Genomic DNA, 113,260 nt, shown 5'->3' with positions numbered 1-113,260 from the left:
GAAGTCAAAATGACAGATAACAACTTGGGCTTCGGCAAAAAACTGCACTGGCTGTGTTAATGACCAATATAGCTCGCATTATCCGCGGTCGATGACATAAAGGAATATGACATGAGAAACAGAAAGATAGCTGCATTGGCATTGGTAGGCGCCTTCATGTCTTGCGCAATGGCACAAGATAGCGGCGTTTCTTTTTACCATAAGAATTGGGAACTGGCATGTGACAACATCGGGACATGCCGTGCTGCGGGTTACGGTAATGAAGATGAAGCCAGCGGTTCCGTTTTGCTTACGCGTATTGCCGGGCCTGGCACTGTACCAACGGCGGAGGTGACCTTGGCGGACATCGAGTCTGATGGTTCATCCCCGGTAGAAAAACTGACGCTGTGGATTGACGGTAAGTCTGTCGGTGCTGTCAAACCGGCAAAAAACGAGGTTTGGCGTTTATCGGAAAGCCAGACGCTGGCACTTATCCGTGCCGTCAAAGGCAGTGGCAAAGTCGAATTCAAAGGCGGCCCGGCTCCTTTTGTCCTTTCGGGGGAAGGCGCTAGTGCTACATTGCTGAAGATGGATGATGTCCAGGGACGTATCGGCACGCCTGGCGCACTGACTAAAAAAGGCGCACAACCGGAAAGCAGCGTACCAACGGCCATTCCTGCCCCGGTAATTCAAGCGGTTAAGGTAACTAAAGAGCAGGAACGTCCTCTCACTGCCGCAGAAATTGCCGTGCTGAAACCCAAACTGCTGGCAACCCTGAAGGAGGACGAATGCGATCGTCTGCAGTCCCCCCAGGATAATAGCGAGGAGAGTGGGGATGGCATCACACTTACCCCGCTGGATAAACAATATGTGCTTATCTCTGCGCTTTGTTGGCGGGCTGCCTATAACGAAGGTTATGGTTATTGGGTGATCGACAGTGCATTGAAAACTGCCCCGGTATTGGTAACAGATTCCGCTTCCGGCTATGGTCAAGGTGAAATATTCATGGGGCAAAAAGGACGTGGAATAGGTGACTGCTTTGGCACAGCCAACTGGGTATGGGATGGTGAGGTATTCCGTAAAAGTCGCGAATCGACCACCGGTATGTGCCGTTACATTCATTTGGGCGGGACCTGGGATCTGCCGACCTTTGTCGCCGATGTTAAACCCGCAAGGTAGAGCCTCATGATTAAGCTAAAACCGCTCAGCTATTTTAAAGCGGTGGTAGAGCATGGGTCAGTGTCTGCCGCTGCGGAAGTGTTGTATATCGCCCAGCCCCCCCTCAGCAAGGCCCTATCGCAGTTGGAAGAAGAATGGGGGGTCAGGCTGTTCGAGCGTTCCAGCCGGGGTATGGCCCCCACGGAAGCCGGGCATTACCTGTATCAGTGTGCCTGTGCGCTGCTGCAAATGGCAGCAGAAGTGGAAGAGGAGATGCACGCTTTTGGTGAAGGGCAACGGGGCGTGGTTCGCATCGGTACCGTATCGATGGGCATTCCACGGGTAGCGCAGATGATGCAGGCCATACGCCAGCGGCGGCCGGAACTGAGCTTCTCGCTCTATCAGGGGGATACGGGGCATCTGGAAGAGTTGTTGGAGAAACAGCGTATCGATCTCGCATTGGTCCATTTGCCTCTCACCAGCAGCGAAGTACCTATCGTAATGACACCCTTGGCTCATGCCAGCTTTCGCGCGCTATGCCATCCGGGTTCACCCTTGGCCCAGCATTCCACGCTGAGCCTGAAGCAATTGATCCCTTATCCGCTGACGTTGTTGCGGCGTAAATCGGGGTTTGGCGTGTATGAGCAGGTGCTGCAAAGCTTTGCCAAGCAGGGGTTGCAGCCGCAGGTATTTGCCGATGCCAGCGATATTCCGATGATGTGTTACCTGGCGCAGCAGGATATGGCGATAGCCCTGTTGCCAGTTTTACCTAAGGATCGGGTCTGGGAAGGGCTGGTGGCGATCCCGGTGCCGGAATTAGACGCGGTGGCGGACGATCTGGTGATGTTGTACCGCACGCAGCAGGAAAACCGGCCTGCGCTTCGTGCGGTCGTGGAATACCTGAAACAGCCTAACGACGTTTCAGCTCAGGAATAGCTGGCATAATACCGAAGTGCGCCATATCGGCCGGGGCAAATTTGAAGTTGGGATTGTACTTGGCCGGGTCGGTAATAAAATCCGGTTCGGTGCTGCGCCAGGTAAAGAAACAGGTTGGGCAGTGAAACACTGTCCAGGCTCCCGCTACCGGCGAATGGCTGAGAACTTCTGGCCCGGCAGAGGCGCAGCGCGGGCACTGTTCAGGGTGCTGGTTCATCATTTTGTCCTTAATGGCCTGATTTAGCTGCGGCAATCAGAGTTTGTAATTTCCCCACCCATGCCTCGGTGGTCACCGGGTCGCGCAGTTCCTGTGAAAAATGCCCATGCTCTTCCGGTGCCTTTGGTGTTGTGGCATCGATGATCACTTTGCTGGTCATTCCGGCGGGTTGTGAAGCCGGATCCAGTGGCAGGATCGACAGCCCAGGTATTTTGAGCAGATCGTAATCCGGGTTGAATTTGGTAGAGATGGCCCACATCACCTGCGGCAGGTTAAAGGGATCGACCGTCTCATCCACCACGATCACCATCTTGGCGTAACCCAGACCATGGGGCGTGGTAAGTACGCGCATTCCTACCCCTTTAGCAAAGCCGCCAAAGCGGGTTTTGGTAGAAACAATCACGATTAATCCATGGGTATAGAGAGCATTAACCGCGACAACTTCCGGAAAGGCCTGCTTGAGCTGCATATACAGCGGTGCGCAGGTGTTGATGCCCATCATGTAGTCGATCTCAGTCCACGGCATGCCAAGGTAGAGATGTTCAAAGATTGGCTGGCGACGATGCGAGACTTTAGTGATCTCTACCACCGGCATACGGCGTCCACCAGAATAGTGGCCGGTAAATTCCCCGAAGGGGCCTTCTGCTTCCCGCACTCTGGAAAGGATCTTCCCTTCCAGCACAAACTCCGATCCCCATGGCAGATCCAACCCGCTGTATTGGCTATAAACCACCGGGTAAGGCTGGCCATTAAGCGCCGCTGCCATGGCATATTCTGATTGATCGTAGAGGATCGGCATGGCGCCGACGGTGCTGATCATCGGATCATTTCCGATGGTAATGGCGATCGGCAGATCCAGCCCCAATTCTTCTGCACGTTGTAAATGAATGGCAATGTCATGTGCGGGCACGGGTTGCAGGCCAAGGCGGTTGCGGCCTTTCACTTCAATACGGTAAATCCCCACGTTCTGGCTTTGTTCATTATCCTCGAGCGAAGGGTCGCGTGATACCACGCTGGCCTTATCGATGTAAAAACCACCGTCGCCGTGGTTAAGGCGGAACAGGGGCAGAATGTCGAACAGGTTAATATCGTTATCAATCACCACTTCCTGCCAGGGAGCACTATCACGATATTCCACTTCGCCTGGGTAGTTTTGATAACGGCGGACAAACTCGAAGAACTGGCTCTTCAGCGGCGTATTCTTCGGCAAATCCATGGCAATGGCCAGATTTGGCCACGAACCGTGTACGTTCATGGCGATGCGCGCATCATGGTAACCGTGGATATTCTCGAACAGCAGCGCCGGAGAATTTTCGCCCAGTTTGCTGGCCGCACAGGCCGCTGCCGAAATATCCGGTTCGGGCTTAACCTGTTCCTCAATGTGCAACAACTGTTGCTGTTGCTCTAGCGCAGCCAGATAGCTGCGTAAATCGGCATAAGGCATGACGGTTCTCCTCGCGATGGCGTTCAGGATGCGGTTTTCATCATTGTCTGGTGCAAGTGGATCGAGGGAAATGACTTAAAAAATATCGGGGTATAGCTTTTGCGTATGGTTATACTTTGAGCCAACAATACATAGGGAAGGGGAAACACATGGCACGGGTACTGATTACAGGAGCCAGCGGGATGGTAGGGGGTGAACTGTTACGCCTGTTGCAAGCCGACGAGCGGATAACGGCGATTGTTGCCCCCACGCGCAGAGCGCTGGCGGCACATGCCAAATTGCAAAACCCGGTGGGGAGCGATCTGCAGGCGTTGTTGCTTGGCCTGGATCAGCCGGTGGATGTGGTGTTTTGCTGCTTGGGGACCACGCGCAGCCAGGCGGGAAGCGCCGAGGCTTTTCGTCATGTGGACTATCAACTGGCAGTAGACTCCGGGCGCTGCGGGCAGCGCCTCGGTGCGCAGCACTGCCTGGTGGTGAGCGCCATCGGTGCCAACCCCCGTTCCCTATTTTTGTATAACCGTACCAAAGGGCAGATGGAGCAGACGCTGCGTGAACAAAACTGGTCATCTTTGACGGTGGTTCGTCCCTCCATGCTGATAGGGGAACGATCTAAGCCGCGCCTGCTGGAGCAGTTGACCTTCCCACTATTCCGTCTGTTACCCGGCAAGTGGAAAACAGTGGCCGCCAAAGATGTGGCGAAAACCCTGCTGGTACAGGCATTCAACGCTGATCGCGGTGTCAAGATCCTGGAATCTGACCAATTGCATTGCTAGGCTGTGTCCCCCAAAAGCCCGTTCTCTGCGTTATCGGGCTTGAACAGAGGGCCACTCTGCCCTTCGCCCTCCGCCTTGATAACGGGCTTTTGGGTCTGCGACGGCACCACGGGCAATTGAGCAACACAGCCTAGATGCTGATGCAGAGATTATCGGACGCCAGTTCTATATTAGGCGGTAGTTGGTTTTCCATTAGCCATAAATCGAGATGATGGCTGATGTGTGTCAGCAGCGTGCGCCGTGGGTTGAGGCGCTGCTGTATTTCCTGAGCACGAGTGAGATCGTTGTGGTTGCGCGGGGCCTGCGGTTGCGGTGGCAGGCTACAATCCAACACCAGCAGATCGAGTTTTACCTGCTGAAGATAGCGGGCGGTTTCTGGCGGCAGACCTACGGTGTCGGTCAGGTAGGCGAGGGCTTTTCCTGCAGCCTGAATCAGATAACCCTGGGTGATTTTGGAATGAATCAATGGCATCGGAGTGACCTGAAGCCCACCTAATTCCACCGTTTCGAAAGGCTGCAAAGGGGGCTGAAAGGCCAGTATACCGGGGTGTTTGAACAGGTCGTCACAACCCTGTTCGTCGGCCGGGCCGAAAACCGGGATCGAATTTCCGCACCCCCAACGTAAAGGAAATAACCCCTGAACGTGATCCATGTGGTAGTGTGTAAGCAAAAAACGCTGAATTTCCCCCGCTGCAAACCGCTCTTCCAAGGTACTTAATCCCGCATCCAGTAATGTCGTTTCCCCAGCAAATCTGATCATGGCGCTGCAAGGCCGCCGACGGTAGGCTGGTTCACGCCGCGCACGTTGGCACACCAGACAGCCACAACCAAAGGCCGGAACCTGTTGGGCTCCGCCCGTGCCGAGAAAGGTCAGTTGCATGATGGTTTCCTCTGAGTGTTTCCCCTCATCCTTGGTGTATACAGGCTGGATGAGGGGTAACGTTCACAAATACTTCGCCACAAAACTGTCGATATCGCGGAAATCTGCTAGCCGCTCCTGCAGTACCTCACGCTCCCAGTGCCACCACTGGCTACGCTCAATGCGTTCGATCAAATTGTCATCAAAACGCATACCGATTTTCTTGGCCGCCACGCCAGCGACCAGCGAATAGGGTTCCACGTCTTTGGTCACCACGGCCGCACTACCTACTACCGCGCCATTACCAATAGAAACTCCAGGCATTATCACCGCATTGTGGCCAATCCAGACGTCATGGCCAATGGTCACGTGCTGCTCGCGTCGCCAATCGAAGAAGGCCTCATCGTCTTCTCCCAAGCCATAATCTGAAGCCCGGTAGGTAAAGTGATGCTGGGCGATGCGCTGATAAGTTGGATGATTGCCGGGGTTGATACGCACATAAGTGGCAATGGAGACAAATTTGCCAATCGTGGCGTAGAAGATCTGGTTATGTCCGGCGGTATAGGAGTAATCCCCCATTTCGACTTCTTCCAGAATCGCGTCATCGGCTAGGTGAACATATTGACCGAGTTGGCAGCGGTTCAGTGTTACATCTTTGCCAATTTTGGGTTGGGCCAGCAAGCTCATAAAAGGGTGTCCTGTGGTTGTTTTGCCATTAAAGCCAGCAGCATATTGAAGGTGTGTTCAAGATCGCCGTTGTTGTCCAACAAACGGCAACCGGCTGGCAGGGTGTGCTGATAATCCGCTGCACGGATCAGACGCTGTTCAACCTGGGCTGCCGTTTCGCGCCCACGCTGCGTCAACCGTTGGCGCAGGACTTCAGGGGCAACCTGTAAACAGACCGGCAACAGCTGTGTGCCGTAGCATTGCAACGCCTGCGGCAGGTGGGCCCGGGAACCATTCACTACCACGTCGATCCCCTGCCGTAACCACAGGTCAACCTCGATACCCAAGGCGTAATAGTGGCCGTGTGCCTGCCAGTTCAGGGCGAATAGCCCTTTGGCGCGGCGACGCAGGAATTCCCGTTCGCTTAGGGCAATATGGTTCTCGCAACCGGCATCTGCCGAGCGGGTGATATACCTGTGGGCCACCAGTGGCCCATGGCTATCTGCACTGAGCCGCTCGAGCAGGCTATCTTTTCCTGCCCCGGAGGGGCCCATCAGATAGATAAGACGCGCCATCAGTACACCTGCCTGCCTTGGCACCAGACTTTCTGCACATAGATATGTTCACCGTGTGGCTTGGCCAACACCAGATCCGCACGCAGCCCTTCGGCGATCAGCCCGCGATCCTCTAAGCCTAAAGCACGTGCCGGATTACGGGTGATCAGTTGTACCGCCTGTGGCAAGGTGAAGGCATTGCGTTCATCCGCGGCAAGGCGGAACGCCGCATCCAGCAGGCTGGCGGGGTAATAATCGGAAGAGAGGATATCCAGTACGCCAAGCGCCGCCAGATGATGGGCCGCCACGTTGCCGGAATGCGAGCCGCCACGCACGATGTTGGGGGCCCCCATTAGCACCTGCAAACCTTGTTGGTGCGAGGCTCGGGCGGCGATTTCGGTGGTGGGAAATTCAGCAATTACGCTGCCCAGGGCGCAAGATTCGGCAACGTGCTCGGCGGTGGCGTCATCATGGCTGGCCAGGGCGATGTGGCGTGCCCGGCAATGGGCGGCTATCCCTTCGCGGTTCGGCGTGGACCAGCGTTCGGCAAGGCTAACTTGCTGCTGCTCAAACTCGCTCATCTGCTGGTCATTGAGGTGATATTTTCCCTGATAGTATTCGCGGTATTTCTCGCGTGAGGCGAACTGGCGCTGGCCCGGCGAATGGTCCATCAGCGAAACCAAAGAGACGCCCGGCTTATCCATTAACTGCTCGAACAGCGCTAAGGTAGTTTCATTGGGTAACTCGCAGCGCAGGTGCAGCCGATGTTCCGCCCGGTTAACCCCGGAAAGCTGGCTGTGGATCACTGCGTCGATCATTTTTTGCAGGTTTTCCAGCCGATGCCCGCCGTCGCGCACATCGCCAATTGCCACCGCATCCAGCACCGTGGTGATGCCGTTGGCGACCATCAAAGCGTCGTGACTGCTCATGGCCGAATGGGCTGGCCAGTCGACGTTGGGGCGCGGGGTGAAAAATTTGTCCAGATTGTCGGTATGCAGTTCAATCAGCCCTGGCAGTAACCAGCCACCTTCGCCATCCAACGCTTGCGGTAACTGACTCGGGGTATCGGCAAAGCTGCGGATTATGCCGTCGGTGACTTCTATGGAGCCAGAGACAATCTGATCTTCCAGCAGCAGTTTGACGTTATTGATAATCATAAGGTCTCCAGAGCCTGTGGTGCCTGCATACTGTGTAATCGGTCAGCAACCCGTTGGCGGTTGCCTTCATCATGGAAAATGCCCACGATGGCCGCACCACGCTGTTTGGCCTGCTCGATCAGGTTAACCACCGCTGCGCTATTGCGGCTGTCGAGGGACGCGGTCGGCTCATCCAGCAACAGGATGGGGTAATCCTTGATAAAGCCCCGGGCGATGTTCACCCGCTGTTGTTCACCGCCGGAGAAGGTTGAAGGAGCCAACTGCCACAGGCGTTGCGGCACGTTGAGCTGGCTGAGTAGGGCTTCCGCCCGTTCGCGGCATTCGTTGCGGCTGACACCCGACTCCAGTAACGGCTGCATGACCACTTCCAGTGCGCTGATACGCGGTATCACACGCAGAAACTGGCTGACCCAGCCGATAGTGTGGCGGCGCACTGCCAGGATTTGGCGTGCTTCGGCCCGTACCAACTCGACCCATTCGTTCTGGTGATTGACCCAAATATGGCCGCTGTCGGGTTGATAGTTGGCATACAGTGAACGCAGCAGGGTTGATTTACCGCTACCGGAATGGCCGTGCAGCACCACGCATTCGCCGCTGTGGACGGTAAGGTTGGCATCCTGCAGCACCGGCAGGCGTGTGCCGTGTTGCTGGTGCAGTACAAAGGTTTTACTCAGGTGTTCAACCCGGATTTTAATCGTCATTATGTCACCTGTGTTACGACAGCACTGAAGAGACCAGCAACTGGGTATAAGGATGGTGCGGATCGTCCAGCACCCGGTCGGTAAGGCCGCTTTCCACCACTTCACCCTGTTTCATCACCAACAAACGGTGCGCCAGCAGGCGGGCGACACCCAGATCGTGGGTCACGATCACCGCTGCCAACTGCATTTCCACCACCAAATTGCGCAACAGATCCAACAGGCGTGCCTGCACGGAGACATCCAGCCCGCCGGTGGGTTCATCCATAAACACCAGTTTGGGGTGCGTCACCAGATTGCGGGCGATCTGCAGGCGTTGCTGCATGCCGCCGGAGAAGGTGGTGGGCAGGTCGTCCAGACGGGAGACCGGGATCTCCACATCTTCCAGCCATTGGCGGGCTTGCTGGCGGATCTCGCCGTAGTTGCGCTGGCCGATGGCCATCAACCGTTCGCCGATGTTGCCTCCGGCAGAAACCTGTGGCCGCAATCCATCGAGCGGGTGCTGGTTTACCACTCCCCAATCGGTACGCAGCAGGCGGCGGCGGTCGCTCTCTGCCATGGCATACAGATCCTGTTGCTGCCCCTGTTGCGAGCGGTAAAGGATCTGCCCCTGCTGCGGAACCAGACGGGCGGAGATCGACTTGAGTAGGGTGGTTTTACCTGAACCGGATTCGCCGACGATGCCTAGCACTTCACCGGGATAGATATCGAACGACACATTGCTGAAACCCTTGCCCGGTGCATAAAGGTGGGTGAGGTTATTGACCGTCAGCAACGGCGCAGAACTTAACGGAGCGGAAATCATCAGTGCTGCGCCTCTTGGTTGAGTTGTTGCTGGCAGAAATCGGTGTCTGAGCAGACGAACATGCGGCTGCCTTGATCGTCGAGTACCACTTCATCCAGATAGCTGTGCCGTGAACCGCACAGCGCACAGGGCTGATCCCACTGCTGCACGCTGAATGGATGATCGTCAAAGTCCAGGCTCTCTACTTTGGTAAACGGCGGCAGGGCATAAATGCGCTTTTCGCGCCCGGCCCCGAATAGCTGTAGCGCAGGCATCATGTGCATCTTCGGGTTATCAAATTTCGGGATTGGCGAAGGGTCCATCACATAGCGGTCGTTAACCTTCACCGGGTAAGCGTAAGTAGTGGCGATATGGCCGTAGCGGGCGATATCCTCATACAGCTTCACCTGCATTACGCCATACTCCTCCAGCGCGTGCATCTTGCGCGTTTCGGTTTCACGCGGTTCGATAAAGCGTAATGGCTCAGGAATGGGAACCTGATAAATCAGGATCTGGTCCGCCTGTAATGCCGTTTCGGGGATGCGGTGGCGGGTCTGGATCAGCGTTGCTTCCGGTGTGCGCTCGGTGGTAGCTACACCGGCGACGCGCTGGAAGAAGCGGCGGATCGACACTGCGTTGGTGGTATCGTCCGCGCCCTGGTCGATCACTTTCAGCACATCGGCGCGGCCAATGATGCTGGCGGTGATTTGGATACCGCCAGTACCCCAGCCATAAGGCATTGGCATTTCGCGGCCACCAAATGGCACCTGGTAACCGGGGATCGCCACCGCTTTCAGGATGGCGCGGCGGATCATACGCTTGGTCTGTTCATCCAGATAACCCAAGTTATAGCCGGTCAATACTTCACTCATGGCGCGCCTCCTGAGGAGTGGCAAACTCTTGCTGCAACCGTTTGAGCAGTTCCAGTTCGGCCTGAAAATCGACGTAGTGCGGCAGTTTAAGGTGGGAAACAAAACCGGCGGCCTCCACGTTATCGGCGTGGGCCAGCACAAACTCTTCATCCTGCGCCGGGCCAGCCACGTTCTCACCGTGTTCGGCGGTTTGCAGGGCGCGATCCACCAACGCCATCGCCATCGCTTTGCGCTCGGAACGGCCAAACACCAGCCCGTAGCCTCGGGTGAAATGCGGGGGATGATCCGGTGGGTCAACAAAGCCGTTGACCATTTCGCATTCGGTCAGCAGGATCTCGCCGATGTCGATGGCAAAGCCGAGTTCTTCCGGCACCATCTCAACCGTGACGTAACCGCTGCGGATCTCCCCGGCAAACGGATGATTACGGCCATAGCCACGCTGGGTAGAATAGCTCAGTGCCAGCAGGAAACCTTCATCGCCACGCACCAGTTGCTGTAGCCGAGCCGAGCGGGAGCAGGGGTAAACCGGCGGGGTGCGGGTGATATCGTCCGGTATGCTGCCATCGTCCCGTTCTGTTTGTGCCAACTGCTGCTGGCACAGTAGATCAAACACATGGGCGCAGTTTTCCGGTAACGGTTCGTCGGCCTGTGGTTGTTGTAGCGTTTCTCCCTCCGCCAGTAGGGCAAAATCCAGCAGGCGATGGGTGTAGTCATAGGTCGGGCCAAGCACCTGGCCGCCGGGCAAGTCCTTATAGACCGCCGAGATGCGCCGTTCCAGCCGCATATTTTCGGTAAGCAATGGCTCACTGATCGCCAGCCGTGGCAGGGTGGTGCGATAGGCCCGCAGCAGAAAAATCGCCTCTACCAGATCGCCGCTGGCCTGCTTGATTGCCAGCGCCGCCAGTTGGCGGTCATAAATGCCGCCTTCCGTCATTACCCGCTCGACCGCCAGCCCAAGCTGTTGGTCGATCTGCGCTGCGCTGAGTGCGGGGATACTTTCGTCACCACGGCGCAGGCTTTCCTGTAATTGATGGGCCGCCTCAATCGCTTTTTCGCCCCCTTTTACCGCAACGTACATCAGCACTCCTCCACGCGGGTGGTTCGCGGGATCGCCAGCAGGCGCTCACCACAGGTCAACAAAATATCCAGGCCAAGCGGGAAGCGCTGTGGCCGGTCGAGTAAGTAATCCAGTAATGCGGGTGGCAGCAGTGGGCTGACTTCGCGGTATTTTTCAACCCCAGGGCCGGAAAGGCGTAACGGGTTTCCACCTGCCAATGCGCTAATCTGTACTACCAGCGTGGCGCTGAACTCCGGCGATATCTCGCTGCCGTGAGGTAATGCGGCTAAGTCCTCGGCTTGCAGTTGGTGGTCGTACAGTGCCAGACAGATATCCTCTTGCTGGGTAGCCAAAGGTGCACCGGTATGGAAGCGAGTGTTAGTTAGCACTTGCTCACTGCTTAGTGAGGCACAGAGATAAAGTGGAGTTTCCTGATCTGCCAACGTCAGCAACACGGCGGTGCTGGCGGCGTTCAGTGCGCCCCAGGCCGGACCACTTTGCAAGTTCACTGCTACGCCGGGTTCGCTTAACGCTTTTAAAATCAACCTGAAAGCCTGTTGCGATTGTTCAATCGGTTGGTTAAATCCAGCCAAAAGCGTCATGACTTAATCCCCCCTGACCAGCGTGAAGAAATCTATTCGGCTGGCAGCCACGGAACGGGCGCGCAATTGGCGCTGTTCCTGTTGCAGCGCCGCCAGCGGTTCGATCAACTGTTGCAGAAGCTGCTCCTGGTGATCGGGTTTTTGCAGTAAAGCATCGATCAGTGCGCACAGTTCGGCATGGGCCTTATCGCGCCCGGCGATATAGCTGTAACCCTGGCTGCCATTGTCCAACTGCACCACGGCGCGGGTAACGGTCATATCGCCCAGCACAAAGCGGCGGCCCGTAGCACCCATGCGCCCTAACAACTGTGCCAGGCCGATCTCCGGTGCACGTAGGCTGTGGTAATGGGGGCTAAGGTTTAGCGCCTGCCAATGGCTGCGCAGTTGATCTGGCTGGCTATGTGCCAAAATGGACATCCAGCGTTGCCGCTGTTTTAAGGCTTGCATTCAGTGCTCCATCGTCAATTCGATCATGTCGGCGCGTGCCAGGCTGACGGAGTATTCCGCCACTCGCTCGCTACCGGTGCAGGTATTCAGGGTGCGTACGCACATCAGTGGCGCGTGGGTGGCGATTTCCAGTAAACGGCTCTCTTTGGCCTGCGCTCGACGAGCGCTGATGCGTGTCTGGCGGCGGGTGAGCGGCTGGTGGATGTGCTGGCGGATAAACTCGTGTAGTGAACCGCTGCGAAACTGTTGCAGTGCCGGCCACCAGTCCAGATCAGGTAAGTAATGGTCGATCACGCTGAGTGGCACACCGTTAACCCGCCGTAAAGTGCGCAGGTGAATGATGGTTTCCCACTCTTCACGGCAAAGCGCCGTCGCTACATGCCCATTACATGGACGTAGCACTGCGAGTAAGCGCTCACTGGTGGGGTGGCTCCCCTGCTCGAGCAGATTCTGGCTGAAACGGGCATTGGCATGTAACGGATAGTCGTACGGGCGTAACAGCACCAGAATGCCGATACCCTGGCGGCGCTGCAGCCAACCACGCTCAACCAATTCGTCTACAGCACGGCGCAGCGTGTGGCGGTTGACCTGATAACGTTCGGCAAGCTGTTGTTCAGAAGGCAGATAATCCCCACAGCGGTACTGGCTGCGCAGTTCCTGTTCCAACTGAGCAGCGATTTGCTGATAGCGGGTTGGATAACTGGTCGGATGTCTAGATAAGTGTGTCATAAAGAAAACTCCGGTACTTGCGTGAGTAAACAGAGCATCAAAGCGGCGATGTGATCCATGAACGGCACTCCGTAAGGAAACTGGCCCCATGGTGCCTAGAGCAAATGACAAGCGCGTGACGTGGAGGTGGCGAACAGGTGAAGAATTTGGGTCAGTCAGATGAAGTGGTTGAATCGGTGGGAAGCGGTTGTTTGAGCAACAATGCGGCGTCAATATTTATTCTTTAGTGACTAATGGGTTAACGTGTGTGAAGTATAAATATTGGAGAAGCAGGAGTTCTGACAATGGAGAGTCGTAGTCGGTTTTGCGTTGAAAATAAAAGCACACTGCTGGTGCAGAAAGCAGCAGAGGAACTCGAAAATTGGTTAAAGCAAAAGATTGATCCTGCTCTTGCTCGCTTGCTGCAAGGTGAAGCCGTTTATCTCACCGAGCAGCAAGCGGAAAAACAAATGGGCGATTTTAAAGCCAAAATCAGAGCAAAATACGCGGCGAGAAAATAAGCATTGTCATATAAACGCGCACGCCCGTGACGCCAACTTATTTTTGGGCACCTTGAAAGCGTGCGTCGCTAATTGATGGGCATAATCACGCGTAACTAGCAGCCATTTGAGGTTTGGCGAGCCAAATGAGCGACGAACAATACGGCAATGCGCTCAGATGGCCCCGGCTCTGTGGGTTGTGCCCCAAAAAACGAGCCTGTCCATAATTCTGTGTAACTGCCAACCTATTAAAGGTGACCGTCTAAGCGGTCACCGAACTCGATAATAAAACGACTCATCGCCAACCGCCAGTTCTGGATCGGCATACTCCATTTTTTCGACGCCGCCTGGATGGCCAGATAAATCACTTTTCTCACTGAGTCATCTGTCGGGAACACTTTACGTTTCTTTATCGCCTGACGGATCACGCTGTTCAGCGATTCTATGGCGTTGGTCGTGTAGATCGCTTTGCGGATATCCGCGGGATAACCGAAGAACGTGTTGAGATTTTCCCAGTGAGTACGCCAACTCTTGCTGATTTGCGGGTATTTTTCATCCCACACACCCGCGAACTTGTCCAACGCCATCAGTGCCGCTTCCTCTGTCGGGGCCTGATACACCGTTTTCAACCCGCTGGTGACCGCTTTGTAGTCTTTCCACGACACGTACTTCAGGCTGTTACGCACCATGTGGATAATGCACAACTGGATGTGGGTTTGCGGATAGACGCTGTTTATCGCCTCTGGGAAGCCCTTCAGGCCGTCTACACAGGCAATCAGGATGTCCTGAAGCCCCCGATTTTTTAGCTCGGTCAACACGTTAAGCCAGAACTTGGCCCCTTCATTTTCTGCCAGCCACATGCCCAGAAGTTCTTTCTGACCCTCGGTATTGATGCCCAAGGCAAGGAACACGGCCTTGTTGATGACGCTGCCATTTTGACGCACCTTCACCACGATACAGTCAAGGTAAACAATGGGATACAGTGAGTCCAGTGGCCGGTTTTGCCACTCGGTAACCTGCTCTTTAACGGCATCGGTGACTTTGGATATCAGCGTGGGCGACACGTCGGCATCGTACATCTCCTTGAACGTGGCGACGATTTCCCTCGTCGTCATCCCTTTGGCATATAAGGATAAAATCTGGCTGTCCATCTGCGTGATACGCGTCTGGTTTTTCTTTATCAGTTGGGGCTCAAAGGAGCCTTCACGGTCACGGGGTGTATTCAGTTCGAACTCACCATCATCAGTGAGCAACGTTTTAGACGAGTAACCGTTACGGGTATTCGAGCCTTTTTTAGGGGTATTTTTTTCATGACCGAGGTGGTCAGTCAGCTCGGCATTCAAGGCAGTTTCGACGGTGAGCTTGGTCAACATACGAGAAAACGCATTGAGATCGGCTTCTGTTTTAATGCCTTTGGCCAGCTCAGCAGCGAGTGCCTTAAGTTTCTTTTCGTCCATAATTTGCCTGTCTCCATTGTCAGGAAGAACATATCAAAAACAGGCAATTACACAATTTAAATTACAGTCTCCAGTTTATGCACCACCTGATTGCTGCTACCGCGCCAAATCAGCGCTGGGTCTTTTAGCTCTTGTATAAATTTGCCGTCAATCAACACGTTAATCCGATCGACGATCTGCCGTTGCGTGCTATCCAGTTCATCCAGCCTATAACCGGTCCAAAGCCAGATATCCTTGCCGGTGCACTCGGCCTGTACCCGTTTTACCAACTGCAATACAGCGGCAACGTTGGCAGGATGCAGCGGATCGCCACCGGAGAGCGATAACCCTTGGCGTGGAATGCGTGCGTCGTTGAGATCGGCAATGATCTGGTCCTCCAACTGCTGGGTAAATGGCAAGCCGGAGTTTAGCCGCCAGGTGCTTTTGTTATAACAGCCGGGGCACTGATGCACACAGCCGGAGACAAACAGCGTACAACGCGTGCCGGGGCCGTTGACCACATCGATAGGGTAATACTGGTGGTAATTCATTTGCGGTGGACCATAACAATGACTTATTTGCCTAAATTAGCGGCGACTATAGCGCTTGATGAATAACCTCGATGCAGCTTATTCACCAAACGCTTTAGGGAGTGGTTAACCAATCTGCCCGTTGCCCAAGTGTTTCACCCGGCGTTTCACTTCTTCCTGCTTACCGGCGTTGAACGGCCTGGCATCCGGGCTACCTAGATAACCACACACACGGCGCGTCACCGAGACTTTCGCTGAGTCGTGGTTACCACATTTTGGGCAGGTAAACCCTTTACTGGTACAGGAAAACTCTCCGGTGTAACCGCACTCGTAACACTCATCGATAGGGGTGTTGGTGCCGTAATAAGGCACGCGCGAGTAGCTGTAATCCCATACGTCCTCCAGCGCTTTCAGGTTGTGCTGTAGGTTCGGGTATTCGCCATAGCAGATGAAACCACCATTGGTCAGCGGTGGATAAGGCGCTTCGAAATCCAACTTGTCGTAAGGATTGACCTTTTTCTCTACGTCCAGATGGAAGCTGTTGGTGTAGTAGCCTTTGTCGGTTACCCCGTCGACCACGCCAAACTCACTGGTATCCAGGCGGCAGAAACGGTCACACAGGTTTTCACTTGGCGTACTGTACAGGCTGAAACCGTAGCCGGTTTCTGCTTTCCAGCTTTCAGTGGCGGCCTTCAGACGTTCAACAATGGCTACTGCTTTAGCGCGCAGTTGCTCATCGTCGTAAACATGTTTCTCTGCGCCAAACAGGGCATTGATAGTCTCATGCACGCCGATATAACCCAGCGAGATCGAGGCGCGGCCATTCTTGAAGATCTGCGCAATATTATCGTCGGCTTTCAAGCGCACACCGCAGGCACCTTCCATATAGAGGATCGGTGCTACGCGGGCCTTGATACCTTCCAGACGGGCAATACGTGTCATCAAGGCTTTCTTGGCCAACAGCAGACGTTCGTCCAGCAGCGCCCAGAAGCGGCCCTCATCTCCCTTGGCTTCCAAGGCAATGCGCGGCAGGTTCAGGCTGATCACGCCGATATTGTTGCGGCCATCGTGGATTTGCTCACCGTTCTCTTCATAGGTTCCCAGGAAGCTGCGGCAGCCCATCGGCGTTTTAAACGATCCGGTAACCTTGACTACCTGATCATAATTGAGAATGTCTGGGTACATGCGCTTGCTGGCACACTCTAGCGCCAACTGTTTGATATCGTAATTGGCGTCGCCAAATTTGTGATTCAGGCCATCGCGAATGGCGAAGACCAATTTCGGGAATACCGCCGTTTTGCGGTTTTTACCCAGCCCGGCAATGCGATTTTTCAGGATCGATTGCTGGATCATGCGCGATTCCCAGCTTGTTCCCAAACCAAAACCAAAGGTGACAAACGGCGTCTGACCGTTGGCGGTGTGCAGGGTGTTCACTTCGTATTCCAACGATTGGAAAGCGTCGTAACACTCTTTTTCGGTACGTGCCAGCGCATAGGCTTCCTGGTCCGGGATTTGCCACTCTGTCGCGATCTGCTTGTGCTTGGCGAAGCTTTCGGTCACGAACGGTGCCAGGATTTCATCAATACGGTTGATGGTCGTCCCGCCGTAAATATGGCTGGCTACCTGTGCGATAATCTGTGCGGTGACGGCGGTGGCAGTGGAGATCGACTTTGGTGGTTCAATCTCGGCATTGCCCATCTTGAAGCCGTTGGTCAACATGCCTTTCAGGTCGATCAGCATACAGTTGAACATTGGGAAAAACGGCGAGTAGTCGAGATCGTGGTAGTGGATTTCGCCACGTTCGTGAGCCAGTACCACGTCACGCGGCAGGATATGTTGTTTGGCGTAGTGTTTGGCAACGATACCGGCCAGCAGATCGCGCTGGGTAGGGATCACTTTGCTGTCTTTATTGGCATTCTCGTTCAGGAGCGCGACGTTACTCTGTTCAACCAGGCCACGAATTTCCTGGTTCAGCCGCCCGCGAAGCTCACGGGATATATCCCGGTCGTGGCGGTACTCGATGTAGGTTCGTGCCAGTTGCTTGTAAGGGCCAGCCATCAGTTGGTTCTCAACCGCCTGCTGGATTTCATGGATGTCGACACGTGGCCGTTGTGCCATCTGCTGAGCGACTACACTGGCGACGGTAGCGCAGTAATCGGCATCAACAACGTCAGCGGCCAGGGCTGCCCGTTCCACGGCCTGCCTGATCCGTACTTCGTCGAAAGATACCTGACAACCGTCCCGTTTAATCACTACTGGTTTCACGTTGTTACTCCTGCTCCTTTGAGCGCTATCGGCTTGTCCACAGGGCAATACCGCAGCGCATAAGGGCTGCGGTAGTGTGTGGATAATGTTGTGGATAAATACTATATATAGTTATCAGTTAAAGTTTAAGCACTATATATTGATGTGTCTGCGTTTTTTATGACGCAGAGCAAAGAATAGGGAAGACAGTTTGAACACTGTACAACGGCCAATTTCAGGCGGAGGGGAAGCCCTTGTTCACTGCGGGTTGAAGCCGAATGCCGGTTCTCGGCAAGATCGTCAAAGCGTGACGGCGATCTCATTATGGAATCCAGTGGCGGGCTTCGTTTGTGGAACGCCACTGCCCATAAGTTGCTGGGCTATCGGAAAGGTATTAATCGTGAACAGGAACTGTTTGGCACAGGGTTTATTCAGCTCGAGGGGATTGCCCGCAAGGTTTGAAGCTCGCGGGCAAGTGTGTAGCCGATTTGATAAATCGGCTTAGGCAGTATTATAAAATACCCGTGCCGATAGGGAATAATGGGTTAACCGAATCGTGTGGCAGGTCTTCTTTCTGATCCAGCACCGCTTGCCAACTGGAAGGCAGCTCGAACGGCAACTTCCCTTGTGCCTTACTCTTGCCGGTGATCACATCCAGCACCGCCTCATCGGAAGCCCCGAAGTTGGCCAGTAATACATCGGTTTTATCCACGATATTGGTCAGGATCGCTGGGCGATCAAGGTACACAGAAATGACCGTTGGAATGTTGAGCGCCTTCACCTGCTTGATCAGTTGGTAGTCTTCACTACCGCTGTAAGTACCGGCTTTGTCATCCAGCACTACGGTATCGGCATCGTCAAAGCCCAACTGGCCGAAGTTGACCGAGACACCAAACGGATAATGCGGATCGTTCTGGTGTGGGGTATCCACCCGCAAGATAGCGATCTCGGCTTCTTCCGGTGTCGCAACCACTTCCAGCCCATAGCGTGCTGCCACGCTGGCGTTGACGTTATGCAGGAATACCTTCTTGCCGCTCAGCGCCAGTGGCAATAGATCGTTGTTATTCTGTAGCAGGATCTGTGAACGGCGTTGGGCATCATCGCCTTTCTTCTGGAATTCACTGTTACCGACAATCTTCACCGCCTGGGTTTCATCTACGTACGGTTTTTCAAACAACCCTAGCTCAAACTTCTGCTGCAAAATACGTTTCACTGAGGCATCAATGGTGGCGATCGGCAGTTGCTGTTGATTGATGGCGGCGATCAGGTCGCTAGAGTCGGTGGTGCCACCAAACTGATCGATACCGGCTTCTACCGCTTTGACTACGCGCTCCTGCCGAGTGAGATTTTCAACTCCCCATGACATGCCGATCCCGGCAGTCCAAGGTGATACTCCGGCAGCGATATCGGCATCGCTGATACCGCTGGCGCACTTCCCTTCACAACTTTCCAGGATGCCCCAGTCGCTCAACACTACACCAGTGAAGTGGAAGCGGCCACGCAACATCTCGGTCAACACCTGCTTATTAAAACCGAAGCCCACCTCTTCAATCAGTTGATCCTTGTACCAAAGCTTGATCGGCTGGCCATAATAAGGCATGACCGAAGCGACATTGGCGGCAAAGGCCCCTTCGAACGGTACCAGGTGGTATTCCAGATTATCCCCAGGATAAACCTGTTCTTTACCGTAGATATTGTGCGGATCCAGCCCGTTAAGTTGTGGGCCACCACCGGCAAAGTGTTTAACCACAGTGATGACGCTGGTTGGCTGTAGCCCTTTGTCACCGTGCTGGAAGCCTTCGATATAGGCTTGGACCATACGTTTGGCAAGCTGGTTATCCTCACCGAAGGTGCCGTTGATTCGCCCCCAGCGAGGTTCGGTAGCCAGGTCTGCCTGCGGGGATAATGCCATTTGGATCCCCACCGCACGGTATTCCTGACGGGCGATATCGGCAAAATTTTTAACCAATGCGGTATCGTCGATAGCCGCAAAGCCGAGAGGTTCCGGCCATTGTGAAAAGCTGCCAGCGGCTACGCTGGTGGCATTGGGATCGTTAACGAAATGGTTACGGGGATCGGTACTGATAGTGATCGGAATACCCAGGCGGGTTTTTTCGGCCATTTCCTGCAATGTATTATTATCGGCAGAAATATGCTGCGGATCGCCAGCCATACGGGTAATAAAGGTATTAACGAAGCGCTGATTAACCTCTGCGTCAGTGGCGTTGAAATCTACGCGTCCCGATTTATTTAGCGCGATCGTACCGTGCATCATTGCCCCTGCTTTTTCTTCCACGGTCATGCGGGAAGTCAGGTCGCTGGCACGGGTGGCGCTATCAAGACGCCAGTCTTCATAAGGGTCGAGCTGGCCGTTTTTATTCAGATCCTTAAATTTAAGCGTACCTATAGTAATTATTGGTACGCTCTTACTTTCTATTTCGGCTTGGGTGGTGGATGTAGGGTAAGAGTCATTACTGTCACACCCGCTTAAACTTGCGGCTAGCAATCCACTGAATATAACTATCGATTTTCCGTTCAATGTCATAATAATAATCCGTATTAGTCGAGGTGGTAAAAATAGCAAGCAGAATAGCGCAGCCCTGATTCAGGCACTGTTTTTCAGTAAATCATGAATGGCATCACATTTTTATACGACTATTACATGTTTTTTTTATAGCGTGAAATAAATGTGTTTCTAATTTGGGATTATCTTCACACTTTAATTTTTTTTATGGTAAGTATTGCCGTGAAATTCACGTAACCATTCAACAGCCTCTCGGAAGTCAATGCGTTGATACAACAGTTGTGGATAGAGCGTCTTGGTGGTTGTCATCACGGATCAATGTGCCAGCGATCACTGGCTTAACGCGGAGAGCCATCAATTTTGCGGGTCGCATGTTATCTGTAATGTGCAAAAAATGGTCGACTATGTTGGGTAAGAGTACACAGTCTGTGTTGGTGATCTTATGATCTGAAAGGAAGATAGGGTGTAGTGTGGCGGACGCTAGATATACCCTCCGCCTTGATCATGGGCTTTTGGGTCTGCGACGGCACCACGTACAGTTAAGGGATACAGCCTAGTGCTAACAAGATTCCCTGGTGTCTGGCAATTTGTATCAGCTGTGCTAATGGCAAAGAGTCTGGGCCTATAATAGTAATTGACTAGTACAGTCTTAGTTGGGATGGATGATAGTACATTTATTTTAATGAGATAATCTGGCTCTAGGTACAGCTGGATGCCTGTACTAAAGTGCTATACTCGTCATACTTCAAGTTGCATGTGTGTTGGCTTTCCTCGCTCACCCTAGGCTGTGTCCCTTAATTGCACGCGAGCGCTGTTCAAAAACGCATTGCGTTTTTGTCATGCAACTCGAATTATTTAGAGTATAAACCTTGGTTGAGGTTAGGCTCTAAATTTGAAGCGCTGAACGGTACTCCACTCTAGCCATTATTTTATAGTCGGCTCTTTATGCTTAAAAATTGTATTTTTTTACATAAAATACTGGAGTTATCGACTTGAAAGAGGGGGCAGGATGACTGAAATTTTTGTGTTGTCAATGGGGTGCCTTATCGGTAGATAACGTAAGCATTGTCAACCAAAAGATAATTTATTAATGTACAATCATGTTCTGGTTGTTTGCTACGTGAACCATTTGTATTCAATTATGTAAGCTATTTGAGTGATCGGGAGCGATTAATGGAGTATGAAAAGAATATCAGAAAGCACTTGGAGACTGCACTAAATGTTTTTGGAGAGTTAACCTGGGCCTATGTTGTATTATCAAAAAAAGACATGTCATGCATCTTCGGCGTAACAAATTACCCAGATGAATGGGTGGCGCGTTATAAAGAAAATGGTTTACAGTATACCGATCCAGTCGTGATAACTGCATTGAACAGGTTGACCCCTTTTTTATGGGATGAGAATCTTATAACTAGCTCAGGGATTAATTCTTCTGAAGTTTTTAGTCAAGCCCGCGAGTTTGGCGTGACTAATGGCTATACATTTGTCTTGCATGATTATAATAATAATCTTGTTACGTTATCTTTTATTATCCCTGCTGGACAAAGAGAAGAAATGATACAAACGCTCACCCAGAATAAAGGTGATATATCCTTATTGTTAGCATCAGTAAATGAAATATATCTTACACTGACCTCGCTGTCAGAAAAAAATGCTACCAGTACAGAAAAAAGCCCTCGGTTCACAGATAGAGAAAATGAAATACTCTATTGGGCAAGCGTAGGCAAAACCTATCAGGACACGGGGACGATCCTAGGGATTAAAGCGCGTACTGTTAAATTCCATATGTCAAATATTGTCAAAAAGCTGGGGGTGTCAAATGCCCGGCATGCAATACGTCTTGGTATGGAACTTAAACTGATTAAACCGGTTGATTAATTATACCCTTCATACTTCAAATTGCTTGGTTGTTGGCTGCGTAACTCGGCCCATGTTGGGCCTCGCCCCTTCGGGGCCGCTGCAAGCAACTCGAATTATGTTGGGTATAGCGTTTCCAGCCCAAAAATCATGGTTTAATGGCAGGACTTCCTATTTTTCAACACAGCCTAAGTCAAGACTTCAACAGCCACCAGGTTGCTTCAAATGGCCGCAGGGTACAGGCTTGCGGTTGCAGCATCGCATCACCATGACTGCTCATCAAGGGCTGCCACAGTTCGCAAGATTCAACGCCACCAGCGTCCCACACCAGCGGTTCACGGCTCAGGTTAGCCACCACCAGCAGCCGCTGGCCGTTCCAGCTACGCTGATAACACCATAATGCCGGGTGTTCAGGGGCCAGATCCTGATAGTCACCGTGCGTCAGTAGCGGGTACTGTTTGCGCAGGGCGATCAGCTGGCGATAGGCGTAAAAAACAGAATCCCGATCCGCCAGTGCCGCATTGGCATTAATCTGCGGGTAGTTGTCTGCACAGGCGATCCATGGGGTGGCGGTAGTAAACCCGGCGTTGCTGGTGGTATCCCATTGCATCGGCGTGCGGCCATTGTCTCGTGATTTGCTGGCCAGGATTGCCAGCAGCTCAGCATCACTCTTGCCTTGTGCACGCAGTTCGGCAAACATGTTCAGGCTTTCCACGTCACGGTATTGATCGATACGGCTGAATCCCGGATTGGTCATACCGATCTCTTCACCCTGATAGATATAGGGGGTGCCCTGCATGCCGTGTAACACCATTGCTAGCATCTTGGCGGCGATAACGCGTAACTCACCTTCATCCCCAAAACGCGAAACGATGCGCGGTTGATCGTGGTTACACCAGAACAGTGCATTCCAGGCGCGGTTGTGCATGCCTTGTTGCCAGTGTCGGAAAATCTGTTTCAGCTCAACGAAGTCCGGTGCGGCCAAGGTCCATTTTTGCCCGCCGGAATAATCCACTTTCAGGTGGTGGAAGTTGAAGGTCATCGACAGCTCTTGGCCACTTTGCGCTGCATACTGCTGGCAGTGTTCCAACGACGTAGAGGACATTTCACCCACGGTCATCAGGCCCCGTGGCTGGAATACTTCGCGGCTCATCTCCTGCAAAAACTCATGAATACGCGGGCCATCGGTATAGAAACGGCGGCCATCGCCCTGGGCATCGTTCGGGAAGGTCTGCTGTTTGGAGACCAGATTGATTACATCAAGGCGTAATCCGTCTACGCCTTTGTCTGCCCAGAACTGGCACACTTTCTTCAGTTCTTCACGTACCGGCGGATGCTCCCAGTTTAGGTCGGCCTGCTCGTTGGCAAAAAGGTGCAGATAGTATTGGCCGCTGTCGGCATGCCATTGCCAGGCACTGCCACCAAATTTGGAACGCCAATTGTTGGGCGGGTTATCACCTGTACCATCACGCCAGATATAGAACTGACGCAGCGGGCTGCCGGGCAGTTGTGCTGCCTTAAACCACGGATGTTCGGTGGAGGTATGATTGAATACCATATCCATCACGATACGAATGTTACGCTGGTGGGCCTGTGCAACCAGATGTTCAAAGTCTGCCAGGGTGCCGTATGCCGGATCGATAGCACAGTAGTCGGCCACGTCGTAGCCGTTGTCCACCTGCGGCGAGACGTAAACCGGCGTCAGCCAGATGGCATCAACCCCCAGTTCCTGCAAATAGTCCAAACGTTGAGTGACACCGGCCAGATCGCCGTAACCGTTGCCGGTACTGTCCTGAAAGCTTTTTGGATAGATTTGGTAGATGACACCGTTTTGCCACCATGGGATTGCGTTACTCATTATTGGTACCTTTTTTCGTGACAGTGCCAAGTATTGGCCCCAGGGTATTTAAACTGGCAATTCGCCACGGCTTGCTTTGCGCTTGTAAACCATCATGGTCAGCAACAGTGGGATCACTACCGCCACCAGGATTGCCAGTGAGTAGATCAGCCAGAACTGCGGTTTGATTGACAGAATGCCCGGTAGGCCGCCAACGCCGATACCGTTGGCCATTACGCCCGTCAGCCCGCAGATCAGACCGGCGATGGCGGAGCCAATCATGGCGCACAGCATCGGGAAACGGTATTTGAGGTTGATACCGTACATGGCCGGTTCGGTTACGCCGAGGTAGGCGGAAATGGCGGCAGGCACAGAGATTTCCCGTTCGTTAGCCTTGCGGCTGACAATGATGATACCTAATACCGCCGAGGCCTGAGCGATGTTCGAAAGGGCAATCAGCGGCCAGACCGGGGTGCCGCCCATGCTTTGGATCATCTGCATATCAATCGCCAGCGTGGTCTGATGCACACCGGTGATCACCAGCGGCGCATACAGGAAACCAAACAGCGCGGCGCCGATAGGAGCGAAGCTGCCGGTCATGACCCATTTCACCGCCCAGGCGACGCCGTCACCGATCATACGGCCAAACGGCCCGATCAGCGTGTGTGCCAGGAACACCGCCAACAGCAGAGAAACAACGGGTACTACCACCAGATACAGATAATCTGGCACGATCTTTTTCAACCGGGTTTCGATCCAGCCCAGCGCCATACCGGCGAGGATCGACGGGATCACCTGTGCCTGATAGCCAACTTTCTCAATGGCAAACCAGCCAAAATTCCACACCTCTGGCACTTGCTGGCCGAGCAGGTATGAGTTCATTAACTGTGGTGAGACCAGGGTGATCCCCATCACGATACCAAGCACCGGCGTACCGCCCATCTTTTTCACCGTTGACCAGCAGATTGCGACCGGCAGGAACATAAAGATGGCTTCACCGAGTAACCACAGAAAGTCGTAAACGGTTTTCCAGGCTGGATGCATCTGGGCCAGCGTCTGGCCGCCAGACATTGGAATATCGCCGATGACGTTGCGGAAGCCCAAGATCAAACCGCCGCTGATCAGCGCAGGCAGTAGCGGAAAGAAGATTTCGGCAAAGTGGGAGATGCTGCGTTCGAACCAGGTCATGTTCTGGCGTGCGGCCAGCTTGGCCTGCTCTTTATCGGCTTCGTTGATGCTGGCGGTCTTGATCAGTAGCTGATAGTAATCGCCTACATCGGTACCGATCACTACCTGGAACTGCCCGGCATTGGTGAAGCAGCCTTTAACCATCCGTAGTTCTTCAATCTCTTTGGGTTTTGCCTTGGCGGGATCGTTAAGCACGAAACGCAGGCGTGTAAGACAGTGGCTGACGGTAGCGATGTTCTCGCGGCCACCCACCAGTACAATCAGGCGGTCGATATCCTGCTGCTGAACTTTGCTCATTATGGAACCCTTTTTATCAGTGAGGCGCAGAGGTGTGGATGTGCGAAGCTTAGCCATTCGCCTGTTTTAATGAAATGGGAACGTTCCCAATTCGCGGCAAGGATCACAGAATGAGCAATTAATGACCTTATTTCATCAGGCGAGTTTGCTGGGGATGATGATCTGACGCACGCCCTGTTCACCACTTAACTGGTCGAGCAACTGCTGTGCTGCCTGTTGCCCCGCTGTGCCATAACCCAGTTCCACTGAGAATGTCTCTGGGAACAGGAAGTTGAGCATTGGTGTATTACCGATGGCGCAAACCTGTAGCGGCGCAATGTGCTGTTGCTGAAGGTATTTCATTGCACCCAGGGCGATGGTATCGGAAGCACATACCAGCGCGGTGGTATGTGGCTCAATCACGCTGGCTGCAAGCTGGAAACCACTCTGGTAACTCAGTTCTCCCAGTGCGGCAACTGGCGTAATGTTCTGTTCGCGGCAGGTATCCAGATAAGCCTGGTGGCGACGCATCCCGGTGGTGGCATCAGCCTCCTGTACCCCCAGGTAGCTGATATGAGTATGCCCTTGCTGGCGCAGGCGCTGCATCAGCAGTTTCACCGCCCCCTCATCGTCATAACAGACCGAAGAAACGCCTGGATATTCGCGGGCGACCACCACCATTTTTTCCTGCCACGGGGTGAGCATGGCGGCGCTCAGGCCGGTAAAACCGAACAGGATCACACCGTCCACATGGCGCTGTTGCAGCATATGCAAGTGCTCCTGTACCAGCCGGGTTTCAAACTGGCTTTCCATCACGATCGGATCAAAACCCTGCTGGTACAACAGCGGCAGCATGGTGCGCACGGCCTGGTTTTCCGAAGGGGAATCCAGACGCGAAACGATAATCGCCACCACTCTGTCACTCTGGCCACGCATGGCGCGCGCGGATTTTGATGGGGTAAACCCCTGGCTGCGGATCACCGCTTCCACCCGTTCACGGGTTTGCGGGCTTACGCCACTCTCATTATTCATTACGCGCGATACGGTAGATTTACCTACGCCACTCAGGCGGGCGATATCCTTGATTGTCAGCCGGTTTTGCATGGTTTACTTTTCGTTGAGGTTAATGGGCTTAAACTTACGAACGATACTCACCACAATAGCGCAATTTACCGCGTGGATCTCGGTGCAAAGTGGCTATCGTGCTACAAAACGAAATGGCCGCACCTGTTGTTCCCACTTTTTCTTACCGGAGGTTAATACCTTAAATGGATCCTGATCCTGGCAGCGATAATTTCCATTCAGCTCTCTGGTAAAACCTCTCCGCTTGGCGTTGCTGTTTTACCGGCTAAATAAACGGTAAACAGTGGCGTGTGAACTTCGTTCGCCCTGTTTTGATTGAAAATAAAAGGATCCGCCCTGGCTGATGATTTGAGCATGCCTGAAATCATCTCTGCCTGCCGATCCGCCATTCCCCATCGCCGTGAGGCATTGGGCGACGAGGCGTGAACAATGAAACTAAAAAATATCCCCCGTCATTTGCTTGGCTTGCTTAGCCGCAATTTGCCACGTCGTCTGGTACGGCGCGATACCCTGTCAGAAAACCTCAGCGGCGTGGCGCATGAGCTGCCTGCCGGTCTGGCAAAACAGCGGTTGGAGTGTGCAGCAGCCAGCTCGACGCAACTCTATGAGCGCTTTGGCAGTTACCCGGAAGGGATCACCGAACATGAAGCGGAAACCGCACGCAGCCGGTTCGGCGCCAACGTGATTGAAAACCAGCAGGCTGAAACCTGGTGGCGTCATCTGTGGCACTGCTATCGTAATCCGTTCAACCTGTTGCTTACCGTGCTGGGGATGGTTTCCTATGCCACTGAAGATCTGACCGGTGCGCTGGTGATTGCACTGATGGTCTTGATCTCTACATTATTGCATTTCATTCAGGAAGCTCGTTCCAACAAGGCTGCCGATGCGTTAAAAGCGATGGTCAGCAATACCGCGACGGTGATCCGTAGCGACGCGCTGACCGGTAAAAGTGAACACATTGAACTGCCCATCTCCCAATTAGTGCCTGGCGACATCATTAAGCTGGCCGCAGGGGATATGATCCCGGCGGACTTACGCCTGCTGTCTGCCAAAGATCTCTTTATCAGCCAGGCGGCACTGACCGGTGAATCACTGCCGGTAGAAAAAGTGGCTCAACCGCAAAGCCGGGTAAGCGATCCACTGGAATGCCAGAATCTGTGTTTTATGGGCACCAACGTGGTCAGTGGCACTGCGCTGGCAATGGTGATTGGCACCGGTGGCGACACCTACTTCGGTCAACTGGCTCTGCGTGTCACCAGTCAGGATGAGCAACCGAACGCCTTCCAGAAGGGGATCAGTAAAGTCAGTTGGCTACTGATCCGTTTCATGCTGGTGATGACGCCAATCGTGTTATTGATCAATGGCTATACCAAGGGCGACTGGTGGGAGGCAGCCCTGTTTGCGCTTTCGGTTGCCGTTGGGCTGACGCCGGAAATGTTGCCGATGATTGTCACCTCAACGCTGGCGAAAGGGGCGGTCAAACTGTCGCGTCAGAAAGTGATCGTCAAGCGTCTGGATGCGATTCAGAACTTTGGCGCGATGGACATTCTGTGTACCGATAAGACTGGTACCCTGACTCAGGACAAGATCGTCCTGGAACGCCATACCGATGTGTTTGGTGCTAACAGCGAACGCGTGCTGCGCTATGCCTGGCTGAACAGCTTCTACCAGACCGGGCTGAAAAACCTGCTGGACGTGGCGGTACTCAACTGTGCTAATGAAAGCAGGCAACCGGGCGTGCTCGAGCATTACCAGAAAGTGGATGAGATCCCGTTCGATTTTGAGCGCCGCCGTATGTCGGTGGTGGTGGCGAAAGACGCGGAGTATCACGAACTGATCTGCAAAGGGGCGCTGGAGGAAATGCTGGGGATCTGCAGCCATGTGCGGCAGGAAGAGCAAGCGATCCCGCTTAGCGAAGCCATGCTTGCCCGTATTCGCCGCATTACCGACGATCTCAACCAGCAAGGGTTGCGCGTGGTGGCAGTGGCCAGCAAAATCCTGCCTGCACAACAGCATGATTATGGCGTGGTGGATGAGTCTGATCTGATCCTCGAAGGGTATATTGCTTTCCTCGATCCCCCTAAAGAGAGTACGGCTCCGGCACTGGCGGCGTTGAAACGCAATGGCGTGACCGTCAAGATCCTCACCGGTGACAACGATCTGGTGGCGGCCAAGGTCTGTAAGGATGTGGGGTTGGCTACGGACTCCGTGCTGCTCGGCAGTGAGATCGAACTGATGGATGACATCGCGCTGGCACAGGCGGCGGCACGTACCACGGTATTTGCCAAGCTCACGCCATTGCACAAGGAGCGTATCGTCCAGGTGCTGCGCAAGCAGGGTCATGTGGTGGGCTTTATGGGGGACGGGATTAACGATGCCCCGGCACTGCGTGCGGCGGATATTGGCATTTCGGTAGACTCGGCTGTGGATATCGCCAAAGAAGCGGCAGACATTATCCTGTTGGAAAAAAGCCTGATGGTGCTGGAGCAGGGGGTGATAGAGGGCCGCCGTACCTTTGCCAATATGCTCAAATACATCAAGATGACCGCCAGTTCCAACTTTGGTAACGTATTCAGCGTGCTGATTGCCAGCGCCTTTTTACCCTTCCTGCCGATGTTGCCTTTGCACCTGCTGATCCAGAACCTGATGTACGATATTTCACAAATCGCTATCCCGTTCGATAACGTCGATGACGATCAGATCGCCAAGCCACAGCGCTGGAACTCTGTCGATTTAGGGCGTTTTATGGTGTTTTTCGGGCCGATAAGCTCCATCTTTGATGTGCTGACCTTCTGCCTGATGTGGTATGTGTTTAAGGCCAACACGCCAGAAATGCAGACGCTATTCCAGTCTGGCTGGTTTGTTGAAGGGTTGCTGTCGCAGACGCTGATCGTCCATATGATCCGCACGCGTAAAATACCCTTTATCCAGAGCCGCCCGTCCTGGCCGCTGTGCATCATGACGCTGGCGGTGATCGCCACCGGTATCGGCCTGACCTTCTCGCCGCTGGCCGGGTTCCTGCAGTTGCAGGCGTTACCGCTCGGTTATTTCCCATGGCTGGTGGTGATCCTGGCGGGGTATATGGTGCTGACCCAGTGTGTGAAAGGCTGGTTCGTGCGCCGTTACGGCTGGCAGTAATAGTTAATGGTTGTCAGACCGGGCCAGAGTACTCACTCAGTTTTATAGCCTGCGATTTCACCCGCACAGCCCCATTTAACTTACACGACGCATCATCATAGGAGGAGTGGCACATGACAGCAAAACAGCGCAATACACAAAGCGCCACGCTAACTGCTGTCCTAGATACCGAACCTCGTCATCATAAAACGAGAAAATGGCAGGAAGAAAATAGGGAAGCTATCGAAGCGTTAAATCGCTTCCATGATCAAAAGGGTTGCTTCAGTGATGAATACAGGACGTTTTAGAGATGTAATTTACCGTTCAGCTATGCGGGGATAATCCTATTGTAAAAGCGTCAATAGCAGTTTGTTCGGTCTAGGTGAGAGGAAAGAAGGGCTGTAAGAAAGGCCAGCAGCCGCTGGCCGTATCAGATATCACAGCGGATTAACGGCGAACCGCGATAGCTTCGATCTCGATTTTCACGTCTTTTGGCAGGCGAGCAACTTCAACACAGGAACGAGCCGGGAATGGTGCATTATGCTCGTTGAAGAAGGCTTCATAAGTGGCGTTAACGGTAGCGAAATCGTTCAGATCTTTCACGAAAACGGTAGTTTTAACGATATCTGCCACTTTCAGGCCTGCGGCTTCAACGATGGCTTTGACGTTTTCCAGTGACTGGCGAGCCTGAGCTGAAACGTCATCGGCAACGGCGCCGGTTTTTGGATCGACCGGGATCTGGCCGGAAGTGATGATCATGCTGCCCAGGTCAACGCCCTGCACGTAAGGACCAATGGCGGCTGGCGCTAATTCAGTGCTGATATTACGTGACATTTGTTCTCCTGATATTCCGTGGTTGAGTAAGAAACGCCATTATAGAGAATGACAGCCAGATTAACAGCGCCATTCCCGGTAAAATGGACGATCTTAGTCTGTTTGTAGCACTACCTGATGCTCGAACTCTTTTTCGCAGTAACGGCACTTCAGGTGCACTTCACCCGCGTGGGATTTGACGCTGAAGCTCGAGTTTACAGGCTCACTGCGGCTAATGCAGTTAGTATTCGGGCAGGTCAGCACGCTGTCGATACGATCAGGCAGGCTGAGGGTCAGCTTGCGCACCACTTCATAGTTATCGATGCGGTTCACCGTGGCTTTTGGGGCGTACATCGCTAACTGGTTTGCTTGTTGTTCGGTCAGGAAAGTGTTCTCGATCTTGATCAGATCCTTGCGCCCAAGCTCTTTGGAAGGCAGGTTCAAACCGATGGTGATACGCTGATCGGTGGCGGTCAGTTTGAAGAGTGACAGCAGCTTGAAACCGATCTGTGCCGGAATATGGTCGATCACTGTGCCGCACTTGATCGCTTCAACCTGGAGTTTGTTATCGTGAGTCATGACGGTTCCCCCTTAAAGATCCAAATCTGCGTTTAATACCAGCGCCAACAGTGCCTGACGGGCGAAAATACCGTTGCCCGCCTGTTGGAAATAGTGAGCGTACGGTGTTTTGTCCACTTCAATGGCGATTTCATCAATGCGTGGCAGCGGGTGCAGCACTTTCAAGTTGTCGCGGGCACCGGCCAGATCGGGGGCGCGTAGTACGAACTGTGCCTTCACGTTGGCGTATTCCGAAGGATCCAGACGTTCTTTCTGTACCCGAGTCATGTAGAGAATATCCAACTCTGGGACAACTTCTTCAATGCTGCTGTGGCGGCTATAAGAGATGCCTTTCTCTTCCAGCATCTTGAGGATATAGCTCGGCATTGCCAGGGCGTCAGGCGCGATAAAGAAGAAGTGGTTACCTTCATATTTTGCCAGTGCCTGGGTAAGTGAATGCACGGTACGACCATATTTCAGGTCACCCACCATGGCGATATTGATATTGCTCAGGCGACCCTGTGTTTCCTGAATAGTGAACAGATCCAACAGCGTTTGCGTCGGGTGCTGATTGGAACCGTCACCGGCGTTGAATACCGGCACGCCGCTGGCGAATTCGGCAGCCAGGCGCGAAGCCCCTTCCTGAGGATGGCGCACCACGATAGCATCAACGTAGGTGCTGATCACCGAGATGGTGTCTGCCAACGTTTCCCCTTTTTTACCGAGTGAGGTGTTGCTGCTGTCGGAAAACCCCACCACCGAAGCCCCCAATCGCTGAATGGCGGTCTCAAACGAGAGGCGGGTACGCGTGGAAGCTTCAAAGAAGCAACTGGCGATCACCTTGTGTTTAAGCAGTTCAGGCTGCGGGTTAGCCTTCAGGCTGGCGGCGGTGCGCAGCACTAATTCCAGATCGTCACGGCTGAGATCGTTAATAGAGATGATGTTTTTACGATATAGCGGGTTGGCCATGTTCACTCTCCTCGACTCGGTGCCCTTGGCGCGGGGCTCTCGATTTAGTAGCAATTCTGCAGACAAAAAAAAGCCCCTCAATGAGGGGCTTAAAATGAATAGCAATGCAACAGGAGAAACAACGGCAATTTGCCGCCGATGGGCAGCCGGTTTTGTCGAATATGGCGAACAAAACAAACGTCGTTTTTCATGTTTTCTCCTGGCAAATTGCCGGGCATTATACTCGCGCTTTTTTTCACTGCAAGCGCTAAAACAGCCCTTTTTTGCATTTCGCAATCGATTGTCTTGATCTTTGGCGGCATCAAGTCTATTCCCTGATGTGCTCTCCCGCCCGCAGATCGGCCCGGTTGTAATGGCGCACAATGTGGCCACTTTCCATTAATGCGGCACGCTCGGACATGTGGGCGATCACGTCGCCATCGTGGCTGACCAACAGATAGGTCATGCCGTGTTCGCGCTTTAGGCGATTAAGCAGATTGAGGATCTCCGCTTGCACCGACATATCCAGCGCTGAGGTAGGTTCGTCCAGCAGCAGCAGCTTAGGGCGCAACAGCAAAGCACGGGCGATGGCGACCCGCTGACGTTGGCCGCCGGAAAGCTGGTGGGGGTAGCGCTCGGCAATGGCGGCATTGAGCCCCACCTGTTGCAATGCTTCAAGGACTCGCGTCGGGATCTGTTTCTCACCGTGAATTTTCAGCGGTTCCCCCAGCGTTCGCCCAATCTTGTGCTGCGGGTGCAATGACGCGTAGGGATCTTGAAATACCATCTGAACGTCGCGACGCAACTGGCCGGCAAAGCGCTGCAATGGCTCGATAGTCTGACCAAACAACCGTACCTGACCGCGCCATTCACGTTGCAGACCGGCCAGCACGCGCAGCACGGTAGATTTTCCGCAGCCGGAAGCGCCAATCAGGCTGAAGGTTTCCTCGGCTTCAACGGCGAAACTGACCGATTCAACGGCGATTTTATGCCCGTGCCCCTGCGGAAAACTGACCTGCAGGTTGTCAATTTCAATCAACGCCATGTTCGCTCCGGGTAAAATCGATGCTGCGATCCAACACCGGCAAATCCTGACCATAGCTGGCAGCGTTGGGGCGGCAGGCCCATAAGGTGCGGGTGTAGGGATGTGTTGCCATCGGCAGATCGGCAGCAACGCCTTGATCCACCAGCTTGCCTTGATACATCACCAGTACCCGATCGCAGCGTTCAGCCACCAATGGCAGATCGTGGCTGATCAACAAAAGGCCCATGTTACGTCGCGTGGTCTGCGTGACGATCAGATCGAGGATCTGCTTACGCAGGCGGGCATCCAGTGCCGAAGTGGGTTCATCGGCGATCAGCAACTGCGGATCGTTGACCAGTGCAATAGCCAACATGGCGCGCTGGCCCATACCGCCAGAGAGCTGGCCGGGGTAACTGTGATAAGCACTCTCCGGTAAACCAACCGCTGCCAGCGCATTCAGCACCCGCTCATGGCTATCGGCACGGGTCAGTGCGTTATGTAGCGTCAGGGATTCCTCGATCTGTTTACCAATACTGCGTACCGGGTTTAACGCATAGCGTGGGTCTTGCAATACCATGGCGATTTCTGCGCCGCGCACTTCATTCCACTGGCGTGGTTTGAGCGTCAGCAGGTCTGTCTGGCGGTAACGCAGCGTATCAGCGGTCACTATACCCGGTTTGCGTACCAGCCCCATCAGAGCGCGTGCGGTCATTGATTTGCCCGAACCGGACTCGCCCACCAGAGCTACCTTTTCACGGCCAATAAACAGCGAAAGGTTATCCACCACGGTGTGGCCGTTAAACGCGATGTTGAGATTACGTACTGCCAATAATGGTTCAGTCATGATGCGGATCCAATAAGTCTCGCAGGCCGTCGCCCAGCAGATTGAATGCCAGGCTGCTGATCAGGATCGCACAGCCGGGTATCGCGGCGATCCACCACTGATCGAAGATCACTTGCATGCCGTCCGCTACCATCGATCCCCATTCTGCCATCGGAGGCCGAGCTCCCAGGCCAAGGAATCCCAGCCCGGCGGCGGCCAGAATGATCCCAGCCAGATCCAGTGCCAGACGCACTACGGCAGAGGGCAGACACATGGGCAGAATATGGCCCCACAACAGGCGCGGTCCCCGGATACCCAGCATCTCGGCGGCTGCCAGATAGTCGCTTTTACGTAGTAGTTGGATTTCGGCCCTTGCCTGGCGAGCGTATGCGGGCCAGGTCGTCAGCGCCAGCGCCAGTGCGCCATTAACCAGCCCCGGCCCTAACATTGCCACAAAGGCAAAGGCCAGGATCAGCCTTGGCATCGACATGATCACATCGGTAAAGCGCATTAGCACGCGTTCCAACCAGCCGCCGTAGTAGCCGGAAAGCACACCCACCGCCAGACCCAGCGGCAAGGTGATCACGGTGACCAGCAGTACCAGCCCCAGCGTTGGCCGGGTGCCGTAGATCAGGCGGGAAAGTACGTCGCGGCCATAACTGTCGGTGCCAAGCCAGTGGCCTGCACCCGGCGGCAGCAGGCGGCTGGCAGCGTTCTGCCAGTTGGGATCGACCGGTGCCAACCAGGGAGCGAACAGAGCAATCAGCACCAGCAACAGCAGGATGGTCGCTCCGCAGGTGGTGGAAGGAGAACGTTTGAGTAATGTCATCGTCATGAAAGCCGCGCCCTCGGGTCGATCAACCGCACCAGCAGGTCGGTGAGATTGTTGATGATGACAAAGCAGACGCCAATCAATAGTGTACCGCCCATGATGGCCGTGGTATCACCGGCAAACAGCGCAGTGGTCAGGTAACGGCCAATACCCGGCCAGGAGAATACCGTTTCGGTCAGCACCGCGCCCTCCAGCATGCTGGTGTAGGCGAGGGCGATCACCGTCAGCAAGGTACCACCGATATTGGGTAGTACATGACGGAACAGGATGCGCATCTCACTGGCTCCTTTGGCACGGGCCAGCGTCACGTATTCTTTGTTCAATTCACTCAGGCAGGCAGAACGCGTCAGCCGGGTAATACTGGCCAACGAATAGTAGGCCAACAGGCAGACCGGTAACACCAGGTGGGCCAGCGCGTTGCGCACCGCCCCCATATCACCGGAAAGCCAGGTGTCGATCAGCGCGAAGCCGGTTTTGGCCTCGACGCTGTATTGGTAAATATCATCCAGCCGCCCCGGCCCGGCGCTCCATTGCAGTTTGGCGTAGAACAGTAACAGCAGCAGCAGCCCCAGCCAGAAAATGGGTACCGAGTTACCGAGCAGCGTTATCAGGCGTACGGCGACATCGAGCTTGCTGCCAACGAAGCGTGCGCAGAGTACGCCGAGCAGCACGCCGAGCGTGGCACCGATAATCAACGACAGCGTGGCGAGTTCCAACGTGGCAGGGAAAGCATGACGCAAATCTTGCAACACGGGTGCCCCAGTGGCGCTGGCGATGCCGAGATCGCCGTGTGCCAAACGTTCCAGATAGTGCCAGAACTGCACCGGTAAAGAACGATCTAACCCAAGCTGATGTTTTACCTGCTCATAGGTGGCGGCGCTGGCATGATCGCCGACGATCTGCAGTACGCGATCTACCGGTGAAAGTGCTGACAGCAGGAAGGTGATTAACAATAGGCCAAGCAGGGTCAGCATCAGCGTGAGCAGGCCCTGCGCCAATTTCCCAAGAAGACGCCGGGAAGTAGCTCCCGGCGTGGATTTGATTGCTACCGACATGACAATCCTGACTATTTGCTAACGCGATCGTAATAGACCATATCCGCATTCAGGCCCTGTTGATAGCCTTTTACATTATCGCGCAGGACTACCTGCGTTTTGGCCTGATCGATAAACACGTAGGGCGAACTACGCTGTAGCTCCTGCTGCATGGCGGTATACATTGCGCTGCGTTTGGTGGGATCGGCTTCTGCCACTGCGGCCAGCGTTTGCTTGTTCAATTCAGGGATCTGCCAACCGTTCAGCCCGGCGACCGTACTGCCTTTGCCGTCGTTATAGGCGAAGGCGCTGGCATTGGAATGCGCGTCAAAGTAATCCGGGATCCACAAGCGTATTGCCGCCTGATGCTGTTTGGCACGAACGCGCGCATAGACCTGGCTACCCGCGGCAGGCAGCAGGTCAAGTTGCACTCCCCCTTGGGCAAAGCTGGCCTGCAATGACTGGGCGATGGTAATAAATGGGGGTTTGTTTTCCACATCCAGCGTCAGACGGGCATGGGTGATCCCTGCTTTTTCCAGGATCGCCTTGGCCTTGGCCGGATCGAAACTGAACGGTGTCTCTTGCAACGCCCCCGGCAGACCAACAGGCAGGAAGCTTTGATGGACAAAATATTGCCCCTTCAGCAGGTCTTTGGTGATGCCCTGATAATCCACCAGATAACGCGCGGCCTGCCAGAATGCCGGGTTTTTCAACAGTGGGTTGGCGCTATTAGCGGTATTGAATACCAGATAGTTCTGCTCGGCGGAGGGGATCTCCAACACTTTCACACCGGGCCGGTCTTTCAGTGCTGCAGTCTGGTCTGGGCCGAGTTCACGCGCCACGTCGGCATCGCCTTGTTGGATCAGCAGGCGGCGGGCACTGGGATCGGGAACGTTTTTGATAATGATGTTGTTGAGCAGAGGTTTACCGCCGGGCGATGTCGGGTTGGCATCCAGCACGATTGCCTGATGCGGTTGATATACCCGCATTTTGAACGCACCGCTGCCGGCTGAGTGCATTTTCAGCCAGGCGTTGCCGAAGTCGGCATCCTTCACATGGGGTTGCACGGCTTTGCTGTCGACGATGGAGGCAATCGGTGTGGAGAGAATATTCAAGGCGACTGACGGGCTAACGTCTGCCGTCCAACTCAGTTGCACGGTGTGATCGTCGATCTTCTTCAGTTGCTGCTCGACATTGTCTGGCTGCCAGCCAAGCACGTTGAGGATAAATGCGGGTGACTTGTTCATTTTTACCGCACGAGTGTAAGAGAAGATCACATCGTCCGCGGTCAACGGGTTACCGGAAGAGAAGGTGGCCTGGGGACGCAGTTTTATCTTCAGGGTCTTGGCTGCGGCATCATCCTGCCAGCTTTCAGCCAGCACCGGGATCACCTTGGCCGGGTTATCACGATCAGCCTGTACCAGACGCTGGTACAGGCTGGGCACGGTCTGGATGCTGGAGAGCTCATTGGCTTCAGCCGGGTCTAGGCTGACGATATCGTCCAGTGATTGAGCGATCACCAGCGTACCGGGCGGTGTGGCAGCAAATGTGGCTGAGGAGAGTGCGGCAAGTACCAACAACGGCAAGACTTTGGCTTTCATAGACATTTCCCTTAAATGTACCGGTAGACCAGAACGGAGAAGAGGCTGTTATCGTTGATTTTTTACGGCATTTCCGCCGCAGGAGTGCCACGGTAGAACGTTCGTAAAAAGCAGGCAAGGCTAATGTGTTATTTTATATAGCAAAAAGTACTATAAAATATTACCGGGGGAGCTGTGCCAGGAAATCCCCTTCATGTTGAAGGGGCTTGTCTGATGATGATGCTTAACCTTCGAGTTCCAGCATGGCTAACAGCCTTTTATGCAATTGAACGGTGCTATGTGTGTCGCTCGGTGCCACCCAAACTACATTGCTGGTAGCGATAGCGCCCAATACTGCTGGCCAGGCACAGAGATCGATAATCCGCGCCATGGCCTTGGCATAGCCGGAATTCATATGGATGAGAACAAATTTCTCATTGTGTTCCACGCTGAGTACCATGGAGGTTAAGGGCTTATTAATATCCGGGACTGGGTGATGGAAGGCATTCAGGGAATAGACCTTTTTCCCTTTGGCATTCTGGATTTTCATTACCCCGAGCGTTTTCAGCAACCGCGAAATGGTGGATTGGCTAATGCCTTTGTAACCGGCACGGGACATTTCATGGCGCAGTTCCTCTTGCGATGAATAACGCTGGGTTAAAATCAGGTTACGGCACAGTGCCAGTTTGAGCTGTTCTTTGCCACAGCTTGATGTGGGTTTCTTTGCCATTTTCCTGTCTCGATTTATACCAAAAACTTACTCTAACGCCATGTAAATAAACACGAAGTTAATCAACCAAGCTTGATGTGCCCCGTTGCGATCATGTAAAGGGTATAAATGGCAATAATGACGATGATCACCGCGACAAGCGCTTCGTAGCCGTTCATCAACCGTTTGACCTGCTGTGTTTTCTGATGCCATAGGAAGACAATCAGCCCAAGAACAAACAGTAGCGAGGCTAGCAGCATCTGGTTACCCGCAGCGAAGCACAGCCATAAGCCATAAATCGTGCCGATCAGCCCGAGGATCAGATCACGGGTACGCCCTTCTCCCCGCTGATAGCTTTCGCCAGTAATAGCCAGTTTAAGTCCGTAGGCGGCACTGAGTAGATAGGGGGGAAGAATGGCGGCGGTTGCCATTGAAAACAGGGCTTGATAACCGGCGCTATAGAACAGCGTAAGCAGCAGGAACAGCTGGATCAGGCCATTGGTGATCCACAGTGAAACCGCAGGTGAGCCTTTGGCGTTCACTTTGATAAATATCCTGGGGAACATGCCGTCTTTGGCGGCGACAAAGGGTAACTCGGCGGCAAACAGTGTCCAGGCTAACAGGGCTCCAGCAAGGGAAAGGATCACCCCGGCGGCCACGAAACGCGCCCCCCAAACGCCCACAATAGACTCCAGTACGCCTGCCATTGATGGATTTTTCAAGTTACCGAGGCTGGCCTGATCGAGCACGCCCATCGACAACACGCTGACCAGAATGTAAATCACCAGGCAGCCGAGCAGGCCAATCACCGTAGCTTTACCAATGTCTGCCCGTTTGGCGGCGCGGGCTGACACCACTGTCGCCCCTTCGATACCGATAAACACCCAAGTGGTTATCAGCATGGTACTTTTGACCTGTTCAAACAGCGCCGGATGCTGGCCGTCGATCACCATCATGCGGCCCCAGAAATCAGCGGTAAAAATCCCGATGCGGAAAGCAATCAAAACGGCGACCACGAACACCAGCAAGACCAGCACTTTTATCACCGTTAATACGGTATTGATAAAGGCGGCTTCCTGTACGCCGTTCAGCACCAGTGAATGTACCAGCCACAACACAATTGAAGCGCCAAGGATCGACTCCCAGTTGTTACCCAAGCCAAATACCGGGAAGAAAAAGCTCAGGGCGCTGAATAGCAGAACGGCATAAGAAACATTCCCCAACCATGCCGAAAACCAGTAACCCCAGGCAGATTGAAAGCCAATGAAGTCACCAAACCCGGCGCGTGCGTAGCTATAGATGCCGCCTTCCAGTTGCGGGCAACGGGCACTGAGGTTTTGGTAGATAAGTGCCAGGCAAATCATCCCGATGGCAGTGATCACCCAACCAATCAACAGTGCCCCTGGTGAGGCTACTGAACCGAAGTTTTGCGGCAGGCTGAATACGCCACCGCCGACCATGGAACCGATCACTAATGCGATCAGGGCGACCAGGCCCAGTTTTTTTTCAGACATAATGATTCCTCCTACTGCACCCGGCAGCGGGAAAGTAAAATATCGGGAAAGTGCGGCAACCCTTAGCCAGGCTGCCGCGTGAGGGGTTAGTCGCTGAGAGTGGCGACCATCACGGCCTTGATGGTGTGCATGCGATTTTCTGCTTCATCGAACACGATGGAATGGGCGGATTCGAACACTTCATCGCTGACTTCCAACCCTTGCAAACCATAGGTGGTCTCGATCTCCTTACCCATTTTGGTTTGCGCATTGTGAAATGCGGGCAGGCAGTGCATGAATTTCACCTGTGGATTACCGGTTGCCTTCACCACCGCCATATTCACCTGATAGGGTTTCATCAGTTCGACGCGTTTGGCCCAGGCTTCCTTAGGTTCGCCCATCGAGACCCAGACATCGGTGTAAAGGAAATCCACCCCGGCGACACCTTCTGCCACATGTTCGGTCAGCATGATGCGTGCCCCGGTTTCACTGGCGATGGCTTGGCACTGTGCTTGCAACTCTTCATCCGGCCAGAAGGAAGCAGGGGCGACCAAGCGAATATCCATTCCCATTTTCGCCGCCGCCACCATCAGGGAGTTACCCATGTTGTTGCGGGCATCACCAAGGTAGGCGAATGAGATCTGGTTTAGCTTCTTGCCGGGCACATGCTCCAGCATAGTCATCAGATCCGCCAGGATCTGTGTTGGGTGGAATTCATCGGTCAGACCGTTCCACACCGGCACGCCAGCAAATTCGGCCAACTCCTCAACGATAGCCTGACCAAAGCCGCGATATTCGATGCCATCGTACATGCGGCCCAAAACTCTGGCGGTATCTTTCATCGACTCTTTATGGCCGATCTGTGAACCGGTTGGGCCGAGATAGGTCACTCGAGCACCTTGATCGAAGGCCGCCACTTCAAATGCGCAACGGGTACGGGTGGAGGTTTTCTCAAAGATCAGTGCGATATTCTTGCCGCGCAGATGCTGCTGCTCGGTGTTGCTGTACTTGGCCTTTTTCAGCGTGAAAGCCAGATCGAGCAGGTATTGAATTTCATCGGGTTTGAAGTCCAGCAGTTTCAACAAGTGACGGTTACGTAAATTAATGCTCATAGTGTGATTCCTTAAAAATTCATCGTGAAGAGGCGATCAGGGTGCCTTTGTTGCCCGCGAGGATTTTATTGGCATCCTCTAATGCGCCGATCCCGGCAATGGCGTGGCATTGGCTGACAAAATGGCTGGCTGCGGCGATCTTCGGCCCCATAGAACCCGCGTCGAAGTGAATACCTGCCAGATCGCTAGGCGTTGTTTTCTGTAAAGGCCGTTGTTGTGGTGTTCCCCAGTCGAGATAAACGGCGTCGGCATCGGTGAGGATCAGCAGCGCATCGGCGCCGATCTGCTCTGCCAGGAATGCGGCGGAAAGGTCTTTATCGATCACCGCTTCCACGCCCTGTAGCCGTTGCTCATGGCGCACCACCGGAATACCGCCGCCGCCGCCGCATACCACCAAATGGCCGTGTTCAATCAGTGCGTTAATGGCATCGGTTTCGATGATGCGACGGGGTTTGGGTGAGGGAACAACCCGGCGGAAATACGGCCCGTCAGCCTTGATTGCCCAGCCTTTTTCTTGGCTCAGGCTGTCTGCCTGCTGCCGATCGTAAACTGGACCGATGTACTTTGTCGGGTTGCTGAAGGCGTTGTCATCGGGATCAACCTCAACCTGTGTCAACAGTGTGCTGATTTGCATCTGCGGCAGGCAGTTTTTCAATTCCTGCATCAGCAGATAGCCAATCATCCCTTGGCTTTCCGCGCCTAGCACATCCAGTGGGTAGGGAGCCACTTCGGGATAGGCACTGTTTTGCAGGGCTAACAGCCCCACCTGTGGGCCGTTGCCATGCACCAGCACCACATTCCAGCGTTGGGTCAACTCAGCGATCTGCTGGCTGGCCAAGGCAATATTACGGCGCTGAATATCAGCTTCGAGCGGTTCTCCACGGCGTAGTAGGGCGTTGCCACCCAGTGCAACCACCACTGTGGGTTTTTTATTCATAGTTGTGCTCCGTAGAGGTTAGATAGCGTCGCGTTCCAGTGGGCAACTCATGCAGCGGGCACCGCCTCGGCCACGACCAAGTTCGTCGCCTGGGATTGTCAGCACGGTAATACCGGCCTTGTCGTATTTTTCATTGGTCCAGGTGTTGCGCTCATAGCCAATAATCACCCCAGGCCGCACGGTCAGGACGTTGTTGGCATCGTTCCACTGCTCACGTTCGGCCTCGAAGCTGTCGCCGCCGGTGGTGATCAGCTGCACTTTATCGATACCCAGTGCCTGCTCAATGGCGGTAAGGAAATGCGTTTCCTGCCGACGGTTGATACCGCCTTTGCCATCCGGGGTCAGTGTCCAGCACTGTGTTTCTTTACGTACCACCTCTGGATAGACGGAAAAAATGTCCAGATTAATGTGCGTCATTACGGTATCCAGGTGCATACACGAACGGTGTTTCGGCAATTCCAGCGCGATCACCCGTTCGGCCTGATGGGATTGGAATAACGACTGGGCCAGAAACTCAACGCCTTGTGGCGTGGTACGTTCAGACATGCCAATTAATACCGCACCGCGTCCGATAACTAATACATCGCCACCTTCCAGCGTGGCATGGTCATAATTACGGACTTTATCGCCAAAATAAGTTGTGAAATTACCGTTGGCAAAATAAGGATGCCATTTATATACGGCGCGCAGATTATTGGTTTCGCGTTGCCGAGCGGTTTTAGCCATTGGATTGATAGATACACCGTTATATATCCAGCAGGAAGTATCACGGGTAAATAAATGATTAGGTAGCGGATTCATTATAAAGTCGGTCGGCTGATGTGTATCTACCACCATATTGCTGAAGCTTTCCGGTACTTCCGCAAAGGTCAGGCCACCGATCATGTAGTTTGCCAGTTGACGGTCGGGCAGGCTGCAGAGCCAGCCACGAATATCGCCTGCAAATGAAGGCCCCAGCCGAAAGTCTGAAACCTGCTCCTCAATCAGCCACTTTTTGGCTTCTGGAATGGCAACAGTTTCTGCGAGCAGGTCGCCTAATAATAAAACTTCGACACCTTGGGAACGTAACGTATTGGCAAATATATTGTGTTCTTCACCCGCTCGTTCAACGCAGAGAACGTCATCAAATAGTAATTCCTGGCAGTTGGAGGGCGTCAGCCTTTTCAAACTTAAATTAGGATGATGGAGCATAACGCTCCTTAATTGACCTATTTCAGAACCAACATAGTTATTATTCATCTTGTTTCCTATTGTTATATTGAGTTACGGATCACTCAGTGAAATAAAAAATTATTTAATTGAGTGATTCTGGTGTTTTCTTCTGTTGATATTGACAATAGGTAGTGCTTCATTGTTTTTTTGTGACCACAATCACATATGCCGTGTTTTTTTTATAAAGAGGATAATAAATTGATTTATGTCATTGCTAATGCTGTAAATTTGTTTGGCAAAATGAATTTTTAGTCAGTTTATGAATTTAAATATCTTTTTAATTAATTGCATAAGGCATTAATTAATACGCATTCAATTCGTAACTCATTAAAAATAAATAATTTATTTTTATTTTTTCTAGTTCAGTGAGTTATTTATGCAGAAAAATATTAATTTTATCCGCTGACAGTGGAAGTTTTAAGGATATGTATTTCAACGGATCCATAAGTGTGAGATTTTATTTTTGTGATGCATGCTATTGCACTTTTATTTATTTGCCGAAGAACAACAGCTTAATAAGTAGGGGAATAGCTGGGGTAGGGTATTTATATGGAAAGGATGAATAAAAATCCCACCGATTTTAGTGGGTAATCATAATATATTGAATAGTTAGTCTGCTAGCTTTTAACGGCAAGGGTCACGCCCTCGCCGTTATGTGAATCAGTTCAAAATAGCGCCAAACTTTACAGCGTTCTGCTCAGTGTGGCGACCATCACAGCTTTAATGGTATGCAGACGATTTTCAGCCTGATCGAACACCACGCTGTGGGCAGATTCAAATACCTCGTTGGTGACTTCCATACCGCCGTGCAGGCCGTATTGCTCTGCCATTTGTTTGCCCAGTGTGGTTTGGTCGTCGTGGAAGGCTGGCAGGCAGTGCAGGAATTTAACCTGTGGATTGCCGGTCAGCTCAATCATCGCCATATTGACCTGGTAAGGTTTCAGCAGAGCAATCCGTTCCTGCCAAACATCTTTGGCTTCACCCATGGACACCCAAACATCGGTATACAGGAAATCCGCCTCTTTCACCCCTTCTGCGATATCTTCCGTCAGCGTAATTTTGCCGCCTGTCTGTTGTGCCAGAGCCTGACATTCCGCTACCAGTTCTGCCTGCGGCCAACAGGCTTTCGGTGCCACCAGCCGCAAATCCATCCCCACCAGTGCGGCAGCTTCCAACAGGGTATTCCCCATATTGTTGCGGGCGTCGCCAATGTAGGCAAACTTCACTTCTCCCAGGGATTTGCCCGGCAGATGTTCACGCACCGTTAGCAGGTCTGCCAGCAACTGGGTTGGATGGAACTCGTTGGTCAGGCCATTCCACACAGGTACCCCGGCATAGTTTGCCAGCGTTTCTACCAGGTGCTGACCAAAACCACGATACTGAATGCCATCGTACATGCGGCCAAGAACGCGGGCGGTGTCTTTCATGGATTCTTTATGGCCGATCTGGCTGCCGCTTGGGCCAAGGTAGGTGACCTGAGCCCCCTGATCGAATGCGGCAACTTCGAAAGAGCATCGTGTGCGTGTTGAGTCTTTTTCGAAGATGAGCGCAATGTTTTTGCCTTGTAAATAGCGAGTTTCCTTGCCCTGTTTCTTGGCCTGCTTCAAATCGGCGGCCAGTTGGAGCAGCGACTGGATCTCGCTGGGGGTAAAGTCCATTAACCTCAAAAAGTGACGACTGTAGAACGGGTTCACCTGGCTCATCATCCTGTATCCTGTGCGTTTAATTGAATTAAAATTCACTTTATATGTATTAATATTCACTTTCAACCCTCAGGAAGAAATCTTTCACGTTTATCGTGGTAGCGATGACAGCGGTGTGTGAAAATAGAAGGAACAAAGATCATTTTATTGAGGATAGAGGCATGGCAAACCGCGAATTGCTGGAAGAACAACGTGAAGAAACCCGCCTGATCATCGAAGAGTTGCTGGAAGATGGCAGCGATCCGGATGCGCTCTACACTATCGAACACCATTTCTCTGCCGAAAAGTTTGAAGTTCTGGAACAGGCTGCGGTTGAAGCCTTTAAGCTGGGCTACGAAGTCACCGACGCCGAAGAACTGGAAGTGGAAGATGGCTCCATGGTGATGTGCTGTGACGTGATCAGTGAAGTGGCATTAAATGCGGAACTGATCGACAGCCAGGTAGAGCAACTGGTGGCATTGGCGGAAAAATGCGGTGTCAACTATGACGGTTGGGGTACTTACTTTGAAGATCCGAACGGTGAAGAAGGTGAGGAAGACGAAGACGGCGACTTTATTGATGAAGACGACGACGGCAAACGCCATTAATTAAACCTGTGGGCCGGCGAAAGTCGGCCCTTGATATAGCCGTCGTCCTTCAAGTTGTATGGGTGTTGACCGCCTTTGCTCACCCCAGTCACTTGGTTTACCAAGCTCTTGGAGCCTCGCTCAGTTGCCGCCTACATGCAACTTGAAGTAACTTGTGTATAAGATCCGATGAACTACCAATCCCTGATATCCCCGATTTTAAACTTCCTGCATTGCGAAACGCCGGATGGCTGGATCGAGGCTGCTCGTCGCCCCGAAAACCTAAGGCTATTGCTGACTGACCATCTGGTGTGTGAGCTGAAAGCGGCACAGACCGGCATGTGGCTGATCCGCCGCTATGTGGCAGATAAAGAGAGTGGTGATGCGCTGCTGGCTCTGCTCAGGCCATATGAGGCTTTTGTACACGAGGCACAGGAACTACCGGAGGCTTTGTTTCGCCAAAGTGCATTCACCAAAAAGATCCTGCCGAAAAATGGTTCCGCCTACGGCCAAGATCTGGTGGATAAAATGGTGTTGCTGATTAAAGAAGAACTCCATCACTTCTCGCAGGTTTTGCAGATCATGCAAACACGTCAGATCCCGTATGAAAAGATCACCGCCAGTCGTTACGCCAAAGGTATGATCCGCGAAGTTCGCACTCACGATCCGGCTACCCTGATCGATAAATTGATCTGTGGGGCTTATATCGAGGCCCGCTCCTGCGAACGATTTGCCAAGCTAGCCCCGTATCTTGACGATGAATTGAGCCGGTTTTACCTCTCTTTGCTGCGTTCGGAAGCGCGCCACTATGAGGATTACCTGACATTGGCGCAGCAGATTGCCACAGGCGATGTCAGTGAACGTGTGGCTCACTTTGGCCGTGTTGAAGCCGAATTGATCCAGTCTGCTGACACCGAGTTCCGTTTTCACAGCGGTGTTCCGGTGTTGTGATTTCCACATCCCAACCTGTTGGTGCGGGGAATGGGGGGATTACACCGCTTCACCTAATATCAAATCCACCGCCTTCTCCGCCAGCATAATGGTTGGGGCGTTGGTGTTACCGCTGGTCACCTGCGGCATCACTGAACAGTCGATAACGCGCAGCCGCTCAAAACCGTGCACGCGCAGTTGCAGGTCGGTCACCGAGTCCACTGGCGACTGGCCCATACGGCAACTCCCTACCGGGTGGTACACCGTTTTGCAGAAGTTGCGCACAAACTCCTCCAACTGTGCTTCATCGTTTAGCCATGCGGGTTTTGGCATCAGCAGATCTTTAATCAGCGGTTTAAGGGCGGCAGTTTCCAGGAATCGCAGGCCAAATTTAACCGCGCGTATGCTGCCAGCCAGATCGTCCGGGTGGCCAAGGTAGTTGGCCTGTAACCTGACCGGATCGGCGGGATCACGGCTACGCAGCTGCACCTGACCGCGTGCTTTGGGTTGCAGGTAGCCCACCTTGAGCGACATACCGTGGATGGCCGGGAGTGGTTCACCGGGAACATCATCCCAGCTATCCAGTATTGGTAGGAAATGCACCTGTACATCTGGTCTGCCGTTGCCAAGAGAATCAGCGAAGGCGGCCCCCTCCAGCACGTTGGAGGCCAGCACGCCGCTGCGGAATGCCATCCATTCGGCACCATGTCGTAATGCTTGCAGGCCGCGATCGGCACCAAACAGGCTGATTGGTTTGCTGGTACTGACGTTGATCGACATATGTAAATGGTCGTGGAAATTTTTGCCTACCGGCAGATCGGCCAGGGGTGTAATACCCAACTGTTGCAAGTGTTCGCGGGGGCCAATGCCGGAAAGCATCAGGATCTTCGGTGATCCTACCGCTCCGGCGCTGAGGATCACTTCCTGCCGGGCATGGGCGACGATCTCACTACCACCGTTCAGGCTGTAGATCACACCGGTTGCAACGTTCTCTTCGAAAGTCACCCGGTGTACCAAGGCGTTAAGTTTCACTACCAGCCTTGAGCTGTCGCTCACGGCTTTCAGATAGGTACGCGCGGTGCTGGCGCGCTCGCCGTTATGAGTCGTGGTTTGATAGAAGCCAACGCCGTGCTGGCTTTCACCGTTAAAGTCGTTGCGGTAGGGTAGATCCAACTCCTGGCCTGCGCGGATAAATGCCATGCTCAATGGATGACGGTAGCGGTTTTCGCTGACCGGCAGCAGCCCTTCGCCGCCGTGATAATCATCTGCCAGACTCTCATTGGCTTCTGCACGCTTAAAATAGGGTAATACGTCCTGATAACCCCAGCCGATGCAGCCATATTGCTCGGCCCAGTCGTCGTAATCCTGCCGTTGGCCCCGGATGTAAATCATCCCATTAACAGAACTGCTGCCACCCAGAACTTTGCCCTGGGCGATCTGCATACGGCGGTTGTTAGCGTGGGGTTCTGGCTCGGTTTCATATGGCCAGCTTTTCTTGGCGATGATCTTCGCCACTCCAGCGGGCATCTTGATAAACAGGTTATTATCGTCACCACCGGCTTCCAGCAGCAGAATGCGGGCCTGAGTACGGCGGATTAGCTGCGCTGCCAACACGCAGCCAGCTGAACCTGCACCAACAATGATGTAATCGAATGCGTTTTCTGACATGACGGTATCCCTGCGTGACGGTTTGAGCTTGTTATGCCAGAGTAACTCAGGTGAATACGCGGTCAATTTGCAATCGTTAATTTGTTAATGAATGTCACAATAAATTTACATGGTAAGTTTGTTGATCTTTTAATTTTTATGAAAAATAACAATTTTTTTAATAAATAATGATTATGATGATGTTAATGATTTTTTTGCGGAGAGTGCAACTGAAGAGTGATGAACCACCCCTCTAGCAAGAGGAGAAGGGGCGTCAACGTCAGCATGGTGGGTTAGAGCATTTTCAGCATCGTGACTTCGCAGTCGCAGTGGCCGGTGTTGCCCATAGCATGATCGATATGTTCAAAACCAAGGTGTTCATACAGACCGATAGCTTGTTGCAGCGTGATGGTGGTTTCTAAATAGCAGCAGTTGAACCCTTGCTGACGAGCAAAATCCAGAGCCTGCAGCGCCAAGCGTTTTGCCAAGCCTTTACCACGCAGTATTGGCAGGAAATACATTTTTTGTAGTTCGCAGACGTCGGCCTCACCGCCCTGCAGTGGAGCGATGCCGCCACCGCCAGCGATCTGGCCGTCTAACTCCACTACCCAGTAAGCGCTGCGTGGCTGGCTGTAAAGTTGGAACAGTGTATCCAGATTGGGATCGGAAACGGTGTAGCCTTTATCCGCCGTCAGGCCATGCTCTGCAGAGACGATGCGGATCACTTGAGCCATCGCGGCATTATCCTTAGCCGTTATTGGGCGCACCAAAAGACGCACTGGGGTTGATGTAGTCATGTTTACACTCACAATTCAATATGCCTTCGCCTTCCAACCGCACAGGCTTCCTGTCTCCGCCTGGCTGCAACCTGGAATAACTCGGGTATAAACTTGAAGGGTTTCAGGATTTCTTCGTTATTACGGAACGTACCGCATTAGGCTGTGTAATATCACCTAAAGCCGTATCTTGGCAACTTGCTGATAAAAAAAACAGCGGGTGAGTGGCCCGCCCGCTGTTGTTAGGCTGTGTTCCTTCAATTGCCCGCCAGCGGCGCTGGCGGGCAATTGAAGGAACACAGCCTAGGGTATTTCCGCTGGCCGTTACAGTGCGGCGATGGTTGCCTGCTGTTCCTGCAACTTCACTTTGCCTTCCTGGCAGGCCGCCAAGCGTTCGCGCTCTTTGGCCACTACCGCTTCCGGTGCGCGTGCCACAAAACCTTCGTTTGCCAGCTTGCCTTCGATGGCAGCGATTTCTGCATCCAATTTGCCCATCTCTTTCGTCAGGCGCGCAATTTCTGCATCCTTGTCGATAAAGCCAGCCATTGGGATCAACAGTTCAGCCCCTTCCACCAGTTTGGTAACCGAGACCGGGCCTTTATCGCCAGCAGGCAGCAGGGTGATAGAGGTCAGGCGGGCCAGCTTCTCTATGAAGCTCTGGTTCTCCTGCACGCGGCGCTGAGCATCCCCATTGGCATTACGCAGCAACACTTCCAACTGTTTGCTTGGCGCAATGTTCATCTCGGCACGGATGTTACGCACTGCGGTGATCGCCTGCTTGATCCACTCCAGATCGTTTAGCGCCTGTTGGTCTTCCAACGCAGCGTCATAGGCAGGGAATGGCTGCAGCATAATGGTATCTGCGGTTTCGCCAGTCAGGTTTTTAACCCGCTGCCAGATGGTTTCGGTGATAAACGGAATGATCGGGTGCGCCAGGCGTAACAGAGCTTCCAGCACGGTGATCAGCGTATGACGCGTGCCACGTTGTTCCGCTTCACTGCCGTTGCTTACCACTGGCTTGGTCAGCTCCAGATACCAGTCGCAGAACTGGTTCCAGGTGAACTCGTACAGGATGCCCGCCGCGATGTCGAAGCGGTAGCTGTCCAATGCCTCGCGGTAGGCTTTCACCGTGCGGTTGAATTCCGCCAGGATCCAGCGGTCGGCCAGCGAAAGCTGCATCTCGCCACCGTTGAAGCCACAGTCGTGTTCTTCGGTATTCATCAACACAAAGCGGCTGGCGTTCCACAGCTTGTTACAGAAATTGCGGTAACCTTCCAGGCGCTTCATGTCCCAGTTGATGTCGCGACCGGTTGAGGCTAGCGCCGCCAGAGTGAAGCGCAGGGCGTCGGTACCGTGCGGTTCGATGCCGTTCGGGAACTGCTTCTCGGTCCGCTTGCGGATCTTTTCTGCCAACTGCGGCTGCATCATGTTGCCGGTGCGTTTCTCCAGCAGATCTTCCAGCGAGATACCGTCCACCATATCCAATGGATCGATGACGTTACCTTTCGACTTGGACATCTTCTGCCCTTCGTCGTCGCGGATCAGGCCGGTCATGTACACCGTTTTGAAAGGCACTTGCGGCTTGCCGTTTTCATCTTTGATGAAGTGCATGGTCAGCATGATCATGCGGGCAATCCAGAAGAAGATAATGTCGAAGCCGCTAACCAGCACGCTGGTCGGGTGGAAAGTTTTCAGCGCTTCGGTCTGCTCTGGCCAACCCAGGGTCGAGAAGGTCCACAGGCCGGAGGAGAACCAGGTATCCAGCACGTCTTCATCCTGATTCAGCGCTACGTTGGCACCCAGGTTGTTCTCACTACGCACTTCTTCTTCGGTACGGCCTACGTACACTTTGCCTTCGGCGTCGTACCAGGCTGGAATACGGTGGCCCCACCACAGTTGGCGGGAGATACACCAGTCCTGAATATCGCGCATCCAGCTGAAATACATGTTTTCGTACTGCTTGGGTACAAACTGGATCTCACCCTGTTCAACCGCTTCTACCGCCACTTTGGCCAGCGGCGCGGTGCGCACATACCATTGGTCGGTCAGCATTGGCTCGATGACAACGCCGCCACGGTCACCGTAAGGTACGGTCAGATCGTGAGGTTTGACTTCATCCAGCAGACCCAGTTCGTCAAAGGCGGCTACCACGGCTTTACGTGCGGCAAAACGCTCCAGGCCACGGAACTGGCTTGGCAGTTCACTGCTATATGCCTGGCTGGCTTCACCCAGCGTATCGAATACCTCGGCTTCTTGGCGGATATCGCCATCGAAGGTGAGGATGTTGATCATCGGCAGGCCGTGACGTTTACCCACTTCGTAGTCGTTGAAGTCGTGCGCCGGGGTGATCTTCACGCAGCCGGTGCCTTTTTCCATATCGGCGTGCTCGTCACCCACGATGCGGATACGGCGGCCAACCAATGGCAGAATGATCTCTTTGCCAATCAGATCTTTATAACGCGGATCTTCCGGGTTCACCGCCACACCGGTATCACCCAGCACGGTTTCCGGGCGGGTGGTTGCTACCACCAGATAGTCTTTGCCTTCTGCGGTCTTTGCACCATCGGCCAGCGGATAGCGCAGATGCCACATGGAGCCTTTAGACTCGCGGTTTTCCACTTCCAGATCGGAGATGGCGGTGCGCAGTTTCGGATCCCAGTTCACCAGGCGTTTGCCACGATAAATCAGATCTTCTTTGTACAGGCGCACAAAGACTTCTTTTACCGCATTGGACAGACCGTCATCCATGGTGAAGCGTTCGCGCTCCCAATCCACTGAGTTACCCAGGCGGCGCATCTGGCGGGTGATGGTGCCACCGGATTCAGCCTTCCACTGCCAGATTTTGTCGATAAACGCATCGCGGCCATAATCATGGCGGGTTTTACCCTCTTCAGCGGCGATCTTACGCTCCACCACCATTTGGGTAGCGATACCGGCATGGTCGGTACCGGCCTGCCACAGGGTATTTTTCCCCTGCATGCGCTGGTAGCGGGTCATGGTATCCATGATGGTTTGCTGGAACGCGTGGCCCATATGCAAGCTGCCGGTGACGTTCGGCGGCGGGATCATGATGCAGAAACTTTCCTGGCTGGTATCGCCATTGGGTTTGAAGTACCCCTGGCTTTCCCAATGATCGTAAAGCTTCTGTTCGATCTGCGTTGGGTCGTAGGCGGTATCAAGATGACTGTTTGTCTTTTCCATTTTTATATCGTTGTTCAGTGAGTTGGCGGCGTGGCCGTGGTCAAATGGAAGCCGACGCTGCGATAGGCTTTGTAACGTTCGCGCGCCAACTGTTTTAGGGTGTCTTCGTAAGGGACGAAGTCTACCACTTCATGGAAAGCAGTAGCAAAATCTGCAAACTGCGGTAGCAGAGCGATCAGCAGATCGCGCGGTGCATTGCCGCGTTTACTGGGCCAGCATAGTTCAACCGGCGAGCCAAAGTTTGGCCCTTCGCCAGCCAGATTGTGCGGCACAAATTGGTGTGGTTCACGCTGCCATAGCGCTTCATCCAGCCGGTGGGCCTGTTCCTGGCTTTCACAGGCGATCAATACCCGCTTGCCAGCTCGCCACTTTTCTGCGGCAACGGCGCAGGCCACAGCTTCGTGTGCGCTGAGCGCGCCAACGGGGTCAGCGTGTTCAAGGAGGTAGAACGTTGCCTGTTTGCTCATGAATTCGTTGCCGCTAAGAAAAAGTAGGGGCGCAACCAGTGCGCCCGTTTTGCATGATTATATACCCAATAGGTTTCAAGTTGCAGCCAACCGAGCTGCGGCTTGAAAGATAAAGAGTAGGTTAATCGTCGCCGTTCAGACCTGCCCGATTAAGCAAGAACTGCGCCAGCATGGCTACCGGGCGGCCAGTGGCACCTTTGTTTTTACCCGAACGCCAAGCTGTGCCGGCAATATCCAGATGTGCCCAGCTGTACTTGCGGGTAAAGCGTGAAAGGAAGCACGCGGCGGTGATGGCACCACCAGGGCGGCCGCCAATGTTGGCCATATCCGCAAAGTTGGAGTCCAACTGCTCGTAGTACTCATCTGCCAGCGGCAAACGCCACGCACGGTCACCGGATTGTTCGGAAGCGCCAATCAACTCGTGTGCCAGCGGGTTATGGTTCGACATCAGGCCAGTAACATGGTGGCCCAGGGCGATCACACAGGCTCCGGTGAGGGTGGCGACATCAATCACCAGCTCCGGCTCGAAGCGTTCCACATAGGTGAGCGTGTCACACAGCACCAGACGGCCTTCTGCATCGGTGTTCAGCACCTCTACCGTTTGGCCTGACATGGTGGTCAACACGTCACCAGGGCGGTAAGCGCGCCCACCCGGCATATTTTCACAACCGGCCAAGATGCCGATCACGTTAAGCGGCAGGTTCAATTCCGCAACCACACGCATCGCGCCGTATACCGCAGCTGCGCCACACATGTCGTACTTCATCTCGTCCATACCATCGGCCGGTTTGATCGAGATACCGCCGGAATCGAAAGTCAGCCCTTTACCGACGAGCACGATTGGCTTAGCGTCTGGATTAGGATTGCCTTTATATTCCATCACGGACATCAATGATTCGTTTTGCGAACCTGCACCGACTGCCAGATAGGCGTTCATCCCCAGATCTTTCATCTGCTGTTCGCCGATGACCCGGGTGGTAATGTTGGCGCTGAAAGCATCCGCCAATTGGCGCGCCTGTGAGGCCAGATAACCGGCATTACAGATATTGGGCGGCATGTTACCGAGATCTTTTGCCGCTTTGATACCTGCCGCTACTGCCAGACCGTGCTGGATGGCGCGTTCACCGCTGGTGAGTTCACGGCGTGTAGGCACGTTGAACACCATTTTACGCAGCGGGCGGCGTGGTTCCACCTTGTTGCTTTTCAGTTGATCAAAGGTGTAAAGCGTTTCTTTGGCTGTTTCTACCGCCTGGCGTACCTTCCAGTAAGTATTGCGGCCTTTTACGTGCAGTTCGGTCAGGAAGCAGACGGCTTCCATGGAACCGGTGTCGTTAAGGGTGTTGATGGTTTTCTGAATGACTTGTTTATACTGGCGTTCATCGAGCTCGCGCTCTTTGCCACAGCCAATCAACAGAATGCGTTCGGAGAGAATGTTCGGCACATGGTGCAGCAGTAATGTCTGCCCAACTTTGCCTTCAAGTTCGCCCCGGCGAAGTAATGCGCTGATGTAACCATCACTGATTTTGTCGAGTTGTTCTGCGATAGGTGACAGGCGGCGTGGTTCGAAGACACCAACAACTATACAGGCGCTGCGCTGTTTTTCCGGGCTACCGCTTTTTACACTGAACTCCATGCACTCTCCTGAATCTTAAAGACAACAGCGGAAGCTGCCGTTAGAATGCTCTGATCCGTCTCGGGCTTCCGTCATTGAGTTAACTAAATAGGCTAACCTTAAATGGCGTAACTGTTCTGTTTGGGTAACTATAGGTCTGTTCCTATAGGGCAGCCAAACAGCTTGATGTTCTAATACTATTTTAGCTGTGAAGGTTGCCACATGATGAGAAAAAATGGCGGATTAGCGATGAAACTATCGATTTTCCTGCAAAAAGACAAGTTATCACAGGCGTATTAAGCGTGATCATCATTAGATATCTGGTTCGGGAAACGTTAAAGAGCCAAATTGCCATCCTGTTCATCCTGCTTTTGATCTTTTTTTGTCAGAATCTGGTCAAGGTGTTAGGCGATGCGGTCAACGGTAATATTCCGACAAATTTAGTCTTATCCTTGCTTGCACTGAGTGTGCCCAAAATGGCGCAGCTCATCTTACCATTAAGCCTGTTCCTTGGCCTGCTGATAACGCTTGGGCGGTTGTATACCGAAAGCGAGATCACCGTGATGCATGCCTGCGGTCTGGGGAAACGGACCTTGGTCATCGCCGCAATGATATTGGCGATCTTCACTTCTGCCATTGCTGCAGTCAACGTGCTTTGGTTGGGGCCATGGGCTTCAACGCAACAGTATGAAGTGATTGCCGAAGCGAAAGCCAACCCCAGTATCGCCGGGCTGTCGGAAGGGCAGTTCCAGACCTCGCAGGATGGTAATGCCGTGCTGTTTGTCGGTGGTGTCAAAGGGAATGCCTTCAATAACGTATTCTTGGCACAGCTGCGGCCAAACGGCAACCAGCGTCCTTCGGTGGTGGTGGCGGAGCATGGCGTGACCCACCAGAACCCTGACGGTTCACAGGAGGTCCTGCTGGATAAGGGTACCCGCTTTGAGGGGACTGCGTTGCTGCGGGATTTCCGCATTACCGATTTTACCGATTACAAGGCCGTGATTGGCCACCGCCCCGTGGCCATCGATCATACCCAGACCGAACAGATGTCGATGCGCAAACTGTGGCAGTCGGACGAGCCCGATGCCCGCGCCGAGTTTCACTGGCGTTTGACTCTGGTGGCTTCAGTGGTACTGATGGCGTTGATGGTAGTGCCACTGAGCGTGGTTAATCCACGTCAGGGGCGCGTGCTGAGTATGTTGCCCGCCATTCTGTTATATCTGATTTTCTTCCTGCTACAGACATCGATTCGTTCCAATGCCGGTAATGACAAACTTGATCCACTGCTATGGGGCTGGTCGGTGAATCTGGTGTTCCTGGCGATCGCCTTGGTTCTCAACCTATGGGATACCGTGCCGTTGCGTAGGCTGCGTGCGCGTTTGAGAGGAGCGGCCTGATGTTTGGTGTATTAGATCGATATATCGGCAAGACGATTTTCAATACCATCATGATGACGCTGTTTTTGCTGGTTTCTCTTTCCGGCATCATCAAATTTGTAGATCAGTTGCGCAAAGTGGGGCAAGGGGAATACACGGCGTTTAGCGCCGCAATGTATACCTTTCTCAGCGTGCCGGCAGATGTTGAAGTGTTCTTTCCGATGGCGGCGTTGTTGGGTGCGTTACTCGGCCTGGGTACCTTGGCTACGCGTAGCGAACTGGTGGTGATGCAGGCTTCTGGTTTCACCCGCTTGCAAATTGCCGGTTCGGTGATGAAAACCGCCATTCCGTTGGTGTTGCTGACCATGGCTATTGGCGAATGGGTGGCTCCGCAAGGTGAACAGATGGCGCGTAACTACCGTGCGCAGCAGATGTACGGTGGTTCTCTGCTTTCAACCAAAGGGGGATTGTGGGCAAAAGATGGCAACGATTTTATCTACATTGAACGTGTTTCTGGTGAGAAAGAGCTCTCCGGCGTAAACATCTATCACTTTAACGACCAGCACAGGTTGCAGACGGTGCGTTATGCTGCCAGCGCCAACTTTGAAGATGGTGTATGGAAGCTATCTCAGGTAGATACTTCCGATCTGACCGATCAGAAGCAGGTGACAGGGACACAAACGCTGACCGGTGAATGGAAAACCAACCTGACGCCAGACAAACTGGGTGTGGTGGCGTTGGATCCTGATTCTTTGTCTATCAGTGGTTTGCATAACTACGTGAAGTACCTGAAGGTCAGTGGTCAGGAGGCCAGCCGTTATCAATTGAATATGTGGAACAAGATCTTTGCTCCCCTTTCCGTGGCGGTGATGATGCTGATGGCGCTGTCGTTTATCTTTGGCCCACTACGTAGCGTGCCGATGGGGGTGCGTGTGGTGACCGGTATCAGCTTCGGCTTCCTGTTTTATGTGCTGGACCAGATCTTCGGCCCACTAAGCTTGGTGTATAGCATGCCACCGGTTTTGGGGGCGTTATTACCTAGCCTGGTATTCCTGCTTATCAGTCTGTTTATGCTGCTGAAACGGAAATAGCCAAGTCACAAAACGGGTGGGGTTCTCCCACCCGCTAAATAGTTAATGGGCTTTTGGGTCTGCGACGGCACCACGGATAGTTAAGGGGCGCAGCCTAGGATTTTACTTATAACATCTCCTGATTTTTTTATAAAAATACACTCTTCTATCGGCGCCCAGATTTAATCCCAAAATACTGTCACTAGATAAAAGAAAGCATTGTTGATGTTTTTATAGAAATTGATCCCCAAAAAGAAACAATAAAGCATGGTAAATAAAAATCGTGATGAGTAAAATTCCTGAACCATCTGGGCTACAGTGATGTATTAAAATTAACCATTCAGGAAGGTGAAGATATGAACCTAAAAAAAATCTTATTAATTGCCAGCTTGCTCTCTGTCAGCAGCTTTAATTTACAGGCTCAAGAGAACACGGGGAGCGTTGACCTTTCTAAATTCAGATTCAGCAAAGCCGAAATGCAGGAAATCGCCAACCCTAACTTGCTGTCACACCGGATTTTTTACGAAAAGCCTTCCCAAGGGCCCGATGCAGCCTGGTTTGACGCGGTAAAGCAGGGCAACTTGGCAACGGTAAAAAAAATGGTGGAAGCGGGGCAAAATCTTGAGGTCAAAGATGAGGCCTCACTAGGCCAAACGGCATTAGGCTGGGCGGCTTTTATTGGTTATTTCGATATGGTGCAGTACCTGGTCGAGCAAGGGGCTGATATTCGCGCCACTGACCGCGCCGACGTATATAATAGCGTTAAGTCAGCTGTGATGGGCAAGAATGCTGAGGTGGTCAAGTATCTTCATGAGCGTTTAAAAGATGAGATAGATTGGAACGCCAAAGAGGCAGACGGCGAAACTCTGTTCATGGTGGCTGCGGTTGATGGGCGACTGGATGTGGTAAAATATATTCTGCAGTTTAATCCCGATTTAAACGTGGTAGCCATCAACGAAAACCCAAAAATAAATGCCAGCCCGCTCAGTGGTGCTTGTGAACATGGCTTTGTTGATGTGGCTAATCTATTGATAGAAAAAGGCGCGATCAATCATAAAACCGGAAAATCCAGCTGTAATTAATCTTGCGGGTAACCACTGATACAAGAAACTCCCACCAGCCTGACGCTTAAATTGAATCACTTTAAGCATCAGGCTGGTGGGAGTGTTAGGCTGTGTCCCTTAATTGTCCGTGGTGCCGTCGCAGACCCAAAAGCCCGTTATCAAGGCGGAGGGCGCAGGGCAGAGTGGCCCTCTGTTCAAGCCCGACAACACAGAACACGGGCTTTTGGGGCTTGTATCTTGCAGCCAGGGGCTTACATCTGCGAGAAGGTGTTCATAATGACCCCACCGCCGATAATCAACGCCATGGAGAAGATGGCAGGCAGGTCCGGTTTCTGTTTGTAGAGCAGCATGGAAACGAAGGTGACGCCGACAATACCAAAGCCACACCACAGCGAATAGGCAACCCCCACAGGAACATACCCCATTGCTCTAGTCAGAGCAAAATAGCACAGACAGTAAGCACCGATCACCAGCAGTGAAGGCCCGAGTTTTTTGAAGTTGTTGGTTTTTTTGATCATCGACGTACCGGTAATTTCTGAACCGATAGACAAGGCCAACCACAGAAAGCCAATATTAAACATAATTCACACCCTTACTCGGAAGATCCCATTTTTGAAAAAAGGTTCATGATCACGATGCCGCTGGCAATGACTGCCATGCCGATAATAGCCGGAACATCAGGATGCTGACCGTAAAATACTATACCCAAGGTAGATACCACTAGTATTCCGGTGCCCGACCAGGTGGCATAGGCCAGGCCTACGGGAATATACTTCACTGCATTGGATAATGAGTAATAACAGATACAGTACAATACAACGATTAAACCTAATAATAGTGTCTTGGTGGTTCCTTCACTGTTATCAAACATTTTTAATGTAGATGTGGCCGATGTTTCAGATAATATGACTAATAACATCCATAGCCATGCTTTTGCCTTAGATGACATAGAGTAAGCTCCTGTGGTAATGATAATATACTCGTCATACTTCAAATTGCTTGGTTGTTGGCTGCGCTTACTCACCCCAGTCACATAGTTATCTATGCTCCTGGCGCTTCGCAAGCTTGCCGCCTGCAAGCAACCCGAATTATATTTAATTAACGCTAAAAACTATTTTATACTTAGGGGGATAAAGCTTGGTTTCCCGATTTATTTTTATCTCGACTATATTCTAACGCCAGATCGGTCAGTTTCGCGCCTGCTGGATAATGGCCATTACGACGTTTGAGTTCGCTGAGTGTAATATAAGATAACGCCGTTTCTACGCTGGTAGGGGATGTTTTATCAGCAACTAATAACATCTGATCCAACGTACTTATCTGGATCCCTCTGGCAGCCAGCCCTGCTGAGTTATTTTCTTGCCCATGGCTTAGCCCTTTCAACTGATTAAGTTCGCTTGCCGGGTTACAGTTATAATCAAGGGCCATTATTGGTTTATTGCTGTTGTGCGCCAAATGAATAAGTTGAGCACTGTCAGAAAATAACAGCCCATTAACGACTTCTGCCACCGTCGCGAAATCGAGAAAGGGAATTAAGACTTTATCAATACTATCCAGTGCTCCAGTTTTTTTGAGTTCCTGCCAGTGGACGACAGGTCCTATCTGGCGCCATTCATCCTCAGCGTGAAATTCATAGGCATTAGCTGCAAAAAGAATAACCGGTGATAACGTTTGGCAGTGTTGCAGGCGCGCCTGGATAATCTCTTTGTAGCCATCTGCGGCGGTTAACAGCACCAACGCCCGTGGGCGCATCCGCAGAAGCACTTCATTCACTAACCTGTCGATGATTTCTTGCTGCATCATATGGCCGCCTCAAGGAACGATAACCACGTTGTCACCGGAGGAAAGCCCTGCGGCATTGGCTTCATCGGTGTCAATGTGCAGTTCCAGCGCAAAACTGGCTTTGACCCGTACGATCACCTGATCGAAGATCAAACCGCGAAGTCCGTTAGCTTGCACCCGCACTGTCTGCCCATTCTTTACGCCCAACCTGGCTGCATCCTGCAGATTCATATGGATATGACGCTGGGCGCAAATCACCTGTGATTGCAAACAGACATAACCTGCCGGGCCTACCAGCATGGCGTCACCGGAGGCAATCAGATTGCCGGATTCGCGCACGGGTGCTTTTAACCCCAGAGCAAAACAGTCTGCTTTAGAGATTTCCAATTGGGAACATTCACGCGCCGGACCCAACACCCGCACTTTAGAGATCGAGCCCTTGGGGCCAACAATCATCACGCACTCTTTGGCGGCAAATTGCCCAGGCTGCCGTAGCGCTTTCAATTGAGTCAACGAGTAACCCGAACCAAACAGTGCCTCAATGTCCTGTTGCGAAAGATGGACATGCCTATTGGATACCCCTACCGGGATAGCGACTCTGTTGGGTATTCTGCTGGTTTCGGCCAGGTTGTGGCGCACCCTTTCCAGTAAAGATTCTTTATACATATGGCTATTCCACACGAATATTCAGAGGCCCAGCGGCTATTTATGATCTTTCTTACCGTTCCGTGGTGGCTTACTCTCTGCCATCGGCTGCTCCTCAACTACCGCAGGGGTAGCAAGGGTAACCGCTTCTGGGAGCTCTACCGGAGGTGGCGTCAGGTTTTTACCTTTCAAACCGGTTAATAGTGCCACCACCTGCTTTTCTGGCCGGGCAATGACCAGTTTTCCTTTGATAAACGCGGGCTGCTTGATGACGGCAACGCCGCTATCGATGGCAGTTTTCACCGCGCTGATCTCCCCGGCAAAAAACACTGAAACCAGACCTGAACCGATTTTCTTATACCCTAATACCGTCACTGCCGCAGATTTGCAGGCTGCATCAGCCGCGTGGATTGCGGCGGTCAGGCCAAAGGTTTCAATTACGCCTAAGCTTAAGTTCATCTCAATCTCCTTAGTGCCTTACCAGTCTGATGTCGAAATCAAAGCGCTGGAAAAAAGCCGCCAGTTGATCCAGTTCTTGATCGCTGTAGCTAGGATCATTTTTTACTGGATAGATCATGTTGAGCTTGTCGTATTTATTTTTCCCCAACTGGTGATAAGGCAAGATATCGATACGGCTAATATTTCCGCGCTGCGCCAACTGGATGACATAATTAATCGCGCCATTAATCGCGTCGTAAGAGTCGTTATATCCACGTACCAGCGGCATGCGTACTACAATATTGGCACCAAGCTCGACTAAACGTTCCAGATTACGCCTTACCCCCTCGTTACCAACGCCAAATAATTCTTTGTGCCGCGCACTGTCGATATGTTTAATATCAAACAGGAACATATCGGTACATTTGGCCAGTTTTTCATAATTGGCCACGGGGGTAGTGCCGTTAGTTTCAATGGCGGTATTAATCATCATTTTCTTGCATTCGGTCAGTAGTGCGGCAGCAAAATCCGCTTGCATACTCAGTTCGCCACCGCCAAGGGTGACGCCACCACCGGAGGCATAATAAAAATCAACGTCCTGAAGGATAATGTCCATCAGTTCCCGTACGGTAACGTCTTTCCCCATAATATCCAGCGCCCCGGAAATGCAGGTTTCTTCGCACTTGCGGCAGCCGATGCAGTCTATGTTGCGGTCGACCCGGTGCTGGGGATTGCCTTGGGCATCGTTGATCAATGAATGAATACCCACAGGGCAAACATCGACACATTGGCCACAGTCGACACATTTATCACGCGAAAACATCACCTGAAATTTGCTGCTTATCCCTTCGGGGTTTGCGCACCAGGCGCAACGGATATTACAACCTTTGAAAAAAATCAGGGTGCGAATACCGTCTCCGTCATAGATCGAGTATTTTTGGATATTGAATATCCGCCCCTTTTTCTCCAGCATGTTATCCATATTATTTTTTCCTCTTTGTGACGCCTTATGCTATTCGGGGGAGACATCCCTGTATTCCCCCGATCAGGATCAGAACTTCTCAATTACCGTGCGGCTGATAATTTCATCCTGAACCTCTTTGCACAGCTCGACGAAATAAGCGCTGTAACCGGCGACGCGAACAATCAGATCGCGGTATTTTTCCGGTTCGAGCTGCGCTTTTTTCAACACCTCGTTATCTACATAGCTGAACTGCATCTGGCCGTTGCCCAGAATGGAGGCGGTTCGCAGCAGGGTGATCAGCCCGTTTTTGCCTTCAGGGGTATCCAGCAACCCTTTGAGGAACTTGAAGTTGTGCACCATGCCGATGTTCATGGTTTCCATGTTCATTTTACTGACGGACTTGATGATGGCGGTTGGCCCCTGTTTATCCGCACCCTGGGTCGGGCTGATGCCGTCGGAAAGCGGCATCCATGCCAGGCGGCCATTCGGTGTGGCAGCGGTCAATTCGCCGATCGGCGTGTTATTGGAGATCGACAAGGTGCCGTGGCTCATGTTGGAATAGAGCATCTTGTACTTGCGGCATTCGCGCTCGGTCCACTCGGTGATATCCAGTGCGTACTGATCCACGCAGTCGTCATCGTTACCATACTTGGGCGCGTTCAGACAGTCGCGGCGCAACTGTTCAAAGCCCTCAAAGTTGGCCAGCAGCGCATCGCGGATCTGCTCAAGGGTATATTTACCGTCCTGATAAACCAGCTTGCGGATCGCTGCCATGGAGTCGACGTAGGTCGCCAGACCGGAGAAGATCAAGCCCGGCCCATAATTGATGACCGCCCCCCCGGAAGAAACATCCTTGCCCTGTTCCATACAGCCTTCCACCATGAGAGACATCAACGGTTTCGGTGCCACTTCGCGGTGTACACGCTGGCTGATCACTGTGCCGATAGCGGACAGCCTGATGATATGTGCGACCTGCGCCTTCACCGCGTTATCGAAATCCTCATAGGTTTTCAGCGTGTGTAGCTCACCGGTATCCAGACCCTGATAACTGTCGAACAGCACCATACGGCCCCGGTTGAGGACGAACTCGATGGCGATGGGCCACTGGGTGTAACCTGTGGAGGTCCACTGATAGATGCGGCCAGATTTTTGCGGCTCCACGCAGCCCATCAGGCAGTAGTCGCGGGCATCTTCGAAATCAAAGCCCTTGCGTAACATCATTTTGATGTGTGAGTCATCAAAGTGGCAGGCCGGGAAGCCCATACCTGCTTTCACCACATCAACGATTTTTTCCATGTATTTCTGCGGCGACTGGTTATGGATACGGCAGGCCAGAGAGGGTTGATACACTTTCACGAAGCGCACCGCATCCATAATCAGGTAGGTCAGATCGTTACAGGCATCGCCGCCGCTGCGTTTCTGCCCACCGATAGTCAGGTTGATAAAGGGCTGATAGCCGGCGAAGTATTTGGCACCCAGTTCGCTAGACATCCACATCAATTCGGCGCACTTGATAATGAAAGCCTGTAACAGCTCCAACGCCTGTTCCTGCGTCAGACGACCAGAGTCGATGTCTGCCCGGTACATTGGATAGCAATATTGGTCAACGCGGCCCAGAGAGAGCCCGGTCTGGTTTTCTTCCACTTCAAACAGTGATTCCACTGTCCAGATACTTTGCAGCGCTTCTTGCAAGGTTTTGGGTGGGTTAGCCGGTACGTTTTCGTTGGTTTCTGCAATGGCCAGCAGCTCGGCGCGGCGTGCCGGATCTCGTTCAATGGCTGCCAGCTCACGGGCCTTTTCTGCAATCCTTCTGGCGTAGGCCATTACGCCTTCACAGGTTTCTATCGCTGCTTTGTAAAAGTAAATCCTGTCGATATCCTCCGGGTTTTCCATGCTCAACGCATTGAGATGCTGCTGGGCATCCGCTTTGATACCGTTCATCCCCTTGGTAAACAACAGGACGTCATAGCCAGGGCAGGTGTCACCACCGCCGTTAATCTGATGATAGGAGAGATCGCTGACGTAGGTTTCGCCGCTGAATGCCCAAATACCGGCCTCACGATATTGTGCCTCGCAGACTTCATCTACCGATCGGCCTTGCCAGAACGGGACGATCTCTTCACGGATCACTTTTTTGTCGGCTTCAGAAATGAGGAAGGGATCCTGCGGACGTGTGCCCATGGTATCCAATTCGTCTTGAACCCAACGCCAAGCGATATCCGGGGAGAAGGCCCCTGCACGCGGTTTGCCGCAAGGGTGGCCGACGATCAACTCATCTTGCTGGATCAGGATCGGTGCGCTCTCGCAGGCTGCTCGGAAAGATTTGGCCCGTAACAGAATGGTCGGCAAGCCGGGATTATTTTTGGCGATCTCGGTAAAGGTGACTGCACGGTAGATAGACACGCTGGGGCGAGCTTCGAGGTAATTGTTACGCAGCCGCTGCAGACGTGGCGTGAGCCCTTCCATCAGTTTTCCCGTAGCAACATCCTGTGGCGTAGCGGCGACAAAAGGTGCTGGTGGGGCGCTATATTGCGGGCGGTTGGCAGCCTGACCGGTAAACAGTTTTACCTGCAGGTTACTGTTGATGGCTGCCAGGTTTTTGCGTGCAGCCAGTAACATGACAGATAGCTCATTAGTCACGATGGCAGGATCGTCGATGCCGACGCCGTGCAGCATGGCATCAAACATCGGGTAGCCGTCCAGCTCGCGTGGGGCGCGTACTTCGGAAAGCTCGCACAGCTTCAACCATAGACATTCTACGAGCTCGTAAGCCTGTTCCGGCGTGAGTACGCCACGGGTGACATCCTGCTGGTAGAAGGGATACAACAGCTTGTCGAACCCCCCAGGGCAGACCGCGTAGCTGCCATTTTCCAGATGCAGCGCCAATTGGAAGAAATAGAACGACTGGCACGCCTCTCTAAAATTGCTTGCCCCGTAGGCCGGGACCTTTTTCAGGATGGCCGCCGCGTCCTGCAGTTCTGCCTTACGGTAAGGGTGGTTTTCTACCGCCGCCATGTTTTCTGCTTTGCTGGCCAGTTTTTGTGCCAGATGCATGACCGCGTTACAGGCATAAATCATGGCGCGGCATTGGTTGACTTCATCCAACGCAGAACGGCTGACCGCGCTGCCGATGCTTCTGGCTCGATCTTCCATTTCGGCCTCGATGGCGAATAAACCCTTGGTGATCACCGCCAGATAATCGGGTGAAGTCTGGCCCAATGGCGTGAAGGCTGAAGGGCTGCGCAGTTCGCTCTCGCTGTGGAATATGGCGGCACGCGGCGTGGAGGACTGGCTGCCGATAATCAGCTCATCGGGGCCGATATAGCCGGGCAGATGCTTGACCAGTTCATTGAACAGCTTGGCATTTTTCACCTGCTGCGGCATACCGGACACATCGTTCCCCAACGTTTCCAGAATGGTGGCACGCTCGGTGCTAATGGTGCTGTTTTGGGATAAAAGTCTTTCTGCCAGCAGTTTTACGCGTGGCGTTAGTGAATAGTGAGCCATGTTCAAATCTCTCCTGATATCCTGCGGCTTTCACGCAACCACGTAAAATCCGTTAGGTAGACTGTTAGTGCCTGATGCCAGGCTTTATTAAGCGCAATAAGCGCGGCGAAACAGGTGCTCCAACTCTGCTGCGGTAACGTTGCGCGGGTTGGTGGGTGTGCAACTGTCGCGGAGTGCCTGATTGGCCAGTTCACCAAGGCAAACCTGAAAGCGGTGCTCATCCACACCGGCAGCTTGCAGATTGGCGGGCATTTTCATTTCCTGTTTCAGTGTTTCAATCGCCACCAGCAGGCTATTGACGCCTTCGCGAACTGACGTACAGGGCAACCCCAGTAATCGTGCCAATGCGGCGTATTTGTGGGCGGCATGGGTATCGCAGTTACCGTCAAAGTCGGCATTGAAAGCGACGACCTGTGCCATCAGCAACGCATTGGCCCGGCCATGGGGCAAGCCAAACATACCGCCGAGGGCGTGTGCCAGGCTGTGAGTAATGCCCAATGAGGCATTGGTAAACGCCATCCCCGCCATACACGAGGCGTTATGCATTTTTTCCCGGGCGTGCAGATCGTCACCTTGCTGGTAGCAGGCCAGCAGGTGGTGGAATACCAACTGCACGACCTTTTCCGCCATGGCATCGCTGAAGTCGCTGGCCTGGCGTGAGACGTAGGCCTCTAGGGCATGGCACAGCACGTCCATACCGGTATCGGCGGTGATGCTGGCCGGAACCGACTTCACCAGTAGCGGATCAAGGATGGCAATGTCCGGCAGCATGAACTCGTCCACCAAAACCAGCTTCTCGCTACGGGATTTGATCACCGAAAAACTGGTGACTTCCGAGCCGGTGCCGCTGGTAGTAGGGATGGCGACAAAGCATGGCTTGGTGCGGCCACTCTCTTGGCGGCAGTGCCACAGTGCATACATCACCGCCTTGGCGGCATCGATGACCGAACCACCGCCCAAAGCAATCACCAGATCCGGGTAGTCTTCATCCATCCGCTTCATGCCGCTGACGATAGCGGCAATATCCGGGTCGGAAGCCACTTCGTCATACTGCCGACAGCGGATCTGCTGCTGCCTGAGCAGGCGGGTAACCTGCTCGGCAATGCCAAATTTCACCATCGCCTGATCCGTAACCAGAAACGCTGAGCGCCCAGGTAACTCCTTCAGTGCGTGCAGTGCATCCGTACCGAAGTGGATTTTTGGCTTTATCTGAAACTCATTCATGCCTACTTCCTCTTAACGCTCCCGATGAACCTTCTCGACAATGGCAACGATCGACATGGCCTTGTAGCGGTCTTTACTCAGTGCGAAGTACTCTTCAACCAACACCAGATCGTTTTCACCTGCGCCGACGCTATCGACCGCGACATAAGTACGGTCTTTGATCGGCTGCAGTTCGTCCCCCAGAGCCGTGACCAGCAGCAAATTGCTGCCCCGGAGTTCGTCACTTTTCTGTGTAGCCACAACATGTCCAGTTACCTTTGCGAGGATCATGGTTTTTATCCCTTGTTAATGGGTTACCGGGACAGGCGCCCAAGCACTTGCTTAATGATTTGCTCGACGTTCTCTTCGGTGATGTCATTCGCCGCAGGGTTATTAACCAGCGCCTGACTGACGGCACCAAAACGGTCATCTTCCTGAGCGTGCGGTGCCGTTGGTTTGGCTGGCGACGCAGAGGCGAAGCGCGGGTCCTCGAAAATACTGGCGTTATGGCTCGGCTGAGCGTGGCATTTTTGGGCCGGTTGGCGCAGATCATCGATACTACATACCCCATAACCGACTTTGCGGATGTTAAGCAGGTTCATCGGGCCTACGTTGTCGGAAGTGGAACCGCCACCGATGGCTCCGCAGCCCAGTGTTAACGCAGGGATCAGGTTGGTGGTCGCACCGATGCCACCTAATGCGGCAGGCGTATTGATCAGAATGCGGTGCACCGGTTTTTGTAACGCAAACTCGCGCACCACCTGCTGGTTTTGGGTATGAATCACCAGCGTATGCCCCAGACCTTCGTTGGTCAGTAGCTCAACCACGCGATCGCAGGCACTCATCCAATCTTCTTCGATATACAGCCCCAGTACCGGGCAGAGTTTTTCACGGGCATAAGGGTTTTTGCGCGAGACACTGTTTTGCAACGAGATCAGTACCCGTGTAGTAGGAGGCACATTGAACCCGGCACGCTCACTGAGATAAATGGCTGTCTTGCCAACCACTTCAGGATTAATCATGCCATTCGGGCGCAACAGGATATTGGCCAGGCGGGCAGACTCATCGTCGTTCATAAAGTAAGTGCCCTGGGCCAGCAACTCGTGGTGTACCTCCTGATAGATACATTTCTCCACGATGATCGACTGCTCGGAGGCGCAGATCACCCCGTTATCAAAGGTTTTACTGGTGATGATATCTTTGACGGCCTGCTTGATATTGGCGCTGCGCTCGATAAACGCCGGACCATTGCCGGGGCCGCCGCTGATGGTTGGCGTACCCGAACTGTAAGCGGCCCGCACCATGCCTTCGCCGCCGGTTGCCAGGATCAGCGAGACATCTTTGCTGTGCATCAACGCTTTGGTCGCTTCCATGGTCAACTGGGTCAAACCATCAACGATGCCAGCAGGAGCGCCAGCCTGCAGGGCGGCCTGTTTGACGATCTCAATGGCACGTTGACTGCACTGCTGCGCGTTCGGGTGTGGGGAAAATATAATGGCATTCCCTGCCTTTAGTGCAATCAGCGTTTTATAAATAATGGTGGAAGTTGGATTGGTTGACGGCACCAGCGCGGTAATTACCCCCAGCGGGACACCCACGTCCATCACTTTCAATTCCTGGTCGTCGCGAATAATACCAATGGTTTTTAAATCTTTAATATGTTCAAAAACTTTTTCTGCGGCAAAGATGTTCTTTAATACTTTATCCTGCCAGTTACCGAAGCCAGTTTCTTCATGGGCCAGTTTCGCTAATTCTTCCGCGTGCTGCGCCGCTTCGTTAGCAATATGTTTAATAATGCCGTCGATCTTCTCTTGTGAATATTTAGCAAATAGCAGTTGTGCCTGTTTAGCATTTTTAATCAGCGTACGAGCTTGCTGAATGGACTGTAAATCCGGATCTAATGGAGTCATTATTCTATCCCCCCTGAATAGGAGTTTCATTTCTCTTCTTATGGCAATAGGGTTTACGGCTTACTTCAAGTCTTGCTATTACGCCTTATGCTGTGAGGCGATTTTTTCGATATCATTGTGCGGGCGTGCAATAACGCGTGAGGAAATAACTTCGCCAATGCGGCTGGCCGCTTCAATACCAGATTCAACCGCAGCGTTAACTGCGCCAACATCACCCTTCACCATTACGGTCACCAGACCGGAACCGACGTTTTCATAACCGATAAGCTCAATATTGGCAGCTTTACACATGGCATCGGCCGCTTCTATGGCAGGAACCAACCCTTTGGTCTCGATCAAACCGAGTGCATCTTTCATCAGTGAATTCCTTGTTATTCGGTGATTTTGTACTGCGCGATGATTTTCTGGATATCATTGTGCGGGCGGGCAATGACCAACGAGGTGACGACTTCACCCACACGCCGTGCCGATTCGATACCAGAATCAACCGCAGCTTTCACAGCCCCCACATCGCCTTTCACCATCGCTGTTACCAAGCCGGAACCGACGTTTTCATAGCCGATAAGTTCCACGTTGGCGGCTTTACACATGGCATCAGCGGCTTCAATACAGGCCACCAACCCTTTGGTTTCTATCAATCCTAATGCGTCACCCATGATCCTGTTCTCCTGAAAAGCGTCGTTATGCTTTGTGTTTAATGACGATCTTGTTGATGTCATTATGTGGACGAGCGATGACCAATGATGTCACCACTTCCCCTACGCGTTGAGCAGACTCAACGCCGGAATCGACAGCGGCTTTTACGGCGCCAACGTCACCTTTCACCATGGCGGTAACCAAGCCTGAACCCACGTTTTCATAGCCAATGAGTTCGACGTTTGCCGCTTTGCACATGGCATCTGCCGCTTCAATACAGGCCACCAATCCTTTGGTTTCGATTAAGCCCAATGCATCACCCATTTTTTTATCCTCCGAAAACCGATTAATGAGGTAGTCATGTTCATCTTCAATAATTGCGCCGTTCGATGAGTGTGGATCAAGGTTTTCGACCGGCTGAAGGCACTATACCCCTCAAGTGATTATTCAAAATATAAATTCACTATCAGATACCTATTTAGTTTTTTACTCTGATTTTGATGCTTTATTTATCGGCCATTTATCTTTTTGTTCTGATAATTTCCCGGCTAATAGTCCCGCTTCCTAGCTGAAATTCGCGGTTCGTGGATTTCGCTGAACGGCTAATAGCATTGTTAAAATTGTGGTTATTAAATGGATAATTTCGGTAGCAGAATGGCGGGAAGAGTGTGGCGTCGCGCAGGTTTTTGCATTGAGTTTGCAGCGGGCTATTGCAGCTATCCATGCGCAACAATTGCTGGTCGCTAGCCGATTGCGATACGCATCACAAAGCAGGAGTAGCTGAGGTGGGGATATGCCGGTAGGAACAGGGAAGATTAATTCAACTGGCTGCCGGGTTTCAGGGTGCAGATGTACAGTGGCGAGTTGATCGAGCTGAGTAACACGGTGTCGGGATTGATTTTCTCCATAGCCAGTAACAGGCCATCGTGGCTGTCTGACATTTCCCGCATAAAGTAATCAAAAATAACATCGGGAGATTGGTCGATAGAGGACTTGCTGGCTACCCAGCGGTTGATTTGATAATAACGAGTGCTGGGGGAAACGCGCTTACTGGTATAGTCAAACTGAACGTAGCGTTGTAAGTAAAGCCATCCTGCGCTTGAGTCTGAATATCCCTCTACCACAATTGAACCTTTGCCCTTATCGTTAAAGTTGAAGTGAATATTAACGTTAACAGATTCGGTAACGGTATCTTCGAAATGCATAATGGCTTTGGTTGAACAATTTAAAATATCATCACGACCCCAAATGTTATATCTGACGGCGATGAGTATTGAAACCAATAGTAATATGATGGAGAAAACGAATAGAATTCGCCCCCAGGCCCACGTTTTCATAATTTACTTCCATGAATAATAAAAATAATTATCACAATAGCTGAATGAATTATCCTGATGTTTGGCACAGTGAGCGAGAAAGGTGCGGCCTAAACCATTAGATTGCAGCTTATCACCATAAAAGAAAAGAAATCTTTCGTCCTTGTTATACTTTATGTTCTTTTTTTCCTTTACGGCATTAAAATTTTTCAGGTAGTTTTCACGCATTCTGGGGTTAATCATAATATCGGTAGAAAACACCTCAACAGGTTCCTGAGCAATCGGGGTGAGGGTGATGGGTTTCAGGCTAGCGCTGTTGGTCCATGACCAGCCGAGCAGGGCGACGGCCAACAGGGAAATCACCGCACCTGCGTAACCCCAGTAGCGTTCGTGGCTATTAACGGCAACAGGCGTCGTGCCTGGTGGTGACGCTGTCTGCGCGGGGGATTCATGTTCACCGGCATGCACCACAGGATGCAGCAGGGAATCATCGATTACCTCTATGACCAGCTCTGGGTTGAGCTCCAGCTTGCCACGCGCCACGGTGACGATCACATTCTCAATACCGTAATTGCGGAAGGCTTTGCGCAGCATGCTCAGGTATTGGTTCAGGTTACTGTTGGAAGACATTAATCCATTGTCATCCCACACACGTTGCATCACCGTGTCGCGGCTGAGCACACCGGGATTCTGGATCATGAAGAACAGCAGGGCATTGGCCGTGATAGTGAGCTGGGTATCAGACTTACCGTCGTCCTCCAGCTTGAGCGAACCCTCGGTAGCATCATAAACAAGAAAGGCATTAATTTTATATTTCATTATCGCCCCAGCGTGTTAACAGGCCGTGACCCTGTGGAGGTTAGGCTGTGTCCCTTAATTGCCCGTGGTGCCGTCGCAGACCCAAAAGCCCGTTATCAAGGCGGAGGGTGAAGAGCAGAGTGGCCCTCTGTTCAAGCCCGACTTTACTTCGAACGGGCTTTTGGCGCGCGACCCTTCGGGCTGGGCCATTTGCGCGCATTGCTGCGTTGTTCGCCGCTTATTTGGTCCACCAAACCTCGCGGCTCACGCCTTGCCCTGTGCGCAAATGACCGCCAGCGGCGCTCGCGTGCAATTAAGGGACACAGCCTAGTACTCCGCGTAGGTCATTGCCGCCAACTTTGCCACCAATGCTTGCCGTTCTTCCGGCGTCATCGTGACCCCTTCCGTCAGTTCAGACAGCCATAAACCGTCCGCGCCATAACGAACCAGATTACCCACATAGCTGCGGTCGAGCTCATCAGCATGCGCCAGATGTTGCAAAACCCAGTCGCGCCAGCATTTACGTAGCACCCTCTCATCCGGCATAGCCAAAGAAAGCAGCGCCAGTTGGCGGCTGGTGTCTGTTTCGTTAATACTGGCCAGATACATCAGGTAAGCACGGGAAAAACGCCCGCGTCGATTATTATCCGCTGCCATCAGCACCATAATGCCGCGATCCATAACCGCCAGCAGGCGGATAAACAGCGCGTGAATGAGTTCCTGCCTGCCGGGGAAGTGGTGCAGCAATCCCCCTTTACTGACACCAGCCTGATTGGCTACGGCGTTTAAGGTGAGAGCGGCGATCCCGTTTTTGGCGGCAATAATGCTAGCGGCTTCCAGTAACTGCTCTTGCAGTTTTTCCGGGTCTTTTTTTCTATGGACGTAGGCGTTCATTCGGCGAATCATACCGACCAGTCGGTATGTTAATTTTGATCGAGGTCAAGCCCTTTCCCGTATAGGTCTGACCAATCTGGAATAATGCCTACCAGTTCAAACTATTTAAGTAGCCCACTGATTAAGGAAGTTTTTACTGATTTAAAGCGGGCGGGGAGTTGCAGAAAAGGTGTAAAAAGCAGTATTCAGCCCCTACGATTGGGTTAGGGGCTGATGAGTTAGATCTACAAAATCCAATCCAGTAGCAGGATACCGCACAGGCTGATAGCCCAGGCGATGGTAGTGGGCACCGACCAGACCATCATCTGTAGCTTAACGTCCTTAATTCCCATCATACGGTTCACTACCCAGAACATACTGTCGTTAAAGTAGCTGAAGAACAGCGCGCCCATGGTCGCTGCCTGGGCGGCGGCAAGCATGTGGACCCCTGGCAACTGGCTGACGATTGGTGCAGAGATAGATGCAGCGGTGATCATGGCAACCGTGCCAGAACCCTGTATCAGCCTGACCAACGTTGCGATGAAAAAGGGGATCAGTACCGGCGTCAGAGGCAGGTTGGCGACGTGCTGGGCCAGCAAGGTGCCAGTACCACTTTCACGCAATACTGCCCCTAATGCACCACCCGCCCCGGTAACCAGCAGAATAATCCCTGCGGTTTGTAACCCCTCTTCCAAGCGCTCCAGCGTTTCGTGCTTATCAACCTTTGGCATCAGCGTGTAGACCGCCAGCAACACACTGATGGCCAGGGCAATAATCGGTGAACCAAGAAAAGCAAACATCTGCCCCCAAAGGCTTTCGCTTAACCACACCATACCTTCGGTTTTTGCCAGCATGTTGTTCACGGCGTTGATAAAGATCAGCACGATAGGCGCAACGATTGGCAACAGTGATAACGTTAAACTCGGTAATGCTTTGCCTTCCTTATCTTCTAGATAACGCTGATGGGCCGCACGCAGATCTTCCGGTTCATCCTCCACGTTTTCCGGCTCAAAATCGGGATAACGGTTGCCAAGCCAGCGAGCATAGATCACAACGCCGATCACACAAGGGATCGCCAACACCAAGCCTGCCATCATCATGGCACCTATATCGACGCCAAAGATAGCTGCCACCCCTAACGGCCCTGGAGTGGGTGGCACCGCATGGTGGGTCAGTATCAGGCCGCCAGCCAGAGCAACGCCGAGCGTCAGCAGATTGCGTTTGCCTTTTTTGGCCAGCGTCTTCACTAACGGATAAAGAATAACGAAGGCCGAATCGACGAAAATCGGGATACTGACGATATAACCGGTGATCGCCAGTGCCCACTCTTCACGTTTGTTACCCAACCACTTGATGAAGCTGTAAGCGATTTGTTCCGCCGCACCAGAGACTTCCAGTACGCGGCCCATCATCACCCCCAACCCGATGACAATCCCGATGCTGCCGAGCGTGCTGCCGAACCCTTTACTGATGGTGTCTACCGTCTGTACTGCCGTCAGCCCACCGGAAATACCGGCGATTGAGGCGGCTGCCAACATGGCAATCAGCGCGTGAACCCGGGTACGCAGTACTAGAAATACCAGTACGAATACCGCCACGGCCAGACCAATGATAGGAATATAAAGTGCCATAATCAGCTCCCGGCCTGCAGCGTGTCATCGCGCATAAAGTCGCGGATGATTTGCTGAAAGTCTTCATCAACAGAGAACCCTAATGCCAGAGCGCGGCGAACATCAAAGTTACCCGGCCAACTGGCGACAATCCGGTTGATGGTTTCATCCGGCACAAAGCTGACCCGCTGACGAACCTGCTCACCGGCAACCGCGCCAAGCGCGAACAACATCTGTTGGACGGTCACGCTGATACCGGGCAGGTTAACAGTGCGGGAGCTACCAAACTGCGCGGCAGGTAGCGTGGCGGCATGAATAAAGTTAGCGACCACCGTGCCAGGGCTTGATAACCACAAGGCCAGACCGGCGGAAACTGGGCATACCGAAGGCTCACCGTGCAGCGGTTCGCGTATGATGCCGCTGGCAAAGGACGATGCGGCTTTATTCGGCTTGCCGGGGCGCACGCTGATAGTGGGCAAACGTAATACCCGCCCATCGACAAACCCCTTGCGTGCATAGTCATTGATCAGCAATTCACACAGGGCTTTCTGTGCGCCGTAGGAGGATTGCGGCAGAACGGCGCAATCATCGTTGACGACAGGGGGAAGTTGACCACCGAACACGGCCAGCGAACTGGTAAAGATAAACTTCATTGCCGGAGCGTTATGCCGAGTGGCTTCCAAGAGCTGGCGAGTGGCATCAAAGTTTACCTGCATACCCAGATCGAAATCGCTTTCCGCATGGCTGCTGACGATGGCTGCCAGATGGAACAGCACGCCGCAGTCACGGTCAATCAGCTGGTTGGCGGCTCCGGGCTGTGTAAGATCGAGTGCCAGGCAGCGCACACGCGGATCTTCCACAGGTGAGGAAGGCTGCTGAATATCCGCCAGAATCAATTCACTGAAGGGCAGCATATTGTCCCGCAATAATGCGGTAGCTAAACGCTGACCCAAAAAACCTGCTCCACCGGTAATGACGACCTTCATGGCTATTTTCCTTTCCCTTCAGGGAGGTAGTTGTTATCAGAGGTTGATGCTGTGCAACTGCACGCCGCGCTCTTTGAGCTGCTGCAGCGCATCTGGTGGCAGCGCTGCATCGCAGATGATGTCGTCGAGCGCTGTGAGAGGGCATACACGGAACATGCCGTACTTGCCGTATTTACTGCTGTCGGAAACCAGCACTTTGCGCCGGGCGACCTCCAGCAGTGCCTGTTTCACTAGGACTTTTTCTTCGTGTGGTGTGGAAAGGCCATGCTCCAGATCCCAGGAACTGGTGCTGATAAAGGCCACATCGATATTCAGAGTGCGTAACAGCGTGGCGGCGCTGCTACCCACACAGGAAAAGTTACGTTGATCAACACGCCCGCCGGTATGAAACAGGTTCAACTGCGGGCGATTCATCAGGTGCTGGATAATGGAAAAGTCGTTGGTAACCACGGTCAGATTGAAGCGTTCCGCCAGATGGCGGGCGATTTCGAAGCTGGTGGTGCCAGCATCCAGATAAACCACCTGGCCATCTTCCACCATCGCTGCCGCATATTTGCCGATTGCCCGTTTCTGCCGGTGGTGGAGCTGAGCCTTTTCTTTGTAGGCCAGTTCCTGACGCAGCGCGTCGCTAAGGCGAACACCGCCACTGACGCTGATCACTTTGCCTTCTTCTTCCAACTGGTGGATATCGCGTCTCACAGTCATGTGTGAAACGCTCATCAACTCGGCCAAGGCCGCAATGGTGACCAGCTGATATTCATGTACGTAGCGATAGATAAAATCGCGCCGTTCCGATGGGATCATGCTCTCTCCTGGGCAGCGGCGGGCTGGTGGCGATGTTGCCGCGCAGTGGCTGTTATTTTTTGTTATGGAAGTTAATGTTTAATCATCTGATTTAACATTTAAACGATGGGGGTCACAGAAGTGAGGGTGGGCTTAGTGGGTGATTTTTAATTAAAGTCTTTTATATTTAGTTGGTTAAAGGTGATTTTTAGAAGGAAGAAGGTAACAGCCGGTTGTGATGAATAATGTGACACGTAACAAAAACAAACAGAGCCGCCGAACAGCCTAGTTGCCCTGGACGCTTAACAACGCGATCCCGGCCTCATGGTAATCTGCGGCATCCTCCGGCAGACGATCAAGTATCAGGGTATCGATCTGCGCCGGGGTGGCGAACTGCGCCAAAGAAGTGTTACCCAGTTTGCTGTGATCGCACACCACGATCACTTGATTGGCGTGCTCCACCATGCTGCGCTTGGTTTCCGCCAGCATAATGTCCGCCACGCAGGCACCATGCTTGAGCGAAAGGGCGTTTACCCCCATAAAGGCTTTATCGATATTCAGCGTATCCATCAATGATCGGCCATTAATCGCCACCGAACAGTGGTAACCTTTTTTGACGATACCGCCAAGCAACACGATTTGAATCGAATCAACATCTTCCAGGCTTTTGGCGATCATGAAGTCGTTGGTGATCACCGTAATGTTACGGCGTTGGCGAATATGGCGGGCAATCTGCAAGGTGGTGGTGCCGGTATCCAGCACGATAATATCGCCGTCTTCTACCAGGCTGGCTGCCAGTTGGCCAATCTGTTCTTTAGCGGTGAGATTCACTTCTTCACGCTGGTCGGAGTTGATTTCAAAACTGGCGCGGGTGCGCAGGATGGCACCGCCGTGGGTGCGGGTGAGCATTCCGGCATCTTCCAGAATGCGCAGATCGGTGCGGATAGTGGCACCGGAAACGTTGAAGCGTTCGCTCATTTCCCCGACGGAGAGCTTGCGCTTCTCTTTCAGAATGGCGAGAAGCTTCTCCTGGCGTTCCTCTGCGTACATACTCACTCCCGGCCTGCTGAACGATGTGCGGGTAATATACCCCGCACATGCGTTGCTGGCAAAATCGGTGTTACAACGGCTGATTGAACTCCACCCGTTCACCGTCTGGTCCATCAATCATAAAGTAGCGCACGCCATTGCGGCCACTGGGTTGCAGAGTGGGGCCTTCTGCCAGTGGATAGCCAAGTTCTTCCACCCATTGCTGTGCTGCGGCCAGATCGCTGACTCGCAACGCCAGATGATCGATTCCAAAGCATGCCGTATCGCGCTGCTGCCCTTGCCATGGCAACTGGTACAGCTCGAGCGTTAATTCCCCCAAGGCCAGAAAACGTACCTCTATACTGCCCTGCGGATCCTCCAGTGCCAGAGACTGAATGGTGGTAAAGCCTAGTGAGTGATAGAAGCGGGCTGCCCGTTCGATATCCGCACTACGCAGGCCAATATGTGCCAGACCCGCGATCAGATTTGCCATGCTATATCCCCTTTTTCACGCAGTAGAAACCGTAGAACGCCACGTAAGCGAAACAGACCAACGGGACTGCGAAGGCGATTTGCATATTGCCGCCGTTGGCATCGGAGATCATGCCCATGATCAGTGGCACCACCGCGCCACCGATAATCGACATTACTACGATAGAACCGGCCACCTGCGTTTCTTCCCCTAGCCCTTTGATGGTCAGGCCGAAGTTGGTGGGCCAACACAGCGCCATGCAGAAGTTGGTGCCCATAATGGCGACAACGGCGAACAGGCTGTGAATATTGACTGCTAACACCAGCAACAACACGCAGACGGAACAGAACACGCCCAACAACAGCGCCGGGTTGAACTTCTTCATCAGCGCGGTAGTCACCACCTTACCGGCGGAGTAGCAAACCAACGTGGCGATCAGCCAATAGGTAGCGGAGTGCTCGGTGGTGCCTTGCTCAATCATTTGCACAAAGCGGATGGTAAAGCTCCACAGACCAACCTGCGCCCCGACATACAAAAACTGGGAGAGCACCCCAAGACGAAAACGCGGCAGTGCCAGCAGGATACGCAATGACTGGGAAAGAGGCTTGCTAGCTGCACCCTGCGAACGTTGTGTTTTACAGGCAGGGAATTTGACCGCCATAAAGACTAGCGCCAGCACCACTAATACCGAACCGATGATCAGATACGGTGTGACTACCTGCGACACCATCTGTGTGCGGGCAACCTCTGCCATTTCTGCTGGCATCTGTAGCAGTTGCTCGTGGGTTGGATCGTTCTTGCCGAACACCAACTGTTGGCCGATCAGCACCCCGAAGATCACCCCAAGCGAATTAAAGATCTGCGAGAAGTTAATGCGCTGCGTAGAGGTTTCCAGTGGGCCTAACAGGCTAGAGTATGTATTGGCGGACGTTTCCAGGAACGACAGACCGGCAGCAATTACCCCCAGGCAAGCCAGGAAGGCGCCATAGGTCATGATTTGCGCGGCGGGAATAAACAGGAAACAGCCGAGAGCATACAGGCACAGGCCAATAATAATCGCCACCTTATATGAGTAACGTTTGATCACTGCCGCAGCGGGCAGCGCTACCAGAAAGTAACCGAGGAAGAAGATCGACTGCACCAGCGCGGTTTGGGTATCGGTAAGATCAAACCCCTTCTTGAACTGGGCGATGAGAATATCATTAAGGTTGCCTGCCATGCCCCAAAGGGCAAACAGGCAGCAGACCAGCATCAGTTGCAGCCAGGGCGTGGCGGGTAGATAGGCACTGCGATCGATACTTTCCGCTGCGGACTGTTGCGCCGGAGTCGTTTTACTGATCAGAGATTCGCTCATTGTGAAGTTCCTTTATCCGCAGAGAAAGAGAACGAGCTAATAACATCAAGCTGTTCGTAGAGGGGTTGGGCCTGACGATAGAGCTGTTCGAACAGCTCAAAGCAGCGCAGGTAGTGCTGGTGCAACCGAGGATCCGGCATAAATTCCCGCTCGACGCTGACGGTACGGCTAACGCCCTGTGCAAAACTGCTAAACAAACCGACGCCGACCCCCGCGATAATCGCGCAACCGGTGGTACCGTTTTCCTGGTTACGGGTTTGCAGGATCGGCAGGTTGTAGGCCGAGGCTTTAATTTGCAGCCATAGCGCACTGCGTGCACCACCGCCGGAAGCGATCACGGCTTCAGGCTCCTGAGTGCAACGGCGTAATTGTTGCAGATTGCGCAATGCGGCCAGCGCGACGCCTTCTAACACCGCACGATAAAGGTGCTCTTGCCGATGTTTGCGTTGTAACCCGAAGAACTGTGCCCGCGAGTTAGTGTGTTGCGCCAGACGTTCACCGGTTAGATAAGGCAGGAACAGCAAACCTTCTGCGCCCGGCGTGACTTCAGCAGCCAGATCGAGCATTTGCTGGTGGCTGAGGCGGCTATCGTTCAGCGCCATCCGCGCCCAGCGCATCGCATCGCCACCGGCATCTAGAATGGTAAAACCGCCCCAGGCCGGGTTGGCCAGATGCAGATTATTGATCCAGGGATCGAGCAGTGGTTGCTTGGCTACCACAGTTAATAGCGTGGAGGTGCCGGTGCTGTCTGATGCGGTACCGGGTTGATACACCCCAGAGCCCAACAGCGTGGCGGCCATATCTGCCGCACCGGCCACGACCGGGATCCCTACGGGTAAACCGGTGGCGGCAGCGGCAGCCTGATCGATCTGGCCAATAACATCGCTGGAAAGGTGTAAGGTTGGCAACTGATCGCGACGCAGCTGGAACTGGCTGAGCGCTACTTCTGACCAGGTTTGTGTGTTGCTATCCATCAGGTAATAGCAGGAAGCTTCGCTGTAATCGGTGGCACGCACGCCGCAGAGCCGAAAGTTGATATAGTCTTTTGGCATCAACACGGTGGCAACGCGCGCCCACAGCTCAGGATGATTTTCCCTTAGCCAGCACAGCTTGAAGGCTGGCCAGGCGGCGGTGGGGGGATTGTTTAGCAGTGTCAGCCAGGGTTCAGCGGCTTGTTGTTGCTTAAAGCGCTCCACCTGTGGTTGCGAACGTTTGTCGTTCCAGAGCAGGGCGCTGTCGATCACCAGTTCGCCGTCGGCATCCAGCAGCACAGTGCCATGCATTTGCCCGCAGACGCCCACGGCAGCAATTCGCGAACGATATTCGGCAAAGCGAGCCAGCAACTCTTGAACACATTCACAGGCACTTTGCCACCACAGCGACGGCGGCTGTTCCGCCCATCCCGCCTGCGGCGTGATCTGATCGTATTCGCGCTGGGCGAAGCCAAGGATTTCCCCGGTACACATAACCAGCCCGGCGCGGGTACTGCCGGTGCCGACATCAAGGGTAAGAAGCAAGTCTTTCATTATTATCACTCCTGGTTGGGGCAGCGCTAACCACCCCGAGAAGCGTTACGCTGGTGCGTTAAGGGCATCGCGTATCAGTTATTGTTCAGTTCCGGGAACAGGCTTGGGTCTTGCTCCAACTGCTCCAGTAATTTTTGAGTAGCGCTGGCGCTCATACCGAAGCGGCGCACGCCCAAGCGATAAAGCGCCCGAACCGTATCCAGATCGCGAATGCCACCCGCTCCTTTAATCTGGATGCGGCCACGTAACTGATCGGCAATGATTGCTACCTTCTCTTCCGTGGCACCGGTCGGCGCCCAACCGGTGGAGGTTTTCACCCAGGCCATACCGACTTCTACTGCGATATCACAGACTTTGCGGATCTGTTGTTCATTGAGGTAGTGGGTTTCCAGAATGACTTTGGCGGGAATGGGAGCAGCCGCTTCAACCACACGGCGCAGATCTTCGCGCACATAGTCATAATCGCCGGACAGCACCTTGCCGATATTTACCACCATGTCCACTTCGCGAGCACCATCAGCAATCAACTGACGAACCTCTTGCACTTTGGTATCTGTAGCGTGGCCGCCCCCGGGGAAGCCAACCGGACCGCCGATCATCACGTCCGCACGGCCTTGTTCCGGCAGCAGAGTACTGAGCAAGCGCGTCCAGCAGGGCAGCACGTGCACGGAGATGATGCGGTAGCGGCTGGCCAACTCGGCGCAGTGGCGGACATCAGCTTCGGTGTTGGCAGCCTGCACTGCGCTGAGATCGATAAGCCTGGCCATGCGCCTTGTAGTTTCATTCATTTTTAATTCCTCTCTTTTGCTTTCATTTAAATTTATTTTTGCACCTTACTCGCTTTCATATGCAATTAAAAACGCAGATTGCTGCAAATGTGATCCGTTTTGCAGTTTTCACCAACGCGGTGGGGATGAAAGTGGGTAAGGTAGGGCAAGAAATAAGCGGGTAATGATGGGAAAATAGACGTGTGACGTTTTTTTCAACATTCAATTCATTGAATGCTTGATAAGTGTTGCACGAGGGAAGCTGGCAGGTATAATGCCCACGTTTTCCGCATACTACTTCAGTGCCGAAGTGGCGAAATCGGTAGACGCAGTTGATTCAAAATCAACCGCCGCAAGGTGTGCCGGTTCGAGTCCGGCCTTCGGCACCATTAAGTAGTTCGAGAACGTCCGTAACAGTCCGTAAGTTACTAAAAAGAAAGCCGAAAGGCTTTTTTTTTGTCCTAAAGAGTCCGAGCACATCCGTTGCAATCCGGCTACCACTGGGGGCATAATTAGGGGCATTAAACTTCGATTAGAAATATGCCCCCAAATGAAGCTCAACGCCAGACAGGTCGAGACCGCCAAGCCTAAAGACAAAACCTACAAATTGGCCGATGGTGGTGGTTTGTATCTTGAGGTTTCGGCAAAAGGCTCTAAATATTGGCGTATGAAATACAGACGTCCCTCCGATAAAAAAGAGGATCGGCTAGCATTTGGTGTCTGGCCGACCGTGACGCTTGCAGAAGCAAGGGCAAAACGGGATGAAGCCAAAAAGCTGTTAGTGCAGGGTATCGACCCAAAAGTCGACAAGAAGGAAGCTCAGGCCGAGAATGCTGGAGCATATACTTTCGAAACCATCGCTCGCGAATGGCATGACAGCAATAAGCGCTGGAGCGAAGACCATCGATCGCGTGTTCTCCGTTATCTAGAGCTTTATATCTTTCCTCATATCGGTTCGTCTGATATTCGCCAGCTCAAAACCAGCCACCTTTTAGCCCCGATTAAAAAAGTTGATGCAAGTGGTAAGCATGATGTCGCGCAACGTCTTCAGCAACGTGTCACAGCAATTATGCGTTATGCCGTCCAGAATGATTACATCGACTCTAACCCGGCTAGTGATATGGCTGGGGCGCTATCCACAACTAAAGTGCGACATTACCCCGCGCTACCTTCTAGCCGTTTCCCTGAGTTTCTCACCCGTCTCGCTGCATTTCGTGGTCGTATGATGACGCGGATTGCGGTCGAGCTTTCCTTGCTAACTTTCGTGCGCTCAAGTGAATTACGTTTTGCACGTTGGGATGAGTTCGATTTCGATAAAGCTATATGGCGCATTCCGGCAAAACGAGAAGAAATTAAAGGTGTGCGTTATTCATATCGCGGTATGAAGATGAAAGAGGAGCATATTGTTCCGTTAAGTCGTCAGGCACTGGTTTTGTTGGAACAGCTAAAACAGATTAGTGGTGATAAAGAGCTGCTTTTCCCTGGAGATCATGATGCAACAAAGGTCATGAGTGAAAATACAGTAAATAGTGCATTGCGCGCGATGGGCTACGACACGAAAACCGAGGTCTGCGGGCATGGATTTAGAACTATGGCGCGTGGTGCTTTAGGTGAGTCGGGATTATGGAGCGACGATGCGATAGAACGCCAACTTAGTCATTCGGAGCGTAATAATGTTCGTGCGGCTTATATTCACACCTCCGAACATTTGGAAGAGCGTCGTTTGATGGTGCAGTGGTGGGCTGATTATTTGGATATAAATCGAACGCAATATACGACACCTTATGACTTTGCAAAACAAGAAAAGCCACAGAATTGATATTCTGGTAATACATAACTATGCTTATAGGAAGAAACCATCCACTATCTTTAATGGATGGTTTAAGTTCAATTACGGTTAGTTTGAGTTTGTTTTATATTACTTCTACATTCTGTTCATCATTTGCACTTTGCTTTACATCGATATCATCATCATTAGGTAGGGCTTTATAATGTTCTCCCATCATCATTTTGTAATGGGCAATATTATCGCTATATTCAAATATTTTTTGAAAGATAGTAAGGTTTTTACTTACAGAGTTGTGATCTAGAGTAATATAAAGATCGTCGTTTGAGTGGTGTGAACCATCATTAATCCATGAGATTAATGAGTTGAATGCTATTTTTTCGTCACCTTCAAAATGTGACTCGAGCTTCCAAACATTAAATCCTCCTAAAATTTTGAAGTAATTTTCAAGGATTCTTCTCATTGTATTTTGTATTGTTATGCAATTTATATCTGGGCGTCTTATCTCGCTCCATAATAAATCATATGAAGTTTTAATAGGATTACAAGCATGACTTTCAATGAAGGATAGCTTATCTTTTTTTCTAATAACCCAGAATGTTTCATCAGATCGAGCAGCATCCAAATTTCTATCCATATCGAAAGTCAATTCTTTATGGAAGTAAATGTTATGGGTCAGGAAAAAGACTTGTTTTATACGGCTGTTATTGGTTCTGATATCCTTTATAATTTTTTTCATTAACGAGCTTACTATAAAAAGAATATCACTATCTAAACTTGATATCGGGTCATCAAAGACAACTACTCTATCATTCATTATTCCGGATGCTGAGTTGCTTCCTTTTATGAGATTGTAAAAATAGAGGAAGGTAATAAAAGTTTTTTCACCCTCACTTAGTGTATTGAGAGCATTATCACCATTTTCGCGTACTACTTTATAGCTAAACGAATCAGGGGTGGGTGCAAGGCTAAAATTTTTGAAGCCAAATGATAGAAGGATCCTATTTATAGCAATAATTGTTGGAGTGACGCTAGTTTTTTTGGATTCTTCACTGCGTATTTTTTCAATGATATTATTCAATCTGATCTGATCTTTTTCTAAGCCTTTAATTAACCCTTCTCTTGCGCGGTTTAGCTTGCTTTTTTCAGTGTTATATTTATTTATTGCATCACTTAGTTCAGTTTTAACTATGTAATGCCATATTTCTTTGGTGAGTTTTTCCCTTTCAATTTTTCTGTTATTATATAATTCATTGTTATAAAATATTTTTTTGTTAGCTATTAGGATAACATCTAATAATTCTTCAGCAAGCTCACCAAGGTCTATCATAATGGCTGGTGTGCTTAGTTCAACTGATTTTCTTTTTGCTTCATCTATGTTTTTTGATATTGTCGATAAGATTAATTTAGAACGTGTATTAAATAGTTCCAAATCAAGAAATGCATAGTTTTCTGAATTTATTCTTGCAACATAATTATCGAGTGAATTATATTCATAAATGTAATTATTTAGTAGTGTATTAATGCTTTCTATTTTTCCTAGATATCTTGTATCAAAGTAGTTTTCTAAATCAGCTTTTAAGCTGTGTGGAGTGTCTTGTTGACAGAATGGGCATTTTGTTTCAAGTTTATCATGGTATTTAATCCCTTCCTTGACCCAGTCACTGTTATCCAATTGTTTTATTATTTCGGCAACGCTTGCATCTTCTTTTCCTAGTATTTTTTCTTCCCATATGTCATCATTAACAATCTTTTCAATATTACTAAGGTTTGGTAATGGGATTGTTTTATGAGCTATTAATGAATCTGAATAAACACTGTTTGCTTTTGATATGAGGTCTGGCAACTGATGTAATTCCACATCTTTTGTAAATAACTCTTCTAGAACCTTTGACTTGAATTTTTCTTGGTTATTTCTTAAGCCCTCGAATGCTTTGTAAAAGTAGTCATCGTGTTTTTTCTTTTGACTCCAACAGTCATTCTTAAACTCTAATTCTATTTTTTCAAGTTTTTGGTAGATGCCAAGGTTTACGCTATCATTATTATCTAAATTTCTTTTCTTGGAGTCTATTGAGCTTTGCTCTTTATCTCTTTGCTGTATAAGCTGGCTTATGTTATCTGTGAGATCTTTTGTTTCTTCACCTAAAGTAAATACTCCTTGAATACTATCTCCTGAGAAATTATTTACTACAAAATCTCTATTGTAAACATAAGTAGTTAATTTGTTATTATTTTTCCATTTTATATTACAAGTTGGAAAGTGTGATTCATTATGGATTATTTTACTAATTGTAGTTTTTCCTGCACCATTTGATCCATAGATATAATTTATTTTTACTAGTGGCATCAAATTTTGAACGTCATTTCCATATGAGCCAGCTTGAGAAACACTTATAGACTCTATCATTATTTTTTTATCCTTTAGCCGTGCGTGAAGGGACTTTAGTCACAGACCACTATTACAGAACATAAATTTGTTTCAAGGTATGATTTTATACAGTTGTGAATACATACAGCGATAATCACAAGAGGTTCAGGAGCTTTAAGTTTTTGCATGTGGATAATCAACTTTTAAAGCATACCTTTAGCTTCAGGATGAATGAGAGAACATCTAAGGAAGAACGCACTAACTCTGCGCTAATAAAGCTAAATTATTTACATGCACGCGCAATGCTATCCCCGCCACGCCTGCCCGCTTCATTGGTTGCTTTTAATGCAGTTGCATGGATACGCTAAAGCCGCACCAGGGCTGGCACGGCAGGATAAAAAAATCACGCAATTACCCAGGCAAAACCATGCGCGGTTATGCAGAGGGTAATTGCCCCCATTATTACGAATTTATGGCCGCTTTTTGGCGTTCCAACGCCGATTTTCTTTGGGCGTAAGTATGGGATTGCACCGGCGTATAAAATCGCTGGTTATCATTCATTGCAGTGATGTCAGGATACGGCCCCACAGCGGTGAGAATGTCGCTATCTTCGGCTGTATAGTGAATATCAGGATGTGCTGCCAGATAGACCTGTAACGCCTCCTGAATAAATCCCAACGTCTCGCTCATTATCTCAATACGTTTCGCGCCAGAACTGCGCGCCAGCTTCATCAGTACCGGGGCTAATCCACTTTTCAGCGCCTCCCCATTCAACTGCATAAAGGTGTTGAGCTGCTCCCTCACACTGATGCGCTGAACGCTGTCATGGGCGCGTAAGACCCTCCCAGCAGACAGGGTGATTTCCCATTGCTTGACGTCAATAAATTCTCGCAGATAGCGAAGTTGCACGTCATTATAGGGAGGGCCGTTTTCAAGCAGTTTTGTGAGTTGTGCCTGTGCTTCTTCACGTTGCTCTTTCTTGTGTTTCCATACCGTTTCAGTCGCAAGGTAATTATCGTATGCACTTTGTAATTGAGACGATGACATTATTTCCACTCCGTTAATGAGGGTTATTCCAGACGCATTGAATAGCGTCGCTTAGGCTGTGTGGGTGGTTGGGGGACTGACACCTGAATATCGGCATTCGCCGTTATAGTGGGATCAATCGTTGTCGTAATAAAATGCTCAAAACATTCATAGGTTTTAAATACACATAAACACGCCGGATTAGAGCAGTAGTAATATTTCTCTTTTACATACTCTGATAGCGTGCGTGATGACCGCGTTTTAATCAGGCTATTGCACATCGGACAGGGATACATGATTATCATGATACTGTCCTTTCCGGGATGCGGATAAAAGCCTCTAGCCCTTCAAGCGTTTTAAATGTCATCAAGCAGGTTTTATTCTGACAATAATAATATCTTTCCTTGGTGTTCTCGGTAAGTTCTCGTGAGCTTTTATTGTTTACTTTTATTTTACAGGCAGGGCAAATAAACATGGTGATACCCTTTTTAATCCGTAGAGAAGCAGGACTTCCCGATAGGTTAATGTAATGATGATGGTGTTAAGGGTTCGCGGATAATCCGGTAAACGGTCTCTTTTGTTCGGTAGGTTGCCGAGCATTTAAGATTCCTGCATTGAATATCACTTTCTTTACTGCCATCGGGCAAGTAACGGACCGCATGCGTTAATGCCGAGCTTCGACATAATGGACAATTAATCATGATGAGGACCCCCATTTTTTAATTGTGCCTCACGCTCTCTCAATTCACGAAAAGCAAGACTTCGTGCGCAAGGCGACGAAAGGAATTGTTCATTAACGTATTTTAACGGCGGAGAATAAAGCCCAATCTCGGCTAACTTAGGTTCATTACCCACGCGCAGCGGGTAGAGATCGGCCAATTGTTTAAGGAACGTATTGACCTCGTTAAAGAGGGTTTTCTCTATATCTATGGCATATTCGCTAAACGCCCCGTTTTGTGTGGTGAAGTATTGATCCAACCCCAGCGCATGACGTTTCAACGAGAATGCCCGAACTAAACCGGCTAACAGGGGCAATGCGCGGGTAAATTCCCGATGTGCATAAATGACCAGCGCCTCTTTATGGGCAAGACGTAATTTATTGGCGGACGTGGAACATTCAATTTCTTTACGGTCTTTATTGAGTGCCAACTCGGCAAGCAATCCGTCAAGCTCGCTGGCCAGTTCACGCTGGGCGATACGTTCGATATCCATAAGGCTGAACATATCGAAGAACGTAAGTTGATGCTGCAATGGTGGGCGGATTATCTGGATGCCAACCGCAAGGCGCATGTGGTGCCGTATGAATTTAGAGGTGCATGAGTTTTGATGTGCTGAGTATGCTCAAGCGCTTGTCCACTGACTTACGGAGCCCATAAGCCCTTACCTTCTATGACAGGGCAAACGCATGTATGCTTACTTTTTATCCACCCCATTAATACCTGCCAGTATCACTTGTTCAAGATAATCGCTGTTCATAGCAGCCATCTTCTGTTTACGTCTGATGCTGGCCTTTTTACCGCTCTCTAAACGCAGCATGTTAAGTGCCATATGGCGTACTGTCGCCAAATTTACCGCCCCGTTGTCCCGATAAATCGAACAGTTATCCTCCTTCATCGTGACATCCAACACCCAATGCAGTTGATTTTCAATGCACCAATGGCTTCGCACCGCATTGGCAAATTGAGCCTTGTTTAGCTCCGCTGAACTGATGTAATAACGGTATTCCAGCGACTCTTTGCCCTGTGGGTCGTATCGGTAGCCTATCGCTACACCCAGCGTCGTTAGCCCTTTCCAGATGGGGAACTCACGAGCGACCTCAGTGGCAGGGATAACGTGGTATTCCCGCATTTCTGCACGGCCTCGGTTTTGCTCAACGCAGGCGATATCACTCATGCCGGGCACTACACTACTCAACGCCTTGCGCACCGCCTTGGACAAACGCTCCTGATTACCTTTAACGGCCAGCAGGTAATCGCCGCCTTTTTCGACAATGTGGGCAGCGATAGCGGTTTGACACCCCATGGCGTCAATGGAAATCAGGCAACCACGAATATCCAATAACGCCAATAAGGCGGGGATAGCGGTAATTTCGTTAGACTTGGCATCTGTTTTTACCTGGCCCAAGACCACGCCATTGGCACTGGCAAAGGCACTGACCATATGGAGGGTTGAGGCACGGTCTTCAGGGTTGTAAGACCTCCGCAACACCTTGCCATCAATAGCGATGACAGCCCCGTTACTGAGGGAGCTTACCGCACGCATCCAGTTGATAAAGCTGCATTGAAATTGCTCCGGGTTGAGGCGTGAAATCACTCTGGCAATCGTATCGTCAACGGGCAATCCTGCGGGGAAAAGCCCTCGCTTCTGAAACCATGGGAGATGAGCTTCGCCAAAATCCTCAATATCTTGCCAACCTTCGGCTCCGCCGACCACCGCACAGACTGTCAGAAACAGAATATCGAACAGGGAATAGGCGACCTTGGCCGTCTGCCGGGGATCTTGCAGGTCAGCGAAGTGTTCTGAAAAGGCGTTGATAGACATGGTGATGCTCCCGTAAAAGGGAGTATAAGATCACAGCTTGTACACTCAGTCAAACAGGATAGCCTTGCTCATAAAACGTTCGTGATCTTGCCCTGCCTTCTATGAAGCAATTACTGTTTGTTAAGTTGTGATCAAATTTATTAAGTCATTACATTTTTACACCTTATAAGCTGTTTTATTGTTTTACAGCTTATTTGATGTATTTTGTGTTTACAGCTTATAGAGTGTATTGTTTAAAAACAGCCTATAGTATGTATAAGCGTCTAAAACAATGGTAAGTGCCTTATGAATACTGTTTATCCGTTGAAAACCTTGAATCAGTTGCGTCCATTGCTGATTGGCTTTCGCAAGGCGAATGGACTGACGCAAAAAGAAGTGTCTGAAAGGTTAGGCGTCACACAACAAACCTATGCCCGTCTGGAAGCAAACCCTGCAAGCGCCAGTATTGAGCGCTTGTTTAAGGTGCTTACTTTACTGGGGGTTGAAGTGGTGCTCTCTTCTGGAGCAAGAGGGCTCTTCTCTGCGTCATCTTCAACAATGGAAGGGGTAGAAAAGCCAATAGATTCCCCTGCCCGACGGGAAAAATGGTGATGATATGCGTCGTACACAACAGCGTTTAGCTATATGGATGAATGGGATCCAGGTTGGATTCTGGGAAAAGGTCAGAGGCGAAGATCGGCTGCAATACTTCCCGGAATGGATTGCTGATGAACAGGGCAGACCTTTATCGCTCTCTTTGCTTTTCACTCCCGGCAATCAGCTTTGGCGCGGCAACGTGGTACGCGACTATTTTGATAATTTATTGCCTGACAGCGAAGGTATTCGCAGGCGTTTAGCCATGCGTTACCAGGCAGCAAGCCTTGAGCCTTTTGATCTGTTGGCTGAGTTGGGAAGAGACTGTGTTGGTGCGATACAGTTACTGAATGTTGATAAAGAACCCACAGATTTATTCTCCATAAACTATCGTCCGCTTTCTGATGCAGAGATCGCCACAAGATTGCGTAATACCACAGCAGCTTTGTTACCTGGTCGGCAGGACGATACCGACGATTTGCGCTTATCAATTGCCGGAGCGCAAGAAAAAACGGCTTTACTGTGGCATGAAGAACAATGGTGTTTGCCAGAAGGTAGCACCCCAACGACGCATATTTTCAAGTTACCACTCGGGCTGGTTGGTAATATGAAAGCGAATATGAGTACGTCGGTTGAAAATGAATGGTTATGTTCTTGGATCCTTGAGGAGTTTGGGCTCCCCATGGCAAAAACGCAGATTGCGCAGTTTGAAGAGCAGAAGGTATTGGTTGTTGAGCGTTTTGATAGGAGATGGTCGGGCGATCGGCAATGGATCGTTCGCCTGCCACAAGAGGATATGTGTCAGGCTCTGGGGGTTTCCCCACTACGAAAATATCAGTCTGATGGTGGGCCGGGTATTGCCGATATTATGGCCATACTGAGTCATTCAGACCAGGCTGAACGGGACAAGGCATTGTTCTTTATGGCGCAAATTATTTTCTGGCTGATAGCGGCCACGGATGGGCATGCCAAAAATTTCAGTATCGCTATTGAGCCACAAGGTCGTTATCACCTTACTCCTCTGTATGATGTTTTATCGGCATGGCCAGTCATTGGCCCTGGCAATAACCAGATTTCTTGGCAGAAGTGCAAACTGGCAATGGCAGTCCGTGGTAGCAGTAATTATTACCAGTTGTACAGAATTCAACGGCGGCATTGGATCAAGCAGGGTGAATTAACCGGTCTGGGCAGACGGCAGGTTGAATCCATCATGGATGAAATCATATCCAGAACACCTGTGGTTATTGAACGTGTATCTGCGTTGCTGCCAGAGTCGTTTCCACCAGAGCTTGCGGAATGTATTTTTGATGGTATGCGGCAGCAGTGTGGTCGGTTACAAGAACTGCATCGTAAATAAGAGGAACCATTCGTCCTCCAGGCTGGGCAGTTATAAAACGGTGAGTGAGCAAGGTAAGCGATCATAACGTTTCCCCCACTTAAGGGTGGACCACTTCTTCCCCCACTTTGTTTCGGTGCGGTAACAGTGTGATGTGCTCACCGTCGAATGCGATCAGGCCGTCTTTTTCCAGCTTGTCTAGCCAACGGGCAAACTTCTTGGACACATCAAATCCCATTGCTTTCATATTGTCTCTAACCAGGGCGCGGGTGCAGCTATCGCCGCTGGCCGTGCGTGAACGAATGGCTTGCCACAGGGCGACATGATTTTCCGTCAGCCGAGAAATACCGGCTAAATCGGGATCGTTAGCGACATCATCTTCCCTGACTTCGTGGCCTTCATCGTTTAGTACCAGTGAAGTGATCAGGTCACCGTCATCGTCAACGTACAGGTCGACAGAATTCAGGTCATAGGCGCGTCGTGACGGCTCTTCTGCATCTTTCATTTTGGTGCAACTGAGGATCAACGCGCCGCCATCACCCTCACGGCGCACGTTGAACTCCACATCCAAAGCGGCCCGAAAGGCGCTGGAGCCGCGTGCGCCTTTGTCCTGATCTTTACCTGAGTGGTGAATAATCAACACCGTAGTCTGCGTTGCCGCTTTGATGTAGTCGCACCCTTGAATGAAAGCGCCCATGTCTTTGGCGGCGTTCTCATCTGAAGCGCCGAAACAGCGGGCGAGCGTATCCAGAATGATCAGGCGAATCGGCATACCGGTTGCGGCTTGTATCACCTGTTGCACGCTCTCCGGGCTGGCCGGAAAGATGGGGCAGTCGACGCGATAAAGCGCATCAATTGGGCTACCGCCGTTAATCGTCTGTTCCCATGCCCGGATACGGCGGGGAACGCCGATCCCACCTTCACCGACGACATAAATCACGGCTCCCTGTGTAACCGGTTTGCCAGCCCAGGGTTTGCCGGTGGCGATATGGCATCCCCAAGATACAGCCAGGAAGGATTTATAAGACCCGCTGGCACCGTAAGCACTGGCAACAGACGAACTGGGTAAATAGCCTTTAATCAGGTAATCCTGCCGCGTATCAAAGCCGTCAGAACCTTTACGCAGAGGAAGTGAGGTGTTGAATTCCGGTGCAGTGTAGTCAATGCGGGTAAGAGGTATCGGCATGATATCTGGTTTATAGCGTTGTTGGTTGAAAGCGGTCTTAGTGGCCTCAAGGCCGTCTTGTTGGCGGAAATCATCCCAGTCGCAGAGAGTAGTGGCAGGAGGTAATGAGACCCAGCCATCCACGGCTAGCGCGGCCTTTTCTGCCAGCTCTTTACCGATGTTGGTTGAACCATTGGTGTGAATGTCATGATCGCCCGCCAGAATAATGGTGGCCTCGGGATACTCATTGCGTAAGGCTTTAGCGACATTCATCAGGTTGTTGGCAGAAACCGCCGCGACAACTGCCGCTGTTGTGATCTGGCTGAGAGTAAGGCCGGTAGCGTAACCTTCAGCGATCACGATGGTTTCAGGTGTTTTTGGGAAACTTAGAGTGATAAAAGCCCCTTTTAACTGAGAGCCTGGCATTAGCCGTTTCTCCCTGCTGGCGCTAATCAACTGTGCGCCGGTGAGTTCACCAGATACACGATGCAGCGTTAGCAGAAGGCTATCCCCTCAGGCCGTTGTGGCCTGCCTCGGTATCAGTTCAACTCTCCTGTAAAAAATGGTCAGCCCGACGTAGAACATGTGTGTCAGATGCATGACTTTTGTGTGAAGTTGCGTATCTCTAAGGCTGAAGTGACGCCGCGCACCAAACGCAGCAGGGCAGGCGCTAGCAGATGCCTTTCGGCATAGCAGAGTACAGCCAGCAGCGTTTAATGGACGCTAGAGATTTTGGGTATAGATAACCTGAGTTGCAGCGGGGCAGCCCGGATTAAAGATGTGATGAAAGTGGCGCTTTGGCAGGTCTGGGGCTTAGAAAGCCGTTGCCTGATAATCGCTAGTCGTCACTTGGTTGAAGGCCAATCACAGTATCCTCGGCTGGCAATACTGGCGGCTAAGAAATGCTTGTTGCTAGCCATTTCGCTGGTATAAACGTACCTTCATCGCATTGACTGCGATCCCCGCTTTCAAAGGTTCTGGGGGGAAAGCGTTTCCTTTCAGGTTTCGGTAGCTTGTGGTCGCTTGAAAGCGTCAGTCTCAGACCACACTCCATTCCTTATGACTTTGGGTTTGTGACCACCCGAAGGCGTTTCTTGCAGATCACTTGTATCATCCTGATACTGGAAACATTGGCTGCTGTCATCGACAGCGAAGTAACGTGGATAAAATTACGACAAAGCTTTACTGACTTCAAGTGCTTTGAATCTGTGATTAAAGAGAGTAACCTAGCACTAGGTGCTATACTTAAGGTGACAGGATGTTAGCCTAATGAGTGTATTTAAAACCAAATGGTTCACCAAAGCTGCTAAATCCCATGCTATTAAAGATAGTGAGTTGTGCCGGGCTATTGATGCGGTAATGGAAGGGAAAGCCTACGATCTCGGCGGTGGAGTTTACAAAAAACGCCTGAACCAGAATCGCGATCGCGCCATCATCCTTGCTAAAGGCGGAGATCATTGGTTTTACACGTTTCTTTATGCCAAACAGGACATGGCAAACATCGATGATAGCGAACTGTCTGGATTCCGAGAGTTGGCAAAGCATTATGCTGGCCTTGCTGACGAAAAGATTACGGCATTGATTAAGAATAAAGAACTGGTGGAGATTTGCCATGACCGTAAAAACTAAATTCAAAAGTCCTGCATTTGAAGCAATCCACAGCGCGGCTTCTGGGTTATTCAGCGTTGATGCTATCCCACAGGAAACCATGCGCAACTTTGACAAAACATGCCTCAATAGTGTGGAGGATCTTCAACCCCTTGAGATAAAGGCACTGCGTGAGAAGCTGAACGTCAGCCAACCGGTTTTTGCCAGTTACCTGAATACCAGTGTTTCAACGGTGCAGAAATGGGAAAGCGGCGTCAAGCGCCCTAGTGGGTTATCGCTGAAACTGCTTAGTGTGGTGCAGAAGCATGGGCTGAAGGTGTTGGTTTGATTTAGTTGTATTGACAGGGCACTTGGTGCCAAAAACTGACATTATTAATATATCGATGCATTCATTTACGGGGACAGGTTAGTCGCTCATTTTATATGACATAAGTTATGGAATTTGAATAATAAATTATTTAAGTCTAAAATTAATGCGCATAAAATATTCTAAATATATTACTCTTGGTTCTGGTTATCTTCACGATGTGCAACTTTATGTTGTGTGGATGCTCGAAAATGAAGGTAATTATTGCTTGATATAGTGTAAGCGAACGGCGAACTCGTGTTGTGTGATTAACATAATGTAATAAGTTGGCGGATATTAACTGAAGCTGTTTTCGGCTTAGGGTAATAGCTCGTTGATCCTGCTGTTCGGCCAAGTGGGTAGGGTGATCTTACCCAGCAACAGTTACCCTCGTTGCGTGGCTAAACGTAATGTACCGCTGTACTGAATGTGGACAACTTTGGTACATAGAGTGTTCGCCAGAGCAAACACCCTATCCAGAATTCGCATTGAAGGCTGACAACATCGCGCAGTTGCCTTCAGATACAGAGACAAGGGCTGCCAAACAATATCTTTGCATACTTGCACATGGTGGTTTCGATGCAGAGAAATGCAGAATGGCAGGTTGCCAGAACAATAAGTTGCTTGGGCGCGAGTTATGCCACTTGCATATTCCCTTTCCATAGTGCGGACTGGCAAGTTTACCTACAGGGTACGGGTCAATAGTGAAACCGGGGGCTGAATTGGTAATAATCTCCCGGCCTCAGCGTTGCTTCCCCACATTTGATTGATTATGATTCAGTTTTAATCATAAGGATTTCTCGTTATGGCACAATCACCAACACGCGTTATCACAGCCCATATACCTGTTGAAATGGCAGAGAAGATCGACGAACTGGCTGCTAACTATGATCGTTCCCGTGGCTGGATCGTCAAACAGGCTTTAGCCGCGATTATTGAGCAGGAAGAGAACCGCCATCAAATGATCCTGGAAGGCCTGGCAGATGTGGATGCGGGCAGAGTAGTGGAACAAGCTGATGTCTTAAAATGGGTGAATAGCCTGAACAGTGACACGCCGCTTCCTGTACCACAGTCAGGACAAAAGTAATGCAGGTTGTCTGGTCAGATCATGCGTTGCAGGATTTAGAGCGCTTGCGCGAATTTATTGCCAGCGTCAATCCAGAAGCAGCAGCACAGGTGCTTCAATCACTGGTGCTTGCTCCCGTTAACCTGCTGACGCATTCACGGATGGTGCCTGCACTGGCAAGGTATGAACCACGGGAAGTGCGTCGACTGATCGTCGGTAACTATGAAATGCACTATGAACTCAAGGTTAACGCGCTCTACATCTTACGTGTTTGGCATACGCGAGAAAATCGGTGAAGTTATTCCCTGACATTAACGTCCATATCTTTTTGTTAAATAACATATTTAATACGCCATCGCACTTTCCTGAACCGTCTACTTTATCCACAGTGGTCTTTTTTCGTCCATTGACATCCAGATGATTTGGGGGCAATCCACTTCGATAATGAGTTGCCCCCCAATATATGGCCCTGACAGACGTAGCTAGCCGCCATGCCTCGCGAGAAAGCCTACAAACTCGCAGATGCGCATGACCTGTATCTTTTGGTAAATCCTAACGGCTCTAAGCGCTGGTATCTCAAGTACCGTTTTGCCGGTAAGGAGAGCCGGATTGCTTTTGGTGCCTAGACCAGGCCGACGTCGGTATAGTTAACGCCAATGGTTTCAGTTAGCCAAAGCGACAGATAGGGATAGCAGCACTCCCAGCCAATGAAGAAAACAGGAAGGACAGGCAGCTGTTAGAGTAATTTTTATTCATAATACCCTCGTTTCCTCATACGGGAAGCTTGATGTAGAGACACGTGCAACGTTATCGTCTCGCGTTACTGGCGTGAGCAGCTTCACAATATGTGGGGGAAGGGAATAGATTTTCGGAGTGTGCTTTCTCTCTGAGAAATAGTGAGGTGGGGGGAGCTGTGGGGGAAGTGGCATAATGACCGTAAGGTATTAAGCCAGCCATTATTTTTGTCGGAATGGCGGCACAGCCCTTTGGGCTATACCGCCTGCTCCAGTCTATCGAGCCATTAACGCAAATACGCCCCAGCCAAAGTATTTTCGTGTGTACATGACGTGGCGTTTGGGTGCTATCGTCAGCTCCGCTCGAACCTCATGCGCAAAGTCATCGTCAGGGTTTTCCTCAAGCCAGCGCCGCATCGTCATCCACTTCGCGGCTTCGTATCGATCCCAGCCTTCCTGGTCCGCCAGCACCATTTCTACAAGGTCATACCCCTGTTCATCGAAAGAAGCGACAAGGTCGGGCAGGGTGAGAAAATCGGCCACGGATGAGACGCCGCAGGCCTGGGCAATCTCCTCGGTCGCAGGGACCAGACGCCAGTAGGGTTCACCGATGAGCATCATTCCGCCGGGCTTAAGGCTCTTTGTCAGCAGTTCCATCGTCCCGGCTACGCCGCCCGCAATCCAGGTCGCGCCGACACACGCCGCTACGTCGCATTTTTCGTCCGCGACGTAACCAGCCGCATCGTTATGCATAAAATGCACGCGTTCGCTGACGCCGAGCTCGTCTGCGCGCAGCTTTGCCTGCGCGGTAAAGAGCGGGCTCATGTCGATGCCGGTGCCGGTAATGCCATGATCGCGCGCCCAGGTACAGAGCATCTCACCTGAGCCGCTGCCCAAATCGAGAATGCGGGTGCCTGGCTTCATGCGTAACACCTGGCCCAGCGTGGCGTACTTTTCCGGCGTGAATGGGTTATGAATGCGGTGTTCGCTTTCGCTAATGGTAAAAATGCGTGGGATATCCATTAATTAATTCCTTTTTTAAATTGCATACTTAGGGGGCTCCCTTCCGGAGATTTTGATTTTTCAGCCAACTGGGCAAAGAGTTTGCCTTCATCAAGCATGCGCTGGCTGAAGGCCGGCCCGTCCCAGGGGATTTTGCTTTCATCCGCTGACAGTAGCGGGCAACCGGGTGAAGAAATAAAGGTGCCGATATTCATAAAGCTCTCCTTAACGGTTATCGGGCTGGGCGCGAACGTTGTTTAGCCCGGTAGTGTTAATGTGGTAGGGCTGACCGTTGACGGACTTGATCAGCTTTTTGGTTTTGAGTTTTTTGAAGACGGCGAGCGTGCAGTCGGTGAGCAACAGCCCTTCGCGGCTGTAGCATTCAACGGATGTGACGCGGTTGGAGGTATCGCGGACATGCGCAATACGTCCACCTTTGGCGAGAACGTGTAAGGTACGTTGTTCCTGACGGGATAAATTCATACTGGAAAACCTGTTTAATCATCATGTGCAAAACGTGCAAACACACAGCGGTGTCCGCATTCGATTTCGGCGCATTGATAATCAGTCCGGCCTGAAAGGTCGGGAAACTGATTATCGGATGATTACATTCTCCAGCATCAAAGCCTCGGGTAGAGTTGAAAGGTATTTACGAAGTGAATGATAACACCTGATCTTTGTAAGTGAATACCGAAAGATGAAAAGTGTGATCCCGATGGGGGCCTGTAAAGGCTCCCTCATTGAATCCCCGCTTGGCAGCGAGTGTTGGCGTGATTGGGTTCAAGAGATCCTGGAGCTATAACTACCCCATTAGCATCATGCAAGCTGGGGGTGGTTTTAGTTCTGCTAGCGGATTGAAACTCTTGGGTCTGAGCGGGCCATTCAATGACCCGCTTTCATCCCCGCTAAGACGGCTTTTTAATGAATTTGCGGTAACACCACTGGCTAAAGTCATCAACGTATAAAAATATCGCCGGGATCACCAGCAGGCTCAGCACTGTTGAGGTCAACAAGCCGCCAATCACGGCAATTGCCATCGGTGAACGGAAGCTGGGGTCGGCATTGCCTAGCCCTATTGCAATTGGCAACATACCTGCCCCCATGGCAACAGTGGTCATGATGATAGGGCGCGCACGTTTATGGCAGGCATCCATCAGTGCCTCTTGGCGCGGTTTGGCAGCCACGGCTGGCCGCCCGTCGCTGCCATCATTGCCACGCCGCGCAACAATGGCGTACTCCACCAGCAAAATAGAGTTCTTTGTGGCAATCCCCATCAGCATAATCAACCCAATCAGCGAAGGCATTGACAAGCTTTGCCCAGCGACTAACAGGCCGACGAAGGCTCCACCTAAAGAGAAAGGCAGTGCGGCAAGGATGGTCACCGGGTGTAGGAAATGTTTGAACAACAGCACTAATACAATGTAAATACAGAGAATACCGATCAGCATGGCCAACCCAAAGCTGGCAAAGAGTTCGCTCATGGTTTCAGCATCGCCTACTTCTACCACTCTCACCCCGGCAGGCAAATTCTGTATTGAGGGCAGTTTTTTAACTTCACTTACCACGGTACCTAATGGAACATTGGAAAGTTCTATCTCCAGATTGATATTGCGCGAGCGATCGTAGCGGTTGATCACCGCAGGCCCGCTTGCGATCGCGATATCTGCAACCTGGCTGAGCATCACCGGGCCTTTAGTGCCGGGGATAATAAGACGTTTTAATGTTTCGATATCTTGCCGCGCTGCATCATCCAGTTTCACCACGATGTCCAGTTGCCTTTGGGGCAAATTCAGCTTTGGCAACGACATGTCATAGTCCCCCAACGTGGCGACCCGCAGCGTTTCTCCGATAGCGGCACTGCTGACCCCCAGATCGGCTGCGCGGGCAAAGTCAGGACGAATGACCACTTCAGGCCGGACAAGGCTGGCGGTAGAAGCGATATTTCCCAACCCTGGAATAGTGCGTAAATCGCGCAGCACCGCCTGTTGGGCGGAAGCCAGACTGCGCGGATCTTCGCCACTGAGCACCAGAACATATTTCTCTCCAGATGCACCTAGGCCCACTTTGGTTCGCACCCCGGGCAGTTGTGCCAATAGATTGCGGATGCGTGCTTCAATATGTTGTTTACGTTCCCTCTCATTGCGCGCAATGAGCTGGATGGTCAAGGTCGCATTACGCGGCTCAACCAGGGCAGAGGAGAAGGGATCACTTCCCGCACTTCCGGCGCCAATAGTGGTATAGATGCTGCGTATTTCAGGTACCTGGAGGAGCAACTGACGAGCCTGTTCAGCCATCGCTTCAGTCTGGGTTAACGTCGATCCTGGCGGCAGCTCAACAGACACTTGAGTTTGCGAGTTATCATCTGGCGGCATAAATCCAGAGGGTAGCAGGGGGATCAACATCAGCGATGCAATAAAGAATAGCCCGACAGAAAGCAGCGTTTTGACCTTATGATGAGTACACCAGTTGACGATGCGTAAATAGCGGGTGAGCCAGGCCGGATCGCGATCGCCTCCCACTATAGGCTTGAGCATATAAGCGGCCATCATTGGCGTAAGAATGCGCGCAACGACCAGCGAAGCAAAAACTGCGATCGACGCCGTCCAACCAAACTCTTTGAAAAATTTGCCTGCAATACCGCTCATAAACGCCGTAGGAAGGAAAACGGCGATCAGTGTAAAAGTGGTCGCAATCACTGCTAAGCCAATCTCATCAGCGGCTTCTATCGCAGCTTCATAGGGGGATTTACCACTGCGCAGGTGGCGCACGATGTTTTCGATCTCGACAATCGCGTCATCAACCAGAACCCCGATCACCAACGACAGTGCCAGCAGACTGATCACATTGATAGAAAACCCCAGCAAGGCCATACCAAAAAAGGCCGGGATCACTGACATGGGCAGTGCCATTGCCGAAATAAAAGTAGCCCGCCATTCGCGTAGGAAAAACCAGACGACCAACACCGCCAACAACGCGCCTTCATACAGCAGATTGAGTGATGAGTTGTACTCCGCTTTGACTGGGCTGACGAAGTCAAATGCTTGGGTGAAAATCAGATGTGGGTATTTTGCCTTAATTTTTTCCAAAGCTTTTTCCACGGCGTCGCCAACTTCTACCTCGCTCTCCCCGCGGCTACGCACGATCTCAAATCCAACGACTGGCTTACCGTCAACAAAGGCAGAAGCGCGGACTTCAGCCACAGAATCTGTGACAGTAGCGAGTTGATCAAGGCTAACGTAACGCCCATCGATAAGCGGGATCTGTAGTGCAGCGATCTCTTTGGCGGAGTGCTGCCCTCCTAGGGTGCGGATAGTCTGTTCGCTGTTGCCAAGCTCGGCTCGTCCACTGGGGGCATCCTGCTGCACTAAACGCAATTGTTGCGAGATTTGTGCCGCGCTCAGACCCAGGCTTTGTAGCTTTAACGGATCGAGCACGACCTGGACCTGACGATTGACGCCCCCGACTCGTTTGACGGCCCCGACGCCGCGGATCGCCTGCAAGCTGCGCACCAGCGTGTTATCCACAAACCATGACAGTGCTTCTTCGTCCAAATGTTCTGAGCGCACCGCATAAACCAGCACAGGAGTTCCGGCCAGATTGACGCGTTGTACAACAGGATCACGGACATCGCTGGGTAGATCAGAGCGCACACCCTGAACTGCCGAACGGGTATCATCCACGGCTTCCTGGACTGGTTTCTCCAGTTGAAATTCCAGCGTCATCACAACGCTGCCTTCGGAGATCTTGGTGTAGATGTGTTTTAGCCCCTGCAGGGAAGCAACGGAGTCCTCCAGTTTGCGCGCCACGTCGTTTTCCAACTGTTCAGGCGAAGCGCCCGGCAAGGCGGCGCTGACGGTGACCATGGGTAACTCGATATCTGGAAACTGTTGGATCTTCATGCTACTGAAACTGATGATCCCAGCGACGGTGAGTAGCACAAACAACATAGCTGCGGGGATGGGATTACGTATAGACCAGGTGGAGAGATTCATTGTGCGGCTTCCCCGGTGGGGAGGGGGTTAACGCGCACTCTTTCGCCGTGATTGAGGAAACTGGCACCGCTGGTAACGATGCGCATATCAGGCCGCAGACCGCTGAGGATCTCAAACCGCCCTTGATGTAACTGACCAATTTCGACTTTAATTTCGCTGACGTTGCCCGCTTCATTAACAGCAAAAAGGTAGTGAAATCCTTCACGTGAGACGAGAGCGGATTGTGAAACGGTGAGCGCCGATATATCACCGACGTGGAACGCACCTTGGGCAAACATACCCGCTTTCACCCCGAGCTGTTGTTGCTGCGTTGGGGTGATATCGACATAGACGATGGCGTTGCGTGTTTGCAGATCGAGTGCTGGGGCCAGGGCGCGGATGCGGCCAGTGATCTCGGTTCCTGCTGTGGTGCGCAATACGGCACTCATACCCGGTTTGAGGTAGGGTAATTCTGCTGCGGTCAGTTCTGCGCGCCATTCCAGGCGCTCTTGACGGATCAGCCGAAATAACTCGTTGCCACGGTTGGCGACGTGACCAACAGTTGCGCTTCGCGATGAGATAATACCGTCGTCTGGGGCCAGCACGCGCGTTTTTTCCATCCGCAACCGCTGGTATTGAACTTGCGCTTTAGCTTGTTGGACGCGAGCACGGGCTGTTTTATCGGCGGCGAGATATTGGTCGATCTGCAATTCGCTGAGTGCACCGGTATTCTTCAGTTGGCGCGCGCGTTGTGCATTAGTGCTGGCTTCGTCTTTATTCGCCAGAGCTTCTGCTAAAGCAGCCTCTGCTTGGGCAAGGTCAGCGGCGACGGTTTCGGGATCAAAACGCGCAAGGAGTTGGTCTTTACCAACGCGGTCGCCTACATTGACGTAAATTTCAGCCAGGCGTAAGCCATCTGCCTCACTACTGACAATCGCTTCCTGCCAGGCGGCAATATTACCATTGGCATTGATTTGGCGTGGTAAATTCTGTTGTTGGGGTACTTCGACATTAACGGTAAGTGCAGCCTGTTTCTCTGGGGGAGTATCACTATGGGCTGGTCTGTTTGCACTTACTGTAAAGATAAAATAAATGCTGATACCGATTATAAGGACAACAGAGCTGAGAAAAATCCTATTTTTGTACCACGTCATCTTAATTCTCAACCCAGTGGAGGTGATTGAAAAAATCCATTGAGTGGATTTAATCATGTTTAGGTGCTCAGAAACAATTCTATATACTCTAAATAATTCGAGTTGCATGAAGGCGGCAACGCAGTGACAAATCGGTCAAAGAGCGATTTGAAAAGCGCCTGCGCTGGCCCGTAGGGTGAGTCTCATCAACGGTATACCGGTACGGGGCGGAGGGTATCGGTAAGACTGTCCCATACCTGTACCTCTGAGGTCGTCATACGCATCCCCTTTTTTCTCAGCACCGCTACGTCGGCTGCGATCCGCTGCATACCGAACCAAAACAGACCATCCAGCGCCGTCACCGCTAGTCCATTTTCCAGCGCCCGCTTAAGCCGCTCACGCGGCATTTTAATTTCCTTGGCAATCTCCCGGTAAGGCGCAGCGGTATCGCCTGAAGATCCTTCCCGGAAAATACGGGTTGATAAGCGGTATTGAAATTCATCCGGTACCTTACTCAAATCAGACTTCACGCTGTAAACACAACCAAAACGCCTGCCGTTAAACACGGCGCTTTTCCGACTGAGTTGCAATTCATCACGCAGATCGGCAATCAGTTGCGGGGCACGCACCAACAGCAAACGAAAGGGCAGCTCAAAGCTGGTGACATAATCCACATTCAGCAATGCGATACGCAGACGTTCGGCACTTCCAGCTCTAACCCGACGGCATTCTTCGATGACTTCGTTCCACTGCTGGGCAATACGCGGCGTTTCATTAACGTCCGCAAAGCTATATTTTTCAATCTGGTAATCAATACGTTCGACCATGCTGCTTTCCCTCCGCCTACCCATCGGTTACTTTATCAACGGCTTACGATAAGCGGAAGCCAATTTGCATTGGGTATTGAGGTGGTGCACAGCGCCTGACAGATTTCTGGTTTCCAGCAGAGAGCAACAGGAAGCGAAATCGGCGTATTTACAAGCCATATCATGCCAGCCGCAAATGCTTCTGAGCCAGGGCAGTTCGATTTCTTGGCAGCGTCTGATGAACGTGGCCGCTTCTATAATCATGTTCGAGGAAAGTCATAAGGGGAATGGTGGTGGCGATCTTTGGCTTCAGGTCGAAAATTCTGGGAAATGCCATAATCTCAACAGAGGGTTCAAGTGTATTTCTCACGCCTTCTTCTTCAATGCTGTATATCCCGGTGTCACAAGCGATGCAGTGTTTTTCACCCTGATAATGGTTCTGTCACCAGACGCAGTACCATGATCGTAACACAATAGGTGCTGCTAGCCAGCCCACCGTTTTGCGCAACTCCTGAAGATAATTGAAGTGTCGGGATTAGATCCCCAGCCTCTCTCCTCCCAAGGCTATGCCGCCTTGCAGTAACCAGTTATACAGGTCATGCGTGCGTTTGAATCCTAACTTACGCATGGCAGTATTCTTATGACGACTGACGGTCTTCACACTAATTTGCAATCTTTTGCCTATCTGATAAGGGGTCAGTTCTGCTGCGATACCCAGCAACACATCGCGCTCTCGAGCACTGATTTTGGGATACCTCACGTTATGATGGGGGGGGGCTGTCGGGGCGGAACTGAGCAATTCATCCAGCAGGCGTATCACGGCCTCCGGTTTTTCACGGAAGTTGATTTCTCCTCGCCTCCCTCCCCATAACATGTCACTTCGGGCGATAACTATTTTATGACGCTCGTAGCCGATGCTGTCCCGGGTCATTGCCCCCTCGACAATCAGGTCCGCCTTATTCAAGTCGACAACATGTTCGCGCGCAAAAGGCATAAAGATAACGTGCACCCCCTTACTGCGAAAATAGGTCTGAAGAATATGCTGCATACCTTGTATAAAGAATTGGTTACTGTCCCACAGGGCAATAACGATATGCAATCTCATTTTGATTCTCCAACTCCAGAAATTCATTTATATGGTTAAACATCTTTTACGATGGCGGTTTTGTCATTTGGTTTTTATCTCACATGGAAAAGAGACCGGGGCAGCAATATACCAGCGCAGGCTGTTATTGATTAACCCGGTAGACATATATGCCTTGTCATTTTTTACCAGCTTCATCAAATAACGTCGGGATGTATAAATGTCCATATCACAGAGGTCTGCGATATGTCGTGTCTTAGGCCATTGCATCTGTGGTGGGGGTAACATAGCTGTGGGGCAGTTAAAATTGCATAAAGTCTGTAAAGCCACCAGAATTCGCTCCATTTTCCTGCTTTTATTACATTGATTTTTCATGTTTTTCATCCTTGTTAATCAGTCTTGCGACTGTTTCTCCTGCAGGGGGAGAAACCCCAGAATGTGGGTCTTGCCTTAACCTTCATATACCCAGTGTCAGTTACCTGGCATTTTGCCTGTACCCACACTAATGCAGAGTATTAAATTACCAAATTACATTTCATCGATCAATAAGATCGCTATAACAACTATAAACAGAATATTATTCTTATTTGTTGATTTATAGCGAGCGTAAAAGTCGCGACCACATGAATAAATGAAGAAAGTAAGTTTATTATGGCGAAATTACGATGTTTATATAAAAAGACTTTTAAAAATAAAAATCAGCGGCAATAATTAGCCCCGAAATAATGACTAGGAACCATCTGAATAAATAGTGTTAATCTCAAGCTATTATTTTTATGAAATTAGGATTTTTTCTTAGGAATTTTCCATTGAATATAATTTAGCGCTCCTGGTGTAGATGCGCGTGGATAGTCATAATAAACGGATTTTCTTATTTTTTACTTTATTGTCGGCCCTCCGTTTATTCATCTGAGCACTCTAATTTCATAAAAAGGAAGGACCCTTTTTATACCAACCTGAAAGGATTCGCGTCAATGACGCATTCTCTCTTTGGCAGGAATGTTTCCCGTCCCTTGTTGGCTGAAGGCATACCATTAAATAGTGAATGCACTTTGACATAACTCGTTAATTAACGTTCTAAAGGAATGAACAAGTATGAAACTGACTAACATGGCACTGGCCACCGCAATCGCAATGACAGTGGGTATGAGTGCGTTCGCCAATGCAGACCAAGGATCCGGCAAAATCACCTTCACCGGCTCCATCATCGATGCACCATGTTCTATCGCCCCAGGCTCACTGGATCAGGTTATCCCGCTAGGTGCGGTATCCAACGTGGCCCTGGCTGCCAACGGCAATACCGGCATGTCCACCCCGCAGCCGTTCACCATCGAGTTGCAGGACTGCGTGATTGCTACTCCAGGCACCAAGGACAGGGTTAGCGTGACGTTTACTGGTGCAAGCTCTTCCTATGATACCGACAGCCTGGGGTTGATTGGCTCTGCGCAAGGGGCCTACATCCTGATGTCGCAAGCGGATGGCAATAAGGTCAAACTGTACACCCCAACTTCTGCCCAAACCGTCATCAACGGCAACAATACTCTGGCATTCACCGCAGCTCTGAAAGGCGGCGGTGCCAGCGCCACTATCGTCCCGGGCAGCTTCCAGGTGCCGACCAACTTTGTGTTGGACTACCAGTAAGCCATGCCGTCCTTGCCGTTGATGGAGCGTATCCCATGACGGCAAGGTTCAACCTGCGGTGTTCGCCGCAGGTTTCTTCCTCTATCGCTATCCACAGGGAGTGAGTCAATGAACAGGATGAATGTCGTAGTGCCTTCCCTGTTGCTGTGCTGCACTCTGACGTTTTCCGGGAGTGCCCTGTCTGCGGGTGAGTTCGGACGCGGGAGCGTCAGCATGGAAGGCGCCATCTTCGATACCCCTTGCACCATCGATGTGGGAGACCAGAACCAGACCGTGGTGGTCGATACCCTGACGATTGAAGAACTGGCGTACAAGGGGCAAGGGCCTGCACAGGCCTTTGCCATCCGCCTGGTGGACTGTCTCCTGCCACGCCCAGACCTGGGGCAGCGGGATAGACAACGGTTTGTGATGATGTTTGACGGTGAACGGGACCGTGAACACTTTGGCGTGGCCGGCACTGCCCAGGGAGTGGCGCTGCGGATACAGGATGCACGCGGCCAGGTTGCCATGCCGGGGGAAACCTTGCCAGTGGCGTTCATGCCGGGGGACCCGACGCTGCACTATCGGGTAAGCCTGGTGGCCAGCCGGATGCCGCTCAGGGCCGGGGAATATTATTCGGCCATCCGGTTCAGAATGGATTATTACTAAAGGGACTCTCTTCATGGCACGTTACTTTTCCCGCTCGCTACTAGCCATCTTGTGCCAGGCGGGGCTCGGGACCGGCGTATTGCTCGGGGCGGTGAGCGTGACCCAAGCGCGAGACATCCGCTTCAACACGGACGTTCTGGACCTCAAAGACCGGGGCAACATCGACTTAAGCCAGTTTACCCAGAAGGGCTTCATTCTGCCAGGCACCTACGAACTGGCGATCAACCTTAACAACATGGTGATGCCGGTGCGGCCGGTGACATTTCTAGCGCCGGACGATGACCCCAAAGGCAGCGAGGCCTGCCTGACACAGGAACTGGTTGAGCAGTTGGGGCTGACCGATGCCGCCCTGAAAGGGCTGACTTGGTGGCATGAGGGCCAGTGCCTCGACGTGGCTAGCCTTAAGGGGATGGAGGCGCAGGGAGACTTAGGCACCAACACTCTGACCCTCAGCGTGCCGCAGGCCTACCTGGAGTACAGCAGTGAGAACTGGGATCCGCCGTCGCGTTGGGAAGAAGGCATTCCTGGTATTTTGCTGGACTATAACCTTAACGGGCAGACCCAGCGCCAGAAAAGTAATGATAACAAGCAGACCAATACCCTGTCGGGTAACGGGGTGGCTGGGGCTAACCTGAGCTCTTGGCGGTTGCGGGCCAGTTGGCAGACACGCATCTCACACAAAACCGGCTCGGGGCAACCGAGTGAACAGAGCTTTGACTGGACGCAGTATACCGCCTACAGGGCGATTGCGCCGTTACGCGCCAAGCTGACAGTGGGGGAGGACTTCCTCAACTCCGACATCTTTGACAGTTTTCGCTTTACTGGTGCCGCTTTGATCTCGGACGACAACATGCTGCCACCGAACCTGCGCGGCTACGCGCCGGAAGTGACCGGTGTGGCCCGCAGTAATGCCAAGGTAGTCATCAGCCAGCAAGGGCGAGTCATCAAAGAAATCCTGGTCGCTACCGGTCCGTTCCGTATTCAGGACCTGGACAGTGCGGTCTCAGGCGTGCTGAATGTGCGTGTCGAAGAGGCCGATGGCAGTGTGCAGCAGTTCCAGGTCGATACCGCCACCATTCCGTACCTCACCCGGCCAGGGCAGATGCGCTTCAAACTGGCGGCGGGGCGGCCTTCCAACTGGCAACATCAGGTCAACGGGCCGCTGTTTGCCACCGGAGAGTTTTCCTGGGGCGTGAGCAACGGTTGGTCGCTGTACGGTGGTGGGCTGGGGGGCGAGAACTACTCGGCGCTGTCGTTAGGGCTCGGGCGAGACCTGATGGCCTTTGGTGCACTGTCAGCGGACGTGACGCAGTCGCGCGCCAGGTTGCCGCAGCAGGGAACCTTGGTGGGCGGATCTTATCGACTGAGTTACTCGAAACGCTTTGACGAGACCGGCAGTCAGGTAACCTTCGCGGGCTATCGTTTCTCTGACAACCGCTTTATGTCGATGGCCGATTATCTGAGTGCAAAAAACGATATCACTGGGGTGACGCCGAGGCGGGGAAAAGAGATGTATACCATTTCCTTCAACCAGCAGTTCGCCTCACTAGGACTGAGCGCCAACCTGAACTACAACCACCAGACTTATTGGAACCAGGCCACCAGTGACCGTTACAACCTGTCGTTGGCGCATTACTTCGACATCGGGCGTTTCCGTAACGTCAACCTATCGCTGACGGCATATCGTAACAACTTCAGCAACACCAAGGATGACGGCATGTACCTGTCGCTGTCGTTGCCGTGGGGTAATTCGGGGTCAGTTAGCTACAGCGGGTCTTATGCAGCGGGTGCGAACAGCAACGCAGTCAGTTACTTCGACCGGGTGGGGGATGCCGGCACCTACCAACTGCGGGCCGGGGTGACGGGCGGTGATGCTGACCTGAGCGGCTATTACTCGCATCGCGGTTCACTGGCACAGATTGAAGGGACAGCCAGCGTGCGGGGCAGAGAATACAACTCGATAGGGCTGTCACTGATGGGCGGCGCGACCCTGACGGCGCAAGGCGGGGCGTTGCACCGTACAAGTATGCTGGGCGGGACGCGCATGCTGATTGATACCGATGGCGTGGCCGGGGTGCCGGTGGGGGGCTATGGCAGTTCAGTCTACTCCAACGTCTTCGGCAAAGCGGTGGTGGCAGATGTGGGCAGTTATTACCGCAACAGTGTGCGTATTGATGTGGATAAGCTGGCGGATAACGCTCAAGCCACCAACTCGGTGCAACAAGGTACGTTGACCGAAGGGGCGATAGGATATCGTCACTTTGAGGTGGTGGCTGGTGAGAAGGCGATGGCGATTCTCCGTCTGGCTGACGGTTCGGTGCCGCCGTTCGGGGCTACGGTGCTGAACAATAAGCGCCAGGAGGCAGGGCTGGTGACCGACGGCGGCCTGGTGTTCATGAGCGGTCTGCAACCGGGCGAGACGCTGACAGTGCACTGGGACAATCAGGAACAGTGTCGGGTGACGTTGCCGCAGTCTATCCCGGCGGGCCTGATGAATACGCTGTTATTGCCCTGTGTGAAAGGGTAGTGGACAGGAGACTGGGGACACTGATGGCACAGGACACGTGTAGAGAACACAGAAAGTACAACAAATAGAGACAGCACAGCGAATACCCAAAGTTTAGCGAACACAGAGAGCAAGAAAATGACCCTAAAACGTATTTTTTTACCGAGCCTGCTGGCTGGACTAACGGTGAGCACGGTGCTGCCGACGGCACAGGCGGCTATCGCCCTGGACCGGACGCGGGTAGTGTTTCCGGGCAACGAGAAGTCAGTGAGCCTGACGGTACGTAACCAGAACCCGGAACTGCCGTACCTGGCGCAGGGGTGGCTCGAGGATGCGCAGGGCATCAAACTGGAGGGGACCAGTGCGTTTACCGTGCTGCCACCGGTACAGCGGGTGGAGCCGAAGGGGCAGACGCAGGTGAAGGTGCAAGCGATGCCGGGGGCGAACCTACTGCCGCAGGACCGGGAATCGCTGTTCTACTTCAACCTGCGTGAAATCCCGCCGCAGAGTGACAAGCCGAATGTGCTGCAGATAGCGCTGCAGACGCGCATCAAGCTGTTCTACCGCCCGGCGGCCCTGGCGGAGGCGGCGGCGAAGCAGCAGGCGACGCCCTTCCAAGAGCAACTGACACTAAGCAAAGCAGGTGACGGTTACACGGTGAACAACCCGACGCCGTACTTTGTGACTCTGGTCGGGGCCAGTGCGAAGAAGGGGGGCGAGGTGGTGAAGGGATTTGAGCCGCTGATGGTGCCGCCGAAGGGCAGTACGAGGCTGGGTGGCAGTGCGACTGCGCTGGGGGCGACCCCGGTGCTGGTATACGTGAGCGACTATGGCGGGCAGTTGGCGCTGACCTTCCGCTGTGGCGGAACGAACTGCAAGGTGGATGAGACGCAGCGCGACAAGTAACCCTTGGCGGGGAAACCGTAACGGAAGCACGAGAGACCATCATGGAAAAGAGAAGCGAGTTCGGCAAGACAGCACGGCTAGCCGGTGTGGCACTGGCGGCCCTGTTCTCTCCGCTGGCGCAGACGGCGAACGTGACGGTGTTTGTCACTGGCTCAGTGCTGGCGGCCCCTGCCTGCGTGCTGAACGGTAACAGCACGATAAACGTGAATTTTGGCAACGCCTTGCAGACCACCAATATCGACGGCAGCAACTATACCACCCCAGTGCCATTTACCCTGAGCTGTACCGGCAACCCATCGACGCTGCGGCTGCGCTTTCAGGGCGGGGTGAGTTCGTTTGCCAGCGGGGTGCTGGCGACCAATATAACGGACTTGGGGATACGGCTGTTGAAGCCGAACAACAGCACACTGAATTTGGATGAGTGGTTCCAGTTTACCTATTCGGCGACGCCACCGGCCATCAAGGCGGTGCCGGTGAAGCGGCCTGGGGCGACTTTACCGGGCGGGGCGTTCAGCAGTTCGGCGACGCTGCTGGTGGAGGTGCTATGAGACAGAGAGCGGTGATAGGGTGCGCCCTAACGTTACTGATGGTGATTGGCAGCACGTTGCCGGCGCAGGCGGTGATTGTGAATTTCAGCGGTACCTTAGTGGTGCCTCCGCCGTGTGTGATTAACGGCAACAGCAATATCACGGTGAGTTTTGGTCATGATCTGCTGGCCAGCCGGGTGGACGGGGTGAACTATGCCCAGGTCATTCCGTACGTGTTGGACTGCACGGGGGCGACGTCAACGTCACTGCGGCTGCAGTTGCAGGGTGGCGGAGCGGGGTTCAACCCGCAGGTGCTGGCAACCAGCAAGAGCAACCTGGGGCTAGCGCTGCGTAGTAACGGCAGTCCGCTGGCGGTGAACAGCTGGCTGAGCTTTGTTGACCCGGCGCGTCCTGTGCTGACGGCGGTGCCGGTGAAGGCCAGCGGAAGCACCCTGAACGGGGGCGCATTTACCGCGATGGCGACGCTGTTGGTGGATTACCAGTGAGGGCATGGACGATGAGAAACAACGCGGTTGCCCTGGTGCTGTGTCTGTGTCTGAGGCTGTTGAACGGAGAAGCGCAGGCGGTACAGGTGAACTTTAGCGGTACGGTGGTGGAGTCTTTGCCGTGCAGCATCAACAACAACCAGCTCATAGAGGTGGACTTTGGTGACGGAGTGATAATCCGCAACCTGGACATGACGCACTACCGCAAGACGGTGCCTTACCAGATAGTCTGCAGCGCACCGGGGGCGGTGCGGCTGAGCGTGACCGGTACGCCGACGCATTTTGACAGTGCGGCGATACAAACTAACGCGATGGGGCTGGGTATTCACCTGGAGCTGGCGGGAGTGGCATTTACCCTGAACACGCCGCGAAGTATCGACCTCGGCAATCTGCCGACGCTGATTGCGGTGCCGGTAGCGGACCCGGTGCAGCCGCCGAGTCCGGGGAACTTTACGGCGCGAGCGACGCTGCTGGCCGATTACCAATAGGAGCGTGGCAATGAAGCAATGGCATGAGGTATGGCGGACGCGGCTGTTCTTGGCAGCGCTGCTGATAACGCCTGTTGCGCAGGCGGTGGATAACCTGGCGTTCAAGGGGACGCTGGTGAATGCGCCCTGTACGCTGCGGCCGGGTGACGAGGCGGTGGTATTGGAATTTGGTTCAGTGATAGACAAGTACCTGTACAGATACACACGTACGCCGAGCCGGGCGTTCTCGCTGCACCTGGACGACTGCGACACGTCGGTGATGACGGGAGTGAAGTTGAAGTTCAGCGGCACGGAGAGTGTGCCGTTACCGGGGTTACTGGCGCTGGGCGGGACGAGCGTGGCCCGCGGGGTGGCGATAGGGATGGAGACGCAGGGCGGACAGGCATTGCCGCTCAATGTATCGGGACCTGTGACGCAGCTGACGGCGGGCAATATGGTGTTATGGCTGCAGGCGTATGTACAGGCGGAGCCGCAAGCCCAAAGCAGTCGAGGTATCGTACCGGGTCCGTTCAGTGCGACGGCGACCTTTGCGCTTGATTACCAGTAGCAGGTCTTTGGAGAACGCCATGTCGATAACACTGGAAAGTGTGCGGCGACAGGCTGATGACTGGTGGTGTCGGCAATGGCGTCATATTTCGGCGAGCAGCAATGTGTAATGTGGTATCGAATAGCTGGATGAATTGCTTTTGCCACATGCTGACGCGATGAGAAAATAAACTCGAGAACCACGAGGCGATGCTGGATTTTGCTTGCAGCATCATTGTCTGGAATAAAATCCTTTTGAGATAGGCTCTATACTCTAAATAATTCGAGTTGCATATAGGCGGCAAGTTCGAGAGTCGCCAGGAATATAGCCCACTATGTGACTGATACGAACGGATGCAGCCAACACCCATGCACTTGAAGTATGACGAGTATAACGATAACTATTGGTATAACAAACATATGAAAAAGATCATTGCTCTTATGCTGTTATTTTTTTATGAATCTTGCCTCGCAGCACAAGTATACCCCAAGACATGGGAGTTTCGGGTAATAGGCGGTGATCCACCGACATACTCCTTAAATTACTCTTGGGGGACTAATTATAGTATTAATAACAATAGTACAGTAAATTACTATGGTACCTCCTATTCCTATGGATTAAGGATGCGCTATACATTGCCTGGCTCACCGAATATTTGGCTTTTACAGGGGCAAAACACGATTCGTTATGTACCTGTAGTGTATGGTGATACATGGAATTCTCTGAATGATAAGTTCATTTCAACGTATGGCGCAAACGGTTCTGTCAGCGTTATCAATTCTGCATCGGGAAAAATTCCTGACAAGTTTGGTATATGTATTGGGATCTGGAACAACAGCAATAGCACTTTACAAGATTCTCCTCCGGGCGTTGATGCATGCCCTGAGCCAACAACAACACCACCCGTCGTAACGTCATGTGATGCATCCGCATCAGCCTCAATAAATCATGGAGGGCTATCCCCTGAACAAGTTTCTGGAAATGTGGCCAGCACATCTATTGTGGTTACGTGCACCCGCCCTGCTACCGCGCTAATAACCTCTTCAGTATCTTCATTATACTTGGGGAATAATATTTATTCGACAATCAGTATAGATGGAAAACAAGCTGGCAATAGTATATCCCTGCCACAAGGGGCATCCAATCATATTATTTCATCAAGACTATCCACAACAGCCGCTCTAGCTGGTTCATTTGGAGGCTCGCTGGTACTGACGTTAAATATACAATAATCGGTTATGTCGTATTAAGGAAAATAAGACGAAGAAATAGTTATTAGGCGGCTCATAGATAAAATTGTTCTGCTGGTGTCAATCCGTCGCCAGCAGGATTAAGCGGCAAACAACACAGAAATGCGCGCAAATGGCCCCAGCCCTACGGGGCGCGCCCCAAAGGCCCACTATCTGTGTTGTCGGGCTTGAACAGAGGGCCACTCTGTTCAAGCCTCAAAAAGTCGATTAACAGGCAAGACGGAATTATCGGCGATGCGGACGTGGAACCCCTATCAGCGTGTCTCTTTCTGACGCCGACATCGCTCAGAGCATTTACGCACGTCCTCCCAGCAATTTTCCCACTTTTTCCGCCAGCTAAAAGGACGTCCGCATACTGTACAAATTTTTGTCGGAAGTTCGCTCTTCTTCAAAGTGATTCTCCTGCGTCAAGTTTTGCCAGCAGCATTTGTCCGCATTGCCGGGGTGTTAAATAGCATACAAAACGGACCTGGCTTTTAAAGTGTTCCGCGCCTGATGAACCTCTAGAGAATATACGGCTTCAGATTAGCCTTGCCGTTTTACTGGTTCCTCAACAGGCCGGTTGGCCGTTAATATCATCAATAATCAGTGTTCGCAAAACCAGATTAGTGGTTGTTTAGAAAAATCATCCTTGTTGACTTACGCATGGAACGTCTGTTGCCGTGCCGTCAGTGCCAGGCTATTCTGTCCCGCTTCGAGTCCCAAAAAAATCAAGGAGTTAATGTGTTGGAATAATATCAATTTTTAAAATTTTATTTAGTATAAATCATGAGGTTATTTTATACATACGAGTCAGAGCACGCACCGTAACCAATCAAGGAAAAGCCATTGTGGAACCGGCTATCGCAGAATCAGTGAGAGACACCTACCGCGAGCAAACCAAGCGCTATGTTTATTTGCTTTTTGCTCTTCAGGCGATAGGGGCATCCTCACCACCGATCATCATCTCTCTGGGTGGATTGGTGGGGGAGGCATTAAGCAGCAATAAAGCCTTATCAACGCTACCGGTCAGCCTCTATAACATTGGCTTGGCATTGTCGGTATTGCCGGTAGGTGCACTAGGCTGTGTCCTTCAATTGCACGCGAGCGCCGCTGGCGGTCATTTGCGCGCATTTTTGCGTTGCTCGCCGTTTCTTTTTTCTTCCCAGCCTATAATAACGGCTTATTAATATTTGACGATATCTATTTTTTGCTAACCAATGCTATATTCCTCCTATTAATACAAAACTTGCTATTATCTTTATTTAAATAAGCTAAAAAGAGTTATTTAAAAATCTACTTTTCTATTAAAAAAACTCATTGCGGAGTTTAAATCTAATTTATTATACAAGTTTTCCGTACCGGAATAGAATTTTAAATATTAAGGTGATCTTAAATTTTATTTGCAAAAAAACTATAAAAATCAATCAATTGATGAGTGTGCTGCCTTTGGGTTTTTTTTTGACAAATGGGCCCGTGACGTGAAAAATAGCCGGGCTTTCTCAGTGGTAATCAAGAGAAGGTATTTATGCTCGTCATACTTCAAGTTGTTTGTGTGTTGGCTGCGCTTGCTCAGTCTAGCCACATAGTTATCTATGTCCCTGGATATTTATAAGACCGCCTTAATGCAACTGGAATTATTTAGAGTATATATATTTACTTGCCATTATAAATAAACCTGGAACGTCCGGTTTCAGTAATGACTCTTTTTAAGGACAAAAAATGAAGATGAATAAAATGGCGCTGGCTGTGATGCTGGTATGCAGTTCTATATCTATTGCAAAAGCAGCACCTGGTGGAGAAGTTAAATTTGAAGGGTCTATCACTGATACACCTTGCTCAATTGATCCAGACAGCGAAAAACAGACGGTAAAATTAGGTGCAGTGTCTAAACCAGGTCTGGTAAAGGGTATTAACGGCCCAGAGCGGAAATTCAGCATCAAGTTACTGAACTGTACTCTTGATGCCTCAGGCGTTCCCAATAAAGTTAGCGTTACCTTCACGGGCCCGCAGGGCGGAATGCCAGGCGCCGGATTATCCGATGGGTTACTGGGTATCACCGGCGTGGCGAAAGGTGCCAGCATTAAGCTGATCGACTACTCAAATGCCGTAGTGACATTGGGCCAGAAAACCAGTCTGCAGACTCTGA

Annotated in this window: 113 protein-coding genes, 1 tRNA gene and 3 pseudogenes (2 of these 117 only partly in view); 35 read left to right on the top strand and 82 right to left on the bottom strand. The window is 51.9% G+C overall.

Going from position 1 to position 113,260, the window contains the following annotated elements; translation table 11 throughout:
• The 3 genes in view from SAQUA_RS21105 to SAQUA_RS21095 are tightly spaced (at most 51 nt apart) and all read left to right on the top strand, a layout consistent with a single transcriptional unit that may run on beyond the window.
• Positions 1-60 carry the final stretch of a YhbP family protein gene (locus SAQUA_RS21105; RefSeq protein ID WP_380671776.1) on the top strand. It extends 372 nt beyond the left edge of the window, so the window shows 60 of its 432 coding nt (coding positions 373-432); its start codon lies beyond the left edge, outside the window; it ends in the stop codon at positions 58-60.
• A 51-nt stretch (positions 61-111) separates the two neighbouring features.
• Positions 112-1,158 (top strand): DUF1176 domain-containing protein, encoded by a 1,047-nt coding sequence (locus SAQUA_RS21100; RefSeq protein WP_380671778.1) that lies wholly within the window; start codon positions 112-114, stop codon positions 1,156-1,158.
• A 6-nt stretch (positions 1,159-1,164) separates the two neighbouring features.
• Positions 1,165-2,073 (top strand): LysR family transcriptional regulator, encoded by a 909-nt coding sequence (locus SAQUA_RS21095; protein WP_380671780.1) that lies wholly within the window; start codon positions 1,165-1,167, stop codon positions 2,071-2,073.
• On the opposite strand, the gene SAQUA_RS21090 is transcribed toward SAQUA_RS21095, so the two are convergent.
• A complete protein-coding gene (locus SAQUA_RS21090; RefSeq protein ID WP_380671782.1) occupies positions 2,048-2,293 on the bottom strand; it encodes a non-oxidative hydroxyarylic acid decarboxylases subunit D in 246 nt (81 codons plus the stop codon). The two genes, SAQUA_RS21095 and SAQUA_RS21090, sit on opposite strands and share 26 nt — an antisense overlap.
• 7 nt (positions 2,294-2,300) lie before the next feature.
• Positions 2,301-3,734, bottom strand: coding sequence for a non-oxidative hydroxyarylic acid decarboxylases subunit C (locus tag SAQUA_RS21085; RefSeq protein WP_380671784.1), 1,434 nt, complete (start codon positions 3,732-3,734; stop codon positions 2,301-2,303).
• Positions 3,735-3,883: 149 nt separating this feature from the next.
• Here SAQUA_RS21085 and SAQUA_RS21080 point away from each other — a divergent pair, with 149 nt between their 5' ends.
• Positions 3,884-4,507 (top strand): NAD(P)H-binding protein, encoded by a 624-nt coding sequence (locus SAQUA_RS21080; protein ID WP_380671786.1) that lies wholly within the window; start codon positions 3,884-3,886, stop codon positions 4,505-4,507.
• A gap of 130 nt (positions 4,508-4,637) precedes the next feature.
• Here the strand turns inward: SAQUA_RS21080 and phnP are convergent, their stop codons facing one another.
• The 11 genes from phnP to phnF form a co-directional block, all read right to left on the bottom strand.
• Positions 4,638-5,387, bottom strand: coding sequence for a phosphonate metabolism protein PhnP (phnP, locus tag SAQUA_RS21075; RefSeq protein ID WP_380671788.1), 750 nt, complete (start codon positions 5,385-5,387; stop codon positions 4,638-4,640).
• 63 nt (positions 5,388-5,450) lie between these two features.
• Complete coding sequence (locus SAQUA_RS21070) at positions 5,451-6,053, bottom strand: DapH/DapD/GlmU-related protein (protein WP_380671790.1); 603 nt, start codon at positions 6,051-6,053, stop codon at positions 5,451-5,453.
• Complete coding sequence (gene phnN, locus SAQUA_RS21065) at positions 6,050-6,607, bottom strand: ribose 1,5-bisphosphokinase (protein ID WP_380671792.1); 558 nt, start codon at positions 6,605-6,607, stop codon at positions 6,050-6,052. Before phnN ends, SAQUA_RS21070 begins: the two co-directional genes overlap by 4 nt.
• Positions 6,607-7,743, bottom strand: coding sequence for an alpha-D-ribose 1-methylphosphonate 5-triphosphate diphosphatase (gene phnM, locus SAQUA_RS21060; protein WP_380671794.1), 1,137 nt, complete (start codon positions 7,741-7,743; stop codon positions 6,607-6,609). Before phnM ends, phnN begins: the two co-directional genes overlap by 1 nt.
• Positions 7,740-8,444 (bottom strand): phosphonate C-P lyase system protein PhnL, encoded by a 705-nt coding sequence (gene phnL, locus SAQUA_RS21055; protein WP_380671796.1) that lies wholly within the window; start codon positions 8,442-8,444, stop codon positions 7,740-7,742. The genes phnM and phnL overlap by 4 nt, the downstream gene beginning before the upstream one ends.
• Before the next feature lie 13 nt (positions 8,445-8,457).
• Positions 8,458-9,246, bottom strand: a complete 789-nt coding sequence (phnK, locus tag SAQUA_RS21050) for a phosphonate C-P lyase system protein PhnK (RefSeq protein WP_380671798.1) — start codon at positions 9,244-9,246, stop codon at positions 8,458-8,460.
• Positions 9,246-10,097, bottom strand: a complete 852-nt coding sequence (locus SAQUA_RS21045) for an alpha-D-ribose 1-methylphosphonate 5-phosphate C-P-lyase PhnJ (protein WP_380671800.1) — start codon at positions 10,095-10,097, stop codon at positions 9,246-9,248. The genes phnK and SAQUA_RS21045 overlap by 1 nt, the downstream gene beginning before the upstream one ends.
• Positions 10,090-11,175: a carbon-phosphorus lyase complex subunit PhnI gene (locus SAQUA_RS21040; protein ID WP_380671802.1), complete on the bottom strand. Its 1,086-nt coding sequence runs from the start codon at positions 11,173-11,175 to the stop codon at positions 10,090-10,092. Before SAQUA_RS21040 ends, SAQUA_RS21045 begins: the two co-directional genes overlap by 8 nt.
• Entirely contained in the window at positions 11,175-11,756 is a 582-nt protein-coding gene (phnH, locus tag SAQUA_RS21035) for a phosphonate C-P lyase system protein PhnH (RefSeq protein WP_380671804.1), read from the bottom strand. The genes SAQUA_RS21040 and phnH overlap by 1 nt, the downstream gene beginning before the upstream one ends.
• 3 nt (positions 11,757-11,759) lie before the next feature.
• Positions 11,760-12,203 carry a phosphonate C-P lyase system protein PhnG gene (gene phnG / locus SAQUA_RS21030; RefSeq protein WP_380671806.1) on the bottom strand — a complete coding sequence of 148 codons (444 nt, stop codon included), beginning with the start codon at positions 12,201-12,203 and terminating at the stop codon, positions 11,760-11,762.
• A complete protein-coding gene (gene phnF, locus SAQUA_RS21025) occupies positions 12,204-12,932 on the bottom strand; it encodes a phosphonate metabolism transcriptional regulator PhnF (RefSeq protein WP_380671808.1) in 729 nt (242 codons plus the stop codon). It abuts the gene before it with no gap.
• A gap of 284 nt (positions 12,933-13,216) precedes the next feature.
• Here phnF and SAQUA_RS21020 point away from each other — a divergent pair, with 284 nt between their 5' ends.
• Positions 13,217-13,432, top strand: a complete 216-nt coding sequence (locus tag SAQUA_RS21020) for a hypothetical protein (protein WP_380671810.1) — start codon at positions 13,217-13,219, stop codon at positions 13,430-13,432.
• Positions 13,433-13,659: 227 nt separating this feature from the next.
• Here SAQUA_RS21020 and SAQUA_RS21015 read toward each other — a convergent pair whose 3' ends face one another.
• The 3 genes from SAQUA_RS21015 to nrdD form a co-directional block, all read right to left on the bottom strand.
• On the bottom strand, positions 13,660-14,868 hold the full coding sequence (locus SAQUA_RS21015; RefSeq protein ID WP_404413008.1) for an IS256 family transposase: 1,209 nt from the start codon (positions 14,866-14,868) through the stop codon (positions 13,660-13,662).
• Between the two features lie 56 nt (positions 14,869-14,924).
• Positions 14,925-15,398: an anaerobic ribonucleoside-triphosphate reductase-activating protein gene (gene nrdG / locus SAQUA_RS21010; RefSeq protein ID WP_380679513.1), complete on the bottom strand. Its 474-nt coding sequence runs from the start codon at positions 15,396-15,398 to the stop codon at positions 14,925-14,927.
• Positions 15,399-15,503: 105 nt separating this feature from the next.
• Positions 15,504-17,642 (bottom strand): anaerobic ribonucleoside-triphosphate reductase, encoded by a 2,139-nt coding sequence (nrdD, locus tag SAQUA_RS21005; RefSeq protein WP_380679516.1) that lies wholly within the window; start codon positions 17,640-17,642, stop codon positions 15,504-15,506.
• A gap of 303 nt (positions 17,643-17,945) precedes the next feature.
• On the opposite strand from nrdD, the gene SAQUA_RS21000 reads away from it, so the two are divergent.
• Positions 17,946-18,083: a hypothetical protein gene (locus SAQUA_RS21000; RefSeq protein WP_380679519.1), complete on the top strand. Its 138-nt coding sequence runs from the start codon at positions 17,946-17,948 to the stop codon at positions 18,081-18,083.
• A gap of 49 nt (positions 18,084-18,132) precedes the next feature.
• On the opposite strand, the gene SAQUA_RS20995 is transcribed toward SAQUA_RS21000, so the two are convergent.
• Positions 18,133-20,166: a glycoside hydrolase family 3 N-terminal domain-containing protein gene (locus SAQUA_RS20995; RefSeq protein ID WP_380679521.1), complete on the bottom strand. Its 2,034-nt coding sequence runs from the start codon at positions 20,164-20,166 to the stop codon at positions 18,133-18,135.
• 1,152 nt (positions 20,167-21,318) lie between these two features.
• Between SAQUA_RS20995 and SAQUA_RS20990 the strand changes: the two genes are divergently transcribed.
• Entirely contained in the window at positions 21,319-22,023 is a 705-nt protein-coding gene (locus tag SAQUA_RS20990; RefSeq protein ID WP_380679524.1) for an autoinducer binding domain-containing protein, read from the top strand.
• 172 nt (positions 22,024-22,195) lie between these two features.
• On the opposite strand, the gene treC is transcribed toward SAQUA_RS20990, so the two are convergent.
• The 4 genes from treC to SAQUA_RS20970 all read right to left on the bottom strand — a co-directional run bounded on the left by treC (position 22,196) and on the right by SAQUA_RS20970 (position 26,775).
• Positions 22,196-23,860 (bottom strand): alpha,alpha-phosphotrehalase, encoded by a 1,665-nt coding sequence (treC, locus tag SAQUA_RS20985; RefSeq protein WP_380679527.1) that lies wholly within the window; start codon positions 23,858-23,860, stop codon positions 22,196-22,198.
• A 48-nt stretch (positions 23,861-23,908) separates the two neighbouring features.
• Positions 23,909-25,324 (bottom strand): PTS trehalose transporter subunit IIBC, encoded by a 1,416-nt coding sequence (gene treB / locus SAQUA_RS20980; protein ID WP_380679530.1) that lies wholly within the window; start codon positions 25,322-25,324, stop codon positions 23,909-23,911.
• A 135-nt stretch (positions 25,325-25,459) separates the two neighbouring features.
• Positions 25,460-26,407, bottom strand: a complete 948-nt coding sequence (gene treR, locus SAQUA_RS20975; protein ID WP_380679533.1) for a trehalose operon repressor TreR — start codon at positions 26,405-26,407, stop codon at positions 25,460-25,462.
• A gap of 197 nt (positions 26,408-26,604) precedes the next feature.
• Entirely contained in the window at positions 26,605-26,775 is a 171-nt protein-coding gene (locus tag SAQUA_RS20970) for a hypothetical protein (RefSeq protein WP_380679536.1), read from the bottom strand.
• Between the two features lie 40 nt (positions 26,776-26,815).
• Here SAQUA_RS20970 and mgtA point away from each other — a divergent pair, with 40 nt between their 5' ends.
• The gene (gene mgtA / locus SAQUA_RS20965; RefSeq protein WP_380679539.1) at positions 26,816-29,524 is read left to right on the top strand and encodes a magnesium-translocating P-type ATPase; all 2,709 of its coding nucleotides are present in this window, start codon (positions 26,816-26,818) and stop codon (positions 29,522-29,524) included.
• 113 nt (positions 29,525-29,637) lie between these two features.
• On the top strand, positions 29,638-29,811 hold the full coding sequence (locus SAQUA_RS20960; RefSeq protein ID WP_380679542.1) for a type II toxin-antitoxin system CcdA family antitoxin: 174 nt from the start codon (positions 29,638-29,640) through the stop codon (positions 29,809-29,811).
• Between the two features lie 139 nt (positions 29,812-29,950).
• On the opposite strand, the gene ridA is transcribed toward SAQUA_RS20960, so the two are convergent.
• From ridA to pyrB, 3 genes are all read right to left on the bottom strand, one after another.
• Positions 29,951-30,337: a 2-iminobutanoate/2-iminopropanoate deaminase gene (gene ridA, locus SAQUA_RS20955; protein ID WP_380679545.1), complete on the bottom strand. Its 387-nt coding sequence runs from the start codon at positions 30,335-30,337 to the stop codon at positions 29,951-29,953.
• A gap of 93 nt (positions 30,338-30,430) precedes the next feature.
• Positions 30,431-30,895 (bottom strand): aspartate carbamoyltransferase regulatory subunit, encoded by a 465-nt coding sequence (gene pyrI / locus SAQUA_RS20950; protein WP_380679548.1) that lies wholly within the window; start codon positions 30,893-30,895, stop codon positions 30,431-30,433.
• Between the two features lie 12 nt (positions 30,896-30,907).
• Entirely contained in the window at positions 30,908-31,843 is a 936-nt protein-coding gene (gene pyrB / locus SAQUA_RS20945) for an aspartate carbamoyltransferase (protein ID WP_380679551.1), read from the bottom strand.
• 94 nt (positions 31,844-31,937) lie between these two features.
• On the opposite strand from pyrB, the gene SAQUA_RS20940 reads away from it, so the two are divergent.
• The gene (locus SAQUA_RS20940; RefSeq protein WP_380679554.1) at positions 31,938-32,132 is read left to right on the top strand and encodes a hypothetical protein; all 195 of its coding nucleotides are present in this window, start codon (positions 31,938-31,940) and stop codon (positions 32,130-32,132) included.
• A gap of 18 nt (positions 32,133-32,150) precedes the next feature.
• Here the strand turns inward: SAQUA_RS20940 and SAQUA_RS20935 are convergent, their stop codons facing one another.
• From SAQUA_RS20935 to argF (SAQUA_RS20885), 11 genes are all read right to left on the bottom strand, one after another.
• The gene (locus tag SAQUA_RS20935) at positions 32,151-32,867 is read right to left on the bottom strand and encodes an ABC transporter ATP-binding protein (protein WP_380679557.1); all 717 of its coding nucleotides are present in this window, start codon (positions 32,865-32,867) and stop codon (positions 32,151-32,153) included.
• On the bottom strand, positions 32,854-33,690 hold the full coding sequence (locus SAQUA_RS20930) for an ABC transporter ATP-binding protein (RefSeq protein ID WP_380679560.1): 837 nt from the start codon (positions 33,688-33,690) through the stop codon (positions 32,854-32,856). The genes SAQUA_RS20935 and SAQUA_RS20930 overlap by 14 nt, the downstream gene beginning before the upstream one ends.
• Positions 33,683-34,504: an ABC transporter permease gene (locus tag SAQUA_RS20925; RefSeq protein ID WP_380679563.1), complete on the bottom strand. Its 822-nt coding sequence runs from the start codon at positions 34,502-34,504 to the stop codon at positions 33,683-33,685. The genes SAQUA_RS20930 and SAQUA_RS20925 overlap by 8 nt, the downstream gene beginning before the upstream one ends.
• Positions 34,501-35,556, bottom strand: coding sequence for an ABC transporter permease (locus SAQUA_RS20920; RefSeq protein WP_380679566.1), 1,056 nt, complete (start codon positions 35,554-35,556; stop codon positions 34,501-34,503). Before SAQUA_RS20920 ends, SAQUA_RS20925 begins: the two co-directional genes overlap by 4 nt.
• A gap of 11 nt (positions 35,557-35,567) precedes the next feature.
• The gene (locus SAQUA_RS20915; protein WP_380679569.1) at positions 35,568-37,136 is read right to left on the bottom strand and encodes an ABC transporter substrate-binding protein; all 1,569 of its coding nucleotides are present in this window, start codon (positions 37,134-37,136) and stop codon (positions 35,568-35,570) included.
• 223 nt (positions 37,137-37,359) lie between these two features.
• Entirely contained in the window at positions 37,360-37,845 is a 486-nt protein-coding gene (locus SAQUA_RS20910; RefSeq protein WP_380679572.1) for an arginine repressor, read from the bottom strand.
• Between the two features lie 62 nt (positions 37,846-37,907).
• On the bottom strand, positions 37,908-39,338 hold the full coding sequence (locus SAQUA_RS20905; RefSeq protein WP_380679575.1) for a basic amino acid/polyamine antiporter: 1,431 nt from the start codon (positions 39,336-39,338) through the stop codon (positions 37,908-37,910).
• 86 nt (positions 39,339-39,424) lie between these two features.
• Complete coding sequence (argF, locus tag SAQUA_RS20900) at positions 39,425-40,429, bottom strand: ornithine carbamoyltransferase (RefSeq protein ID WP_380679578.1); 1,005 nt, start codon at positions 40,427-40,429, stop codon at positions 39,425-39,427.
• Positions 40,430-40,448: 19 nt separating this feature from the next.
• Complete coding sequence (locus SAQUA_RS20895) at positions 40,449-41,366, bottom strand: carbamate kinase (protein WP_380679580.1); 918 nt, start codon at positions 41,364-41,366, stop codon at positions 40,449-40,451.
• Positions 41,367-41,384: 18 nt separating this feature from the next.
• Positions 41,385-42,605: an arginine deiminase gene (gene arcA, locus SAQUA_RS20890; RefSeq protein WP_380679583.1), complete on the bottom strand. Its 1,221-nt coding sequence runs from the start codon at positions 42,603-42,605 to the stop codon at positions 41,385-41,387.
• 656 nt (positions 42,606-43,261) lie between these two features.
• Positions 43,262-44,281 carry an ornithine carbamoyltransferase gene (gene argF, locus SAQUA_RS20885; protein ID WP_380679708.1) on the bottom strand — a complete coding sequence of 340 codons (1,020 nt, stop codon included), beginning with the start codon at positions 44,279-44,281 and terminating at the stop codon, positions 43,262-43,264.
• A 161-nt stretch (positions 44,282-44,442) separates the two neighbouring features.
• Here argF (SAQUA_RS20885) and rraB point away from each other — a divergent pair, with 161 nt between their 5' ends.
• Together rraB and miaE are read left to right on the top strand one after the other, a co-directional pair.
• Positions 44,443-44,868 (top strand): ribonuclease E inhibitor RraB, encoded by a 426-nt coding sequence (rraB, locus tag SAQUA_RS20880; RefSeq protein ID WP_380679586.1) that lies wholly within the window; start codon positions 44,443-44,445, stop codon positions 44,866-44,868.
• A 168-nt stretch (positions 44,869-45,036) separates the two neighbouring features.
• Positions 45,037-45,798 (top strand): tRNA isopentenyl-2-thiomethyl-A-37 hydroxylase MiaE, encoded by a 762-nt coding sequence (miaE, locus tag SAQUA_RS20875; protein ID WP_380679589.1) that lies wholly within the window; start codon positions 45,037-45,039, stop codon positions 45,796-45,798.
• Between the two features lie 39 nt (positions 45,799-45,837).
• Here the strand turns inward: miaE and SAQUA_RS20870 are convergent, their stop codons facing one another.
• The 5 genes from SAQUA_RS20870 to pepA form a co-directional block, all read right to left on the bottom strand.
• Positions 45,838-47,445: a GMC family oxidoreductase gene (locus tag SAQUA_RS20870; protein WP_380679592.1), complete on the bottom strand. Its 1,608-nt coding sequence runs from the start codon at positions 47,443-47,445 to the stop codon at positions 45,838-45,840.
• Positions 47,446-47,717: 272 nt separating this feature from the next.
• On the bottom strand, positions 47,718-48,221 hold the full coding sequence (locus SAQUA_RS20865) for a GNAT family N-acetyltransferase (protein WP_380679595.1): 504 nt from the start codon (positions 48,219-48,221) through the stop codon (positions 47,718-47,720).
• Positions 48,222-48,524: 303 nt separating this feature from the next.
• Positions 48,525-51,401: a valine--tRNA ligase gene (locus tag SAQUA_RS20860; protein ID WP_380679598.1), complete on the bottom strand. Its 2,877-nt coding sequence runs from the start codon at positions 51,399-51,401 to the stop codon at positions 48,525-48,527.
• 14 nt (positions 51,402-51,415) lie between these two features.
• A complete protein-coding gene (locus tag SAQUA_RS20855) occupies positions 51,416-51,868 on the bottom strand; it encodes a DNA polymerase III subunit chi (RefSeq protein ID WP_380679601.1) in 453 nt (150 codons plus the stop codon).
• Between the two features lie 121 nt (positions 51,869-51,989).
• Positions 51,990-53,501, bottom strand: a complete 1,512-nt coding sequence (pepA, locus tag SAQUA_RS20850; RefSeq protein ID WP_380679604.1) for a leucyl aminopeptidase — start codon at positions 53,499-53,501, stop codon at positions 51,990-51,992.
• Between the two features lie 281 nt (positions 53,502-53,782).
• Here pepA and lptF point away from each other — a divergent pair, with 281 nt between their 5' ends.
• The 3 genes from lptF (at position 53,783) to SAQUA_RS20835 (ending at position 57,008) form a co-directional block, all read left to right on the top strand.
• The gene (gene lptF, locus SAQUA_RS20845; RefSeq protein WP_380679607.1) at positions 53,783-54,877 is read left to right on the top strand and encodes an LPS export ABC transporter permease LptF; all 1,095 of its coding nucleotides are present in this window, start codon (positions 53,783-53,785) and stop codon (positions 54,875-54,877) included.
• Positions 54,877-55,947 (top strand): LPS export ABC transporter permease LptG, encoded by a 1,071-nt coding sequence (gene lptG, locus SAQUA_RS20840; protein WP_380679610.1) that lies wholly within the window; start codon positions 54,877-54,879, stop codon positions 55,945-55,947. Before lptF ends, lptG begins: the two co-directional genes overlap by 1 nt.
• Before the next feature lie 335 nt (positions 55,948-56,282).
• Positions 56,283-57,008: an ankyrin repeat domain-containing protein gene (locus SAQUA_RS20835; protein ID WP_380679613.1), complete on the top strand. Its 726-nt coding sequence runs from the start codon at positions 56,283-56,285 to the stop codon at positions 57,006-57,008.
• 233 nt (positions 57,009-57,241) lie between these two features.
• On the opposite strand, the gene SAQUA_RS20830 is transcribed toward SAQUA_RS20835, so the two are convergent.
• The 24 genes from SAQUA_RS20830 to deoC all read right to left on the bottom strand — a co-directional run bounded on the left by SAQUA_RS20830 (position 57,242) and on the right by deoC (position 79,610).
• Complete coding sequence (locus SAQUA_RS20830) at positions 57,242-57,571, bottom strand: multidrug efflux SMR transporter (protein WP_337262556.1); 330 nt, start codon at positions 57,569-57,571, stop codon at positions 57,242-57,244.
• A gap of 11 nt (positions 57,572-57,582) precedes the next feature.
• Positions 57,583-57,939: a DMT family transporter gene (locus SAQUA_RS20825; protein WP_380679617.1), complete on the bottom strand. Its 357-nt coding sequence runs from the start codon at positions 57,937-57,939 to the stop codon at positions 57,583-57,585.
• A gap of 173 nt (positions 57,940-58,112) precedes the next feature.
• On the bottom strand, positions 58,113-58,793 hold the full coding sequence (locus tag SAQUA_RS20820) for a hypothetical protein (RefSeq protein WP_380679620.1): 681 nt from the start codon (positions 58,791-58,793) through the stop codon (positions 58,113-58,115).
• A 9-nt stretch (positions 58,794-58,802) separates the two neighbouring features.
• Positions 58,803-59,438: a phosphate propanoyltransferase gene (gene pduL / locus SAQUA_RS20815; protein ID WP_380679623.1), complete on the bottom strand. Its 636-nt coding sequence runs from the start codon at positions 59,436-59,438 to the stop codon at positions 58,803-58,805.
• 36 nt (positions 59,439-59,474) lie between these two features.
• The gene (locus SAQUA_RS20810) at positions 59,475-59,876 is read right to left on the bottom strand and encodes a BMC domain-containing protein (RefSeq protein ID WP_380679626.1); all 402 of its coding nucleotides are present in this window, start codon (positions 59,874-59,876) and stop codon (positions 59,475-59,477) included.
• 10 nt (positions 59,877-59,886) lie between these two features.
• Entirely contained in the window at positions 59,887-60,837 is a 951-nt protein-coding gene (cutD, locus tag SAQUA_RS20805; RefSeq protein WP_380679629.1) for a choline TMA-lyase-activating enzyme, read from the bottom strand.
• A 69-nt stretch (positions 60,838-60,906) separates the two neighbouring features.
• Positions 60,907-64,326: a choline trimethylamine-lyase gene (cutC, locus tag SAQUA_RS20800; RefSeq protein ID WP_380679632.1), complete on the bottom strand. Its 3,420-nt coding sequence runs from the start codon at positions 64,324-64,326 to the stop codon at positions 60,907-60,909.
• Between the two features lie 87 nt (positions 64,327-64,413).
• Positions 64,414-65,550, bottom strand: coding sequence for a 1-propanol dehydrogenase PduQ (locus tag SAQUA_RS20795; protein WP_380679635.1), 1,137 nt, complete (start codon positions 65,548-65,550; stop codon positions 64,414-64,416).
• A gap of 12 nt (positions 65,551-65,562) precedes the next feature.
• Positions 65,563-65,820 carry a EutN/CcmL family microcompartment protein gene (locus SAQUA_RS20790; RefSeq protein WP_380679638.1) on the bottom strand — a complete coding sequence of 86 codons (258 nt, stop codon included), beginning with the start codon at positions 65,818-65,820 and terminating at the stop codon, positions 65,563-65,565.
• Positions 65,821-65,843: 23 nt separating this feature from the next.
• Positions 65,844-67,439 carry an acetaldehyde dehydrogenase (acetylating) gene (locus SAQUA_RS20785; protein ID WP_380679641.1) on the bottom strand — a complete coding sequence of 532 codons (1,596 nt, stop codon included), beginning with the start codon at positions 67,437-67,439 and terminating at the stop codon, positions 65,844-65,846.
• 78 nt (positions 67,440-67,517) lie between these two features.
• Positions 67,518-67,796: a BMC domain-containing protein gene (locus SAQUA_RS20780; protein ID WP_021179127.1), complete on the bottom strand. Its 279-nt coding sequence runs from the start codon at positions 67,794-67,796 to the stop codon at positions 67,518-67,520.
• 14 nt (positions 67,797-67,810) lie between these two features.
• Positions 67,811-68,095: a BMC domain-containing protein gene (locus SAQUA_RS20775; protein ID WP_380679646.1), complete on the bottom strand. Its 285-nt coding sequence runs from the start codon at positions 68,093-68,095 to the stop codon at positions 67,811-67,813.
• A gap of 25 nt (positions 68,096-68,120) precedes the next feature.
• The gene (locus SAQUA_RS20770) at positions 68,121-68,399 is read right to left on the bottom strand and encodes a BMC domain-containing protein (RefSeq protein ID WP_004249182.1); all 279 of its coding nucleotides are present in this window, start codon (positions 68,397-68,399) and stop codon (positions 68,121-68,123) included.
• A 491-nt stretch (positions 68,400-68,890) separates the two neighbouring features.
• Positions 68,891-69,412, bottom strand: coding sequence for a FidL-like protein (locus tag SAQUA_RS20765; RefSeq protein ID WP_380679658.1), 522 nt, complete (start codon positions 69,410-69,412; stop codon positions 68,891-68,893).
• Between the two features lie 3 nt (positions 69,413-69,415).
• A complete protein-coding gene (locus tag SAQUA_RS20760) occupies positions 69,416-70,210 on the bottom strand; it encodes a winged helix-turn-helix domain-containing protein (protein ID WP_380679661.1) in 795 nt (264 codons plus the stop codon).
• Between the two features lie 306 nt (positions 70,211-70,516).
• On the bottom strand, positions 70,517-71,095 hold the full coding sequence (locus SAQUA_RS20755) for a TetR/AcrR family transcriptional regulator (RefSeq protein ID WP_380679664.1): 579 nt from the start codon (positions 71,093-71,095) through the stop codon (positions 70,517-70,519).
• Positions 71,096-71,307: 212 nt separating this feature from the next.
• Positions 71,308-72,696 carry a GntP family permease gene (locus SAQUA_RS20750; protein WP_380679711.1) on the bottom strand — a complete coding sequence of 463 codons (1,389 nt, stop codon included), beginning with the start codon at positions 72,694-72,696 and terminating at the stop codon, positions 71,308-71,310.
• Positions 72,696-73,658 (bottom strand): D-erythronate dehydrogenase, encoded by a 963-nt coding sequence (gene denD, locus SAQUA_RS20745; RefSeq protein WP_380679666.1) that lies wholly within the window; start codon positions 73,656-73,658, stop codon positions 72,696-72,698. The genes SAQUA_RS20750 and denD overlap by 1 nt, the downstream gene beginning before the upstream one ends.
• A 36-nt stretch (positions 73,659-73,694) precedes the next feature.
• Positions 73,695-74,462 carry a DeoR/GlpR family DNA-binding transcription regulator gene (locus SAQUA_RS20740; protein WP_380679669.1) on the bottom strand — a complete coding sequence of 256 codons (768 nt, stop codon included), beginning with the start codon at positions 74,460-74,462 and terminating at the stop codon, positions 73,695-73,697.
• Positions 74,463-74,726: 264 nt separating this feature from the next.
• Positions 74,727-75,491, bottom strand: coding sequence for a DeoR/GlpR family DNA-binding transcription regulator (locus tag SAQUA_RS20735; protein ID WP_380679672.1), 765 nt, complete (start codon positions 75,489-75,491; stop codon positions 74,727-74,729).
• Between the two features lie 70 nt (positions 75,492-75,561).
• On the bottom strand, positions 75,562-75,963 hold the full coding sequence (locus SAQUA_RS20730) for a VOC family protein (RefSeq protein ID WP_380679675.1): 402 nt from the start codon (positions 75,961-75,963) through the stop codon (positions 75,562-75,564).
• A 1-nt stretch (position 75,964) separates the two neighbouring features.
• Complete coding sequence (gene fucP, locus SAQUA_RS20725; protein ID WP_380679678.1) at positions 75,965-77,296, bottom strand: L-fucose:H+ symporter permease; 1,332 nt, start codon at positions 77,294-77,296, stop codon at positions 75,965-75,967.
• Positions 77,293-78,822 (bottom strand): FGGY-family carbohydrate kinase, encoded by a 1,530-nt coding sequence (locus tag SAQUA_RS20720; protein WP_380679681.1) that lies wholly within the window; start codon positions 78,820-78,822, stop codon positions 77,293-77,295. Before SAQUA_RS20720 ends, fucP begins: the two co-directional genes overlap by 4 nt.
• A 74-nt stretch (positions 78,823-78,896) precedes the next feature.
• Positions 78,897-79,610: a deoxyribose-phosphate aldolase gene (gene deoC, locus SAQUA_RS20715; RefSeq protein ID WP_380679684.1), complete on the bottom strand. Its 714-nt coding sequence runs from the start codon at positions 79,608-79,610 to the stop codon at positions 78,897-78,899.
• A 283-nt stretch (positions 79,611-79,893) separates the two neighbouring features.
• On the opposite strand from deoC, the gene SAQUA_RS20710 reads away from it, so the two are divergent.
• Together SAQUA_RS20710 and SAQUA_RS20705 are read left to right on the top strand one after the other, a co-directional pair.
• Positions 79,894-79,978 (top strand) — tRNA-Leu (locus tag SAQUA_RS20710).
• 161 nt (positions 79,979-80,139) lie between these two features.
• On the top strand, positions 80,140-81,408 hold the full coding sequence (locus tag SAQUA_RS20705; RefSeq protein ID WP_380679687.1) for a tyrosine-type recombinase/integrase: 1,269 nt from the start codon (positions 80,140-80,142) through the stop codon (positions 81,406-81,408).
• Positions 81,409-81,502: 94 nt separating this feature from the next.
• Here SAQUA_RS20705 and SAQUA_RS20700 read toward each other — a convergent pair whose 3' ends face one another.
• The 7 genes from SAQUA_RS20700 to SAQUA_RS20670 all read right to left on the bottom strand — a co-directional run bounded on the left by SAQUA_RS20700 (position 81,503) and on the right by SAQUA_RS20670 (position 87,310).
• Entirely contained in the window at positions 81,503-83,782 is a 2,280-nt protein-coding gene (locus tag SAQUA_RS20700; RefSeq protein ID WP_380679690.1) for an AAA family ATPase, read from the bottom strand.
• Between the two features lie 423 nt (positions 83,783-84,205).
• Positions 84,206-84,790, bottom strand: coding sequence for a phage polarity suppression protein (locus tag SAQUA_RS20695; RefSeq protein WP_380679693.1), 585 nt, complete (start codon positions 84,788-84,790; stop codon positions 84,206-84,208).
• Between the two features lie 23 nt (positions 84,791-84,813).
• Positions 84,814-85,050: an ogr/Delta-like zinc finger family protein gene (locus SAQUA_RS20690; protein WP_404413221.1), complete on the bottom strand. Its 237-nt coding sequence runs from the start codon at positions 85,048-85,050 to the stop codon at positions 84,814-84,816.
• 20 nt (positions 85,051-85,070) lie between these two features.
• Positions 85,071-85,244: an ogr/Delta-like zinc finger family protein gene (locus SAQUA_RS20685; RefSeq protein ID WP_380679699.1), complete on the bottom strand. Its 174-nt coding sequence runs from the start codon at positions 85,242-85,244 to the stop codon at positions 85,071-85,073.
• Between the two features lie 46 nt (positions 85,245-85,290).
• Positions 85,291-85,470: an ogr/Delta-like zinc finger family protein gene (locus tag SAQUA_RS20680; protein ID WP_404413097.1), complete on the bottom strand. Its 180-nt coding sequence runs from the start codon at positions 85,468-85,470 to the stop codon at positions 85,291-85,293.
• Positions 85,463-85,981: a hypothetical protein gene (locus tag SAQUA_RS20675; RefSeq protein ID WP_380679705.1), complete on the bottom strand. Its 519-nt coding sequence runs from the start codon at positions 85,979-85,981 to the stop codon at positions 85,463-85,465. The genes SAQUA_RS20680 and SAQUA_RS20675 overlap by 8 nt, the downstream gene beginning before the upstream one ends.
• Before the next feature lie 201 nt (positions 85,982-86,182).
• Positions 86,183-87,310, bottom strand: a complete 1,128-nt coding sequence (locus SAQUA_RS20670; RefSeq protein ID WP_404413090.1) for an ISAs1 family transposase — start codon at positions 87,308-87,310, stop codon at positions 86,183-86,185.
• 285 nt (positions 87,311-87,595) lie between these two features.
• On the opposite strand from SAQUA_RS20670, the gene SAQUA_RS20665 reads away from it, so the two are divergent.
• A complete protein-coding gene (locus SAQUA_RS20665; protein WP_380678839.1) occupies positions 87,596-87,901 on the top strand; it encodes a helix-turn-helix transcriptional regulator in 306 nt (101 codons plus the stop codon).
• Positions 87,902-87,905: 4 nt separating this feature from the next.
• On the top strand, positions 87,906-89,240 hold the full coding sequence (locus SAQUA_RS20660; protein WP_380678841.1) for a type II toxin-antitoxin system HipA family toxin: 1,335 nt from the start codon (positions 87,906-87,908) through the stop codon (positions 89,238-89,240).
• Between the two features lie 79 nt (positions 89,241-89,319).
• Here the strand turns inward: SAQUA_RS20660 and SAQUA_RS20655 are convergent, their stop codons facing one another.
• A complete protein-coding gene (locus SAQUA_RS20655) occupies positions 89,320-90,405 on the bottom strand; it encodes a helicase RepA family protein (RefSeq protein WP_380678924.1) in 1,086 nt (361 codons plus the stop codon).
• 111 nt (positions 90,406-90,516) lie between these two features.
• Positions 90,517-90,810, bottom strand: a pseudogene (locus tag SAQUA_RS20650) (toprim domain-containing protein); the annotation flags it as partial.
• 843 nt (positions 90,811-91,653) lie between these two features.
• On the opposite strand from SAQUA_RS20650, the gene SAQUA_RS20645 reads away from it, so the two are divergent.
• The 5 genes and pseudogenes from SAQUA_RS20645 to SAQUA_RS20625 form a co-directional block, all read left to right on the top strand.
• The gene (locus tag SAQUA_RS20645) at positions 91,654-92,013 is read left to right on the top strand and encodes a type II toxin-antitoxin system RelE/ParE family toxin (RefSeq protein WP_380678843.1); all 360 of its coding nucleotides are present in this window, start codon (positions 91,654-91,656) and stop codon (positions 92,011-92,013) included.
• Complete coding sequence (locus SAQUA_RS20640) at positions 91,997-92,320, top strand: helix-turn-helix domain-containing protein (RefSeq protein WP_380678845.1); 324 nt, start codon at positions 91,997-91,999, stop codon at positions 92,318-92,320. Before SAQUA_RS20645 ends, SAQUA_RS20640 begins: the two co-directional genes overlap by 17 nt.
• A gap of 823 nt (positions 92,321-93,143) precedes the next feature.
• Positions 93,144-93,425 (top strand): CopG family ribbon-helix-helix protein, encoded by a 282-nt coding sequence (locus SAQUA_RS20635; RefSeq protein WP_380678847.1) that lies wholly within the window; start codon positions 93,144-93,146, stop codon positions 93,423-93,425.
• Positions 93,425-93,700, top strand: a complete 276-nt coding sequence (locus SAQUA_RS20630) for a type II toxin-antitoxin system RelE/ParE family toxin (RefSeq protein WP_380678849.1) — start codon at positions 93,425-93,427, stop codon at positions 93,698-93,700. Before SAQUA_RS20635 ends, SAQUA_RS20630 begins: the two co-directional genes overlap by 1 nt.
• 167 nt (positions 93,701-93,867) lie before the next feature.
• Positions 93,868-94,027: pseudogene (locus SAQUA_RS20625) on the top strand (Arm DNA-binding domain-containing protein); the annotation flags it as partial.
• Positions 94,028-94,029: 2 nt separating this feature from the next.
• Here the strand turns inward: SAQUA_RS20625 and SAQUA_RS20620 are convergent.
• The 8 genes and pseudogenes from SAQUA_RS20620 to SAQUA_RS20585 form a co-directional block, all read right to left on the bottom strand.
• Positions 94,030-94,160, bottom strand: a pseudogene (locus tag SAQUA_RS20620) (MFS transporter); the annotation flags it as partial.
• 254 nt (positions 94,161-94,414) lie between these two features.
• Positions 94,415-95,161: an SAM-dependent methyltransferase gene (locus SAQUA_RS20615; protein ID WP_380678851.1), complete on the bottom strand. Its 747-nt coding sequence runs from the start codon at positions 95,159-95,161 to the stop codon at positions 94,415-94,417.
• Positions 95,161-95,355 carry a hypothetical protein gene (locus SAQUA_RS20610; RefSeq protein ID WP_380678853.1) on the bottom strand — a complete coding sequence of 65 codons (195 nt, stop codon included), beginning with the start codon at positions 95,353-95,355 and terminating at the stop codon, positions 95,161-95,163. Before SAQUA_RS20610 ends, SAQUA_RS20615 begins: the two co-directional genes overlap by 1 nt.
• 10 nt (positions 95,356-95,365) lie before the next feature.
• Positions 95,366-95,623 carry a YjhX family toxin gene (locus tag SAQUA_RS20605; protein WP_380678855.1) on the bottom strand — a complete coding sequence of 86 codons (258 nt, stop codon included), beginning with the start codon at positions 95,621-95,623 and terminating at the stop codon, positions 95,366-95,368.
• A 422-nt stretch (positions 95,624-96,045) separates the two neighbouring features.
• Positions 96,046-99,132, bottom strand: a complete 3,087-nt coding sequence (locus SAQUA_RS20600; RefSeq protein WP_380678857.1) for an efflux RND transporter permease subunit — start codon at positions 99,130-99,132, stop codon at positions 96,046-96,048.
• Positions 99,129-100,265 (bottom strand): efflux RND transporter periplasmic adaptor subunit, encoded by a 1,137-nt coding sequence (locus tag SAQUA_RS20595; protein WP_380678859.1) that lies wholly within the window; start codon positions 100,263-100,265, stop codon positions 99,129-99,131. The genes SAQUA_RS20600 and SAQUA_RS20595 overlap by 4 nt, the downstream gene beginning before the upstream one ends.
• Positions 100,266-100,450: 185 nt before the next feature.
• Positions 100,451-101,071: a DNA-binding protein gene (locus SAQUA_RS20590; RefSeq protein ID WP_380678861.1), complete on the bottom strand. Its 621-nt coding sequence runs from the start codon at positions 101,069-101,071 to the stop codon at positions 100,451-100,453.
• Between the two features lie 514 nt (positions 101,072-101,585).
• On the bottom strand, positions 101,586-102,155 hold the full coding sequence (locus SAQUA_RS20585) for a response regulator transcription factor (RefSeq protein WP_380678863.1): 570 nt from the start codon (positions 102,153-102,155) through the stop codon (positions 101,586-101,588).
• 1,074 nt (positions 102,156-103,229) lie between these two features.
• Here SAQUA_RS20585 and SAQUA_RS20580 point away from each other — a divergent pair.
• The 9 genes from SAQUA_RS20580 (at position 103,230) to SAQUA_RS20540 (ending at position 111,114) form a co-directional block, all read left to right on the top strand.
• Positions 103,230-103,775 carry a fimbrial protein gene (locus SAQUA_RS20580; RefSeq protein ID WP_380678865.1) on the top strand — a complete coding sequence of 182 codons (546 nt, stop codon included), beginning with the start codon at positions 103,230-103,232 and terminating at the stop codon, positions 103,773-103,775.
• 108 nt (positions 103,776-103,883) lie between these two features.
• Positions 103,884-104,423: a fimbrial protein gene (locus SAQUA_RS20575; protein WP_380678867.1), complete on the top strand. Its 540-nt coding sequence runs from the start codon at positions 103,884-103,886 to the stop codon at positions 104,421-104,423.
• 13 nt (positions 104,424-104,436) lie between these two features.
• Positions 104,437-106,950 (top strand): outer membrane usher protein, encoded by a 2,514-nt coding sequence (locus tag SAQUA_RS20570; RefSeq protein ID WP_380678869.1) that lies wholly within the window; start codon positions 104,437-104,439, stop codon positions 106,948-106,950.
• Positions 106,951-107,067: 117 nt separating this feature from the next.
• Positions 107,068-107,835 carry a fimbria/pilus periplasmic chaperone gene (locus SAQUA_RS20565; RefSeq protein WP_380678871.1) on the top strand — a complete coding sequence of 256 codons (768 nt, stop codon included), beginning with the start codon at positions 107,068-107,070 and terminating at the stop codon, positions 107,833-107,835.
• A gap of 41 nt (positions 107,836-107,876) precedes the next feature.
• On the top strand, positions 107,877-108,383 hold the full coding sequence (locus tag SAQUA_RS20560; RefSeq protein ID WP_380678873.1) for a fimbrial protein: 507 nt from the start codon (positions 107,877-107,879) through the stop codon (positions 108,381-108,383).
• Entirely contained in the window at positions 108,380-108,868 is a 489-nt protein-coding gene (locus tag SAQUA_RS20555; RefSeq protein WP_380678876.1) for a fimbrial protein, read from the top strand. The genes SAQUA_RS20560 and SAQUA_RS20555 overlap by 4 nt, the downstream gene beginning before the upstream one ends.
• Before the next feature lie 11 nt (positions 108,869-108,879).
• Positions 108,880-109,356: a fimbrial protein gene (locus tag SAQUA_RS20550; RefSeq protein ID WP_380678879.1), complete on the top strand. Its 477-nt coding sequence runs from the start codon at positions 108,880-108,882 to the stop codon at positions 109,354-109,356.
• 10 nt (positions 109,357-109,366) lie between these two features.
• Complete coding sequence (locus tag SAQUA_RS20545) at positions 109,367-109,903, top strand: fimbrial protein (RefSeq protein WP_380678882.1); 537 nt, start codon at positions 109,367-109,369, stop codon at positions 109,901-109,903.
• Between the two features lie 398 nt (positions 109,904-110,301).
• Entirely contained in the window at positions 110,302-111,114 is an 813-nt protein-coding gene (locus tag SAQUA_RS20540; RefSeq protein ID WP_380678885.1) for a hypothetical protein, read from the top strand.
• A 272-nt stretch (positions 111,115-111,386) separates the two neighbouring features.
• Here SAQUA_RS20540 and SAQUA_RS20535 read toward each other — a convergent pair whose 3' ends face one another.
• Complete coding sequence (locus SAQUA_RS20535; protein ID WP_380678888.1) at positions 111,387-111,524, bottom strand: DUF2256 domain-containing protein; 138 nt, start codon at positions 111,522-111,524, stop codon at positions 111,387-111,389.
• A gap of 438 nt (positions 111,525-111,962) precedes the next feature.
• Here SAQUA_RS20535 and SAQUA_RS20530 point away from each other — a divergent pair, with 438 nt between their 5' ends.
• Positions 111,963-112,301 (top strand): hypothetical protein, encoded by a 339-nt coding sequence (locus tag SAQUA_RS20530; protein ID WP_380678891.1) that lies wholly within the window; start codon positions 111,963-111,965, stop codon positions 112,299-112,301.
• Between the two features lie 532 nt (positions 112,302-112,833).
• Positions 112,834-113,260: the 5' portion of a fimbrial protein gene (locus SAQUA_RS20525; protein WP_380678894.1), read on the top strand. 125 nt of this gene lie beyond the right edge of the window; 427 of the gene's 552 nt are visible here — the first part of the coding sequence; it begins with the start codon at positions 112,834-112,836; the stop codon falls past the right edge of the window.

The sequence above is a fragment of the Serratia aquatilis genome, assembly GCF_044865145.1.
Lineage (GTDB): Bacteria > Pseudomonadota > Gammaproteobacteria > Enterobacterales > Enterobacteriaceae > Chania > Chania aquatilis.
Note: the sequence above shows the minus strand (reverse complement) of the source record. Positions and strands in the feature narration are given on the sequence as shown.

Excerpts from the sequence above, each read along its gene's own strand:
- SAQUA_RS21100 (WP_380671778.1), top strand. The coding sequence starts at position 112 with ATGAGAAACAGAAAGATAGCTGCATTGGCATTGGTAGGCGCCTTCATG.
- SAQUA_RS21095 (WP_380671780.1), top strand. The coding sequence starts at position 1,165 with ATGATTAAGCTAAAACCGCTCAGCTATTTTAAAGCGGTGGTAGAGCAT.
- SAQUA_RS21090 (WP_380671782.1), bottom strand. The coding sequence starts at position 2,293 with ATGATGAACCAGCACCCTGAACAGTGCCCGCGCTGCGCCTCTGCCGGG.
- SAQUA_RS21085 (WP_380671784.1), bottom strand. The coding sequence starts at position 3,734 with ATGCCTTATGCCGATTTACGCAGCTATCTGGCTGCGCTAGAGCAACAG.
- SAQUA_RS21080 (WP_380671786.1), top strand. The coding sequence starts at position 3,884 with ATGGCACGGGTACTGATTACAGGAGCCAGCGGGATGGTAGGGGGTGAA.
- phnP (WP_380671788.1), bottom strand. The coding sequence starts at position 5,387 with ATGCAACTGACCTTTCTCGGCACGGGCGGAGCCCAACAGGTTCCGGCC.
- SAQUA_RS21070 (WP_380671790.1), bottom strand. The coding sequence starts at position 6,053 with ATGAGCTTGCTGGCCCAACCCAAAATTGGCAAAGATGTAACACTGAAC.
- phnN (WP_380671792.1), bottom strand. The coding sequence starts at position 6,607 with ATGGCGCGTCTTATCTATCTGATGGGCCCCTCCGGGGCAGGAAAAGAT.
- phnM (WP_380671794.1), bottom strand. The coding sequence starts at position 7,743 with ATGATTATCAATAACGTCAAACTGCTGCTGGAAGATCAGATTGTCTCT.
- phnL (WP_380671796.1), bottom strand. The coding sequence starts at position 8,444 with ATGACGATTAAAATCCGGGTTGAACACCTGAGTAAAACCTTTGTACTG.
- phnK (WP_380671798.1), bottom strand. The coding sequence starts at position 9,246 with ATGATTTCCGCTCCGTTAAGTTCTGCGCCGTTGCTGACGGTCAATAAC.
- SAQUA_RS21045 (WP_380671800.1), bottom strand. The coding sequence starts at position 10,097 with ATGAGTGAAGTATTGACCGGCTATAACTTGGGTTATCTGGATGAACAG.
- SAQUA_RS21040 (WP_380671802.1), bottom strand. The coding sequence starts at position 11,175 with ATGTACGTTGCGGTAAAAGGGGGCGAAAAAGCGATTGAGGCGGCCCAT.
- phnH (WP_380671804.1), bottom strand. The coding sequence starts at position 11,756 with ATGACGCTTTTGGCTGGATTTAACCAACCGATTGAACAATCGCAACAG.
- phnG (WP_380671806.1), bottom strand. The coding sequence starts at position 12,203 with ATGCAAGCCTTAAAACAGCGGCAACGCTGGATGTCCATTTTGGCACAT.
- phnF (WP_380671808.1), bottom strand. The coding sequence starts at position 12,932 with ATGACACACTTATCTAGACATCCGACCAGTTATCCAACCCGCTATCAG.
- SAQUA_RS21020 (WP_380671810.1), top strand. The coding sequence starts at position 13,217 with ATGGAGAGTCGTAGTCGGTTTTGCGTTGAAAATAAAAGCACACTGCTG.
- SAQUA_RS21015 (WP_404413008.1), bottom strand. The coding sequence starts at position 14,868 with ATGGACGAAAAGAAACTTAAGGCACTCGCTGCTGAGCTGGCCAAAGGC.
- nrdG (WP_380679513.1), bottom strand. The coding sequence starts at position 15,398 with ATGAATTACCACCAGTATTACCCTATCGATGTGGTCAACGGCCCCGGC.
- SAQUA_RS21000 (WP_380679519.1), top strand. The coding sequence starts at position 17,946 with ATGGAATCCAGTGGCGGGCTTCGTTTGTGGAACGCCACTGCCCATAAG.
- SAQUA_RS20995 (WP_380679521.1), bottom strand. The coding sequence starts at position 20,166 with ATGACATTGAACGGAAAATCGATAGTTATATTCAGTGGATTGCTAGCC.
- SAQUA_RS20990 (WP_380679524.1), top strand. The coding sequence starts at position 21,319 with ATGGAGTATGAAAAGAATATCAGAAAGCACTTGGAGACTGCACTAAAT.
- treC (WP_380679527.1), bottom strand. The coding sequence starts at position 23,860 with ATGAGTAACGCAATCCCATGGTGGCAAAACGGTGTCATCTACCAAATC.
- treB (WP_380679530.1), bottom strand. The coding sequence starts at position 25,324 with ATGAGCAAAGTTCAGCAGCAGGATATCGACCGCCTGATTGTACTGGTG.
- treR (WP_380679533.1), bottom strand. The coding sequence starts at position 26,407 with ATGCAAAACCGGCTGACAATCAAGGATATCGCCCGCCTGAGTGGCGTA.
- SAQUA_RS20970 (WP_380679536.1), bottom strand. The coding sequence starts at position 26,775 with ATGGCGGATCGGCAGGCAGAGATGATTTCAGGCATGCTCAAATCATCA.
- mgtA (WP_380679539.1), top strand. The coding sequence starts at position 26,816 with ATGAAACTAAAAAATATCCCCCGTCATTTGCTTGGCTTGCTTAGCCGC.
- SAQUA_RS20960 (WP_380679542.1), top strand. The coding sequence starts at position 29,638 with ATGACAGCAAAACAGCGCAATACACAAAGCGCCACGCTAACTGCTGTC.
- ridA (WP_380679545.1), bottom strand. The coding sequence starts at position 30,337 with ATGTCACGTAATATCAGCACTGAATTAGCGCCAGCCGCCATTGGTCCT.
- pyrI (WP_380679548.1), bottom strand. The coding sequence starts at position 30,895 with ATGACTCACGATAACAAACTCCAGGTTGAAGCGATCAAGTGCGGCACA.
- pyrB (WP_380679551.1), bottom strand. The coding sequence starts at position 31,843 with ATGGCCAACCCGCTATATCGTAAAAACATCATCTCTATTAACGATCTC.
- SAQUA_RS20940 (WP_380679554.1), top strand. The coding sequence starts at position 31,938 with ATGAATAGCAATGCAACAGGAGAAACAACGGCAATTTGCCGCCGATGG.
- SAQUA_RS20935 (WP_380679557.1), bottom strand. The coding sequence starts at position 32,867 with ATGGCGTTGATTGAAATTGACAACCTGCAGGTCAGTTTTCCGCAGGGG.
- SAQUA_RS20930 (WP_380679560.1), bottom strand. The coding sequence starts at position 33,690 with ATGACTGAACCATTATTGGCAGTACGTAATCTCAACATCGCGTTTAAC.
- SAQUA_RS20925 (WP_380679563.1), bottom strand. The coding sequence starts at position 34,504 with ATGACGATGACATTACTCAAACGTTCTCCTTCCACCACCTGCGGAGCG.
- SAQUA_RS20920 (WP_380679566.1), bottom strand. The coding sequence starts at position 35,556 with ATGTCGGTAGCAATCAAATCCACGCCGGGAGCTACTTCCCGGCGTCTT.
- SAQUA_RS20915 (WP_380679569.1), bottom strand. The coding sequence starts at position 37,136 with ATGAAAGCCAAAGTCTTGCCGTTGTTGGTACTTGCCGCACTCTCCTCA.
- SAQUA_RS20910 (WP_380679572.1), bottom strand. The coding sequence starts at position 37,845 with ATGGCAAAGAAACCCACATCAAGCTGTGGCAAAGAACAGCTCAAACTG.
- SAQUA_RS20905 (WP_380679575.1), bottom strand. The coding sequence starts at position 39,338 with ATGTCTGAAAAAAAACTGGGCCTGGTCGCCCTGATCGCATTAGTGATC.
- argF (WP_380679578.1), bottom strand. The coding sequence starts at position 40,429 with ATGAGCATTAATTTACGTAACCGTCACTTGTTGAAACTGCTGGACTTC.
- SAQUA_RS20895 (WP_380679580.1), bottom strand. The coding sequence starts at position 41,366 with ATGAATAAAAAACCCACAGTGGTGGTTGCACTGGGTGGCAACGCCCTA.
- arcA (WP_380679583.1), bottom strand. The coding sequence starts at position 42,605 with ATGAATAATAACTATGTTGGTTCTGAAATAGGTCAATTAAGGAGCGTT.
- argF (WP_380679708.1), bottom strand. The coding sequence starts at position 44,281 with ATGAGCCAGGTGAACCCGTTCTACAGTCGTCACTTTTTGAGGTTAATG.
- rraB (WP_380679586.1), top strand. The coding sequence starts at position 44,443 with ATGGCAAACCGCGAATTGCTGGAAGAACAACGTGAAGAAACCCGCCTG.
- miaE (WP_380679589.1), top strand. The coding sequence starts at position 45,037 with ATGAACTACCAATCCCTGATATCCCCGATTTTAAACTTCCTGCATTGC.
- SAQUA_RS20870 (WP_380679592.1), bottom strand. The coding sequence starts at position 47,445 with ATGTCAGAAAACGCATTCGATTACATCATTGTTGGTGCAGGTTCAGCT.
- SAQUA_RS20865 (WP_380679595.1), bottom strand. The coding sequence starts at position 48,221 with ATGACTACATCAACCCCAGTGCGTCTTTTGGTGCGCCCAATAACGGCT.
- SAQUA_RS20860 (WP_380679598.1), bottom strand. The coding sequence starts at position 51,401 with ATGGAAAAGACAAACAGTCATCTTGATACCGCCTACGACCCAACGCAG.
- SAQUA_RS20855 (WP_380679601.1), bottom strand. The coding sequence starts at position 51,868 with ATGAGCAAACAGGCAACGTTCTACCTCCTTGAACACGCTGACCCCGTT.
- pepA (WP_380679604.1), bottom strand. The coding sequence starts at position 53,501 with ATGGAGTTCAGTGTAAAAAGCGGTAGCCCGGAAAAACAGCGCAGCGCC.
- lptG (WP_380679610.1), top strand. The coding sequence starts at position 54,877 with ATGTTTGGTGTATTAGATCGATATATCGGCAAGACGATTTTCAATACC.
- SAQUA_RS20835 (WP_380679613.1), top strand. The coding sequence starts at position 56,283 with ATGAACCTAAAAAAAATCTTATTAATTGCCAGCTTGCTCTCTGTCAGC.
- SAQUA_RS20830 (WP_337262556.1), bottom strand. The coding sequence starts at position 57,571 with ATGTTTAATATTGGCTTTCTGTGGTTGGCCTTGTCTATCGGTTCAGAA.
- SAQUA_RS20825 (WP_380679617.1), bottom strand. The coding sequence starts at position 57,939 with ATGTCATCTAAGGCAAAAGCATGGCTATGGATGTTATTAGTCATATTA.
- SAQUA_RS20820 (WP_380679620.1), bottom strand. The coding sequence starts at position 58,793 with ATGATGCAGCAAGAAATCATCGACAGGTTAGTGAATGAAGTGCTTCTG.
- pduL (WP_380679623.1), bottom strand. The coding sequence starts at position 59,438 with ATGTATAAAGAATCTTTACTGGAAAGGGTGCGCCACAACCTGGCCGAA.
- SAQUA_RS20810 (WP_380679626.1), bottom strand. The coding sequence starts at position 59,876 with ATGAACTTAAGCTTAGGCGTAATTGAAACCTTTGGCCTGACCGCCGCA.
- cutD (WP_380679629.1), bottom strand. The coding sequence starts at position 60,837 with ATGGATAACATGCTGGAGAAAAAGGGGCGGATATTCAATATCCAAAAA.
- cutC (WP_380679632.1), bottom strand. The coding sequence starts at position 64,326 with ATGGCTCACTATTCACTAACGCCACGCGTAAAACTGCTGGCAGAAAGA.
- SAQUA_RS20795 (WP_380679635.1), bottom strand. The coding sequence starts at position 65,550 with ATGAATGAGTTTCAGATAAAGCCAAAAATCCACTTCGGTACGGATGCA.
- SAQUA_RS20790 (WP_380679638.1), bottom strand. The coding sequence starts at position 65,820 with ATGATCCTCGCAAAGGTAACTGGACATGTTGTGGCTACACAGAAAAGT.
- SAQUA_RS20785 (WP_380679641.1), bottom strand. The coding sequence starts at position 67,439 with ATGACTCCATTAGATCCGGATTTACAGTCCATTCAGCAAGCTCGTACG.
- SAQUA_RS20780 (WP_021179127.1), bottom strand. The coding sequence starts at position 67,796 with ATGAAAGATGCACTCGGTTTGATCGAGACCAAAGGGTTGGTTCCTGCC.
- SAQUA_RS20775 (WP_380679646.1), bottom strand. The coding sequence starts at position 68,095 with ATGGGTGACGCATTAGGATTGATAGAAACCAAAGGGTTGGTGGCCTGT.
- SAQUA_RS20770 (WP_004249182.1), bottom strand. The coding sequence starts at position 68,399 with ATGGGTGATGCATTGGGCTTAATCGAAACCAAAGGATTGGTGGCCTGT.
- SAQUA_RS20765 (WP_380679658.1), bottom strand. The coding sequence starts at position 69,412 with ATGAAAACGTGGGCCTGGGGGCGAATTCTATTCGTTTTCTCCATCATA.
- SAQUA_RS20760 (WP_380679661.1), bottom strand. The coding sequence starts at position 70,210 with ATGAAATATAAAATTAATGCCTTTCTTGTTTATGATGCTACCGAGGGT.
- SAQUA_RS20755 (WP_380679664.1), bottom strand. The coding sequence starts at position 71,095 with ATGATTCGCCGAATGAACGCCTACGTCCATAGAAAAAAAGACCCGGAA.
- denD (WP_380679666.1), bottom strand. The coding sequence starts at position 73,658 with ATGAAGGTCGTCATTACCGGTGGAGCAGGTTTTTTGGGTCAGCGTTTA.
- SAQUA_RS20740 (WP_380679669.1), bottom strand. The coding sequence starts at position 74,462 with ATGATCCCATCGGAACGGCGCGATTTTATCTATCGCTACGTACATGAA.
- SAQUA_RS20735 (WP_380679672.1), bottom strand. The coding sequence starts at position 75,491 with ATGTACGCAGAGGAACGCCAGGAGAAGCTTCTCGCCATTCTGAAAGAG.
- SAQUA_RS20730 (WP_380679675.1), bottom strand. The coding sequence starts at position 75,963 with ATGGCAAATCTGATCGCGGGTCTGGCACATATTGGCCTGCGTAGTGCG.
- fucP (WP_380679678.1), bottom strand. The coding sequence starts at position 77,296 with ATGAGCGAATCTCTGATCAGTAAAACGACTCCGGCGCAACAGTCCGCA.
- SAQUA_RS20720 (WP_380679681.1), bottom strand. The coding sequence starts at position 78,822 with ATGAAAGACTTGCTTCTTACCCTTGATGTCGGCACCGGCAGTACCCGC.
- deoC (WP_380679684.1), bottom strand. The coding sequence starts at position 79,610 with ATGAATGAAACTACAAGGCGCATGGCCAGGCTTATCGATCTCAGCGCA.
- SAQUA_RS20705 (WP_380679687.1), top strand. The coding sequence starts at position 80,140 with ATGAAGCTCAACGCCAGACAGGTCGAGACCGCCAAGCCTAAAGACAAA.
- SAQUA_RS20700 (WP_380679690.1), bottom strand. The coding sequence starts at position 83,782 with ATGATAGAGTCTATAAGTGTTTCTCAAGCTGGCTCATATGGAAATGAC.
- SAQUA_RS20695 (WP_380679693.1), bottom strand. The coding sequence starts at position 84,790 with ATGTCATCGTCTCAATTACAAAGTGCATACGATAATTACCTTGCGACT.
- SAQUA_RS20690 (WP_404413221.1), bottom strand. The coding sequence starts at position 85,050 with ATGTGCAATAGCCTGATTAAAACGCGGTCATCACGCACGCTATCAGAG.
- SAQUA_RS20685 (WP_380679699.1), bottom strand. The coding sequence starts at position 85,244 with ATGTTTATTTGCCCTGCCTGTAAAATAAAAGTAAACAATAAAAGCTCA.
- SAQUA_RS20680 (WP_404413097.1), bottom strand. The coding sequence starts at position 85,470 with ATGATTAATTGTCCATTATGTCGAAGCTCGGCATTAACGCATGCGGTC.
- SAQUA_RS20675 (WP_380679705.1), bottom strand. The coding sequence starts at position 85,981 with ATGGATATCGAACGTATCGCCCAGCGTGAACTGGCCAGCGAGCTTGAC.
- SAQUA_RS20670 (WP_404413090.1), bottom strand. The coding sequence starts at position 87,310 with ATGTCTATCAACGCCTTTTCAGAACACTTCGCTGACCTGCAAGATCCC.
- SAQUA_RS20665 (WP_380678839.1), top strand. The coding sequence starts at position 87,596 with ATGAATACTGTTTATCCGTTGAAAACCTTGAATCAGTTGCGTCCATTG.
- SAQUA_RS20660 (WP_380678841.1), top strand. The coding sequence starts at position 87,906 with ATGCGTCGTACACAACAGCGTTTAGCTATATGGATGAATGGGATCCAG.
- SAQUA_RS20655 (WP_380678924.1), bottom strand. The coding sequence starts at position 90,405 with ATGCCGATACCTCTTACCCGCATTGACTACACTGCACCGGAATTCAAC.
- SAQUA_RS20645 (WP_380678843.1), top strand. The coding sequence starts at position 91,654 with ATGAGTGTATTTAAAACCAAATGGTTCACCAAAGCTGCTAAATCCCAT.
- SAQUA_RS20640 (WP_380678845.1), top strand. The coding sequence starts at position 91,997 with ATGACCGTAAAAACTAAATTCAAAAGTCCTGCATTTGAAGCAATCCAC.
- SAQUA_RS20635 (WP_380678847.1), top strand. The coding sequence starts at position 93,144 with ATGGCACAATCACCAACACGCGTTATCACAGCCCATATACCTGTTGAA.
- SAQUA_RS20630 (WP_380678849.1), top strand. The coding sequence starts at position 93,425 with ATGCAGGTTGTCTGGTCAGATCATGCGTTGCAGGATTTAGAGCGCTTG.
- SAQUA_RS20615 (WP_380678851.1), bottom strand. The coding sequence starts at position 95,161 with ATGGATATCCCACGCATTTTTACCATTAGCGAAAGCGAACACCGCATT.
- SAQUA_RS20610 (WP_380678853.1), bottom strand. The coding sequence starts at position 95,355 with ATGAATATCGGCACCTTTATTTCTTCACCCGGTTGCCCGCTACTGTCA.
- SAQUA_RS20605 (WP_380678855.1), bottom strand. The coding sequence starts at position 95,623 with ATGAATTTATCCCGTCAGGAACAACGTACCTTACACGTTCTCGCCAAA.
- SAQUA_RS20600 (WP_380678857.1), bottom strand. The coding sequence starts at position 99,132 with ATGAATCTCTCCACCTGGTCTATACGTAATCCCATCCCCGCAGCTATG.
- SAQUA_RS20595 (WP_380678859.1), bottom strand. The coding sequence starts at position 100,265 with ATGACGTGGTACAAAAATAGGATTTTTCTCAGCTCTGTTGTCCTTATA.
- SAQUA_RS20590 (WP_380678861.1), bottom strand. The coding sequence starts at position 101,071 with ATGGTCGAACGTATTGATTACCAGATTGAAAAATATAGCTTTGCGGAC.
- SAQUA_RS20585 (WP_380678863.1), bottom strand. The coding sequence starts at position 102,155 with ATGAGATTGCATATCGTTATTGCCCTGTGGGACAGTAACCAATTCTTT.
- SAQUA_RS20580 (WP_380678865.1), top strand. The coding sequence starts at position 103,230 with ATGAAACTGACTAACATGGCACTGGCCACCGCAATCGCAATGACAGTG.
- SAQUA_RS20575 (WP_380678867.1), top strand. The coding sequence starts at position 103,884 with ATGAACAGGATGAATGTCGTAGTGCCTTCCCTGTTGCTGTGCTGCACT.
- SAQUA_RS20570 (WP_380678869.1), top strand. The coding sequence starts at position 104,437 with ATGGCACGTTACTTTTCCCGCTCGCTACTAGCCATCTTGTGCCAGGCG.
- SAQUA_RS20565 (WP_380678871.1), top strand. The coding sequence starts at position 107,068 with ATGACCCTAAAACGTATTTTTTTACCGAGCCTGCTGGCTGGACTAACG.
- SAQUA_RS20560 (WP_380678873.1), top strand. The coding sequence starts at position 107,877 with ATGGAAAAGAGAAGCGAGTTCGGCAAGACAGCACGGCTAGCCGGTGTG.
- SAQUA_RS20555 (WP_380678876.1), top strand. The coding sequence starts at position 108,380 with ATGAGACAGAGAGCGGTGATAGGGTGCGCCCTAACGTTACTGATGGTG.
- SAQUA_RS20550 (WP_380678879.1), top strand. The coding sequence starts at position 108,880 with ATGAGAAACAACGCGGTTGCCCTGGTGCTGTGTCTGTGTCTGAGGCTG.
- SAQUA_RS20545 (WP_380678882.1), top strand. The coding sequence starts at position 109,367 with ATGAAGCAATGGCATGAGGTATGGCGGACGCGGCTGTTCTTGGCAGCG.
- SAQUA_RS20540 (WP_380678885.1), top strand. The coding sequence starts at position 110,302 with ATGAAAAAGATCATTGCTCTTATGCTGTTATTTTTTTATGAATCTTGC.